At 58.2% G+C, this 111,940-nt stretch carries 109 protein-coding genes and 1 tRNA gene (2 of these 110 cut by a window edge); 50 read left to right on the top strand and 60 right to left on the bottom strand.

The features are described from left to right. The 3 genes from NKJ21_RS10895 to NKJ21_RS10885 all read right to left on the bottom strand — a co-directional run. On the bottom strand, window positions 1–246 hold the 5' portion of the coding sequence (locus NKJ21_RS10895) for a PTS lactose/cellobiose transporter subunit IIA (protein WP_002923158.1). 57 nt of this gene lie to the left of the window's left edge; the window shows 246 of its 303 coding nt (coding positions 1–246); its start codon is at window positions 244–246; its stop codon lies beyond the left edge, outside the window. 97 nt (window positions 247–343) lie between these two features. After that, window positions 344–1,666: a PTS cellobiose transporter subunit IIC gene (locus NKJ21_RS10890; protein WP_002923156.1), complete on the bottom strand. Its 1,323-nt coding sequence runs from the start codon at window positions 1,664–1,666 to the stop codon at window positions 344–346. 11 nt (window positions 1,667–1,677) lie between these two features. Continuing rightward, window positions 1,678–1,992, bottom strand: a complete 315-nt coding sequence (locus NKJ21_RS10885) for a PTS sugar transporter subunit IIB (protein ID WP_004145041.1) — start codon at window positions 1,990–1,992, stop codon at window positions 1,678–1,680. Window positions 1,993–2,285: 293 nt separating this feature from the next. Here NKJ21_RS10885 and NKJ21_RS10880 point away from each other — a divergent pair, with 293 nt between their 5' ends. From NKJ21_RS10880 to NKJ21_RS10870, 3 genes are all read left to right on the top strand, one after another. Beyond that, window positions 2,286–3,227 (top strand): LacI family DNA-binding transcriptional regulator, encoded by a 942-nt coding sequence (locus NKJ21_RS10880; protein ID WP_032691298.1) that lies wholly within the window; start codon window positions 2,286–2,288, stop codon window positions 3,225–3,227. Between the two features lie 211 nt (window positions 3,228–3,438). Next, window positions 3,439–4,809 (top strand): aromatic acid/H+ symport family MFS transporter, encoded by a 1,371-nt coding sequence (locus NKJ21_RS10875; protein WP_012540273.1) that lies wholly within the window; start codon window positions 3,439–3,441, stop codon window positions 4,807–4,809. A 13-nt stretch (window positions 4,810–4,822) separates the two neighbouring features. Further along, a complete protein-coding gene (locus NKJ21_RS10870; RefSeq protein WP_032733961.1) occupies window positions 4,823–6,085 on the top strand; it encodes a gallate dioxygenase in 1,263 nt (420 codons plus the stop codon). Here NKJ21_RS10870 and NKJ21_RS10865 read toward each other — a convergent pair. Continuing rightward, complete coding sequence (locus tag NKJ21_RS10865; protein WP_023298376.1) at window positions 6,082–7,308, bottom strand: LysR family transcriptional regulator; 1,227 nt, start codon at window positions 7,306–7,308, stop codon at window positions 6,082–6,084. The genes NKJ21_RS10870 and NKJ21_RS10865 overlap by 4 nt on opposite strands. A gap of 127 nt (window positions 7,309–7,435) precedes the next feature. On the opposite strand from NKJ21_RS10865, the gene galB reads away from it, so the two are divergent. The 4 genes from galB to NKJ21_RS10845 are packed head-to-tail and all read left to right on the top strand — an operon-like array spanning window position 7,436 to window position 10,838. Then, window positions 7,436–8,176, top strand: a complete 741-nt coding sequence (gene galB / locus NKJ21_RS10860) for a 4-oxalmesaconate hydratase (protein ID WP_008806774.1) — start codon at window positions 7,436–7,438, stop codon at window positions 8,174–8,176. Further along, the gene (locus NKJ21_RS10855) at window positions 8,173–8,886 is read left to right on the top strand and encodes a 4-carboxy-4-hydroxy-2-oxoadipate aldolase/oxaloacetate decarboxylase (RefSeq protein WP_038421920.1); all 714 of its coding nucleotides are present in this window, start codon (window positions 8,173–8,175) and stop codon (window positions 8,884–8,886) included. Before galB ends, NKJ21_RS10855 begins: the two co-directional genes overlap by 4 nt. Then, a complete protein-coding gene (locus NKJ21_RS10850; RefSeq protein ID WP_087731757.1) occupies window positions 8,887–9,972 on the top strand; it encodes a 4-oxalomesaconate tautomerase in 1,086 nt (361 codons plus the stop codon). Between the two features lie 2 nt (window positions 9,973–9,974). Continuing rightward, window positions 9,975–10,838 (top strand): NAD(P)-dependent oxidoreductase, encoded by an 864-nt coding sequence (locus NKJ21_RS10845; RefSeq protein WP_110236211.1) that lies wholly within the window; start codon window positions 9,975–9,977, stop codon window positions 10,836–10,838. Window positions 10,839–10,841: 3 nt separating this feature from the next. Here NKJ21_RS10845 and NKJ21_RS10840 read toward each other — a convergent pair whose 3' ends face one another. The 8 genes from NKJ21_RS10840 to eefA all read right to left on the bottom strand — a co-directional run bounded on the left by NKJ21_RS10840 (window position 10,842) and on the right by eefA (window position 21,621). Then, entirely contained in the window at window positions 10,842–11,132 is a 291-nt protein-coding gene (locus NKJ21_RS10840) for a YicS family protein (RefSeq protein ID WP_002923120.1), read from the bottom strand. A gap of 106 nt (window positions 11,133–11,238) precedes the next feature. After that, the gene (locus NKJ21_RS10835) at window positions 11,239–12,141 is read right to left on the bottom strand and encodes a DMT family transporter (RefSeq protein WP_002923118.1); all 903 of its coding nucleotides are present in this window, start codon (window positions 12,139–12,141) and stop codon (window positions 11,239–11,241) included. 151 nt (window positions 12,142–12,292) lie between these two features. Continuing rightward, window positions 12,293–13,723, bottom strand: coding sequence for a PTS N-acetylmuramic acid transporter subunit IIBC (murP, locus tag NKJ21_RS10830; RefSeq protein WP_032736563.1), 1,431 nt, complete (start codon window positions 13,721–13,723; stop codon window positions 12,293–12,295). A 24-nt stretch (window positions 13,724–13,747) separates the two neighbouring features. Beyond that, a complete protein-coding gene (gene murQ / locus NKJ21_RS10825; protein ID WP_016162001.1) occupies window positions 13,748–14,650 on the bottom strand; it encodes an N-acetylmuramic acid 6-phosphate etherase in 903 nt (300 codons plus the stop codon). 162 nt (window positions 14,651–14,812) lie between these two features. Next, window positions 14,813–15,976: a multidrug effflux MFS transporter gene (locus NKJ21_RS10820; RefSeq protein ID WP_022065830.1), complete on the bottom strand. Its 1,164-nt coding sequence runs from the start codon at window positions 15,974–15,976 to the stop codon at window positions 14,813–14,815. 45 nt (window positions 15,977–16,021) lie between these two features. Further along, window positions 16,022–17,386, bottom strand: coding sequence for a multidrug efflux RND transporter outer membrane subunit EefC (eefC, locus tag NKJ21_RS10815; protein WP_254732894.1), 1,365 nt, complete (start codon window positions 17,384–17,386; stop codon window positions 16,022–16,024). 3 nt (window positions 17,387–17,389) lie between these two features. Next, entirely contained in the window at window positions 17,390–20,497 is a 3,108-nt protein-coding gene (gene eefB / locus NKJ21_RS10810) for a multidrug efflux RND transporter permease subunit EefB (RefSeq protein ID WP_004151514.1), read from the bottom strand. Continuing rightward, window positions 20,497–21,621, bottom strand: coding sequence for a multidrug efflux RND transporter periplasmic adaptor subunit EefA (gene eefA / locus NKJ21_RS10805; RefSeq protein WP_012967027.1), 1,125 nt, complete (start codon window positions 21,619–21,621; stop codon window positions 20,497–20,499). The genes eefB and eefA overlap by 1 nt, the downstream gene beginning before the upstream one ends. 206 nt (window positions 21,622–21,827) lie before the next feature. Here eefA and NKJ21_RS10800 point away from each other — a divergent pair, with 206 nt between their 5' ends. Next, window positions 21,828–21,950 carry a hypothetical protein gene (locus tag NKJ21_RS10800; protein ID WP_012540279.1) on the top strand — a complete coding sequence of 41 codons (123 nt, stop codon included), beginning with the start codon at window positions 21,828–21,830 and terminating at the stop codon, window positions 21,948–21,950. Here the strand turns inward: NKJ21_RS10800 and NKJ21_RS10795 are convergent. Further along, entirely contained in the window at window positions 21,910–22,026 is a 117-nt protein-coding gene (locus NKJ21_RS10795; protein WP_046620779.1) for a hypothetical protein, read from the bottom strand. The genes NKJ21_RS10800 and NKJ21_RS10795 overlap by 41 nt on opposite strands. On the opposite strand from NKJ21_RS10795, the gene NKJ21_RS10790 reads away from it, so the two are divergent. Further along, the gene (locus NKJ21_RS10790) at window positions 22,001–22,417 is read left to right on the top strand and encodes a GNAT family N-acetyltransferase (protein ID WP_032740354.1); all 417 of its coding nucleotides are present in this window, start codon (window positions 22,001–22,003) and stop codon (window positions 22,415–22,417) included. The two genes, NKJ21_RS10795 and NKJ21_RS10790, sit on opposite strands and share 26 nt — an antisense overlap. A 501-nt stretch (window positions 22,418–22,918) precedes the next feature. Here NKJ21_RS10790 and NKJ21_RS10785 read toward each other — a convergent pair. Next, a complete protein-coding gene (locus NKJ21_RS10785) occupies window positions 22,919–23,566 on the bottom strand; it encodes a TetR/AcrR family transcriptional regulator (RefSeq protein ID WP_023298366.1) in 648 nt (215 codons plus the stop codon). A gap of 80 nt (window positions 23,567–23,646) precedes the next feature. Between NKJ21_RS10785 and NKJ21_RS10780 the strand changes: the two genes are divergently transcribed. Then, window positions 23,647–25,140 (top strand): MDR family MFS transporter, encoded by a 1,494-nt coding sequence (locus NKJ21_RS10780; protein ID WP_012540283.1) that lies wholly within the window; start codon window positions 23,647–23,649, stop codon window positions 25,138–25,140. Here the strand turns inward: NKJ21_RS10780 and NKJ21_RS10775 are convergent. Next, window positions 25,137–26,108, bottom strand: coding sequence for a LysR family transcriptional regulator (locus NKJ21_RS10775; RefSeq protein WP_164481316.1), 972 nt, complete (start codon window positions 26,106–26,108; stop codon window positions 25,137–25,139). The two genes, NKJ21_RS10780 and NKJ21_RS10775, sit on opposite strands and share 4 nt — an antisense overlap. A gap of 38 nt (window positions 26,109–26,146) precedes the next feature. Here NKJ21_RS10775 and NKJ21_RS10770 point away from each other — a divergent pair, with 38 nt between their 5' ends. Both NKJ21_RS10770 and NKJ21_RS10765 read left to right on the top strand, forming a co-directional pair. After that, the gene (locus tag NKJ21_RS10770; RefSeq protein ID WP_239270601.1) at window positions 26,147–26,776 is read left to right on the top strand and encodes a pyridoxamine 5'-phosphate oxidase family protein; all 630 of its coding nucleotides are present in this window, start codon (window positions 26,147–26,149) and stop codon (window positions 26,774–26,776) included. Beyond that, the gene (locus NKJ21_RS10765; protein ID WP_012540286.1) at window positions 26,776–27,246 is read left to right on the top strand and encodes a nuclear transport factor 2 family protein; all 471 of its coding nucleotides are present in this window, start codon (window positions 26,776–26,778) and stop codon (window positions 27,244–27,246) included. The genes NKJ21_RS10770 and NKJ21_RS10765 overlap by 1 nt, the downstream gene beginning before the upstream one ends. A 20-nt stretch (window positions 27,247–27,266) precedes the next feature. Here NKJ21_RS10765 and NKJ21_RS10760 read toward each other — a convergent pair whose 3' ends face one another. Beyond that, window positions 27,267–27,803 carry a carboxymuconolactone decarboxylase family protein gene (locus NKJ21_RS10760; RefSeq protein WP_008806790.1) on the bottom strand — a complete coding sequence of 179 codons (537 nt, stop codon included), beginning with the start codon at window positions 27,801–27,803 and terminating at the stop codon, window positions 27,267–27,269. Window positions 27,804–27,919: 116 nt separating this feature from the next. Here NKJ21_RS10760 and NKJ21_RS10755 point away from each other — a divergent pair, with 116 nt between their 5' ends. From NKJ21_RS10755 to NKJ21_RS10745, 3 genes are all read left to right on the top strand, one after another. Further along, window positions 27,920–28,825, top strand: a complete 906-nt coding sequence (locus NKJ21_RS10755; protein ID WP_032731507.1) for an AraC family transcriptional regulator — start codon at window positions 27,920–27,922, stop codon at window positions 28,823–28,825. 127 nt (window positions 28,826–28,952) lie between these two features. Beyond that, on the top strand, window positions 28,953–29,762 hold the full coding sequence (nlpA, locus tag NKJ21_RS10750) for a lipoprotein NlpA (protein ID WP_023298362.1): 810 nt from the start codon (window positions 28,953–28,955) through the stop codon (window positions 29,760–29,762). Between the two features lie 24 nt (window positions 29,763–29,786). Further along, window positions 29,787–30,641 carry a DMT family transporter gene (locus NKJ21_RS10745; protein ID WP_002922972.1) on the top strand — a complete coding sequence of 285 codons (855 nt, stop codon included), beginning with the start codon at window positions 29,787–29,789 and terminating at the stop codon, window positions 30,639–30,641. Here NKJ21_RS10745 and NKJ21_RS10740 read toward each other — a convergent pair. Continuing rightward, complete coding sequence (locus NKJ21_RS10740; protein WP_016161989.1) at window positions 30,631–31,191, bottom strand: NUDIX domain-containing protein; 561 nt, start codon at window positions 31,189–31,191, stop codon at window positions 30,631–30,633. The two genes, NKJ21_RS10745 and NKJ21_RS10740, sit on opposite strands and share 11 nt — an antisense overlap. A 167-nt stretch (window positions 31,192–31,358) precedes the next feature. Between NKJ21_RS10740 and NKJ21_RS10735 the strand changes: the two genes are divergently transcribed. Together NKJ21_RS10735 and NKJ21_RS10730 are read left to right on the top strand one after the other, a co-directional pair. Continuing rightward, window positions 31,359–32,138, top strand: coding sequence for an MBL fold metallo-hydrolase (locus NKJ21_RS10735; RefSeq protein ID WP_032731505.1), 780 nt, complete (start codon window positions 31,359–31,361; stop codon window positions 32,136–32,138). 21 nt (window positions 32,139–32,159) lie between these two features. Continuing rightward, window positions 32,160–33,113 (top strand): GlxA family transcriptional regulator, encoded by a 954-nt coding sequence (locus tag NKJ21_RS10730; RefSeq protein WP_008806796.1) that lies wholly within the window; start codon window positions 32,160–32,162, stop codon window positions 33,111–33,113. On the opposite strand, the gene NKJ21_RS10725 is transcribed toward NKJ21_RS10730, so the two are convergent. After that, window positions 33,110–34,159 carry an NAD(P)-dependent alcohol dehydrogenase gene (locus NKJ21_RS10725; protein WP_016161986.1) on the bottom strand — a complete coding sequence of 350 codons (1,050 nt, stop codon included), beginning with the start codon at window positions 34,157–34,159 and terminating at the stop codon, window positions 33,110–33,112. The genes NKJ21_RS10730 and NKJ21_RS10725 overlap by 4 nt on opposite strands. Window positions 34,160–34,529: 370 nt before the next feature. On the opposite strand from NKJ21_RS10725, the gene NKJ21_RS10720 reads away from it, so the two are divergent. After that, on the top strand, window positions 34,530–35,228 hold the full coding sequence (locus tag NKJ21_RS10720; RefSeq protein WP_254732892.1) for a winged helix-turn-helix transcriptional regulator: 699 nt from the start codon (window positions 34,530–34,532) through the stop codon (window positions 35,226–35,228). Window positions 35,229–35,279: 51 nt separating this feature from the next. Here NKJ21_RS10720 and NKJ21_RS10715 read toward each other — a convergent pair whose 3' ends face one another. The 4 genes from NKJ21_RS10715 to NKJ21_RS10700 all read right to left on the bottom strand — a co-directional run bounded on the left by NKJ21_RS10715 (window position 35,280) and on the right by NKJ21_RS10700 (window position 37,421). Beyond that, window positions 35,280–35,570 carry a putative quinol monooxygenase gene (locus NKJ21_RS10715; protein WP_008806799.1) on the bottom strand — a complete coding sequence of 97 codons (291 nt, stop codon included), beginning with the start codon at window positions 35,568–35,570 and terminating at the stop codon, window positions 35,280–35,282. A 1-nt stretch (window position 35,571) separates the two neighbouring features. Continuing rightward, window positions 35,572–36,579 carry a zinc-binding alcohol dehydrogenase family protein gene (locus tag NKJ21_RS10710; protein ID WP_008806800.1) on the bottom strand — a complete coding sequence of 336 codons (1,008 nt, stop codon included), beginning with the start codon at window positions 36,577–36,579 and terminating at the stop codon, window positions 35,572–35,574. 112 nt (window positions 36,580–36,691) lie between these two features. Further along, window positions 36,692–37,159, bottom strand: coding sequence for a DUF3237 domain-containing protein (locus NKJ21_RS10705; protein ID WP_022065261.1), 468 nt, complete (start codon window positions 37,157–37,159; stop codon window positions 36,692–36,694). 167 nt (window positions 37,160–37,326) lie between these two features. Next, a tRNA-Sec gene (locus NKJ21_RS10700) sits at window positions 37,327–37,421 on the bottom strand. A gap of 292 nt (window positions 37,422–37,713) precedes the next feature. On the opposite strand from NKJ21_RS10700, the gene NKJ21_RS10695 reads away from it, so the two are divergent. The 3 genes from NKJ21_RS10695 (at window position 37,714) to NKJ21_RS10685 (ending at window position 42,320) form a co-directional block, all read left to right on the top strand. Continuing rightward, window positions 37,714–39,108, top strand: coding sequence for a glycoside-pentoside-hexuronide family transporter (locus NKJ21_RS10695; protein WP_117116335.1), 1,395 nt, complete (start codon window positions 37,714–37,716; stop codon window positions 39,106–39,108). A gap of 12 nt (window positions 39,109–39,120) precedes the next feature. Beyond that, complete coding sequence (gene yicI / locus NKJ21_RS10690) at window positions 39,121–41,439, top strand: alpha-xylosidase (RefSeq protein WP_049139992.1); 2,319 nt, start codon at window positions 39,121–39,123, stop codon at window positions 41,437–41,439. A 158-nt stretch (window positions 41,440–41,597) separates the two neighbouring features. Further along, window positions 41,598–42,320 carry a MurR/RpiR family transcriptional regulator gene (locus NKJ21_RS10685; protein WP_012967042.1) on the top strand — a complete coding sequence of 241 codons (723 nt, stop codon included), beginning with the start codon at window positions 41,598–41,600 and terminating at the stop codon, window positions 42,318–42,320. Between the two features lie 619 nt (window positions 42,321–42,939). On the opposite strand, the gene NKJ21_RS10680 is transcribed toward NKJ21_RS10685, so the two are convergent. The 4 genes from NKJ21_RS10680 to NKJ21_RS10665 form a co-directional block, all read right to left on the bottom strand. Then, the gene (locus tag NKJ21_RS10680; protein ID WP_032731499.1) at window positions 42,940–44,319 is read right to left on the bottom strand and encodes a glycoside hydrolase; all 1,380 of its coding nucleotides are present in this window, start codon (window positions 44,317–44,319) and stop codon (window positions 42,940–42,942) included. A 12-nt stretch (window positions 44,320–44,331) separates the two neighbouring features. Further along, window positions 44,332–45,891, bottom strand: coding sequence for a PTS transporter subunit EIIC (locus tag NKJ21_RS10675; protein WP_023298351.1), 1,560 nt, complete (start codon window positions 45,889–45,891; stop codon window positions 44,332–44,334). Between the two features lie 250 nt (window positions 45,892–46,141). Next, window positions 46,142–47,839, bottom strand: coding sequence for an AsmA family protein (locus tag NKJ21_RS10670; protein ID WP_032731498.1), 1,698 nt, complete (start codon window positions 47,837–47,839; stop codon window positions 46,142–46,144). A gap of 140 nt (window positions 47,840–47,979) precedes the next feature. Continuing rightward, entirely contained in the window at window positions 47,980–49,371 is a 1,392-nt protein-coding gene (locus tag NKJ21_RS10665) for an NCS2 family protein (protein WP_008806808.1), read from the bottom strand. A 284-nt stretch (window positions 49,372–49,655) separates the two neighbouring features. Between NKJ21_RS10665 and gltS the strand changes: the two genes are divergently transcribed. Beyond that, the gene (gene gltS / locus NKJ21_RS10660) at window positions 49,656–50,858 is read left to right on the top strand and encodes a sodium/glutamate symporter (RefSeq protein ID WP_012967046.1); all 1,203 of its coding nucleotides are present in this window, start codon (window positions 49,656–49,658) and stop codon (window positions 50,856–50,858) included. 114 nt (window positions 50,859–50,972) lie between these two features. On the opposite strand, the gene glpK is transcribed toward gltS, so the two are convergent. Together glpK and NKJ21_RS10650 are read right to left on the bottom strand one after the other, a co-directional pair. Then, a complete protein-coding gene (gene glpK, locus NKJ21_RS10655) occupies window positions 50,973–52,484 on the bottom strand; it encodes a glycerol kinase GlpK (RefSeq protein WP_008806810.1) in 1,512 nt (503 codons plus the stop codon). A 21-nt stretch (window positions 52,485–52,505) separates the two neighbouring features. Beyond that, on the bottom strand, window positions 52,506–53,357 hold the full coding sequence (locus tag NKJ21_RS10650) for an MIP/aquaporin family protein (protein ID WP_012540293.1): 852 nt from the start codon (window positions 53,355–53,357) through the stop codon (window positions 52,506–52,508). Between the two features lie 442 nt (window positions 53,358–53,799). On the opposite strand from NKJ21_RS10650, the gene zapB reads away from it, so the two are divergent. From zapB to NKJ21_RS10630, 4 genes are all read left to right on the top strand, one after another. Continuing rightward, complete coding sequence (zapB, locus tag NKJ21_RS10645; protein ID WP_008806812.1) at window positions 53,800–54,045, top strand: septal ring assembly protein ZapB; 246 nt, start codon at window positions 53,800–53,802, stop codon at window positions 54,043–54,045. Window positions 54,046–54,196: 151 nt separating this feature from the next. After that, complete coding sequence (locus tag NKJ21_RS10640) at window positions 54,197–55,186, top strand: sulfate ABC transporter substrate-binding protein (RefSeq protein ID WP_002922936.1); 990 nt, start codon at window positions 54,197–54,199, stop codon at window positions 55,184–55,186. A 162-nt stretch (window positions 55,187–55,348) separates the two neighbouring features. Then, complete coding sequence (locus NKJ21_RS10635; RefSeq protein ID WP_165456084.1) at window positions 55,349–56,119, top strand: CDP-diacylglycerol diphosphatase; 771 nt, start codon at window positions 55,349–55,351, stop codon at window positions 56,117–56,119. Between the two features lie 64 nt (window positions 56,120–56,183). Then, window positions 56,184–57,488 carry an SLC13 family permease gene (locus NKJ21_RS10630; protein ID WP_008806814.1) on the top strand — a complete coding sequence of 435 codons (1,305 nt, stop codon included), beginning with the start codon at window positions 56,184–56,186 and terminating at the stop codon, window positions 57,486–57,488. A 92-nt stretch (window positions 57,489–57,580) separates the two neighbouring features. On the opposite strand, the gene tpiA is transcribed toward NKJ21_RS10630, so the two are convergent. Further along, the gene (tpiA, locus tag NKJ21_RS10625) at window positions 57,581–58,348 is read right to left on the bottom strand and encodes a triose-phosphate isomerase (RefSeq protein ID WP_002922909.1); all 768 of its coding nucleotides are present in this window, start codon (window positions 58,346–58,348) and stop codon (window positions 57,581–57,583) included. A gap of 109 nt (window positions 58,349–58,457) precedes the next feature. After that, window positions 58,458–59,057, bottom strand: coding sequence for a YiiQ family protein (locus tag NKJ21_RS10620; RefSeq protein WP_008806815.1), 600 nt, complete (start codon window positions 59,055–59,057; stop codon window positions 58,458–58,460). Window positions 59,058–59,169: 112 nt separating this feature from the next. Between NKJ21_RS10620 and NKJ21_RS10615 the strand changes: the two genes are divergently transcribed. Further along, window positions 59,170–59,598 carry a DUF805 domain-containing protein gene (locus NKJ21_RS10615; RefSeq protein ID WP_004173894.1) on the top strand — a complete coding sequence of 143 codons (429 nt, stop codon included), beginning with the start codon at window positions 59,170–59,172 and terminating at the stop codon, window positions 59,596–59,598. Here NKJ21_RS10615 and fpr read toward each other — a convergent pair whose 3' ends face one another. The 7 genes from fpr to gmk all read right to left on the bottom strand — a co-directional run bounded on the left by fpr (window position 59,599) and on the right by gmk (window position 67,430). Continuing rightward, window positions 59,599–60,345 carry a ferredoxin--NADP(+) reductase gene (gene fpr, locus NKJ21_RS10610; RefSeq protein ID WP_012540295.1) on the bottom strand — a complete coding sequence of 249 codons (747 nt, stop codon included), beginning with the start codon at window positions 60,343–60,345 and terminating at the stop codon, window positions 59,599–59,601. It abuts the gene before it with no gap. Window positions 60,346–60,495: 150 nt separating this feature from the next. Next, entirely contained in the window at window positions 60,496–61,506 is a 1,011-nt protein-coding gene (glpX, locus tag NKJ21_RS10605) for a class II fructose-bisphosphatase (protein ID WP_022064595.1), read from the bottom strand. Window positions 61,507–61,556: 50 nt separating this feature from the next. Then, on the bottom strand, window positions 61,557–63,638 hold the full coding sequence (gene recG, locus NKJ21_RS10600; protein ID WP_012540296.1) for an ATP-dependent DNA helicase RecG: 2,082 nt from the start codon (window positions 63,636–63,638) through the stop codon (window positions 61,557–61,559). A gap of 5 nt (window positions 63,639–63,643) precedes the next feature. Next, entirely contained in the window at window positions 63,644–64,333 is a 690-nt protein-coding gene (gene trmH, locus NKJ21_RS10595) for a tRNA (guanosine(18)-2'-O)-methyltransferase TrmH (protein WP_044612993.1), read from the bottom strand. A gap of 4 nt (window positions 64,334–64,337) precedes the next feature. Further along, on the bottom strand, window positions 64,338–66,458 hold the full coding sequence (gene spoT, locus NKJ21_RS10590; RefSeq protein ID WP_008806818.1) for a bifunctional GTP diphosphokinase/guanosine-3',5'-bis pyrophosphate 3'-pyrophosphohydrolase: 2,121 nt from the start codon (window positions 66,456–66,458) through the stop codon (window positions 64,338–64,340). An 18-nt stretch (window positions 66,459–66,476) separates the two neighbouring features. Beyond that, complete coding sequence (gene rpoZ / locus NKJ21_RS10585; RefSeq protein WP_000135058.1) at window positions 66,477–66,752, bottom strand: DNA-directed RNA polymerase subunit omega; 276 nt, start codon at window positions 66,750–66,752, stop codon at window positions 66,477–66,479. Between the two features lie 54 nt (window positions 66,753–66,806). Then, window positions 66,807–67,430, bottom strand: a complete 624-nt coding sequence (gene gmk, locus NKJ21_RS10580; RefSeq protein ID WP_002922664.1) for a guanylate kinase — start codon at window positions 67,428–67,430, stop codon at window positions 66,807–66,809. A gap of 258 nt (window positions 67,431–67,688) precedes the next feature. On the opposite strand from gmk, the gene ligB reads away from it, so the two are divergent. Then, window positions 67,689–69,365 carry an NAD-dependent DNA ligase LigB gene (gene ligB / locus NKJ21_RS10575; protein ID WP_254732890.1) on the top strand — a complete coding sequence of 559 codons (1,677 nt, stop codon included), beginning with the start codon at window positions 67,689–67,691 and terminating at the stop codon, window positions 69,363–69,365. 5 nt (window positions 69,366–69,370) lie between these two features. Here ligB and NKJ21_RS10570 read toward each other — a convergent pair whose 3' ends face one another. Next, window positions 69,371–69,988: a trimeric intracellular cation channel family protein gene (locus NKJ21_RS10570; RefSeq protein WP_012540300.1), complete on the bottom strand. Its 618-nt coding sequence runs from the start codon at window positions 69,986–69,988 to the stop codon at window positions 69,371–69,373. A 275-nt stretch (window positions 69,989–70,263) separates the two neighbouring features. Between NKJ21_RS10570 and NKJ21_RS10565 the strand changes: the two genes are divergently transcribed. Beyond that, complete coding sequence (locus NKJ21_RS10565; protein ID WP_218809424.1) at window positions 70,264–71,514, top strand: chloride channel protein; 1,251 nt, start codon at window positions 70,264–70,266, stop codon at window positions 71,512–71,514. 57 nt (window positions 71,515–71,571) lie between these two features. Here NKJ21_RS10565 and NKJ21_RS10560 read toward each other — a convergent pair whose 3' ends face one another. The 3 genes from NKJ21_RS10560 to NKJ21_RS10550 form a co-directional block, all read right to left on the bottom strand. Continuing rightward, window positions 71,572–72,630 (bottom strand): bifunctional transcriptional activator/DNA repair enzyme AdaA, encoded by a 1,059-nt coding sequence (locus NKJ21_RS10560; protein ID WP_080929106.1) that lies wholly within the window; start codon window positions 72,628–72,630, stop codon window positions 71,572–71,574. 2 nt (window positions 72,631–72,632) lie between these two features. Next, entirely contained in the window at window positions 72,633–73,379 is a 747-nt protein-coding gene (locus NKJ21_RS10555) for an isocitrate lyase/phosphoenolpyruvate mutase family protein (RefSeq protein ID WP_080929107.1), read from the bottom strand. A gap of 182 nt (window positions 73,380–73,561) precedes the next feature. Next, entirely contained in the window at window positions 73,562–74,425 is an 864-nt protein-coding gene (locus NKJ21_RS10550) for a YicC/YloC family endoribonuclease (protein WP_064142719.1), read from the bottom strand. A gap of 72 nt (window positions 74,426–74,497) precedes the next feature. Here NKJ21_RS10550 and NKJ21_RS10545 point away from each other — a divergent pair, with 72 nt between their 5' ends. The 7 genes from NKJ21_RS10545 to pyrE all read left to right on the top strand — a co-directional run bounded on the left by NKJ21_RS10545 (window position 74,498) and on the right by pyrE (window position 81,422). Then, window positions 74,498–74,674, top strand: a complete 177-nt coding sequence (locus NKJ21_RS10545; protein WP_165454779.1) for a hypothetical protein — start codon at window positions 74,498–74,500, stop codon at window positions 74,672–74,674. 394 nt (window positions 74,675–75,068) lie between these two features. Beyond that, the gene (locus NKJ21_RS10540) at window positions 75,069–76,769 is read left to right on the top strand and encodes a lysophospholipid acyltransferase family protein (protein ID WP_080929108.1); all 1,701 of its coding nucleotides are present in this window, start codon (window positions 75,069–75,071) and stop codon (window positions 76,767–76,769) included. 86 nt (window positions 76,770–76,855) lie between these two features. After that, window positions 76,856–77,821, top strand: coding sequence for an HlyD family secretion protein (locus tag NKJ21_RS10535; protein ID WP_080929109.1), 966 nt, complete (start codon window positions 76,856–76,858; stop codon window positions 77,819–77,821). Further along, window positions 77,814–78,731, top strand: coding sequence for an ABC transporter ATP-binding protein (locus NKJ21_RS10530; RefSeq protein WP_016161962.1), 918 nt, complete (start codon window positions 77,814–77,816; stop codon window positions 78,729–78,731). Before NKJ21_RS10535 ends, NKJ21_RS10530 begins: the two co-directional genes overlap by 8 nt. Then, window positions 78,718–79,857 (top strand): ABC transporter permease, encoded by a 1,140-nt coding sequence (locus NKJ21_RS10525; RefSeq protein WP_305198412.1) that lies wholly within the window; start codon window positions 78,718–78,720, stop codon window positions 79,855–79,857. The genes NKJ21_RS10530 and NKJ21_RS10525 overlap by 14 nt, the downstream gene beginning before the upstream one ends. Window positions 79,858–79,952: 95 nt before the next feature. Further along, a complete protein-coding gene (rph, locus tag NKJ21_RS10520) occupies window positions 79,953–80,669 on the top strand; it encodes a ribonuclease PH (RefSeq protein ID WP_002922602.1) in 717 nt (238 codons plus the stop codon). Window positions 80,670–80,780: 111 nt separating this feature from the next. Further along, window positions 80,781–81,422: an orotate phosphoribosyltransferase gene (pyrE, locus tag NKJ21_RS10515; RefSeq protein WP_008806829.1), complete on the top strand. Its 642-nt coding sequence runs from the start codon at window positions 80,781–80,783 to the stop codon at window positions 81,420–81,422. A 37-nt stretch (window positions 81,423–81,459) separates the two neighbouring features. Here the strand turns inward: pyrE and NKJ21_RS10510 are convergent, their stop codons facing one another. The 4 genes from NKJ21_RS10510 to coaBC form a co-directional block, all read right to left on the bottom strand. Beyond that, window positions 81,460–82,476 carry an SMP-30/gluconolactonase/LRE family protein gene (locus NKJ21_RS10510; RefSeq protein ID WP_254732888.1) on the bottom strand — a complete coding sequence of 339 codons (1,017 nt, stop codon included), beginning with the start codon at window positions 82,474–82,476 and terminating at the stop codon, window positions 81,460–81,462. Window positions 82,477–82,651: 175 nt separating this feature from the next. Beyond that, window positions 82,652–83,248: a nucleoid occlusion factor SlmA gene (gene slmA / locus NKJ21_RS10505; RefSeq protein WP_008806831.1), complete on the bottom strand. Its 597-nt coding sequence runs from the start codon at window positions 83,246–83,248 to the stop codon at window positions 82,652–82,654. 124 nt (window positions 83,249–83,372) lie between these two features. Beyond that, entirely contained in the window at window positions 83,373–83,831 is a 459-nt protein-coding gene (dut, locus tag NKJ21_RS10500; protein WP_012540306.1) for a dUTP diphosphatase, read from the bottom strand. Further along, window positions 83,809–85,023, bottom strand: a complete 1,215-nt coding sequence (gene coaBC / locus NKJ21_RS10495) for a bifunctional phosphopantothenoylcysteine decarboxylase/phosphopantothenate--cysteine ligase CoaBC (protein ID WP_032691473.1) — start codon at window positions 85,021–85,023, stop codon at window positions 83,809–83,811. Before coaBC ends, dut begins: the two co-directional genes overlap by 23 nt. A gap of 172 nt (window positions 85,024–85,195) precedes the next feature. Between coaBC and radC the strand changes: the two genes are divergently transcribed. The 4 genes from radC to mutM all read left to right on the top strand — a co-directional run bounded on the left by radC (window position 85,196) and on the right by mutM (window position 87,447). Further along, a complete protein-coding gene (radC, locus tag NKJ21_RS10490; protein ID WP_008806834.1) occupies window positions 85,196–85,861 on the top strand; it encodes a DNA repair protein RadC in 666 nt (221 codons plus the stop codon). 216 nt (window positions 85,862–86,077) lie between these two features. After that, a complete protein-coding gene (rpmB, locus tag NKJ21_RS10485) occupies window positions 86,078–86,314 on the top strand; it encodes a 50S ribosomal protein L28 (protein WP_002436699.1) in 237 nt (78 codons plus the stop codon). 20 nt (window positions 86,315–86,334) lie between these two features. Then, entirely contained in the window at window positions 86,335–86,502 is a 168-nt protein-coding gene (gene rpmG, locus NKJ21_RS10480; RefSeq protein ID WP_002922510.1) for a 50S ribosomal protein L33, read from the top strand. Window positions 86,503–86,637: 135 nt separating this feature from the next. Beyond that, window positions 86,638–87,447: a bifunctional DNA-formamidopyrimidine glycosylase/DNA-(apurinic or apyrimidinic site) lyase gene (gene mutM / locus NKJ21_RS10475; protein WP_016161958.1), complete on the top strand. Its 810-nt coding sequence runs from the start codon at window positions 86,638–86,640 to the stop codon at window positions 87,445–87,447. A gap of 135 nt (window positions 87,448–87,582) precedes the next feature. On the opposite strand, the gene coaD is transcribed toward mutM, so the two are convergent. The 7 genes from coaD to rfaQ all read right to left on the bottom strand — a co-directional run bounded on the left by coaD (window position 87,583) and on the right by rfaQ (window position 94,517). Then, window positions 87,583–88,062 carry a pantetheine-phosphate adenylyltransferase gene (gene coaD, locus NKJ21_RS10470; protein WP_008806836.1) on the bottom strand — a complete coding sequence of 160 codons (480 nt, stop codon included), beginning with the start codon at window positions 88,060–88,062 and terminating at the stop codon, window positions 87,583–87,585. Window positions 88,063–88,064: 2 nt separating this feature from the next. Beyond that, entirely contained in the window at window positions 88,065–88,835 is a 771-nt protein-coding gene (locus NKJ21_RS10465; protein ID WP_012967058.1) for a glycosyltransferase family 2 protein, read from the bottom strand. Then, the gene (gene waaA, locus NKJ21_RS10460; protein ID WP_008806838.1) at window positions 88,835–90,109 is read right to left on the bottom strand and encodes a lipid IV(A) 3-deoxy-D-manno-octulosonic acid transferase; all 1,275 of its coding nucleotides are present in this window, start codon (window positions 90,107–90,109) and stop codon (window positions 88,835–88,837) included. The genes NKJ21_RS10465 and waaA overlap by 1 nt, the downstream gene beginning before the upstream one ends. A 91-nt stretch (window positions 90,110–90,200) precedes the next feature. Then, the gene (locus NKJ21_RS10455; protein ID WP_008806839.1) at window positions 90,201–91,190 is read right to left on the bottom strand and encodes a glycosyltransferase; all 990 of its coding nucleotides are present in this window, start codon (window positions 91,188–91,190) and stop codon (window positions 90,201–90,203) included. Between the two features lie 29 nt (window positions 91,191–91,219). Beyond that, on the bottom strand, window positions 91,220–92,314 hold the full coding sequence (locus tag NKJ21_RS10450; RefSeq protein ID WP_012967059.1) for a glycosyltransferase: 1,095 nt from the start codon (window positions 92,312–92,314) through the stop codon (window positions 91,220–91,222). A gap of 2 nt (window positions 92,315–92,316) precedes the next feature. Further along, window positions 92,317–93,444: a glycosyltransferase family 4 protein gene (locus tag NKJ21_RS10445; RefSeq protein ID WP_008806841.1), complete on the bottom strand. Its 1,128-nt coding sequence runs from the start codon at window positions 93,442–93,444 to the stop codon at window positions 92,317–92,319. Then, the gene (rfaQ, locus tag NKJ21_RS10440) at window positions 93,441–94,517 is read right to left on the bottom strand and encodes a putative lipopolysaccharide heptosyltransferase III (protein WP_110221741.1); all 1,077 of its coding nucleotides are present in this window, start codon (window positions 94,515–94,517) and stop codon (window positions 93,441–93,443) included. The genes NKJ21_RS10445 and rfaQ overlap by 4 nt, the downstream gene beginning before the upstream one ends. 111 nt (window positions 94,518–94,628) lie before the next feature. Between rfaQ and NKJ21_RS10435 the strand changes: the two genes are divergently transcribed. Both NKJ21_RS10435 and NKJ21_RS10430 read left to right on the top strand, forming a co-directional pair. Next, complete coding sequence (locus tag NKJ21_RS10435) at window positions 94,629–95,591, top strand: polysaccharide deacetylase family protein (RefSeq protein ID WP_012540311.1); 963 nt, start codon at window positions 94,629–94,631, stop codon at window positions 95,589–95,591. 18 nt (window positions 95,592–95,609) lie between these two features. Then, window positions 95,610–96,689, top strand: a complete 1,080-nt coding sequence (locus NKJ21_RS10430) for a glycosyltransferase family 9 protein (protein WP_008806844.1) — start codon at window positions 95,610–95,612, stop codon at window positions 96,687–96,689. A 43-nt stretch (window positions 96,690–96,732) separates the two neighbouring features. Here the strand turns inward: NKJ21_RS10430 and NKJ21_RS10425 are convergent, their stop codons facing one another. The 5 genes from NKJ21_RS10425 to rfaD are packed head-to-tail and all read right to left on the bottom strand — an operon-like array spanning window position 96,733 to window position 101,762. After that, window positions 96,733–97,902, bottom strand: a complete 1,170-nt coding sequence (locus tag NKJ21_RS10425) for an O-antigen ligase (RefSeq protein WP_048268317.1) — start codon at window positions 97,900–97,902, stop codon at window positions 96,733–96,735. Next, a complete protein-coding gene (locus tag NKJ21_RS10420; RefSeq protein WP_012540313.1) occupies window positions 97,880–98,788 on the bottom strand; it encodes a sugar glycosyltransferase in 909 nt (302 codons plus the stop codon). The genes NKJ21_RS10425 and NKJ21_RS10420 overlap by 23 nt, the downstream gene beginning before the upstream one ends. Continuing rightward, window positions 98,788–99,759, bottom strand: coding sequence for a lipopolysaccharide heptosyltransferase RfaC (gene rfaC, locus NKJ21_RS10415; protein WP_110221742.1), 972 nt, complete (start codon window positions 99,757–99,759; stop codon window positions 98,788–98,790). Before rfaC ends, NKJ21_RS10420 begins: the two co-directional genes overlap by 1 nt. 3 nt (window positions 99,760–99,762) lie before the next feature. After that, the gene (gene rfaF, locus NKJ21_RS10410) at window positions 99,763–100,821 is read right to left on the bottom strand and encodes an ADP-heptose--LPS heptosyltransferase RfaF (RefSeq protein ID WP_254732886.1); all 1,059 of its coding nucleotides are present in this window, start codon (window positions 100,819–100,821) and stop codon (window positions 99,763–99,765) included. 8 nt (window positions 100,822–100,829) lie between these two features. Further along, entirely contained in the window at window positions 100,830–101,762 is a 933-nt protein-coding gene (gene rfaD / locus NKJ21_RS10405) for an ADP-glyceromanno-heptose 6-epimerase (RefSeq protein WP_110221743.1), read from the bottom strand. Window positions 101,763–101,975: 213 nt separating this feature from the next. On the opposite strand from rfaD, the gene kbl reads away from it, so the two are divergent. The 3 genes from kbl to NKJ21_RS10390 all read left to right on the top strand — a co-directional run bounded on the left by kbl (window position 101,976) and on the right by NKJ21_RS10390 (window position 105,165). Then, a complete protein-coding gene (kbl, locus tag NKJ21_RS10400) occupies window positions 101,976–103,169 on the top strand; it encodes a glycine C-acetyltransferase (protein ID WP_012967063.1) in 1,194 nt (397 codons plus the stop codon). Window positions 103,170–103,181: 12 nt separating this feature from the next. Continuing rightward, window positions 103,182–104,207: an L-threonine 3-dehydrogenase gene (gene tdh / locus NKJ21_RS10395; protein WP_004205051.1), complete on the top strand. Its 1,026-nt coding sequence runs from the start codon at window positions 103,182–103,184 to the stop codon at window positions 104,205–104,207. A gap of 169 nt (window positions 104,208–104,376) precedes the next feature. Beyond that, complete coding sequence (locus NKJ21_RS10390; RefSeq protein WP_012540315.1) at window positions 104,377–105,165, top strand: glycosyltransferase family 2 protein; 789 nt, start codon at window positions 104,377–104,379, stop codon at window positions 105,163–105,165. A gap of 5 nt (window positions 105,166–105,170) precedes the next feature. Here NKJ21_RS10390 and NKJ21_RS10385 read toward each other — a convergent pair whose 3' ends face one another. The 3 genes from NKJ21_RS10385 to gpmM are packed head-to-tail and all read right to left on the bottom strand — an operon-like array spanning window position 105,171 to window position 108,956. Continuing rightward, window positions 105,171–106,127: a divergent polysaccharide deacetylase family protein gene (locus tag NKJ21_RS10385; protein ID WP_008806852.1), complete on the bottom strand. Its 957-nt coding sequence runs from the start codon at window positions 106,125–106,127 to the stop codon at window positions 105,171–105,173. Window positions 106,128–106,130: 3 nt separating this feature from the next. Continuing rightward, on the bottom strand, window positions 106,131–107,402 hold the full coding sequence (gene envC / locus NKJ21_RS10380; protein ID WP_008806853.1) for a murein hydrolase activator EnvC: 1,272 nt from the start codon (window positions 107,400–107,402) through the stop codon (window positions 106,131–106,133). Window positions 107,403–107,411: 9 nt separating this feature from the next. Next, window positions 107,412–108,956: a 2,3-bisphosphoglycerate-independent phosphoglycerate mutase gene (gene gpmM / locus NKJ21_RS10375; RefSeq protein ID WP_048963834.1), complete on the bottom strand. Its 1,545-nt coding sequence runs from the start codon at window positions 108,954–108,956 to the stop codon at window positions 107,412–107,414. A 245-nt stretch (window positions 108,957–109,201) separates the two neighbouring features. On the opposite strand from gpmM, the gene NKJ21_RS10370 reads away from it, so the two are divergent. The 5 genes from NKJ21_RS10370 to cysE form a co-directional block, all read left to right on the top strand. Then, entirely contained in the window at window positions 109,202–109,633 is a 432-nt protein-coding gene (locus NKJ21_RS10370; RefSeq protein WP_008806855.1) for a rhodanese-like domain-containing protein, read from the top strand. 104 nt (window positions 109,634–109,737) lie between these two features. Then, window positions 109,738–109,989 carry a glutaredoxin 3 gene (gene grxC, locus NKJ21_RS10365; RefSeq protein WP_008806856.1) on the top strand — a complete coding sequence of 84 codons (252 nt, stop codon included), beginning with the start codon at window positions 109,738–109,740 and terminating at the stop codon, window positions 109,987–109,989. Between the two features lie 60 nt (window positions 109,990–110,049). Then, window positions 110,050–110,517, top strand: a complete 468-nt coding sequence (gene secB / locus NKJ21_RS10360; protein ID WP_002922428.1) for a protein-export chaperone SecB — start codon at window positions 110,050–110,052, stop codon at window positions 110,515–110,517. Continuing rightward, window positions 110,517–111,536, top strand: coding sequence for an NAD(P)H-dependent glycerol-3-phosphate dehydrogenase (gene gpsA / locus NKJ21_RS10355; RefSeq protein WP_008806857.1), 1,020 nt, complete (start codon window positions 110,517–110,519; stop codon window positions 111,534–111,536). The genes secB and gpsA overlap by 1 nt, the downstream gene beginning before the upstream one ends. A gap of 73 nt (window positions 111,537–111,609) precedes the next feature. After that, window positions 111,610–111,940: the 5' end (the start) of a serine O-acetyltransferase gene (cysE, locus tag NKJ21_RS10350; protein WP_002922426.1), read on the top strand. Its footprint extends 491 nt past the window's final position; the window shows 331 of its 822 coding nt (coding positions 1–331); the start codon lies at window positions 111,610–111,612; its stop codon lies off the right edge, out of view.

Below are 111,940 nucleotides of genomic sequence, written 5' to 3'. Positions count from 1 at the left end.
CATCAGATGATCCTGGGCATGTACCATAATCAGCGTCATAGGCTGACGCGCTTCACCGGCATCCTGCCCGATGAGCTGGGTCTGCATCTGATGCGCCCGGCGGGCGTAGCCGTCGGCCTCATTTAAGAGTAAGCGCGCTTCGTCGATATTTCCGGTTCGGGCCGCATGCAACGCTTCAAAACATAATGAGCGTGACTGTCCTGCATTAACGATAATTTCCATTACCGCATCTTCTAATTCAATCATGTGTATTCCTGAGGTATTTATTATTTAATAATGCAGTGAAAGTCCATTTTCTGCATTATTACGCTGTCATCTTATTATCTCTCCGGAAGGAGAGGGATTAGCTAACGGTTTCTGCCACTGGAACGCTATTTTTGGCTTTCTCAACTTCGGTTTTCATTAAGGAACGTTCATAGGCGCGCAGGAACGGCAGGTAAATGACCGCCGACATCACCATGCAGATGAGACACATCACCACCGGACTCAGGGTCCAGTTGGCCGCCCATGACGCGCCAATTGGTGCCGGCGTGGTCCACGGAGTGAGGGACACCACCTGGCTCAGCCAGCCAAGACGCGTCGCGCCGTAAGCCAGCACCGCGTTGACCATCGGCACGCAGACGAAGGGGATAAACATCATCGGGTTCATGATGATTGGCGCTCCGAACAGAATCGGCTCGTTGATATTAAAGAAGCTCGGCACAATGCCCATCTTGCCGATGGTGCGCAGATGAGTGGCCCGGCTACGCAGCAGCAGGAAAGCCAGCGGCAGAGTCGAACCGACACCGCCAATCAGCAGATAGTGATCCCAGAAGCCCTGCAGATAGACGTGCGGCAGCACCGTACCCGCCGCCAGCGCCGCCTGGTTTGCCGACAGGTTGGCCATCCAGAACGGGTTCATAATGCCGGTAACAATCAGTGAGCCGTGGATCCCGGCGAACCAGAAAATCTGGCACATCAGAACGGAGAGCAAAATCGCCGGCAGCGAGTCGGAGGCGGAAACCAGCGGCTCCAGCAGATGCATGATCGCCTGCGGCAGGATCATCCCGGTCTGCGCTTCGATAAACAGGTTCAGCGGATGCAGAGTCGCAATGACCACCAGCACCGGGATCAGGATTTCAAACGAACGGGCGACGCCGGTGGGGACCTCTTTCGGCAGACGAATCGTAATGTTGTTTTGCTTCAGCCACGCATAAACGCGGGTGGAGTAGATGGCGGTGATCAGCGCGGTGAAAATGCCCTGACCGGACAGATACTGAGTGGAAATTTTGCCATCGGCATAGGGCGCGGCGACCAGCAGGAAGGCCATAAACGCCAGCAGACCGGACATCACCGGATCGAGCTGAAACTGACGACCGAGGCTGGCGCCAATGCCGACCGAGATAAAGAAGGTCATCACGCCCATGCTGAGGTTAAACGGCAGCATCAGCTGTTCGCGGTAGTGCTGGGAGAAATCAAGCCAGCCGCGGGCAAAGCCGTTGGTGGTATCGGGTGAAAACGGCGGAAAGATAAATACCAGCATGAAAGAGCCGATGATCATAAACGGCAAGGCGGCAGTGAAGCCATCGCGGATAGCGATAACGTATTTCTGCTGCCCAAGGCGTCCTGCCAGCGGAGTAATAGATTGCTCGATCACGGCAATCATGGACTGATACAGAGAACTCATTTCAACACCTCTCAGTGCGCCGCTGGGATCAGCGACAGAGCATAATTCAGGACGTTGTCTCCCCGCTGCATACCGTAGTCCATCGTATCGATGGGCTGAACGGGAATGTTCAGGGAAGCCGCTTTGTCAGACAGGGTTTTCAACATGTATTTCACCTGGGGGCCAAGCAACACCACCTGATACTGCGGAAACTGCATGTCAAATTCGGAAACGCCATAGGCATCAATCTGCACCGGCAGGTCACGTTCATTCGCCGCCTCCACCATCTTTCTGACCAGCAGACTGGTGGACATCCCGGCAGAGCAGCACAGCATAATCTTGTACATCGACGACCATCCTCAAAATGTAAAAAGTTATTGCGTGGATGATTTGATATCAGACGGAAACCGGTTTCCATTCATAAAAAGCAGAACTGTGATAGTGGTCAAGATCTCCTGCTTATGGGGCGGATTTATTGGATTTCGCTCACATTATTCTGTCGATTTGGCGATGTTTTGCGCTGAAATGGAAAATCGGTTTCCAAACAAATGGTGAAATGGATATACTGCGCTGGTCACAATTGAAGCGATTCAGGTTTACAGGATTTTGGCGGGACGCGGCGCCCGCGCAGGGGAAAATGATGTCGACAATCAATGATGTTTCACGACTTGCCGGGGTTTCCAAAGCCACGGTGTCGCGAGTGTTGAGCGGCTCACGTGGCGTGAAGGAAGCCAGTCGTCAGGCGGTGCTGCAGGCGGCGGAAGCGCTCAATTACCGGCCAAACATGATAGCCCAGTCGTTGCTCAGCCAGTCCACCGGCTGTATCGGCGTCATCTGCGCCCAGGACAACATCAACCAAACCACCAGCTATCTCTACGCCCTGGAAAAACAGCTCAGCCAGCACCAGAAGCACCTGCTGCTGCGCTTCGCCAACACCAGCAACGGCGTGATGAGCTCGCTGGAGGAGTTGACCTGCGGGTTGTGCGATAACGTGCTGATCATCGGCGCGCGTTTTCCCCTGAATATTAACCGCCCGGACGTGGTGCTGGTGGACTGCCTCGACAGCGAGGGCGACAACAGCATTCAGTTCGATCATGCCTTCGCTGCCGAAACCGCCTGTCATTATCTGATTAGTCAGGGGAGACGGCAGATTGCGCTGATTCATCCGCAGAGCAGCGGCTTTGCCGATCAGGTGCTGCTGGGCTACAAGCACGCGCTGGAAAAAAACTTTTTGCCGTTTAATCGCAACCTGGTGTTTCTGGATAACACCTCGCCGTCGGTGGCGGTGCAGGAGCTGGTCAATAACGCCACGACGCTGAACTTTAACGCGCTGCTGGTGAGCGATGAACAGCAGGCGCAGCGCGTGGTGCCGCAGCTGCAGGCGTTTAACCGTGCCGTTCCGCAAAATGTGATGGTGTTTAGTCTCGCCGGATCGTTACAGCTGCCCGGTATTCCCACCATTCCGGCCATTGAATATTCCATGGACGCGATGGCGTCGCGGATCGTCAACTGGCTGACCGAGAAAACGGACAACCCGGGCGGCAGCCCGCTGCGCGGCGATTTAATTATTCCGAAGCATTGAACACCGCTCTTGCCCTGACCCGCCGCCGTTGGCTGCGGGTTTTTTGCTGGCTGGTTTTTGTCGTATCCCTCACATTATAAATAAAACTCATATCTGACGCCGGGTTTTCGAACCGGACAGCCTGCGTGACCTGCCTTAAGTTGAGTACGAAAGTTCCACTCAAAAAACACTAACCAGAACATTCGTACCGCCTGCTTAAGGAAGTGACCCTATGAATCACATGAACGTTGTCGATGTGAAAGCGTGGATAGATGCCCGTCCGGTCTCGCGCTTTCAATGGAACGTGCTGCTGCTCTGTTTCATCATCATTATGCTGGATGGGTATGACGCCGCGGTGATGGGCTTTGTCGCCCCGGCGCTCATTGAGGACTGGGGCATCAGCCGGGCTGAAATGGGGCCGATTCTTGGGGCGGCCATGTTCGGCGTCGCCATTGGCGCCCTGGTGGCGGGCCCGCTTTCTGACCGCTACGGCCGAAAACGCATTTTACTCTGGTCGGTGGCGCTGTTTGCGCTGTTCAGCCTGGCCGGCGCCGTGGCGCAAAGCCCATCGCAACTGGCGCTGATGCGTTTTCTTACTGGCCTTGGCCTTGGCGCGGTGATGCCCAACTGCGTCACGCTGGTGGCAGAATATATGCCGGAGCGGCGTAAAGGGGTGATGATCACCCTGATGTACAGCGGTTTTAACGTGGGTTCCGGCCTCGGCGGCTTTATCGCCGCCGGTTTGTTATCGCATTACAGCTGGCACTCGGCGCTGATTTTTGGCGGCGTGCTGCCGCTCGTGGTGCTCCCCTTTATGATCGTGATGTTGCCGGAGTCGGCGATGAACATGGTGGCGCGCCGGCTACCGGGCGAGCAGATCGCCAGGGCGCTTAACCGGCTTGGGGGCCAGTTTACGGCGGAAACCGTTTTTCAGTTGAATGCGCCGCCCATCACGCGGAGCAGCAAAGTGGCGCAGCTGTTTCGGCATGGCTATGCCCGCGGCACGATAGCGCTGTGGCTGACCTATTTTATGGGGCTGTTCGTGATATATCTGCTGAACGGCTGGCTGCCAACCATTCTCCGCTCCGGCGGGCTGTCGCTGCAGCAGGCGGCGATGATGACCGGCTTGTTCCAGCTCGGCGGCCCGCTGGGCGGGATCCTTGTCGGTATGCTGATGGATCGCGCTTCGGCGAAAGCCGTGATTGCGGCAACCTATTTCCTCGGCTGCCTGTGCCTGTTGTCCCAGGGGTTGATGGATTTCGGATCGGCGGCGCTGTCGGTGCTGATTTTTATCAGCGGGATGTGCATTAACGGCGCGCAGAACGGTCTGCAGGCCTATTCGCCAGCCTATTATCAAACCGAGATCCGTGCTACCGGCGTCAGCTGGATGCATGGTATCGGCCGTACCGGGGCTATTCTCAGCTCCACGCTGGGCGGGATGCTGATGCTGGCCGTACCGGGACACTCGTCGATCTTTTTGGTGCTTGCGCTGCCGGCCTGCCTGGCGGGGATCTGTATTTTGTTGCACCGTATGAATCACGCTAAGCCTCGACTCACAGAGGCAGAACTGGACGCTTTGTCATCCCCCCTGGAACACCGATAAGTGGAGTTATCTGATGGCTAACATTCTCGGCGGTATCGCCGTCTCTCATACCCCGACTATCGGCTTCGCGGTCGATCATCATAAACAGCAGGACCCGGCGTGGTCGCCGATCTTCCAGAGCTTCGAACCGCTGCAGCGCTGGCTGGAGGAGAAAAAACCGGATGCGCTGGTGTACATCTTTAATGATCATGTGACCGCCTTTTTCTTCGATCACTATTCGACTTTTACGCTGGGAATCGACAGTCAATATGACGTTGCCGATGAAGGCGGCGGACCACGCTGTCTGCCGCCGGTCCAGGGCAATGCGGCGCTCTCAAGGCACATTGGCGCCAGCCTGATGGCCGATGAGTTTGATATGTCGTTCTTTATGGATAAAAAGCTCGACCACGGCCTTTTCTCGCCGCTTTCGGCGCTGTTGTCCTGGGATGAAGCGCAGGGATGGCCGACAGCGGTGATCCCGTTACAGATCGGCGTGCTGCAATTTCCGGTACCGAGCGCGCGCCGTTGTTACAAACTCGGCCAGGCGCTGCGCCGGGCAATTGAAAGCTTCCCGGAAGATATCAATGTGGCGATTGTCGCGACCGGCGGCCTCTCGCATCAGGTTCATGGCGAGCGCTGCGGATTTAATAATCCCGACTGGGATGCCCAGTTTGTTGACATGCTGGTTAATGACCCGGAAAAGCTCACCGAAATGACCCTTGGCGAATATGCTGAGCTGGGGGGGATGGAGGGGTCCGAAGTGATCATGTGGCTGGTGATGCGCGGCGCGCTATCAGCCAATGTCACCGAAACCTGGCGCGACTATTACCTGCCGTCGATGACCGGTATCGCCACGCTGATCCTTGAGAACAATGCGCGCCTGCCCCCCGTCGATACCCTGACGCGCCATCGCCAGCATATGGCGCAGCAGCTGGCCGGGGTGGAGAAACTGCCGGGAACCTATCCTTTTACCCACGAGCGCAGCCTGAATGGCTTGCGGCTTAACCGTTTCCTGCATCGGCTGATTGAGCCTGCCTGGCGCGAACGTTTTCTGCAGTCGCCTCAGTCGCTTTATGCCGAAGCCGGACTGAGTGAGGAGGAACAGCAGTTGCTCAACGCACGCGACTGGCGGGGATTGATTCAGTATGGCGCCAGTTTCTTCCTGCTGGAGAAAATGGGCGCGGTGGTCGGTGTATCCAACCTGCATATTTACGCCGCGATGCGCGGGCAGACGCTGGAGGCGTTTCAGCAAACGCGCAACCAACAGGTAACCTATTCGGTGGCGGGTAAACGTTAAACGGTCCCGTCCTGAACCTGCTGATAGATAAAACGCAACAGCGCCTGCGTCGCCGGGGAGGGCAGGCTGCCGGCGCGAAACGTCAGCCCGATACGCCGGGTGGTATCGGGCAGGGGGACCGGCAACACGCTGAGCAGCCCATTGTCAGTTTCAAAACGCATCTGGCTGGCGGAGACCGCCGCCAGCATGTCGGAGTCCTGCAGCAATCCTCGCACCATCGCCGCATCCCCGGTCTCCACCGTCGGCTGGGGCAGCGGCAGCCCCAGGGTGACAAACGCCTTATCCAGCAAATGGCGCGCCGGCGCGTTGGCGCGCGGCAGCACCCATTGCGCGGTCGCCAGCTGGCTGCGCGGATCCGGATGGCGCAGCAGCGGGTGGTTATTACGCAGTAAAATCAACATATCCTCTTCAAATAACGCCTCGCTACAGAGGTCCGGAAGATCTTCATCCTGACGCAGGGCGCCGATAATAAAATCGATATTACCTGCCCGCATATCAGCGACCAGCGACTCATACGGGCTTTCATTGGTCATGAGGGTAATGCCCGGGTGCTGGGCCAGAAAGGCGGCGATGGCGGAGGGCAGTAGCCGGGTCCGGCTCAGCGGCAGGGCGCCAATGCGCACGGTGCCCTCCAGCACCCCGCGACGGGCGGCGAGATCGCTCCAGATGTTTTCCAGCTCGTTGAGCGCTCTGCTTACCGGGGGATAGAGTAGCTCCGCGGCGGGCGTGGGGCGCACCCCTTCTGGCGTCCGGCGAAATAGCGCCGAATCCGCCCCTTTCTCCAGGACCTTCAGCGCGGCGCTGACCGCCGGCTGGGTGATCCCCAACTGTTGCGCGACGGTTTGGGTATGGTTGACGTGATAGAGCTGAATAAATATGGCTAACCGGCGGGTATTGAACAGCCAGCCGGCGTCCGCCAGCGGGCCGCTGGTGCGGGTATGGTGTTTCTGCAACAGCGCCGGGATGGCCTGCAGGTCGTCAATCGCCCGCCGGGCGCGCGGCAGGATGCACTTGCCATACTCGGTGGGCACCATGCCGCTGTAATGGCGTTCGAACAGCGTGACGTTCAACGCGGCTTCAAGGTCGCGGATCGCCCGGGTTATCGCTGACTGCGTGCGGAATAAGTCATCGGCCGCACGCGAGACGCTGCCGCGCAGCGCGACCTGACAGAAAAAGCGCAGCTGCATGATATTTATGATTTTATCGTGCTTTTTCTTCAGCATGGTTCGTCAGGCCTGAAACAGTGAGTGAGTCGACAACATAAATAAAAATCATAGCCTTCGCAAGTTAACGAATTACCTCCCTGCGACGGGACATGACAAGCTGAAAAAAACAACAGAGGAAGCCATCATGTCTCATCCGGTTAGCGAAAAAAGTGCCCTTGTCGTCAGCGCCCACTCGGCCGATTTCGTCTGGCGCGCGGGCGGTGCGATAGCGCTGCATGCCCTGCAGGGCTATCAGGTCCATGTGGTCTGTTTATCCTTTGGCGAGCGCGGCGAGTCCGCCAAACTGTGGCGCAAAGGCAACATGACCGAGGAGGCGGTGAAGCAGGTGCGTCGCGAAGAGGCGCAGGCCGCCGCTGAGATCCTGGGCGCCAGCGTCGAATTCTTTGATATCGGCGACTATCCGCTGCGCGCCGATAAAGAGACGCTGTTTCGTCTGGCGGATGTGTATCGCCGTATCCAGCCCCACTTTGTCCTGACGCACTCCCTGCACGATCCCTATAACTACGATCATCCGCTGGCCTCCCATCTGGCGCAGGAAGCACGGATTATCGCTCAGGCAGAAGGCTATCGCCCCGGCGAGAAAATTGTCGCTGCTCCCCCGGTTTACTGTTTCGAACCGCACCAGCCGGAGCAGTGCAACTGGAAACCCGATGTGTTACTGGACATCACCGCCGTCTGGGAGAAGAAGTATCAGGCCATTCAGTGCATGCAGGGTCAGGAGCATCTGTGGGAATACTACACCCGCGTGGCGCTGCAGCGCGGAGTGCAGGCCAAACGCAATATCGGCATCACGGCCGCGCGCGATATCGTTCACGGCGAAGCCTTCCAGAGCATCTTCCCCCGCGTAACGGAGAACCTGGCATGAACCTGTTAAATAAAAAAGGCCTTGTGATCCGCCATCTGCCGCGCCATGACGAGGCGGTTTTGCGCCGCTGTGAGGCGGCCGGGGTGGCGACGCTCCATGAAGCCTGGGAGCGCCAGGGGCTGATGGGGCCGGTAATCCGTCCGATTCAGCAGGGCGTCAGCCGGGCGGGCAACGCGGTAACCGTGCTGGTGACGCCAGGCGACAACTGGATGTTTCATGTGGCGGTCGAGCAGTGCCGCGCCGGCGATATTCTGGTGGTGGCCCCGACGTCGCCGTGCGGCGATGGCTTCTTCGGCGATCTGCTGGCGACATCTCTCCAATCGCGCGGCGTGGTCGGTCTGGTAGGCGATATCGGCATTCGTGATTCGCAGACTTTGCGGGAGATGGGATTCGCCGTCTGGTCCCGTCAGGTTTATGCCCAGGGAACGGTGAAAGAGAGCCTCGGTTCGGTTAACGTCCCGGTGATTTGCGCAGGCCAGCTTGTGCAGCCGGGCGATGTCGTGGTGGCCGACGACGATGGCGTCGTGGTGCTGCCTCACGCGCAGGTCCGTGATGTGCTCGATAAAGCGGAAGCCCGTATGAGCAATGAGCTTGCGAAGCGTGAGCGGATGCGCCATGGCGAGCTGGGGCTGGATATTTACGCGATGCGCCCGCGTCTGGCGGAAAAGGGGCTGCGGTATTACGACCGCGCAGACGAGGTGGAGGAATAAATGGCGCAACGCGGAATCCCCTGTCTATGGATGCGCGGCGGCACCTCGAAGGCAGCCTGTTTTCTGGCTGACGATCTGCCTGCCGATCCGGTGCAACGTGATGCGGTGCTGCTGGCGGTGATGGGCTCGCCTGATCCCCGGCAAATTGACGGGATCGGCGGCGCCGATCCGCTGACCAGTAAAGTGGCGATTATCCGCCGCTCCGCACGGCCTGACGCCGATGTGGACTATCTGTTTGCCCAGGTGAACGTGGCGGCGGCCACCGTGGATTACGGCCAAAACTGCGGCAATATTCTCGCCGCCGTTGGCCCTTTCGCCATCGAGCGTGGTCTGGTTCGCCACGATGCGCCGCTCACTCGGGTGCGTATTTATATGGAGAACACGGGGCAACTGGCGGTGGCAGAGATCCCCTGCGATGCCGACGGGGTCGACTACGCCGGCGAGAGTCGTATCGATGGCGTGCCGGGCAGCGCCAGCCCGATCCTGCTCCATTTTCTTGATGTGGCGGGCTCCAGCTGCGGGGCGCTGCTGCCGACCGGCCGGGTTCGTGACCGTTTTGACGGCGTTGAGGTGACCTGCATCGATAACGGTATGCCGGTGATCCTGCTGCGCGCTTGCGACCTCGGTTGCACCGGCTATGAGACGCGCGAACAGCTGGATAATGACGATGCGCTTAAACGTCGCCTGGAGTCGATTCGCCTGCAGGCCGGGCCGCTGATGCAGCTTGGCGACGTCAGCCAGCGCACGGTGCCCAAGATGACCCTGATCGCCGAACCGCGACACGGCGGCGCCATCAGCAGCCGCACCTTTATCCCCCACCGCTGCCACGCGTCAATCGGCGTGTTTGGCGCGGTGAGCGTGGCCAGCGCTTGTCTGCTCCCCGGCTCTGTCGCGTATCGCCTGGCGCAGGTAGCGCCAGGCGATACGCCGCTGCTCAGCGTCGAGCATCCGACAGGCGAATTTAGCGTGACACTTCAGCTTGATGCTGACGGCGCCCTGGCTGGCTGCGGCCTGTTACGCACGGCGCGACTGCTGTTTGCTGGCGAGGTTTTTATTCCGGCCCGCGTCTGGCCGCGTGAGGAGTGATGATGACAATCGCGTTTATTGGTTTTGGCGAGGCGGGTGGCATTCTGGCGGCGGATCTGGCCCGTGAGCATGCGGTGACCATGTGGGATTGCAAGCTCAATGGCCCGGCGCGAGAGGCGATGGGCAAAAAAGCCCGTGATTCGCGCGTTCAGGTGGGAAATTCGCTGGCGCAGGCGCTGGAGGGGGCCACGCTGGTTTTTTCTACTGTGACCGCGGGTGAGGCGCTAAAGGTGGCGCAGCAGGCGGCCGCGCTGCTGCAGCCGGGGCAATACTTCCTCGATCTCAACTCCGTGGCGCCGGAGACGAAACGGCAGGCGGCTGAACATTTTCTGCCCGGCGCCTACATCGATGTCGCGGTGATGGCGCCGGTACCGCCGGCCCGATTGCAGACACCGTTATTGATCGGCGGGCCGCAGGCGGAGGCGATCGCGCCGCGTCTGCAGGGGCTGGGGCTGAATGCCCGCTATGGCGCCAGTACGGTGGGCCAGGTGTCGGCGATAAAAATGTGCCGTAGCGTGATGATCAAAGGTCTTGAAGCGCTCACCACAGAATGCCTGTTCGCGGCCCGTGAATATGGCGTCGAGGAGGAGGTGCTTAGTTCCTTGCATCATAGTTTCCCCTCTCTGGGCTGGACAGGAGCGTTCCCCGACTATCTGATCAGCCGGGTGGCGGAACATGGCATTCGGCGCAGCGAAGAGATGGAAGAGGTGGTGAAAACCCTGCGTGACGTGGGGAGCGCCGGGATAATGAGCGAGGCGATCGCGAAAAGCCAGCGCCAGCTGCCGGAGCAGATGGCCGCCCGTAGCCTGAGCTACAGGCAGCTGACGCCGTTTGACTGGAAAACGCTGGTCGCCAGGCTGAAATAACCGCTATTTGGCCGGACAGACGATTTTGTCGATTGCGGCCTGGTAGCTTTTTTGGTTATTGCGCTCTTTCGCCAGCGTTGCTTCGCGGACCGCGTTCTTGTTACCGTCGGTCGCCAGCACTTTATTGGCAAAATCGTTGTCGCTGAGGTGGCTTGCTGGCGCGCATTTTTCCTTCACCGCTTTGAGCACCTGCTGTTTTTGCTGCTCGAACTGCAGGCTTTGCAGCGGTGATTCGGCCCACGCCGACGTGGCGCTCAGGGCGGTGACCAGGCATACCATCCAACATGCTTTCATCAGGCTTCTCCTTCCGTAATCGCTTCCGTCAACTATATGCGCAGGCGCGAAAACACGCAAATAGTGGTCAGTTTAACTTATTGAAAATGCAATTTTTATCGCCTGCTCAGGCGGCTCTCACCCGCCGCCGCGAGTCGATGGCGATCAGCACCACCGACGCGAGGATCAGCAGAGTGCCCAGCCAGTCCGGCAGCGTGAAGGTGATCCCCAGCAGCAGGAGCGACAGCAGGGCGCTGCTCAGCGGTTCGGCGCAGCTGAGGATCCCGGCCTTCGCGCCGCCAATTTTCTGCGCGCCGTTAAGATAAAGGCTGAAGGTCAGCGAAGTACCGATCACCACCAGGTAGAAAAAGGCTAACAGCAGGCTACCGTTCACCACAAAATCGGTGCCCTGGCCGCCGTAAAACGGCAGCAGCATCGCGCCGCCGAACAGCATGCTCCAGCCGACGATCGGCAGCGTCCCGTAGCGGGCAATCAGCGTCGAGGGATAGGTGGTATAAAACGCGGCGGCAAACGCCGAGGCGATCCCCCAGAACAGCGCCGCCGGCGAAATCGACAGCGTCGTTGGGTTGCCGTGGGTCACCAGCAGAAAGGTGCCCGCCAGCGAGGTGCAGATAGCTCCCAGCACCAGCGGAGTGGGACGCGCTTTGCGGGCGAGGGCGAACCAGGCGACGATGATCGTCGGGGACAGGAACTGCAGCACCGTGGCCGTGGCGGCATTGGATTTTTCAATGGTCATCAGAAAGGTGAACTGCACGGTTAACGCGCCAAACAGCGAGAAAAACAGCAGGCTGAGGGCGTCGCGGCGGTTTTGCAGCACGCGGAAAATGCGGTCGCCGTGAACAAAGCCGAGCATCAACAGGATCAGCCCGGCGAACAGCAGACGCGTCATGGTCAGAAACGGCGACGACATCTGGCTTTCCTGCATAATAAACTGCGCACACACCCCGGAACTGCCCCACAGCACGGCGGCAATCAGTACGTTCAGCATCCCTTTTTTGCTGGAGCCCATCTTTTCCTCAAGCGAAATATGACAAAGGGGAATCATAGCATGCGCCAGCCCGGGCGGCGGGGCAGGAAATGGTAGTCGGGCGCGGCGGCGTAACGATGTTGCAGGCCCGGTAAGGCGAAGCCGCCACCGGGCACTACCCGACAGTCGCGTTCTAACTTAAATCGACATTTTTACTGCCGAACAGCCAGGTGAGGACAAAGCCACACAGGTAGGAGACCGCCAGCCCGCCGGCGTAGACTGCCATCCCGGCGTAAATTCCGCTGCCGGAGGTCATCAGCGGCAGCGCCACCAGCCCGGACGGGCCGAACACCGTGTTCAGGCCGACCGGCAGCCCCAGCCAGGCGATCAGTCCGACGAAGAACCCGCCGCAGGCGCCGCCGAGGCAGGCGGTGACAAACGGCTTCATCCGCGGCAGGGTGACGCCGTAGATCAGCGGCTCGCCAATCCCGAGGAAGCCCGGAATAATCGCCCCTTTAATCTGGGTTCGCAGCAGCGAATCGCGCTTCGCCCGCCAGAATAGCGCCAGCGCCGCCCCCACCTGCCCGGCCCCGGCCATCGCCAGGATCGGGAACAGCGAGTTAAAGCCCTGGGCGTCCACCAGCGCAAAATAGACCGGGACAAACCCCTGATGGACGCCGAACATCACCGCCAGCAGGAACAGGCCGGCCAGCACCGCCGAGCCAAACGGGTTGCCGTTAAGATGCAGGAACAGCCACGACATGCCGGTAAACAACCAGCCGCCAATCGGCATGATCACCGTAAAGGTCACCGCGCCCATGATCAGCAGCGTCACCGCCGAAGTGAGGATCATATCGAGGTTGGCCGGCATTACCCGCCGCACCTGGCGTTCAACCCACGCCCCAAGGATAGCGGCGATCAATACGCCGATGATATTGCCGCGCGGATCGATGCCGTGGCCGAAGAAGGTGGAAATGCCAGCGTAGAAGCCGCTGGTTGCCTCCGGGTTGTAGCCCAGCACGAACAGCGAGGCGATAATCGCGCCGTTCACGCCGGAGCCGCCGAACGCCTTCTGCGCGTTATAGCCAATCAGGATACTCAGGAAAGTGAACATCCCTTTGCTGAAGACCTTCATATAGCCAATCAGCGCCACCAGGCTGGCGTTCGGATGGGCGTTCTCCAGCACGAAAACCTGTTCCGCCAGGGTGGCGAAGCCCAGCAGCAGCCCGACGGCGATAAAGCCGGGGATCAGCGGCGTAAAGATGGTGGCGAATTTGGCGAGAAACTTCTGCACCGCGCTGGTCTGCTTGCCCTTCAGCGCCTGCTTTTTCTCTGCCGCGACGTCGGCCAGCGACGGCGCGGCGGGCGCCTCCTCCAGCAGGACGTTCATCATCTCGGCGGCGGTTTGCGCCTTGCCGGGGCCGAGCACCACCTGGAACTGCTCGTCGCTGACGATCACCCCCATTACGCCGTCAATCTGGCGGATGGCGGCGCTGTCGGCCAGACTTTCATCGCGCAGGGTCAAGCGCAGGCGCGTCATGCAGTTGCCCGCCTGCGCGACGTTTGCGGCGCCGCCTACGTGGGCGAGGATCCGCGCTATCATCTCTTTCGTTATTTTTGCCATTGCCCGTTACCTGTCTGTCGGTGCTCAGGTGTTGCTGAGCGCCTTGCGGATATAGCCGTTGTTTTTTGCCAGCAGCGACTGCGCCTCTGCGGCGCTTAAGTCCGCCAGCACCATCACGATCGCCGTTTTACAGTGGCGGCCGCAGGCCTCCAGCGCCTTCCGGGCAGTGGGACGATCGCAGTCGGTCGCCTCCATCACGATAGAGACCTGGCGCTCAATCAGCTTGGCGTTGGTCGCTTCGACGTCGACCATCAGGTTGCTGTACACCTTGCCGACGCGGATCATCGCCCCGGTGGAGATCATGTTCAGCACCAGCTTCTGCGCGGTACCGGCTTTCAGACGGGTAGAGCCAGTGACCACTTCCGGGCCGACCACCGGGGTGATCGCCACGTCCGCCAGCTGGGCCATTTCGCCATGCGGGTTACAGCTGACGATGGCGACAAAGGCATTCTGACTATGGGCGTATTCCATGGCGCCAATGACGTACGGCGTGCGTCCGCTGGCCGCCAGTCCCACCAGCACATCGCGGTGGCTGAAGTTCAGGTTCTGCAGATCCATCGCCCCCTGCGCTTTGTTGTCTTCCACGTTTTCCACGGCGCTGAGAATCGCTTTATGTCCGCCGGCGATGATCCCCACCACCTGCTCCGGGCGGGTGCCGAAGGTTGGCGGGCATTCGCTGGCATCGAGGATCCCCAGACGCCCTGAGGTACCCGCGCCGATATAAATCAAGCGGCCACCGGCCTGCAGCGCCGTCGCGACCTTATCCACCACCTCGGCAATCTGCGGCAGATAGGGCGTAATCGCCTGGGCTACCTGCTGGTCTTCCTGGTTTATCACCGTCAGCATGTCGAGGGTGGAGAGGGTGTCAATGTTGGCGCTGTTGGCGTTGCGTCGCTCGGTCAGCAGTTTGCTCAGGTCGATACTCATAGAAACCTCGTTATTCTCAGTGGCGCGCAGTATAAGGAATTATTTATTCCTTGCCTGTGAAGAGTATCACGATTAGTACGCGGAGAATAATAGGAGAATGGTAGGTATGGCGGGAAATAGTGCGGTAATAAATCTGGAATATTTTATTACCGCAGCAGGAGATTAGCGCGCGCTGCGCGGTTTGCTGAGGCCCAGCAGCAGCGCCAGCAGGTAGCAGATGGCCATCGCGAGGCTCATTTTCAGCATCGTTTCACCGCCGAGGCCTGCCAGCGGCGCGGCGATGCCGCCGAAGACAAACATCAGGGTGCCCATCAGCGCGGACGCGGTCCCGGACTGCGCGGCATCGACGGCGCTCATCGCCTCCGCGCCAGCGACGGTGCTGATGCCGCTCATCAGCGACACGGTAAAGAACAGGCCGACCAGCGCCAGCACCGGCAGCTGCAGCCAGGCAAACAGCAGCATGATCGCCGCACAGCTCACGGCCAGCGTCAGGCCGCCGCGCAGCAGGCTTTCGGCGTTAAAGCGGCGCGCCAGGCGGGAAAAGATCATTGCCGCGATAATCAGCCCGATACCGTTCAGACCGAACAGCAGGCTGAACTGCATGGCGCTCATGCCGTATTCGCTCTGCATCACGAAGGAAGAGGAGCCGATGTAAGAGAACAGCCCGGCCATCATAAAGGCCTGAATCAGGCAGAAGCGCAGAAAGCGGCGATTTTTCAGCACCGGCTGGCCGCGTTGCTGGCGGGCGGCATGCGTTGCTGTGGCCGGGCGCGTTTCCCGCAGGATCGTCAGGCTCATCACCAGCAGCACGCCGCCGATGGCGGCCATCGTCCAGAAGAGAATTCGCCAGTCGAAGGCGGTGATAACGTAGCCGCCCAGCACCGGGGACAGCACCGGCGCAATGCCGTTCACCGTCATCAGCAGGGCGAAAAATTGGGTCAGCAGGGTGCCCTGGTATTTATCGCGGGCGATGGATCGCGACAGCACCGAGCCGCCGGCGCCGGCGAAGCCCTGTAAAAAGCGCCAGACAATCAGCATGTTGATATCCCGGGTCAGGGCGCACATCGCTGAAGCAAAGATAAACAGCAGCAGAGACAGCGCCAGCGGTTTCAGGCGGCCAATGCGATCGCTCAGCGGGCCGAAAAACAGCTGACCCAGGCCGAGGCCAATCAGCGCGGCGGTCAGCGACAGCTGGGTCTGGGTGCTGGTGGCCTGCAGCTGCTGAGTGATCTCCGGCAGCGCCGGCAGATAAAAATCCGTGCACAGCGGGCCGATACCTGACAGCAGGCCGAGGATCAGCGCCCAGGAGAGGGAAACACGTGGCATAACGATTCCTTACAGAAGCCGGGCGCGGCCGCCCGGCGGGTGAAATTAACTGGCGCCGCCGCCCAGCGACTGCCAGAGGGTGATCCGGTTATTGAGGTCGGTCTGCTGCAGGGACAGCAGCGTCGTCTTCGCCGACCACAGCGTGCGCTGGGCCGTAAGCACCGACAGATAATCGCCGACTCCGGCCTGATAGCTCTGCATGGCGATATCCAGCGATGTCTGCTCGGCGGCGACGTACTGCCGCTGGGCATCGAGCTCTTCGCTCAGCGTTTCCCGGCGCGCCAGCGCATCGGCAACGTCCTTAAAGGCGCTCTGAATCGATTTCTCGTAGGTGGCGATCAGCCCCTTTTTCTCCGCTTCCGCATAGCGCAGCTGCGCCAGGTTGCTGCCGCCGGTGAACAGCGGCAGGCTGATGGAGGGGGCGAACGACCACACCTGCATCCCGTGGCTGAACAGCGACGACAGCGAGTCGCTGCCGACCCCGGCGCTGGCGGTCAGGGAAATCGACGGGAAGAAGTTCGCCCGCGCCGCGCCGATATCGGCATTGGCGCTCTTCAGATTGTGCTCCGCTTCCTGAATGTCCGGCCGGCGCAGCAGCACCGACGACGACACGCCCGCCGGCACCAGCGCGATGCTGTTATCCCCGAGGCTCTCGAGGGTGCCGGGCAACAGGCTCTCCGGCACGGTTTCCCCCGCCAGCAGGTTAATGGCGTTTTTATCCTGCGCCACCAGCGTGCGATAGCTGGCGACGCTGGCGCGGGCCTGCTGATAGACGCTTTCCGCCGAGCTTACATCGCCGGCGGAAGCGGTACCCACCGCCATCTGGCGGGCGACGATGTTGCGCGAGTTTGCTGCGCTGTCCATGGTCTGCTGCGCCAGCGCCAGATTGCTGTTATCCGTCGCCAGCGTCACCCAGGCGGTGGTCAAATCGGCAATCATCGTCAGCCGGGTATTCTGCGCGGTGAATTCGCTGGCAAGCCAGGTTTCGCGCGCCGCGCGCGACAGGCTCTGGTTCTTGCCAAACAGATCCAGCTCGAAGCTGGAGACCGCGCCGTCGGCCTGTGAAGCGGAGCTCAGGCCGCTGGCTACCGTTTTGCTGCGGGTATGGCTCAGCTCGGCATCGACGGTAGGAAACAGCGACGCCCGCGTCTCGCCGTACTGGGCGCGCGCGGCCTCGATATCGGCCAGCGCTTTTTGCACATCGCGGTTGCTGTTCAGCGCGATGCTGACCACTTTTTTCAGCCGCGCGTCATTGACCACTTTCTGCCAGTCGCCGACCACCGCCGTCGATTCGCCGTGCGCCCCGGGCAGGGTGGCCGGCACCGGCGCGGCCGGGCGATCATAATGCGGGTCAAGCGAGACGCAGCCCGCGGTCAGGAGCGCGATAAACATAAAACTCAAACGAAACATACCTTACTCCTGAGAAGGACGTTGGCGGGTGAAGAGACGTTTCACCAGCACGAAGAACAGCGGTACGAAGAACACCGCCAGCAGGGTGGCTGTCAGGGTGCCGCCGATGATGCCGGTGCCGATCGCCACGCGGCTGTTGGCTCCGGCGCCGGTGGCAATGGCCAGCGGCAGCACCCCGGCGATAAACGCCAGCGAGGTCATGACAATCGGGCGCAGACGAGTCTGCGCGGCGCGGATCGCCGCCCGGGAGAGCGAATACCCCTCATCCACGGCGGATTCAGCGAACTCCACGATCAGGATGGCGTTTTTCGACGACAGGCCGATGGTGGTCAGCAGCGCCACCTGGAAGTAGACGTCGTTGCTTAAACCGCGCAGCGTCGCCGCCAGCGCCGCGCCGAGCAGGCCGAGCGGGATAACCATGATCACCGAGAACGGCACCGACCAGCTCTCATACAGCGCCGCCAGGCACAGGAACACCACCAGAATCGAGATGGCGTAGAGGCTCATCGCCTGGCCGCTGGCGAGCTTTTCCTGCAGCGAAATGCCGCTCCACGCCCAGGTGGAGCCCGCCGGCAGGCTGTCGGCCAGCTTTTCCATCTTGTCCATCGCCGCGCCGGAGCTGAAGCCGGCGGCGTTTTCGCCCTGGATCTCAAAGGCGGCGGAGCCGTTGTAGCGCACCAGGCTTTCCGGGCCGTATTGCCAGTGGGTGGTGGCGAAGGCGGAGAACGGCGTCATGCTGTTATCGCTGCCGCGAACGAACCATTTGCCGAGGTCCGACGGCACCGCGCGCGCGTCGCTTTCGCCCTGGATATAGACCTTTTTCACCCGGCCGCGATCGATAAAGTCATTCACGTAGGTACCGCCCCAGGCGCTGGAGAGCGTATCGGTCACGTCGCTCAGCGACAGCCCCAGCGAGACGGCTTTGTTGTTATCGATATCCACCTGCAGCTGCGGCATCTGCGGCAGATCGTTAGCGCGCACCGACTGCAGCTCGCTGCTCTGGTTGGCCGCCGCCAGCAGCTGGCTGCGCAGCTTCATCAGACTGTCGCGGTCGGTACCGCCGCTGGCCATCAGTTCGAAGGTGAAGCCGTTGCTCTGCCCGAGACCGTCCACTGACGGCGGGGTCATGGCGAACAGGGTGGCGTCGCGGATCGTCCCCAGCTCTTTGGTGGCGCGCAGGGCAATGGCCTGGGCGGTATTGTCGTCCCCTTTGCGCTGCGACCAGTTTTTCAGCGACACGAAGGCCATCCCGGCGTTCTGGCCGCTGCCGCTAAAGCTGAAGCCGTCGACGGTGAAAATGACGTCGGTATTGGCTTTCTCTTTGGTGAGGAACCAGTCGGTCACCTGGCGGCGCACCTCAGCGGTACGCACCGCGGTGGCCCCGGCGGGCAGGGTGTACTGGACCATGATCTCCCCCTGGTCCTCCACCGGCAGGAAGCTGCCCGGCAGCTTCCACATCGCCAGCGCCATCGCCCCGCAAATCAACGCGTAAGCGCCCATCATCACTGCGCCCCGGCGCAGGCCGCCGAGTACGCGGCGCTGGTAGCCTGCTTCCGTGCGCCCCCACAGGCGGTTAAAGGCGCCAAAGAACCCTTTGGTGTGTGGTTTGGAGTGGCTGAGCAGCGCGCCGCACAGCGCCGGGGTGAGGGTTAGCGCCACCACCACCGACAGCATCATTGCCGAAATAATGGTTACCGAGAACTGGCGATAGATGACCCCGGTCGATCCGCCGAAGAAGGCCATCGGCAGGAACACCGCCGACAGCACCAGGGCGATCGCCACCAGCGCGCCGGAGATTTCGCCCATCGATTTTTCGGTGGCTTCGCGGGCGGGGAGCCCTTCGTCGCGCATAATGCGCTCGACGTTTTCCACCACCACGATGGCGTCATCCACCAGCAGGCCGATCGCCAGCACCATGGCGAACAGCGTCAGGGTGTTAATCGAGTAGCCGAACAGCGCCAGCACCCCAAAGGTGCCAAGCAGCACCACCGGCACCGCCACCGCCGGAATGAGCGTCGCGCGGAAGTTCTGCAGGAACAGATACATCACGCAGACCACGAGAATGATCGCTTCGAACAGGGTCTGAATCACATCCTCGACCGAGATTTTGATGAACTCGGTGCTGTCCTTCGGATAGGCGATATCGTAGCCCTGCGGCATCTGACGCTGGAATTCGGCGATTTTGCTTTTCACCAGGGTCGCGGTGTCCAGCGCGTTGGCACCGGGGGCCATCATCACCGCGATCCCGGCGGCCGGATGGCCGTTCAGATTAGCGGTAGCGGTGTAATCCTCGCTGCCCATCTCCACCCGCGCGACATCGCTCAGGCGCACCACCGAGCCGTCGGCCTGGCTTTTCACGATGATCGCTTTGAACTGGTCAGGGGTTTGCAGCCGGGATTGCGCCCGCACGGTGGCGGTCAATTGCTGGGCATTGGACGACGGTAGCGCGCCGATTTTACCGGCGGAAACCTGCACGTTCTGCGCCTCAATCGCCGACTGAACGTCGGAAGGCATCAGCGAGTAGGAGGCGAGTTTGGTCGGGTCCATCCAGACGCGCATCGCGTATTCGGCGCCGAATACCTGCAGGCTGCCGACACCCTCCACGCGCGCCAGCGGGTCCTGCATATTGCTGACCAGCCAGTCGGAGATATCGGAGCTGGTGGCGCGATTGGTTTTGTCATACACCGCGAGGATCAGCAGGAAGCTGCTCTGCGATTTTTCCACCGTTACGCCGGACTGCTGGACTTCGCTCGGCAGCCGCGATTCCGCCTGCTGGACTTTGTTTTGCACCTGCACCTGGGCGGTGTCCGGGTCGGTCCCTTGCTCAAAGGTGACGGTGATGCTGACCGAGCCATCGGAGCTGCTGGTGGAGCTGAAGTAGAGCAGATGGTCGAGGCCGGTAAGCTGCTGCTCGATCACCTGGGTGACGCTGTTCTCCAGGGTTTCGGCGGACGCCCCGGTATAGGTGGCGGAGATTTTCACCGCCGGCGGGGCGACGTCCGGATACTGGCCTACCGGCAGGGTGCGGATCGCCAGCACCCCGGCGAGCATAATCAGAATGGCGATCACCCAGGCAAAGACCGGGCGACGCACGAAGAAACGGGAGAACATCAGGCATTGCCTCCGTTATTGTTGACGGCAACGGCCTTCACTGTCTGTCCGGGGGCCACTTTACTGGTGCCTTCGACAATCAGCTTATCGCCTGCTTTCAGGCCGCTCAGCACCAGCCATTTATCGCCATAGGTGTCGCCGGTTTCCACGGTACGCTGCTCAACTTTGTTGGCGGCATCGACCACCAGCGCCGTGGCGTCGCCTTTGGCATCGCGGGTGATTCCCTGCTGTGGGGCGAGGATCGCGTCGTTCATGATGCCTTCATCGATGCGCGCGCGGACGAACATCCCCGGCAGCAGGACGTGCTGCGGGTTGGGGAAGATAGCGCGCAGGGTCACCGAGCCGGTGGATTCATCGACGGCGACTTCGGTGAGCGCCAGACGCCCTTTTTCCTGGTAGGTACTGCCATCTTCCAGGGTTAACGTCACGCTGAGGGTGTCGCTGTTGCTGGCCAGGCTTTGTTTGCGTAAACGCAGGAGATCGACGCTGGATCGCGTCAGATCGACATACATGGTGTCGAGCCCGCGGATCGTCGCCAGCGCGGTATCCTGATCGGCGGAGACCAGCGCCCCCGGCGTAACCGACGAGATGCCGATGCGCCCGGCTATCGGTGCGGTGACGGTGGTCCAGTTCAGGTTGATGCGCGCGCTCTCCAGCGCCGCTTTCTTCGATTCCACGCTGGCCTTGTCCTGGGCGCAGGTGGAGGCGGCGTCGTCGGCATCCTGGCGGGAAACGCCGTTATCCCTGACCAGCGACGCGTAGCGCTGGGCCTTCTGGCAATCGGAGACCACCAGCGCCTGGGCCTGTTTCAGTGCGGCCGCCGCTTCGTTCCAGGTCGCGCGATAGCTGGAGGGATCGATCTGGTAAAGGGCCTGCCCGGCCTTCACCATATCGCCTTCGGTAAACAGGCGCTTCTGGATGATGCCACCCACCTGGGGGCGTACTTCGGCGCTGAGCGAGGCGGTGGTGCGGCCGGTGAGCTGGCTGACTACCGGCACCGGCTGGCTTTGCAGGGTGACCACGCCCACTTCCGGCGTGGGTTGCTGCGGGGCAGATGTCTGCGCATTATCGCATCCGCTAAGGAGAAATAATGCTGTCGCGATGGGAGCTATGATGTATTTCATTATATTTTCTCAAGATATAAGACGTCCGCCCCGTTTATTTAAAAACGAGGGAATAGGTTGGGCGCTGAGGCATTTTCGGGTGAGCGAAAATGACAAAAAAGGAACACAGATGTTCCTGAACGTGATTGTTATTGTGTCTCCGTTGAAGCCAACCTCTTCGGTCTTCAGGAGGTGAAAAGCGCATCTCCTCTGGTCTTTTGGTGAGAATGATCATTCTCATTTTTATCCATTATACGATCCGTCGCGATAATGGAAAGGTTTTTTTGCTTACTTTTAGAACGCAAAAAATTAAGGCAAATAATCATGGAGAAAATAAGAATATTTTGTGAAAGTGGAGAGGGAAAATAACCATTCGGCATCGCAATACTGGAGATAGTTAATGACACTAATCATTACAAAAAGCATTAATCCCGACGATCAACAAGAATTGCTTGCCGGTCTGCGGCAGTATAATCAGCAGTATCTCGATGCGGCGCAGTTTGGCGATCTGGGGGTTTACTCCCGCGATGCGCAAGGGGTGATGCAGGGCGGGCTGATTGCCAAACGCAAGGGCAACTGGCTGTGCATTGAGTATCTGTGGGTTAGCGAGGCGACGCGCGGGCGCGGGCTGGGGAGCGAGCTGATGCAGGAGGCGGAACAGCAGGCGCAGGCGCTAGGCTGCAGCCATCTGCTGGTGGATACCTTTAGCTTCCAGGCGCTGCCGTTTTATCAGAAGTTAGGCTATCAGCTGCAGATGTCGCTGCCCGACTTCCCGCACGCAGGCATGCAGCGCCACTATTTGTCGAAGGCGCTGTAACGGTAGTGGTATCCCCGGGCGGTCAGGTACCCTACCTGTGGTTGTGCCGGATGGCGGCTGGCGCCTTATCCGGCCTACGTTCCGAGCGGCCTGTTATTGATATACCCACTTGCGCGACTGAAACTGCCGGTGCTGGCGGCCTCAAAATCGCTGAGACGTTCCCGGAAGGCCGGGGCAGCCCGCATGGATGCGGGCTGAGGGCCGTGTTTTGCACGGACGCTGCCTCGGCCCGACCCGAAGCCTGCAGGGATAAGTCGAAGGGACCGCGTAGCGGCGATTTTGCTGGCCGGAGCCCGGGGGTACAGGGGGCGGCGGCGACTGGCCGCCCCCTGTGCGCTCCCTGCGGCATAAGAGACATAACGCAGAAGATCAACCGGGAGCGCAATCTGCCGGGAATTAACATAGAAGTTGTAGCCCTGCTAAGCGTATCGCGAGCAGGGAAACTCCCGGATGGCGGCGCGTGGCGCCTTATCCGGGCTACAAAAGCGTCAAAACCACGCCTTAACCTCCGACGCCGTGGCCCATTAACGCCAGCGCGTGGCTGATGATGGTCTGGCGGTTGACCGCCTGTAAACGCGGATCGCTGTGAATGCGTGAAAATGGCACCAGCACCAGGCTAATCACCGTGGTAAACAGCAGCTCCGGCGACAGCGCCGGATTGATCTTGCCCTCCAGCTGCCAGCGACGCACCGTCTCCAGCATCACCTGAAAACGCTCCTCGCCGAAGCGGGCATCCATATGCTGACGCAGGATCGGCATCTCGCCGATGATCTCCTGCATCCACAGCGGCGCGAACCAGGCGTTTTTCTCCGCCATATGCGCCAGCGTCTCGACCATCATCGTCAGCGCCAGCACCGGATCCTGCGGATGATCGACAAAAATGCGGCTGATGTGATTGCGCAGCGGCATAAAGCGCTCCTCAATCAGCTGGGTCACCAGCGCATCCCGGGAACTGAAGTAGTAATGCAGCATCGCCGGCGTCACCCCGGCCTCTTTGGCGATGGCGTTCAACGATACGCGGCCCGCCCCGTCGCGGGCAAACAGCATCAGGGCAATGTCCATCAGCTGTTCGCGATTGGCAGTATCCGGTTTTTTACCGCGCGGCCGACCCGGGCGGCGGGGGGCATCCTGATCCTTTTGTGCTGTCATGGTATGGCGATCTCTTGACCCGACTCATTCTTTCACTAAATATTAATTATGCATTTAATTAATTTCAAGCGAGCGTTGCAATGACTTCTGAAGTCGCTAACCCACCGGTGCAGTCGATACGCCTGCTGTTCAGCGCATTGCTGTTGGTGATGTTGCTCTCGGCGTTGGATCAGACCATTGTCTCCACCGCGCTGCCGACGATTGTCGGCGAACTGGGCGGGCTGGACAAGCTTTCCTGGGTGGTCACGGCCTATATTCTCAGCTCCACCATCGCGGTGCCGCTGTACGGGAAATTCGGCGATCTGTTCGGTCGCAAAATCGTGCTGCAGGTGGCGATTGGGCTGTTTCTCGTCGGCTCTGCGCTCTGCGGGCTGGCGCAGAACATGACCCAGCTGGTGCTGATGCGCGGCCTGCAGGGGCTCGGCGGCGGCGGCCTGATGGTGATCAGCATGGCGGCGGTCGCCGACGTCATCCCACCCGCCAATCGTGGCCGCTATCAGGGGCTGTTCGGCGGCGTTTTTGGCCTCGCGACGGTGATCGGCCCGCTGATCGGCGGTTTTCTGGTGCAGCACGCCTCCTGGCGCTGGATCTTCTATATCAACCTGCCGCTCGGCCTGTTCGCGCTGCTGGTGATCGGCGCAGTATTCCACAGCAGCAATAAACGCAGCCAGCATCAGATTGACTGGCTGGGGGCGATTTACCTCAGCATGGCGCTGTTGTGCATCATTCTGTTTACCTCGGAAGGGGGTAGCGTCCACGCGTGGAATGACCCGCAGCTGTGGTGCATTCTGGCCTTCGGCATCGTGGGGATCATCGGCTTTATTTACGAAGAACGGATGGCCGCCGAGCCGATTATTCCGCTGGCGCTGTTCCGCAACCGCAGCTTCCTGCTGTGCAGCCTGATCGGCTTCGTCATCGGCATGTCGCTGTTCGGGTCAGTCACCTTCCTGCCGCTCTATCTGCAGGTGGTGAAGGAGGCGACGCCCACCGAGGCCGGGCTGCAGCTGATCCCCCTGATGGGCGGCCTGCTGCTGACCTCGATTATCAGCGGGCGGATTATCAGCCGTACCGGTAAATATCGCCTGTTCCCCATCCTCGGCACCCTGCTCGGCGTGACCGGCATGGTACTGCTGACCCGCATCACCATTCACTCGCCGCTGTGGCAGTTGTACCTGTTTACCGGCGTGCTGGGGGCGGGTCTGGGGCTGGTGATGCAGGTGCTGGTCCTGGCGGTGCAGAACGCGATGCCAGCGCAGATGTACGGCGTCGCCACCTCCGGCGTGACCCTGTTCCGCTCGATTGGTGGCTCGATCGGCGTGGCGCTGTTTGGCGCGGTGTTCACGCACGTGCTGCAGAGCAACCTGCAACAACTGCTGCCGGAAGGCGCGGTGCTGCCGCCGGGAATGAATCCAGTGGCGGTTCAGCACCTGCCCGCGGATATCCGCCTCGACTACCTCGACGCCTTCGGCGCGGCGATCCACGCGGCGTTCCTGATGGCGGCCGGCATTATGGCGGTGGCGTTTGTCCTCTCATGGCTGTTAAAGGAGGCACCGCTGAAGACCGCGACGCATTAAGCGGCCCCGGCGATGCGCAGCAGTGCCTGACGCAGCGCCGGCGCGGCAAAATCGATAAATTTCCGCAGCTTAAGCGGCGCCAGATCCCGCGCGGTATACAGCAAATGGACCGGCGCCGGATCCGGCTCGACGCTTTCCAGCAGCAGACGGAGCTCCCCGTGGCGCAGGCCATCCAGCGCCTGATAGTGCAGTAAGCGGGCCACCCCCACCCCCAGGCGCGCAGCATCGGCGGCGCTCTCTGGCGTGGTGACGGATAGCACCGGCGGCAGGTTAATCAGCTGGTCCTCGCGCTCAGCGGCGCGAAAGCGCCAGCCGCGATAGGGCATCGGCGATTCAATGCGGATGATCGGCAACGCCGCCAGATCGCGCGGCCGCTGCGGCTCGCCGTATTTCGCCAGCAGCGCCGGATGGGCGCAGGCCACAATCCGCATAGTGCCGAGGCGGGTGGCCACCATGCTGCTGTCCGCCAGGTCGCCAATCCGCACCGCCAGATCGACATGGTCGCTCACCAGGTCGGCATTGCGATCGCTGAGCAGCAAACGGACGCGAATTTGCGGGTAGCGGGCGATAAATTCACTGATTACCGGAAGAACGTGCTGGCGTCCAAACATCGTTGGCGCGGAGATCACCAGCTCGCCTTTTGGCTCCTGATATTCGCCCGTCGCCTGGCGTTCGGCGTTTTCCACCTCCTCAAGGATCCGCCGGGCGGCAGCGACATAATCGACCCCGGCGTCGGTGAGCGTCAGTTTGCGGGTGGTTCGCGCCAGCAGGCGCACGCCCAGCGCGCTCTCCAGTTCACCAATATGGCGGCTGACGGTGGTCAACGGCATATTCAGCGCCCGCGCCGCCGCCGACATGCTCCCCAGCTCGGTCACTTTCACCAGCAGCGCCATCGCGCTTAATCGATCCATTATTCTCCCGTTTTTCGGAAAGATGATTGCCACTTTACCCGTATTATCATTCTTCACAGTACAGTCCATGATGGCGCCAGACAACAGGAGGCGCTATGGCAGCAACCTTTCTCGATATCGCCATCACCCCGGACGTGATGGATGTGCAGCACGAAATGGGCAGCGACTCGCTGTGGCAAACGCCGCACAGTCGCCGCCAGGCCGACCGCTTCTGCGACAGCGAAGCGGGGATGATCGCCACCCGCGACAGCTTTTATCTGGCGACGGTGTCGCAGAGCGGCTGGCCCTACATTCAGCATCGCGGCGGCCCGGTGGGGTTTCTGCATCTGCTGGATGACACCACCCTGGCGATGGCCGATTTCGGCGGCAACCGCCAGTACATCACCACCGGCAATCTGCGTGGCAGCGACCGGGCCTGCCTGTTTTTGATGGATTATCCGCGCCGTGCCAGGCTGAAAATCTACGCCACCGTCGAAGTCGTGGCGGCAGAGGACCATCCGCAGCTGCTGGCGCAGGTGGCGCCGGCCAACTATCGCGCCCGCATTGAACGTCTGTTTCTTTTTCATTTGCAGGCGTTTGACTGGAACTGCCCGCAGCACATTACGCCGCGCTACAGCGCGCAGCAGGTGGCGGAGTACAGCCAGAACCTGCAGCAACGTATTCATGACCTGGAGCAGGAGAATCAGCGCCTGCAGCAGCAATTAGCCTCAAAAGGAGACTCCTGATGAATGAGCAACGTCCCCCATTCCCGCCGTTTACCCGCGACAGCGCTATCCAGAAGGTCCGCGCCGCGGAAGATGGCTGGAACAGTCGCGATGCCGAAAAAGTCGCTCTGGCCTACACCGTGGATAGCGAATGGCGCAACCGCAGCGAATTTGTCCACGGCAGGGGGCAAATTGTTGAGTTCCTGCAGCGAAAATGGCGCAAGGAGCAGCAATACCGGCTGATTAAGGAGCTGTGGGCATGGCAGGAGAATCGCATTGCCGTGCGCTTCGCCTACGAGTGGTGCGACGACAGCGGCAACTGGTTTCGCTCGTATGGCAATGAGAACTGGGAGTTTGATAAGCACGGACTGATGCAGACGCGCTACGCCTGCATCAACGACCTGCCGATCGCCGAAAGCGAGCGCCTGTTCCACTGGCCCCAGGGGCGCCGCCCGGACGATCATCCGGGGCTCAGCGATCTGGGGCTGTAAAACCGGCGCGGCGCAACGGATTAATCGGCTTTCGGGAAGTCGACCACCGTGTCGTTAACCCGGTTCACCATGTTAGTGAACAGGATGGCGCTGACGGCGCTGATGATCTCAATCACCTGCTGGTCGCTAAAACCGGCGTTGCGCAGCGCGGCGACGTCGGCTTCCGGCAGCGTACCGGTGGTGGTCACCAGGGTCTGCGCGAATTTCACCAGCGCATCAAGCTGCGCCTCTTCCGCATACTCCCCGCGGCGCAGGGCGTGGATTTGTTCGCTGCTGAAGCCGGCTTTTTTCGCCATCAGGGTATGCGCGGCCAGACAGTAGTCACAGCCGGTGGCTTCGCTGACCGACAGGTTAATCGCTTCCAGCTGTTGGGCGCTGAGGCTGCCTTTATGGAGCATCGCATTGTGCGCCAGCGCCTGCTGCAGTGCTGCCGGCGAGTGGCCGCCGATGGTGAGATAGGCGTTCGGCACTTTGCCCATCGCTTTTTTGATCCCGGCGAAAATATCGGCGGCTTTGCCGGTGGCGTCTTGTTCACGGATATCTGCTAAACGGCTCATGGTTAACTCCTGTTGTTATCGAGGGTGTGTTGGCAATGGGGTCATCTTAGGCGCTTGCCGCATGCTAGACTGGCGGTCTTCGTCTCACCTTTTTGTCTTATCGTCTCAGGAGAAGCATGGACAGTCTCAGTCATCTGCTGGCGCTGCTGGCGCCGCGCTGCGAAGTGAACCTGCACTGTCGCTTCGGCGGCCGCTGGCAGGCCGGGCACCAGCAAATGCGCAGCGGCGTGGTGCCCTGGCACGTGGTGCTGCGCGGCGAGGGGCGGCTCAACGTCGGCGGCCAGACTCATCACCTGCGCGCGGGAGATGTGGTCCTCCTGCCGTACGGTTCGCCGCATCTGATGGAGAGCCTGGTGGAGTGGGGCCAGGTGCTGCCGGTAGCGCACCGGTTTAACGGCACGGTGACGGAAATGCGCGTCGGCCCGGCGGAGGGGGCGCTGGAGATGCTGTGCGGCGAATTCTATTTTGGTCCGCACGTCAGCTGGCTGTTCAGTGAAGCATCGACGCTGATCCATCTCCATACCGATGCGCGTGAAGACTGCCCGGAGCTGGACGCGCTGCTTAATATACTGGTGCGCGAGAGCCTGGCGCAGCGTCCCGGCGGCAGCGCTATCGTGCGCAGCCTCGGCGATACGCTGCTGGTGCTCCTGCTGCGCATGCTGCTTGGTGAGCAACAGCCGCCCGGTGGACTGCTGCGTCTGATGAGCGATGAACGCCTGATGCCGGCGGTGCTGGCGGTGATGGCGACCCCGGAGCAGCCGTGGACGCTGGAAACCATGGCCGCCCGTGCCTTTCTTTCGCGGGCCACCTTTGCCCGTCATTTTGCCCGCGTTTATCACCTGACGCCGCAGGCGTGGCTGTCGCAGCTGCGAATGGCGCTGGCCGCCCGGCTGCTGCGCCTGGAGCGTCAGACCAACCTCGAGGTCATTGCCGAACGCTGCGGCTTTCAGTCGCTGGCGTCCTTCTCGAAGCGCTTCAAAATGCGCTATGGCGTGACGCCGGGTGAGTGGCGACGGGGCTAGCGCCTCGCGTTTCGCGAAGATGATTTTATTTCCAGTTGCGTGGTTTGCTGTTTATTACCCGACCCGAAAGTCGCTATAGTTTTGCACGAAAAAAACAATGACAGTCAGGACAGACAGGGTGAAGAGGATGAGATTACGTTTACGGGCCGCCGCCGCAGTGATGCTGGCGGGTCTGGCGCTGGTCGGCTGCGACCAAAAGGGTAATGAAGCGAAGCACATTAAGGTCGGCGTGATTAACGGCGCCGAGCAGGATGTGGCGGAAGTGGCGAAGAAGGTGGCCAAAGAGAAGTACGGTCTGGACGTCGAACTGGTGGGATTCAGCGGCTCGCTGCTGCCTAACGAATCGACCAACGCCGGCGATCTGGACGCCAACGTCTTCCAGCATCGGCCTTTCCTTGAGCAGGACAACAAAGCGCATAACTATCATCTGGTGGCGGTCGGCAATACCTTCGTCTTCCCGATGGCCGGCTATTCGCGCAAGATCAAGTCAGTCGCCGAACTGCAAGACGGCGCGACGATCGCCATCCCCAACGACCCGACCAATCTCGGGCGGGCGCTGCTGCTGCTGCAAAAAGAGAAGCTGATTACCCTCAAAGCCGGGACCGGCCTGCTGCCGACGGCGGTGGATATCACCGATAACCCGCGTAACCTGAAAATTATGGAGCTGGAAGGGGCGCAACTGCCGCGCGTGCTCGACGATCCCAAAGTCGACGTGGCTATCATCAGCACCACCTACCTGCAGCAAACCGGGCTGTCGCCGGTTCGTGACGGCATCTTTATCGAAGATAAAAACTCGCCCTACGTGAACATCATCGTGACCCGGGAAGACAATAAAGACGCGGAAAACGTGAAGGAGTTTATGCAGTCGTACCAGTCGCCGGAGGTGGCGAAGGCGGCAGAGACTATCTTCAACGGCGGCGCGGTGCCGGGCTGGTAAGCCTACACACAGGGAGAGGCGCGTATGGTACGCCAACGGCAGGCTGACCTGCTGCTGATTGCCGCGACGGTGATTGCCGCCTGCGGCTGGATTTTTTCCCGCGAGGCGATCGCCGGCATGCCGGTATTCGCGTTCCTTGGGCTGCGCTTTTTCTTCGCCGCGCTGCTTCTGCTGCCGTTCTGCCGCGGTTTTCGCCCGCAAAAGCAGCACTGGCCAAAACTCATCATCAGCGGACTCTGGTTTGCGCTCAACCTCTGCCTGTGGATCTATTCGGTCTCCACGACGGCGTCGCTCGGCGAAGGGGCGTTTATCATGAGCCTGTCGATGATGTTCGTCCCGCTGACCGCGTGGGTGATGATGAAGGTGCGCCCGCCTCGCGCCTGGTGGGAGTGCCTGCCGATCGCGGTGGTAGGCCTGGGGCTGCTCAGTCTGCATATGCCGATAGCCTTCCACCCCAGCCAGGGCTGGTTTTTGCTGACGGCGCTGGTGCAGTCGATCTGGTTCTGTTACACCAGCCGCTGCGCGCGTGAAGTACCGCTGATCCCCCTGACCACCGTGCAGCTGGCGATCACCGGTATCGTCGGGTTGACCATCTCCGCTGCCGTTGAACGCTGGGACCAGCCGATGACCCTGCCGACTCTCGGCTGGCTGGTGGCCAGCATTGTCATCGCCACCAGCCTGCGCTTCGGTCTGCAGATGAAGGGGCAAAAGTACGCGGCGGTGGCCAGCGCCGCGATCATCATGGTGCTCGAACCGCTGCTGACGGTCATTGCCGCCGCGCTGTGGTACGGCGAACAGCTGCCGCTACAGAAGATTATCGGCGGCGTGCTGATCCTGGTGGCCCAGCTGTGGTTCCGCTGGCGGATGCTTAAGCCGTAAGCGGGCCGCTTCGCCGCTGCGCCATCAGCTGCAGCAGCGGCACCAGCGACAGCCCGTCCGGCATTTCGCCGCGGGCGATCAGCTGGTTTATCTCGTCGAAGGTAAACCAGCCGGTCTCCATCACCTCATCCTGATCTGCATCCATCCCCACCCAGCGTAAACCGGTGGCCAGCCAGGTGATAAACAGCTGATCGCTGCTGCCGTAGGAGGGGTTGAAGCGAATGATCTCCTCGACGCGTTGCGCCTGCCAGCCGGTCTCTTCCCGCAGCTCGCGCAGCGCGGCGACCGCCGGATCTTCCCCTTCATCGACGCCGCCAGAGGGAATGGCCCACACCACCTGATCGATCAGATAGCGGTAGTGGCGAATCAGCAGTACTTTCTCATCCTGGATAGCCACAATCCCCACCGCCGGGCGCGGGTAATGAATGGAATAAAAGTCGCGGCGCTCGCCGGAGGCGACATCAATCCCCACCTTACGCATGCTGAACCACGGCGTCTCGGCGATGACCTGCGGGTCGTGCATATCGGCGGCGGTCAGTTTCTTTTTCATCGTGCCACTCCTGTCAAAAATTGAGCCTTAAGAACAACATAGCCGGAGGCGGATGGCAACTGCCGCAGGTTGGCCCGATTTCATCGATCATTGTCCAAATGCCCCTGTTGAGCCAGGCTAGTACTCAGTACGATGTTCGTCAGATGACCCCACTGAGGAACACCAACATGAACATCACCCACATCCGTAATGCGACCCAGAGGATTGACTACGCCGGGAAAAGATTTCTCATCGACCCGATGCTGGCTGACAAGGGCGCCTGGCCAGGTTTTCCTGGCACTGCGCGCAGCGAGCTGCGCAATCCGCTGGTTGAGCTGCCGTTTTCCCGCGATAAAATTATCGATGTTGATGCGGTGATCGTCACCCATACCCATGACGATCACTGGGACGCGGCGGCGATCGCCGCGATCCCGAAAACCCTGCCGGTGTTCGTCCAGCATGAGGCCGACGCCGCGCTGCTGCGCAGCCAGGGATTTCAGGATCTGCGCCTGCTGTCGGCAGACAGCGAATTTGCCGGCGTGCGCCTGCAGAAAACCACCTCCGGCCAACACGGCAGCGACCGGACCTACGCGGTGCCGGCGATGGCTGAGCGCCTGGGAGAAGCCTGCGGCGTGGTGTTTCGCCATCCGCAGGAGAAGACGCTGTGGCTGATGGGGGATACCATCTGGCGTGATGAAATTGAAGCTGATCTGCTGAAGCTGCGCCCGGACGTGGTGGTGTTGAACGCCGGCTACGCCCACGTCATCGGCTTTGGCCCGATAATCATGGGCAAGGAAGATCTTCTTAACGTGCACTTCGCCCTGCCGGAAGCGAAAATCATGGCTATCCACCTCGAGGCGGTCAACCACTGTCTGGTGAGCCGGGAAGAGATGCGCCAGTATGCGCTGGATAATCAGATTGCCGATGTGGTGAGTATCCCGCAGGATGGGGAAACCGTGGTTTATTAACATGCGCAAGGGGAAAGGACGATGAAACTCACCGACGTGGCGATTGTCGCTGTAGAGGGCTTTAGCCCGTTTCACTACGCCGTCCCCTGCATGCTGTTTGGCGATTCGGTCTCTGAAATCAAACGCTTTAATCTGCACATTTGCGCCGAGCGGCCGGGGCTGCTGCGCGCCCGCGATGGTTTTGCGCTGTACGCCACCGGCGATTTCGCCGCGCTGGAACAGGCGGATATCGTGGTGGTGCCTTACTGGGGCGAGGTCGATCGGCGTCCGCCGCAGGCGCTGCTTGATAGCCTGGTGCGGGCGCGGGATAACGGCGCGGAGATTGTCGGCCTGTGTCTCGGCGCGTTTGTCCTCGGCTACGCCGGGCTGCTGGACGGCAGGCGAGCGGCGACCCACTGGGAGTTCGAGCAGGATTTCCAGCGCCTGTTTCCGCAGGTGCAGCTGGATATCAATGCCCTGTATGTCGATGACCAGCGGGTGATCACCTCGGCGGGCACCGCGGCGGCGCTGGACTGTTGCCTGTACCTCATCCGCCAGCGTTTCGGCAGCCTCGCGGCCAACCAGATCGCCCGGCGGATGATTGTTTCGCCGCACCGCGAAGGCGGCCAGGCGCAGTTTATCGCCCAGCCGGTGCCGAAAAACACCCGCGATGCGCGAATCAACTGCCTGCTGGATTATCTGCAGCAGCATATTGCCGAGCCGCACAGTCTCGATTCGCTGGCCCGGGTGGTGGCGATGAGCCGCCGTACCCTGACCCGCCACTTCGCCAGGGCGACCGGGATGAGCATTACCGACTGGCTGACCGCCGAACGTCTGCGCCGCAGCCAGAGTCTGCTTGAGGCGGGCGATCTGCCGGTCGAACAGGTGGCGGAGGCGGTGGGCTATCTTTCAGCGGTCACCTGGCGCCAGCAGTTTAAGGCGCGCTTTGGCGTCAGCCCGACGGAGTGGCGGCGCACCTTTCGTCGCGGCGCTTAGCCGGCGAGGGTCGCACTGTCGATTACGAAGCGGTATTTCACGTCACCCTTGACCATTCTTTCCCAGGCTTCGTTGATCTCATCGCCGCGGATCAGCTCGATATCGGCGACGATGCCGTGTTCGGCGCAGAAGTCGAGCATCTCCTGAGTTTCCGGAATACCGCCGATCATCGAGCCGGCAATCGACCGGCGGCGGAAGATCAGATTGAACACTTCCGGCGACGGATGCGGCGTGGCCGGAGCGCCCACGAGGGTCATGGTGCCATCGCGTTTCAGCAGCGTGGTGAAGGCATCGAGATTATGCGGCGCCGCCACGGTATTAAGGATGAAGTCGAAGCTTTTGACGTGGGCCGCCATTTCGTCGTCGTTGCGCGACACCACTACGTCATCGGCGCCCAGCGCTCTGGCTGCATTACGCTTGGATTCGGAGGTGGTAAAGGCCACCACGTGGGCCCCCATGGCGTGGGCCAACTTGATCCCCATATGCCCGAGGCCGCCGATGCCGACCACGCCGACTTTTTTACCCGGCCCGACGTGCCAGTGGCGCAGCGGCGAGTATGTCGTGATCCCGGCGCACAGCAGCGGCGCGACGGCGGCCAGCTGCGCTTCGGGATGGGTTATCCGCAGCACGTAGTGTTCTTTGACCACGATCTGCTGGGAATAGCCGCCCAGAGTATGGCCCGGCGCGTCCTGGGTCGGCCCGTTATAGGTCAGCACCATATGGTCGCAGTAGTTTTCCAGCCCCTCAGCGCACTCTTCGCACTGTTGACAGCTATCGACCATACAGCCGACGCCCACCAGATCGCCGACGGCGTAGCGCGAGACGGCGTTGCCGACCGCGGTCACCCGACCCACAATTTCATGCCCCGGCACGCAGGGATAGTGCGTTCCCGCCCATTCCGATCGCGCCTGGTGGAGATCGGAGTGGCAGACGCCGCAGTAAGCGATGGCGATCTGTACATCCTGTGGCCCCGGCTCGCGGCGGGTGATGGCCATTGATTCCAGCGGCTGGCTGGCGGAGTAGGTACCAATAGCATTGATCAGCATAGCGAAACCTCTTCTTGATGAATGGACTCAATAGAACGGGAGGGGAATGCGGGTGGTCAGTGGCATCGATAAGCGTAGCCTGGACTGGCCGGGATGCGAGGGGGAAAGCGGTTGAGAAACCCTCAGGCGCGGCGTTAGCCAGCGCAGTAAATAATAAGCTGGCCTTATCTTTATAGCCGCTAAGCCTTATAGGTATTTACGGCAAATAGTATTATTTATTCCTGTAGAATAAAGATAAATAGTTATTGCAGATAATGATGCTTACACTCTTTTTATCCCCGTAACGTCTTGTCTTTTATTCGTTATTTCACCTGTTGATACTATGATTCTCAACGAATCACTTTTTCAACCTGACCGATGGCATAAAACCATGTCGATACCTGCAGCCAGCCTCTCTACCGACCAGGCGTTACCGTCTTTTTATTACGGAAGACAGACAAAGCCGTTATTCGCGGTGGAATCCCTGTTATCTGCGTTCCTGCCCGCCAGCTCACCCTTTGCGCTGCCGCGATCGACCTATTATCGTTTTCCGCCGATCCAGGCTGAATCCGGATTAATTCTGCTCGAAGAGGGGATTGCCTCGCTATGCCATGCGGAAAACAACATGGTGATATCAACGATATTTTCCCCTTCGCTATTGGGATTAATCGATGGTTACGGCGTCTTTAACGGTATTCCGGAAAAACACCACTGCTCTCTGTTTGCTGAGACAGATTTGCGCGGACACTGGATAGCGCATCAGGCCGCGGTCGAGATCCTCAATGCGCAAAACTTGTGGCAGGAGATGGCCCATGTTCTGGCGCAGCGGCTGATGGTGTTGAGCATGCGTTCGCAGGAGATGATGGGGGTGGATTCTTACCTGATGGTGCGAACCCTGCTAACAGAGGTGGCGGACTATCCGGAGGCATATCGTCGCCAAATCAACGTCCTGAGTTTTATTCAGCGCCGTACCAACTTGTCGCGTAGCCGCATTATGTCGATTCTGTCGGAGCTGCGTAAAGGTGACTATATTACGATCCATCGCGGTGTGCTGAGGACCATCGCTCACCCGTTTCCCGCCCACTTTTAAGCCCGTGCGGCGGAGGGGCGTGATTTTCCCACCCCTCGTGAATCGAACCTGCTAAGGCTCAATCGCCGTCAGGTAGTCCAGCCGCAGCGGCTCAGCCAGCAGGGACTCCATCTGCGTCATAAACGCCTGAAAATAGGGCATCGCGACATGCGCATCGAGGGCGTCCTGTCCCTGCCACGCCTCGCGCATGTAGAAGGTGTCCGGCGCGTCGCGCAGCTGAAACAGGGCGTAGTCGAGATTGCCCGGCTCCTGTCTTGTCGGCAGGAGCAGCGCCTGCAGGGCCTGGCGCAGGGCGTCCGTCTGGCCCGGTTTCGCCTTGAGCACGGCGATAAGCGATATCATCTTAAAACCCCTCGAGCACAATCTTGCCGACGGCACGCCCGGTTTCCAGCTGGCGATGCGCTTTCTGCAGATTGGCGGCGGTGATGGCGCCGTAGTGTTCGCCGAGGGTGGTTTTGATGGTGTGGCTGTCGATCAGCGCCGCCACGCGGGTGAGCAACTGATGCTGGGCGATCATATCATCCGTCTCAAACATTGAACGGGTGAACATAAATTCCCAGTGCAGGGACAGGCTTTTCGCTTTCAGCGGCACCACGTCGAGGGTCTCCGGGTCATCAATCAGCGCCAGCTTGCCCTGCGGGGCGAGGGCGTCGATCAGCGCGTTGAAGTGCTGCTCGGTGTTGGTCAGGCTGGCGACATGGGTCACCGCGCTGATGCCAATGCGCGCCAGCTCGTTGGCGAGCGGCTTGCTGTGATCGATCACATGGTGCGCGCCCGCCTCGCGGACCCACTGCTGGCTCTCCGGACGCGAGGCGGTGCCGATCACCGTCATGGCGGTCAGTTTGCTGGCCAACTGGGTCAGGATTGACCCCACGCCGCCCGCCGCGCCGACGATCAGCAGCGTGTCGCCCGCATTGCCGCCTTCCTTAACGCCGAGACGGTGAAACAGCAGCTCCCAGGCGGTGATCGCCGTCAACGGCAGCGCGGCGGCAGCGGCGTTATCGAGGGTGCGCGGTTTGTGCGCCACCAGGCGCTCGTCCACCAGCTGATATTCACTGTTGCTGCCGGCCCGGCCCAGCGCGCCGGCGTACCAGACCTCATCACCCGGGGCGAACAACGTCACCTCCTCACCGACGGACTGCACCACGCCAACGGCGTCCCAGCCCAGCACCCGCGGTGTGTCGCCCTGGAAGCCGGCGCGCACTTTGGTGTCTACCGGATTGACCGAGATGGCTTTCACGGCGACCAGCAGGTCACGCCCGTGGGCGGTGGGGACCGGCAGGTCGATCTCAGTTAAAGAAGGGATGTTGTTGCCGTCAGCGGCGGCTTGAGTAATGGCGATAGCTTTCATAACTGCTCCGGTCTGTGATTCGGGTGAATGAAAAGATGACGCGATAGTAGACCGCTGCCGGGAGGGGAAAAACGGGCTAACGGCAATAACAGTTATATGCAGAAAGTGAAAATCAGCCCACCTGATAGAAATCGAGCATTACCCCATCCTGGGTCCGGCCACCGGCGCAGATAAACAGCGAGGTGGTTAGCCAGCTGAGCGCGGGGGTATCCACCTCGAAGGAGGGAACGGTGCGAAAATAGATGGCTTCTGGCGGAATATCGCTAAAAAAGCGCATATCGTCGGCGAATAGCTGGTCATGATACTGGGCCGGCACCCGGCGGATGCCATTGTTTTCCACATAGACGGTCCCTTCCGCCACCTGCAGGGCATAGCGGGCGGACAGCCTGCAGGTGCCGTCGGGTTCGATTATCTGGCTGTCGACGCCGCCGGGCAGTACGTGGCCGCGAAGTTGACCCGAGACGCTGCCGCCGATAATCGGGATCAGCTGGCGCTTACCGGTCTGCGGGCTGCGGGAGACAATTATCGGTTTATCAACCTGGATGGTAATGGAAAAACAGTGTCTGAGTTCGGGGGTCATTATGGCTCTCCTGTTTCGGTTGGCAACGGCACGCGGCCACCGCGCCAGTGTAACGGGTTTGCGAGAGACAAAATAACGCAGGGTTTGGATGAAAATGATTGGCTGGGATGATGAGTTTGGGGGTGCTCAGGTTGGTATGGCGTGGCTTTGGGGGAGCAGAGGCAAACTGGCGGAAGATCACAGGAGTTGAACCTGCCCGGGACCGCTGGCGGCCCCAACTGGATTTGAAGTCCAGCCACCTCACCGGAGATGACGATCTTCCGCGCCTCGATTGCTACATGGAGGCGGGGCGCATTATAGCTACTTTCAGCCGTTTACCACATACCTAAACGCACTTTTTTACTGTTAAAACTGGACTTTACAGAACAGTCCTGGACAAATCCTCACAAAATCCGTGAGTTACACTTTTTCACTCCCTGATTCCCTACCACGATCACAGAAAACAAGAAACGTAATCTGATAACGAGATATCGCAATTCATCTTACTGCGGCAAAGGTTTACAAAAATCGTAACCGGTACCAATCCGCGGTGCCGCTAAGGGAATAGTGCGCATATGAAAGATCATATTCTGTCCGTCAAAGAGAAAATTGGCTACGGTATGGGTGACGCCGCCAGCCACATCATTTTTGATAACGTCATGTTATACATGATGTTTTTCTACACCGATATTTTCGGTATCCCCGCCGGCTTTGTCGGCACCATGTTCCTGCTGGCGCGGGCGCTGGATGCGATTTCCGACCCGTGCATGGGCCTGCTTGCCGACCGTACCCGCAGCCGCTGGGGTAAGTTCCGCCCATGGATCCTCTTCGGCGCCATCCCGTTCGGCCTCGTCTGCGTGCTGGCCTACAGCTCGCCGGATTTAAGCCACAACGGCAAGCTGATCTACGCCGCCGTGACCTACACGCTGCTGACCCTGCTCTACACCGTGGTGAATATCCCCTACTGCGCGCTGGGCGGCGTGATCACCGACAACCCCACACAGCGCATCTCGCTGCAGTCCTGGCGCTTCGTGCTGGCGACGGCGGGGGGCATGCTCTCCACCGTGCTGATGATGCCGCTGGTCAACTTTATCGGCGGCGAAGACAAAGCGCTCGGCTTCCAGGGCGGCATCGCGGTGCTGTCGGTCATTGCCTTCCTGATGCTGGCTTTCTGCTTCTTTACCACCAAAGAGCGTGTCGAAGCGCCGCCGAGCAGCACTTCGATGCGTGAAGACTTGCGCGATATCTGGCGCAATGACCAGTGGCGGGTGGTTGGCGTGCTCACCATCCTCAATATCCTCGCGGTCTGCGTTCGCGGCGGCGCGATGATGTACTACACCACCTGGATCATGGGCTCGGCGGCGCTGTTCACCGTCTTCCTCACCACCTACTGCGTCGGCAACCTGATTGGCTCGGCGCTGGCGAAACCGCTGACCGACTGGAAATGCAAAGTCAGCGTCTTCTGGTGGACCAACGCCCTCCTGGCGGTGCTCAGCGTGGCGATGTTCTTCGTACCGATGGACGCCGAAATCACCATGTTCGTCTTTATCTTCATCATTGGCGTACTGCACCAGCTGGTGACGCCAATCCAGTGGGTGATGATGTCCGACACCGTCGACTACGGCGAATGGTGTAACGGCAAACGCCTGACCGGCATCAGCTTCGCCGGCACCCTGTTTGTGCTCAAGCTGGGGCTGGCGCTGGGCGGCGCGCTGATCGGCTGGATGCTGGCCGGCGGTGGCTATGACGCCGCCGCCAAAACCCAGAACAGCGCCACCCTCACCATCATTATCGCCTTGTTCACCCTCGTTCCGGCGGTGTGCTACCTGCTGAGCGCGGTGATCGCCAAACGCTACTACACGCTGAAAACGCCGTTCCTGAAAAAAATGATGGCCGAGCTGGCCGAGGGCGCGCGTCGCAACGAACAAGATTTCATCGCCGCCCCGATCGATAAAGAATGGCAAAACTAAGAGGACGTTTTAATGAAAATCAGTGATGGAAACTGGCTCATTCAACCAGGGCTCAACCTGATCCAACCCGTACAGGTTTACGAGGTGGAACAGCAGGGGAATGAAATGGTGGTCTATGCCGCGCCGCGCGATGTTCGCGAACGTGCCTGGCAGCTGGATACGCCATTGTTCACCCTGCGCTTTTTCTCGCCTCAGGAAGGGATAATCGGCGTGCGCATGGCGCACTTCCAGGGCGCGCTGGATAACGGCCCGCACTATCCGCTGAACGTGCAGAAAGACGTCCATGTCGAAATAGAAAATACGGCCGAGTTCGCCGAGCTGACAAGCGGCAACCTCAGCGTGCGCGTCACTAAAGGTGAATTCTGGGCGCTGGATTTTCTGCGCGACGGCGTGCGCATCACCGGTAGCCAGTTGAAAAACAACGGCTACGTGCAGGATAGTAAGACCCAGCGCAACTACATGTTTGAGCGCCTCGACCTCGGCGTCGGCGAAACCGTCTACGGCCTCGGCGAGCGCTTTACCGCGCTGGTGCGCAACGGCCAGACGGTAGAAACCTGGAACGAAGACGGCGGCACCAGCACCGAGCAATCCTACAAAAATATCCCCTTCTATCTGACCAACCGCGGCTACGGCGTGCTGGTCAATCATCCTCAGCGCGTCTCCTTCGAGGTGGGCTCGGAGAAAGTCTCTAAAGTCCAGTTCAGCGTTGAAGGCGAATACCTTGAGTACTTCGTCATCGACGGCCCGACGCCGAAAGCGGTGCTTAACCGCTATACGCAGTTCACCGGCCGCCCGGCGCTGCCGCCGGCATGGTCGTTCGGTCTGTGGCTGACGACCTCGTTCACCACCAACTATGACGAAGCGACGGTGAATAGTTTTATCGACGGCATGGCTGAGCGCCATCTGCCGCTGCACGTCTTCCACTTCGACTGCTTCTGGATGAAGGCCTTCCAGTGGTGCGATTTTGAATGGGATCCGCTTACTTTCCCGGACCCGGAAGGGATGATCAAACGCCTGAAGGCGAAAGGGCTGAAGGTCTGCGTGTGGATCAACCCGTACATCGGCCAGCGCTCGCCGGTGTTCAAGGAGCTGAAAGAGAAGGGCTACCTGCTGAAGCGCCCGGACGGTTCGCTGTGGCAGTGGGATAAGTGGCAGCCGGGGCTGGCGATTTATGACTTCACCAACCCGGAAGCCTGCCAGTGGTACGCCGACAAGTTAAAAGGCCTGGTGGCGATGGGGGTCGATTGCTTCAAGACCGACTTCGGCGAGCGTATCCCGACCGACGTGCAGTGGTTTGACGGTTCCGATCCGCAGAAAATGCACAACCACTACGCCTTCATCTATAACGAGCTAGTGTGGAAGGTGCTGAAAGAGACCGTCGGCGAGCAGGAGGCGGTGCTGTTCGCCCGTTCCGCCTCGGTGGGCGCGCAGCAGTTCCCGGTGCACTGGGGCGGCGACTGCTACGCCAACTACGAATCGATGGCGGAAAGCCTGCGCGGCGGGCTGTCGATCGGCATGTCCGGCTTCGGTTTCTGGAGTCACGATATCGGCGGTTTCGAAAACACCGCGCCGGCCCACGTCTACAAGCGCTGGTGCGCCTTCGGCCTGCTCTCCAGCCACAGCCGGCTGCACGGCAGTAAATCCTATCGGGTGCCATGGGCCTACGACGAAGAGTCCTGTGATGTGGTGCGCCACTTCACGCAGCTGAAATGCCGCATGATGCCGTATCTTTATCGCCAGGCGGCGCTGGCCAACGAGTTCGGCACGCCGATGTTGCGTGCGATGATGCTCGAGTTCCCGGACGATCCGGCCTGCGACTATCTTGACCGCCAGTATATGCTCGGTGATTCGGTCCTGGTGGCGCCGGTGTTCTCCGAAGCGGGCGAGGTGCAATTTTATCTGCCGGATGGGCGCTGGACGCACCTGTGGCATAACGATGAATTACCGGGTAGCCGCTGGCATAAGCAGCATCACGATGCGCTGAGCCTGCCGGTCTACGTTCGCGACAACACCCTGCTGGCGCTGGGCAACAATGACCAGAAGCCGGATTATGCCTGGCATGAGGGCACCGCCTTCCAGCTGTTCCACCTCGAGGATGGACGCGAGGCACGTTGTGACGTTCCGGCGGCAGACGGCTCGACGATTTTCACCCTGAAGGCCAGGCGCCAGGGCAACACCATCGCCGTGAGCGGCGAAGGCGAGGCCCGCGGCTGGACGTTGTGCCTGCGCAATATCCCGCAGGTCGCGGGCGTGCAGGGCGGGACTCAGGCCGGCAGCGAATGGGGTATGGTAGTGAGCGCCGAGGGCAATACGCTGACGATTACCCTGTAAAACACCATCTTAACGGCTGCAACCCTCTCCGCCAGCGGCGAGGGTTTTTTTATTTCATTTTTGTACAAAAAGTAACGTTCATTTCATAGTGGTGACTCAGGCCGCAGACGCTGTCGCCGAACGGTGTTAGCGTATTCTGCCGTTGAGAGGAGCCCGCCATGGACTTAGAAAATATCTTTCGTGACGTGAAGCTAAGCAAAACGGAAATGACCGTGCTGCGCTTTATTCAGAACGACCCGGAGCAGTGTATCCGCCAGGGAGTCCGCGCTGTGGCCGAACAGTGCTACAGCAACCCCTCTTCGCTGGTCCGGCTGGCGAAGAAACTGAAGTTCAGCGGCTGGCTGGAGCTGGTCTATTTCATCAAGTTCAATATCACCATGCCGAAGCTCGATGTCACCAACGATATCGACTACATGAGCGTTCAGCCGGAAGAAGCGCTGACGCCGCTGCTGGCAAGCCTTAAACAGCAGCGCATCCTGATCCACGGCAGCGGCTTTTCGCAGCTAATCGCCCAGTATATTTACAACAAGTTCCTCGTCACCGGCGTGAATGCCAGCCTGGCGCTGTGGCCCGATTATGAAATCCTCGAACAGAAAAACGCCGCCCGCTTCGACTCCATCTGGATCGTTTCTAAATCCGGGCGCAGCAGCTCGGCGCTTAACTGGGTGAAGGCCCTGGAGGGGAAGGAGATTAATCTGGTCTGCTTTACCGGCGACTATCAAAGCCCGCTGGCGCAGGCTGCGGATACGGCGTTTATTATTCACGATCCGCAGAAGTTCGACGATGATATTTACTGGAGCAACCCGTTTTTCGGCTACTGCATCTTAGGCTTTGAGCGACTGTTGAAGATGTGGTTTACCAGCCTACGCAGCAATAGTTAGCCCCCGCTAAGCGTAGCGCGAGCGGGGGGCTCCCGGATGGCGGCTGGCGCCTTATCCGGGCTACCGGGTGATGCGGCTATTTTGCCGGGAGGCGGCTTACGCCTGACCCGGCCTACATAAAACACAAACCGCTCCGTTCGTAGCCCCGCTAAGCGCGGTGCGGGCGGGGGGAGCTCCCGGATGGCGGCTGGCGCCTTATCCGGGCTACCGGGTGATACGGCAATTTTGCCGGGTGTCGGCTTACGCCTGACCCGGCCTACATCAAATACAAACCGCTCCGTTCGTAGCCCCGCTAAGCGCAGCGCGAGCGGGGGAGTTCCCGGATGGCGGCTGGCGCCTTATCCGGGCTACCGGGTGAGACGGCTATTTTGCCGGGTGGCGGCTTACGCCTGACCCGGCCTACATCAAACACAAACCGCTCCGTTCGTAGCCCCGCTAAGCGCGTCGCGAGTGTGGGAGTTCCCGGATGGCGGCTGGCGCCTTATCCGGGCTACCGGGTGATGCGGCTATTTTGCCGGGTGGCGGCTGGCGCCTGACCCGACCTACATAAAATACAAACCGCTCCGTTCGTAGCCCCGCTAAGCGCGACGCGAGCGGGGGGAATCCCATCGGCAGCGGGTTACTGCCAGGCGGCGAATTGCTCATCGTCGAGATAGGCTTCGACCAGGGTTTTCGCCAGCGAATAGGAACCGATCAGCGGGTGCGCCATCAGCGCCCGCACCGCCAGCGATTTATCCTGCTGCAGGATTGCCGCCACCGCCAGCCGCTCATACTCCTTCACGCAGGAAATCATATTCTTCTGCGCCGTCGGCACCTTCACCGGCGTCACCGGCTTGAGGCCATCCCGGCTCAGGTCGCAGCTGATCTCGATCACGTCGTCAGGGCGCAAAAAGTCGAGCGTGTCGTGATTCTGGATCGATACCACGATACGCTTGGTGGTGGTGCTGTTCACCGCTTCCAGGATATCCAGCGCCACCCCGGCATAGCCGCCGGTGTCCGGCTCTTCGATAAACTGGCGCAGCGTCAGCGGTTCGCGGGTGTGGAATTTTTCCTGCTGCGACTCATTCTGCATATAGCTGTTTTCCCGGCGCAGGTAATGCTGCATCCAGATGGTGAAAGCGGCTTCCGGTTGCGTTCTGGCATCCACAGTGCGCAGCGCTTCGCGCATCTCCTGATTGATACGGGCGATCTGCTCTCCGCGCGTCTCGCCGGCTTCCTGAATCGCCTTCAGCGCCACCTCTCGATAGTAGTAATAATAGAGATATTCATTGAGGAGCTGATTATCGCAAAGCCGCACCAGCTCCGGGGAGAAGTACTGCATCGCCGTCTTCTGGTACAGTTCCGGGCTGGCGATCAGCCGTTCGGTTACCTCTTCCCCGCGTACGGTGAAGTGGGTAAACCATGAGAAATGGTTCAGCCCATAGCATTCCACGCTGAGGTCGCGTTCTTCACAACCAAGGATCGCCGGCAGTTCACGAATCAGCTCGGAGGGAGCATCGCAGATCCCATAGACCCGACGCTTAAAACCGGACTTGATGATCGCTTCCGTCACCAGGCCTGACGGGTTGGTAAAGTTAAACAGAATGGCGTCTTCGGCGGCATGTTCTTCGATCAGCCGGCAATAGCGAAGGATCGCCGGGATCGAACGCATGGCCATCGCGAAACCGCCGGCGCCGGTGGTCTCCTGGCCGAGGGTGTTATGCTGAAGCGCAATGCGTTCGTCGCGAATACGGCTTTCGTCACCGCCAACCCGCAGGGTGGTAATGATATAGTTGGCATCCTGCAGCGCTGCGATCGGGTCGGTAGTGGTACTAAACTGAATATCCGGGCGAATAGTATTAAATACATAGCGGGCAATTTCGCCAAATATCGCCAGATTATCAGCAGAGTTATCGAGAAAAACCACTTCTGTTAAACCAATGCGGTGAGCGTTATAGGCCAGAGATTTCGCTAAAAATGCAGAGCGAACGCCGCCCCCGCCTAATACGGTTAATTTCATACAAACTCCTCATTAATTTTCTGCTAACCAGTTATCAACCCGGGAACGTACCTGTCCCACTTTGACGCCATAAATAACCTGAACTTCATTACGATTTCGTACGACGCCGTTGGCGCCGGTATTTTTTAATTGCGCGTCATCAACCCGCGCCATATCGCGCACGGCCACGCGCAGACGAGTAAAACAATTATCGACGGAGAGAATATTCTCCTTGCCCCCGAGGCCGCGGATAATGTCATCGGTGACCGACTGCGGTTGCGAGACTTTCTGGCGGTACTCTGCTTTGCTGTAAAGCTTCACGTTCTCGTCATCTTCCCGGCCCGGCGTTTTCAGATTCAGCTTCACCACCAGGGTGCGGAAAATCACGTAGTAAACGGCGAACTGGCCGATACCAATAAGGACATAGCCCGGCCAGCGCGTTAAGGAGACCGGCAGCGGCAGGTTATAGATCAGAAACTCGATCAGGCCCGATGCTCCCCAGGGACGTACGGTGAAAATGTCGCAAATGGCCTGCGAGGCGGCGGTTAACGTCGCGTGGATCACCCACAGCAGCGGCGAGACAAACAAGAAGGTGAACTCAATCGGTTCGGTGATACCGGTCAGCATCGAGGTGATGATCGCCGGCAGCAGAATCGCCTTCGCCATCACTTTCTTCTCCGGTTTCGCGGTGTGGTAGAACGCCAGCGAGGCGCCCGCCAGGCCAAAGATAGTGGTCATCCCTTGCTGCGAAAAACGTAATGCGTCGTTCATGACCGGCGTCAGGTCGGGGTGGCGCATATAGGCGAGGAAAATGGCCTGGGTCCCGGAGACCACCTGACCGTCCACGTGCAGGGTGCCGCCAATCTGGGTGAGCTGGAAGGGGGACCAGACGAAATGGTGCAGGCCGGTGGGGATAAGGAATTTTTCAAAGAAACCATAGACGAAGACCCCGGCGACCCCGGCATTTTTCATAAAACCGGTGAGGGCGGAGATGCCGTGGGTCATAAAGGGCCAAATCCAGGTAAAGGCGATGGCGTAGAAGATAACCACCGGCGTCATCGCCACCAGCGTCAGCTTGGCGCCGCCGTACATCGACAGCGCGCCAGGCAGCTCAATGGCAGAGACTTTATTGTGCACCCACGCAATCGTGCAGCCGAGAATAATGCCCAGGAAAACGCCCATATCCACCACCACAAAGCCCAGCAGCTGGGTTTGCCCGGTGCCATAATATTCACCGTTAATTTTTTCGGCGAGTCCGTGGGTGTGTTCCAGCCAGGAGTGGTTGGCGCCAAGGAACATAATGAAGCACATCACTGCAACCAGCGCGACTTCGGTTTTTTTATCCTTTGCCAGGCCATAGCTAATGCCGACGCAAAATAATAAGCCGAGGTTGCCAAATAAAGGCCAAAAAGTGTCGCCGAGCATTTGCCCAAGCTGATGTAAGAAACTGGTTTCAGCAATTAATGTCGGATTAGTTAATACTGAACTGAGGGCCAGAATTAAGCCAATGACCGGCAAGAACAATACGGCGCCGATCATGGCCCGGGAGAATTTTTGCATATTCTCCAGAATACGCTGACGTATTTCAGGCATGATTGATCCTTTTATATTTTTGTAGGTACAGGGAGCGGTTTTTTATCGACTTCCAGTAATTTGGTTATAGCAATTCTGATATTTGAAAGGAACCTGTTGCGCTAAATAGGTACAGATAGCCGCGTATTGCACACAGGTTTCAGGACTCGCACCCTAACCCCCTCCCTGAAAGGGAGAGGGAGTGGCCAGAGCGGAGTTTGTCGGAAAGCATGCCCTCTCACCGTGGGGAGAGGGCCAGATGAGGGGGATTTTACTGCGGCGCGGCGGGGGCGGGGCTGACCTCGCCGTTGCGCATGATTTGCGCCACCTGCTGTTTCTCCATATTCACGGCGCTGAGCTGCCCGTTGACCGTCGGCTTGAGCGGGGCATCGGCCTGCACGCTGCCGCTGGCGGTCAGCTGGAGATTGCCATCCCCGCTTATCGGTAGCGACGGCCAGCCCCAGGCCTGCAGAATATTCAGCGGCACGCCGCGGCCGGTAAAGCTCAGATTGACCTGGCGCTGCGGCAGCTGGGATACCGCGGCGGTGGCCTGCAGAATGCCGCGCTCGGTGAAGGCGCTAAGCTCAGTGATATTGACCGTCGACGCCGTCGCGCTCAGCTTGAGTGACGGGCGGCGCACGTCGATCCGGTTAAAAGTCGCCGCCGCGGCGTTCAGCGTCGCGCTGCCGTTCCATACTCCCCAGTTGCCGTTTTTCACCAGCTGTAGCTCGCCGCCATAGCCATCGAGGGCGGTAATTTGCCACGGGAAGGCAGGATCCACATCGATGATCAGGTTACGGCTGGCGCTGAATTTTTTCAGCGTCAGGCTTTGCAGCCAGGCTGGCATCGGCGCCATCCACAGCTGTTTCCAGTTCGCCGGCAGCGTGTACTCCAGTCCGGCGAAGGCGGTGTCGTCGAGCACCAGCGCGTTACCAGCGCGCAGCCAGTTGCCGGAGGTGCGCACCATGCCGCCCTCCCAGCGCGAGGAGAACTGGCGCAGCGCAATGCCCTGGGGAGAGAATTCAGCATTCAGAATCGGGTCGAAGAAGTGCAGCGAGCCGTAGATAAATTCGCTGGCGTTCATCGACAGCGTGCCGTCCTGGCTCTGCCAGCCGCCGTGGCTGAGCGTCAGGTTGCGCAGGCTCAGGTCGAGGTCGGTTACCGCCCAGTCCGGCCCCTGCAGGCGGGCGTCGGTGATATCCAGGCGGCCAATCTGCAGAGAGGGGACCGTGGTTAACGGCGCGAAAAACTCGGCCAGCGAGGCGGGGCTCTGCAGTCGAATCTCATTGAGCTGGAGGTTATCCACCAGCCAGCTGCCGTCGGCGCTGCGTTTCGCATTGCCGGTTAAGGTGCCGCGGGCGACATCGGCGCCGAGGGTGGAGAGGGTCACTTCACCCTGATCAATCCTGCCCTGAATCAGAACGTTGCTGGCTTCGACGCCATTGAGCGTCATCGAGCCCGCGCTCATCTGGATCTGCGCCGTTTTCCCCAGCACATTGCCCGCTTCCGGCGTCCATGGACTGACGCCGCCGGTGACGCGCTGCGCGCTGAGCGCCCAGCCGGTTTCCGGGCTGTTGAAAGCCATATTGCGCAACATCAGCCGGTCGGCAGCGAACGGCAGGTCGGCAGAGTGGGGTGACAGATTCAGAGTGCCGTCGTTAAGGACTATCTCATCCGCATGCAGCGGATCGCTAAACTGGCGGGTGCTGAAGCCAATATCGACCGTTTTTGCCACCAGGGTGGCCGGCTTGCCTTCCCGGCCAAAGGTGACGTTTTGCAACTGCACATGAAGAGGGGAGGAGAAATCGTGTTCCATCGCATCGAAGGAGACCTGCCAGCCGGTGCCATTGCTGAGCCAGGCGCTGGCCTGGCGGGCGCCCCAGTGGGTTTGCAGCAGGAACCACGCGCCAACAATGACGAGCAGCAGAGCGACTAGCAGCCAGAGAATCAGCTTTCCAAGAAATTTCATGGTCTTCCATTCTGTGAGATGCACATCACCGTGTTATGCCCGATTTAGGCGCACTTCTCAAGGCGGGCGTGGTTTATTTCCGTGATGAGGCAGGTCGTGGAGAGCGTCCCGGCCAATGGCGCGACCGGGAGCGCGTCAGATCAGGCTTTTTCTGGCGGGAAAATTAAATTCAGAACAATCGCTGTGATACCGCCGGCGGCAATCCCCGAAGAGAGCAGGTTTTTCAGCCAGTCTGGGGCGAACTGCAGGATCAACGGCTGCTGCGACACGCCGAGGCCCACTGCCAGCGACAGGGCGATAATCAGGATCGCCCGACGGTTCAGCGGCTCACGGGAGACGATGCGCACGCCGGACGCGGCAATGGTACCGAACATCACCAGCGTGGCGCCGCCGAGCACCGGCTCAGGGATGTGCTGCACGAAGCCGCTCACCGCCGGGAACAGGCCGAGGACGATCAGCATCAGGGCGACCACAAAGCCGACGTAGCGGCTGGCAACGCCGGTCAGCTGGATCACGCCGTTGTTCTGGCCGAAGCAGGAGTTCGGGAAGGTGTTGAAGACCGCCGAAACAAAGGAGTTGAGGCCGTTAGCCAGCACACCGCCTTTCAGGCGTTTCATATACAGCGGGCCGGAAACCGGCTGTTCGGAGACGTCTGAGGTGGCGGTGATATCGCCGATGGTTTCCAGGGAGGTGATCATAAACACCAGCATCAGCGGCAGCAGCAGGCTCCAGTCGATACCGAGACCATAGTAGAGCGGCGTCGGCACGGTGATGAGGCTGCTGTTGGTCGGGGCGGTATTGGCCGGCAGCATATCGAGGAACCACGCCGCCAGATAGCCCGCCGCCATGGCGATCACCAGCGAAGCGATGCGCAAATAGGGATTACGCTGGCGGTTGAGGATGATAATCAGCGCCAGCACGATGCCCGCCAACAGCAGGTTCTTCGGCGCGCCGAAGGTGTGGTCGGCCATCGCCGCGTAGCCGCCGCCGATGGAAGTCAGTCCGACCTGAATCAGCGACAGGCCGATAATCATCACCACCACGCCGGAGACCAGCGGGGTAATGATGCGGCGCGCCAGGTGCAGGACGCGGGAGAGCACCATTTCCGTGCAGCTGGCCAGCATCAGGGTGCCGAACAGGGCGGCCATCATGGTGGGGACGTCGGCGCCGCCGGTTTTCAATGCGGTACCGCCCATGATCAGCGGGGCGACAAAGTTAAAGCTGGTGCCCTGGATGGAGAGCAATCCGGAGCCGACCGGGCCCCAGGCTTTGATCTGAATAATAGAGGCGACACCGGAAGCGAACAGCGACATGCTGATGATATGTTGGGTATCTTGCGCCGGGAGACCGAGAGCCTGGCAGATTAACAGCGCTGGAGTGATCACCGCGACAAACATCGCCAGCAGGTGCTGGAAGGCGGCGAACAGGGTTTGCGGTAGCGGTGGGCGATCTTCGAGGCGGTAGATTAATTCGCTAGCTGATTTATGCGCAACCGGTTGCGCATTTTCTGACTCTGCGGTGTTAACGGACATCACAAGCAATCCCAAGGTGGCAAAGCGGGAATTTTATCGGACTGTAGACCAAAAGCAAACGTTTGCCAGCATTTGGTCATAAAAATTTATGCCGTGAATATGCGCAACGAGGTTATTAACATTTTGTATGCTAAATCGCATCATTAAGGATACAAAATATCTTTTTCTGTCATTTTTTCCGCCGTTCTGCGTAAAATCCCCTTCTGACTCCTCATGATGAGAAGCTAAAGACACCAGGAATTACGTCGCGTGTGAATGGATCATGCGCCCATAAGGAGCTTTTTATGTTTCACCTCGATACCTTATCGACGCTCGTTGCCGCAACGCTTGTGCTATTGCTCGGCAGAAAACTCGTGCAAACCGTTCCCTTCCTCAAGAAATACACCATTCCTGAACCTGTTGCCGGCGGTTTGCTGGTAGCGCTGGCGCTGCTGGTGCTGAAGAAAAGCATGGATATCGAAATTGATTTCGATATGAGTCTGAAAGACCCGCTGATGCTGGCGTTCTTCGCCACCATCGGTCTTAACGCCAACCTCGCCAGCCTGCGGGCCGGCGGCAAGGTGCTGGGCACTTTCCTGATCGTGGTGGTTGGCCTGCTGCTGCTGCAGAATGCCCTCGGTATCGGCATGGCGACGCTGCTGGGGCTGGATCCGCTGATGGGCCTGCTGGCCGGGTCGATTACCTTATCCGGCGGCCACGGCACCGGGGCGGCGTGGAGCAAGCTGTTCGTTGAACGCTACGGTTTTGCCAACGCCACCGAAGTGGCGATGGCCTGCGCGACTTTCGGCCTGGTGCTGGGCGGCCTGATCGGCGGTCCGGTGGCTCGCTACCTGGTGAAGCACTCTTCCTCTCCGGACGGCACACCGGACGATCAGGTGGCGCCAACCGCCTTTGAAAAACCGGACGTGGGGCGGGTGATCACCTCGCTGGTGCTGATCGAAAGTATCGCCCTGATCGCTATCTGTCTGACGGTGGGCAAGGTGGTTGCGCAACTGCTGGCGGGCAGCGTCTTCGAGCTGCCGACCTTCGTCTGCGTGCTGTTTATCGGTGTGATCCTTAGCAACAGCCTGGCGCTGGCGGGGTTGTACCGGGTGTTCGATCGCGCGGTATCGGTGCTGGGCAACGTCAGCCTGTCGCTGTTCCTCGCCATGGCGCTGATGAGCCTCAAGCTGTGGGAGCTGGCCTCGCTGGCGCTGCCGATGATTATTATCCTGGCGGTGCAGGCGCTGGCGATGGCGCTGTATGCGGTGTTCGTTACCTACCGGATGATGGGCAAGAATTACGATGCCGCGGTGCTGGCGGCGGGCCACTGCGGGTTTGGTCTGGGCGCAACGCCGACGGCGATTGCTAATATGCAGGCGATTACCGACCGCTTTGGCCCGTCACATATGGCCTTCCTGGTGGTGCCGATGGTGGGAGCGTTCTTTATCGACATCGTTAACGCACTGGTGATTAAGCTATACCTGCTGCTGCCAATATTTGGCTGATAAAAAACCCGGAGGCGGTGCTGCGCACCTGTCCGGGCTACAAGATCGTGCTGTTTGGGGTTTTGTAGCCCGGCTAAGGCGTTTACGCCGCAAGCCGGGAATACCTCCACAATCTTACGCTTCGTCGTGCTCTTCCCACGCTAACGCGCGTTTCACCGCTTTCTTCCAGCCGCTGTAACGATAGTTACGCTCAGTGGTTTCAATCCCCGGGCGGAATTCGCGCTCAATCACCGCTTTCTCCTGCAGCTCGTCCAGATTCTGCCAGAAACCGACCGCCAGACCCGCCAGATAGGCTGCGCCCAGCGCCGTCACTTCGCGTACTTCCGGACGCTCGACACGGGTGCCGAGGATATCGGACTGGAACTGCATCAGGAAGTTGTTAGCCACCGCGCCGCCGTCCACGCGCAGGGCGTGCAGACGAATGCCAGAGTCTGCCTGCATCGCCTCCAGCACATCGCGGGTCTGATAGGCGATGGACTCCAGCGTCGCACGGATAATGTGGTTGGAGTTCACGCCGCGGGTGAGGCCGAAAATCGCGCCGCGGGCATACGGGTCCCAGTATGGTGCGCCAAGACCAGTGAACGCGGGTACCACGTATACGCCGTTGGTATCCTTCACTTTGGTGGCGAAGTACTCGGAATCGAAGGCATCGCTGATGAGCTTCATCTCGTCACGCAGCCACTGAATGGACGCGCCGGCCATAAACACCGCCCCTTCCAGCGCGTAGTTCACCTCGCCGCGCGGGCCGCAGGCGATGGTGGTCAGCAGACCGTGGGTGGAGGTGACCGCTTTTTCACCGGTGTTCATCAGCATAAAGCAGCCGGTGCCGTAGGTGTTTTTCGCCATCCCTTCTTTGACGCACAGCTGGCCGAACAGGGCCGCCTGCTGGTCACCGGCGATCCCGGCGATAGGAATACGGGTCCCGCCTTTACCACCGATGTTGGTCTGGCCGTACACTTCGGATGACTTACGCACTTCCGGCAGCATGGCGCGCGGAATGTCCAGCGCGTCGAGCATTTTGTCGTCCCAGTCCAGCTCGTGGATGTTGAACAGCATGGTACGTGAGGCGTTGGTGTAGTCGGTAACGTGCACGCGGCCCTGGGTCATCTTCCAGATAAGCCAGGTGTCAACGGTACCGAACAGCAGCTCGCCGCGTTTCGCACGTTCACGGGAACCTTCGACATGGTCGAGGATCCATTTTACCTTGGTGCCGGAGAAGTAGGGGTCCACCACCAGGCCTGTGGCCTTGCGGATATACTCTTCCATCCCGTCACGCTTGAGCTGCTCGCAGATCTCCGCGGTACGGCGGCACTGCCAGACGATGGCGTTGTAGATGGGTTTACCGGTCTCACGCTCCCACACCACCACGGTCTCACGTTGGTTGGTGATGCCGATGGCCGCGATCTGATCGGAGTTGATATCCGCTTTGGCCAGCGCTTCGACCAGCGTCGAGCTTTGGGAAGCCCAGATTTCCATCGGGTCATGTTCGACCCAGCCTGGCTTAGGATAAATTTGTTCAAATTCTCGCTGGGAGACGCTGACGATATTGGCATCATGATCCATCACAACGGCCCGGGAGCTGGTAGTGCCCTGGTCAAGCGCAACGATATATTTTTTGTCGGTCATAGTCGGTGTCCCGTAGTCAGATTACAGCGAAGCTTTATGTTGAGTGGTGGAAGAGGAGGGGCTCTGTTGCTCTTCCTCCACGCAGGTGTCGCAAGGCAGGTGACGGCCAATCAGCTTACGATAGCTGAATGCGCCCAGCGCCGCGCCGACCACCGGTGCGCACAGCGGCACCAGAAAATAAGGAATATCTTTGCCGCCGGTGAAGGCGACGTCGCCCCAGCCGGCCAGCCAGGCGAAAGCTTTCGGGCCGATATCACGCGCCGGGTTCATGGCGAAGCCGGTCAGCGGTCCCATGGAGGCGCCAATCACCGCAATCAGCAGGCCGATCAGCAGCGGAGCAAGCGGACCGCGCGGCACGCCGTTGCCATCGTCGGTCAGCGCCAGGATGACGCCCATCAGGATAGCGGTAATCACCATCTCTACCGCGAAGGCCTGCACAAAATTGATATGCGGGTTCGGATAGGTGGAGAAGATGCCGGCCAGATCGAGGCTTTCTACGCTGCCGCGGACCATATGGTGGGTGGTTTCATAATCGAGGAAAAGATTGTAGTAAAGCCCGTAAACTAATGCCGCAGCGCAAAAGGCGCCAGCGAATTGCGAAATGATAAAAGGGACGACTTTGCGGCCATCGAAGCAGGCGAACAGCCAGAGTGCGATAGTTACCGCAGGGTTAAGGTGCGCACCGGAGACCCCAGCGGTCAGGTAGATCGCCATGGCGACGCCCAGACCCCAGATGATGCTGATTTCCCATTGCCCGAAGCTGGCTCCCGCGACCTTGAGCGCAGCCACGCACCCAACGCCGAAAAAGATCAACAACCCGGTACCGAGGAACTCTGCGATGCACTGGCCTTTTAAGGTTGATGTTTGGCTCATAATCGAATCCTGAAGCGTGGTGATGATTATTGTATGTAGGGTGGTCACAGACGACCATATTGCCATGTAGGCATAGTGTTAATTTATCGTTAACGAGCAAAAACGAGAAATATCGAACTTCAAATGTGTGTACCGCGTCAAGAAAATGAGCGTTTTCGCGCCATCCGCGCGCATTGAGACCGGTGCCGGAGCGTTTCACCTCGCATTTTGTTAACCATAAAATTAACAATGACCCATGAAGTACGAGCGAACTGCGCTGAAAGCACCAGGTAAAGACTGAAAAGTGTTGCAAACCGCAATCTGCGCGGCTTGCCGCTGGACAGGGGCGGCGGGGATTCATACAATCGACGATAACACCGCTATGTGCGCTAATTTTCGTTAAGGCGGGACCGCGTATACGAAACACGAGTTTCTATCAACGCCTTGCAAGTTCAGGAGAGGTATGACGATGTCATTAGAAGTGTTTGAGAAATTAGAATCTAAAGTTCAGCAGGCGATTGATACCATCACTCTGTTGCAGATGGAAATCGAAGAGCTGAAAGAAAAGAACAACACTCTGGTTCAGGAAGTTCAGAGCGCGCAGCATGGTCGTGAAGAGCTGGAGCGCGAAAACAGCCAGCTGAAAGAGCAACAGCAGGGCTGGCAGGATCGCCTGCAGGCGCTGCTGGGCCGTATGGAAGAAGTCTAATCGCTTCGCGCCCTCTCCCGCCCGGGAGGGGGCAATCCTTATTCACCTCTTTATATCCACAAGTTATAGCCAATCTTTTTTTATTCTTTAATCATTGAATCGCTTTCTGGCACGCTTAGCCCATCACAACACACATAAAGAGAGCGGTGCGATGAATAAGTGGGGCGTAGGGTTAACTCTGTTGCTGGCATCCGCCAGCGTTCTGGCAAAAGACATTCAGCTTTTAAACGTTTCTTATGATCCAACGCGCGAGCTGTACGAACAGTACAACAAAGCGTTTAGCGCGCACTGGAAGCAGGAGACCGGCGACAACGTGGTGATCCGCCAGTCGCACGGTGGTTCTGGCAAACAGGCGACCTCAGTGATTAACGGTATTGAAGCGGATGTGGTCACACTGGCGCTGGCCTACGACGTAGACGCCATTGCTGAACGCGGCCGTATCGATAAAAACTGGCTGAAACGCCTGCCGGATAACTCCGCACCGTATACCTCAACCATCGTGTTCCTCGTCCGCAAGGGCAACCCGAAACAGATCCATGACTGGAACGACCTGATCAAACCGGGCGTGTCGGTCATTACCCCGAACCCGAAAAGCTCCGGCGGCGCCCGCTGGAACTATCTGGCAGCCTGGGGCTATGCTCTGCATCAGAATCACGGCGACCAGGCGAAAGCCCAGGAATTCGTCAAAGCACTGTATAAAAACGTGGAAGTGCTGGACTCCGGCGCGCGTGGTTCGACCAATACCTTCGTAGAACGCGGCATCGGCGATGTGCTGATTGCCTGGGAAAACGAAGCGCTGCTGGCGACCAACGAACTGGGCAAAGACAAGTTTGAAATCGTGACCCCGAGTGAGTCGATTCTGGCTGAGCCGACCGTCTCTGTGGTCGACAAAGTGGTAGATAAGAAAGGCACGCGCCAGGTGGCGGAAGCGTACCTGAAGTATCTCTACTCGCCGGAAGGCCAGGAGATTGCGGCGAAGAACTTCTACCGCCCGCGCGATCCGAATGTGGCGAAGAAATATGCTAACGAGTTCCCGAAACTGAAGCTGTTTACTATCGATCAGGAGTTCGGCGGCTGGACGAAAGCGCAGAAAGAGCACTTCTCCAACGGCGGCACCTTCGACCAGATTAGCCAGCGTTAATCCTCTTGTCCCTGCTTGCGCTACGCTTAGCAGGGCTACAGTTTTGCGCGGTGCGTAGCCCGGGTAAGGCGTCAGCCGCTACCCGGGATAACTCCCCGCCCGCCATCTGTTTTCATTTAGTCATCAAATTACGTTACTCTTCCGCTTCAGGCTTAACAGGGAATGAAAATGAGAAGAGTAAGATACTTTTTGCTGGCGCTGCTGGTGGCGATCCTCGCGGCGCTGGCGGGCGGCTACTACTGGCTGCACTCCGGCAACCCGGACGCATTACGCAAGATTGTCCTGCAGCAGTGCGTACCCCATCAGCAACAGCAGCAAAATCCGTCGCCGTGCGCGGAAGTGAACCTCAAGGGCGGCTATGTGCTGTTTAAAGACCGTAACGGCCCGCTGCAGTATTTGCTAATGCCGACCTACCGCGTTAACGGCACCGAAAGCCCGCTGCTGCTGGACCCGTTGACTCCGAACTTCTTCTGGCAGGCCTGGCAGGGACGTGAAATCATGAGTCAGCGTCACGGCGCGCCGGTTCCTGATAACGCGATATCACTGGCGATTAACTCGCGCAGCGGACGCACGCAAAACCATTTCCATATTCATATCTCCTGCCTGCGCCCCGATGTGCGCGCGCAGTTAGATAAGGATGCGGGCGCGGTCAGCAGCCGCTGGCTGCCGCTGCCGGGCGGGCTTCAGGGCCATGAATACCTGGCGCGCCGGGTGACGGAGGCCGAACTGGCCCAGCGCAGCCCGTTCCTGATGCTGGCGGAAGAGGTGCCGGAGGCGCGCGAACATATGGGACGCTTCGCGCTGGCGATGGCGCAGCAGAGCGACGGCTCGCTGGTGCTGCTGGCGACGGAGCGTAACCTGCTGACCCTGAACCGGGCTTCAGCGGAAGAAATTCAGGATCATCGTTGCGCCATCCTTAACGCAAACCACTAGTTCTGGCGTTTACCTGTCTTACCTGTCGTCGTATTCTTGCTGAAAAAAACGACAGGAGACAGGCATGTCGCTCTGGCTTACCCACCCGCTGTTCCTTCCTTCATTGATTGTCGGCGTCACCATTGTGCTCTGGGCGACGTCGCTGCTGCCGGAATTTATCACCGCGCTGCTGTTCTTCGCGGCGGCGATGATGGCCAAAATCGCTCCGCCGGAGGTGATCTTCGGCGGCTTTGCCTCCTCGGCGTTCTGGCTGGTGTTCAGCGGCTTTGTGCTCGGTATCGCGATCCGTAAAACCGGGCTGGCGGACCGGGCGGCGCAGGCGCTGTCTGCGCGGCTCACTGACTCCTGGCCGCGGATGGTCGGCAGCGTGGTGTTGCTGAGCTACGCGCTGGCGTTTGTGATGCCTTCCAACATGGGACGTATCGCGCTGCTGATGCCGATCGTGGCGGCGATGGCCCGCCGCGCGGGCATTGTCGATGGCAGCCGCGGCTGGTTCGGCCTGGCCCTGGCGGTGGGGTTCGGCACCTTTCAGCTTTCGGCGACGATTTTGCCCGCTAACGTGCCAAATCTGGTGATGAGCGGCGCGGCGGAAGGCTCGTACGGTATCCATCTGAATTATGTTCCCTATTTGCTGCTGCATACGCCGGTGCTTGGCTGGCTGAAAGGGGCGGTGCTGGTGGCGCTGATTTGCAGGCTGTTTCCCGGCAAGCCGCATCCACCGCGTGACCTGGCGCCGCTGCCGCCGATGAGCCGCGACGAGAAACGTCTGGCGTGGCTGCTGGCGGTAGTCCTCACGCTATGGGTGACCGAGAGCTGGCACGGCGTCGGCCCGGCGTGGACAGGCCTGGCGGCGGCAGTGGTCACGCTGCTGCCGCGGGTGGGCTTTATCAACGGTGAGGAGTTTGCCAGCGGGGTGAATATGCGCACCTGCATTTATGTTGCCGGGATTCTGGGACTGGCGATCGCCGTTACCCAAACCGGAATTGGCGGTGCGGTGGGCAATGCGCTGCTGCAGGTGATGCCGCTGGATAAAGACAATCCGTTCACCAGCTTCCTCGCCCTGACCGGGATAACCAGCGCGCTGAACTTTATTATGACCGCCAACGGCGTGCCGGCGCTGTATACCACTTTTGCGCAGAGCTTTGCCGACGCGACCGGTTTCCCGCTACTCAGCGTGATCATGATTCAGGTGCTGGGGTATTCCACGCCGCTGCTGCCCTATCAGGCGTCGCCGATCGTGGTGGCGATGGGGTTAGGCAAGGTCCCGGCGAGGGCGGGGATGCAACTGTGTCTGGCGCTGGCGGCGGTGAGTTATCTGATTTTACTGCCGCTGGACTACGCGTGGTATCAGCTGTTGGGGAAACTGTAACGGCAAAAGAAAGCCCGGCTTGCGCTGTGCTAAGCCGGGCTCCCACGTTTTGTCAGTCACCCCGGTCGCGTTTCGCCACCGGGAAAAGCGAATTACGCTTTTTTCGCTGCTTCTGCTGCTTTAACGATCACCGCGAAAGCGTCAGCTTTCAGGGAGGCGCCGCCAACCAGCGCGCCGTCGATGTCCGGCTGGGTGAACAGCTCTGCTGCGTTGCCAGCGTTAACGGAACCACCGTACTGGATGATCACTTGCTCAGCGATTTTCGCGTCAGCTTTAGCAATGTGGTCACGGATGAATTTGTGCACCGCCTGAGCCTGAGCCGGGGTCGCGGATTTGCCGGTACCGATAGCCCATACCGGTTCGTAAGCGATAACCACGCCTTCGAAAGCGGCAGCGCCCTGCGTTTTCAGCACGGCGTCGATCTGACGTGCGCAAACTTCTTCGGTTTTGCCCGCTTCGTTTTCGGCTTCGGTTTCACCGATGCACAGTACCGGGGTCAGACCCTGCTCTTTCAGCACAGCGAATTTCTTCGCGATCAGCTCGTCGGATTCTTTGTGGTAGGTACGACGCTCGGAGTGGCCGATGATGATGTACTGTGCGCCGATATCTTTCAGCATTTCGGCGGAGGTTTCACCGGTGAATGCGCCGGACAGGTTCACGTCAACGTTCTGCGCGCCCAGGTGAATGTGGCTGCCTTCTGCCGCACGTTTAGCCAGGTCCAGATACATTTCCGGCGGGGCGATGGCAACTGCACAGCCGCTTACGCCAGCCAGCTCGGTACGCAGGTTCGCAACCAGTTCGTTTACCATGTGGCGGCTGCCGTTCAGTTTCCAGTTACCCATCACTAAAGGATGTCGCATTTTAATTCTCCACGCTACTTAAGCGAATTAAGGAATATAGCCGCCCCAGAGGGCAGCATGGTCTGTGAAACAGTATAGAGACTCGTCACTGGAAAGGCTTTGCTTTTTGTCATTTATTGTTGCCTTCCAGCGTTTCAGATAACGCCAGCTTAATCGGTTCAATGGCGAAGGTCAGACCCTTTTCGCCATGATCTGCCACCACATAGCGTACAGCGCCTTCGGTATCGGCAAAGTAGCGTTTGCCCTTGCCGGCGGTCAGCAGTTTCTGCAGCTTTTGCTGGCTTTGCGCCGGGCTAAGGGTGGGGACAAAGGCGCGGATCATGGCGCTCATATACTCCAGCGCTTTGGCTTTCGCCGCCTTTTGCTCCGGCCCCTGGATCGGCAGCCAGGTGATCTGCATGGATTTGATCTTCAGCGTGCCGCGCTCCAGCGCGGTCGAGGCATAGAGATTTTCATTAATTTTGCTGGCGGCGCGGGTCAGATTAGCCTGATCCCGGCTGGTGGCGATGGAACGGAATTCGTTCAGGGGCAGCTTCGGGTTATCGGCGTTAAATTTTTCCCGGAACTGGCTGATCGACAGGTCAAAACTCGGGGCGCCAGAGAGCAGATAGGGCGCCGCAGTCGCCGATTCGCTTTCTGCGGACAACGCGTGCGGGCCGACGGTCAGGCCCATCAGCCCACTTAAACACAAGATTGTCCACTTCTTCATGCCCGTCGTTCCTTTTTTTGCCTGCTGACGATTAAATCGGGAAGCGCGGCGCTTGTCAAAAAGTCACGACGCCAGGGTAAACTACGCAGACGATGATGATAAGGAAAAACGCATGACCCTACAGCAGTGGTTATTCTCAATTAAAGGGCGCATTGGCCGCCGCGATTTCTGGATCTGGATTGCCATTTGGCTGGTGACCATGAGCGCCCTGTTTACCCTGGCAGGCAGCAATCTTCTCAACCTGCAGACGGCGGCGTTTATTATCGTCTGCCTGCTGTGGCCGACGGCGGCGGTGGTGGTCAAGCGGCTGCACGATCGCGGCAAATCCGGATTGTGGGCGCTGCTGATGATTCTGGCGTGGATGCTGCTGGCGGGGAACTGGGCGATGCTGCCGCAGGTCTGGCAGTGGGGCGTCGGGCGCTTTGTGCCGACGTTGATTATCGTCATGATGTTGATCGACCTGGGGGCGTTTGTCGGCACCCAGGGCGAGAATAAGTTCGGCAAGGAGACCCAGGACGTGCGCTGGAAAGCGGACGCCTGATTACCAGTAGTGCTCCGCTGTCATATGGCCCGGCCGGCGACGCAGATGTTTGGTCATCTGCCGGGTCTCTTTTAACAGCTGTTGGGTATCGCGCACCATTTGCGGGTTGCCGCACAGCATGACGTGGCTGGTGTCGGTGTTCATCGCCAGCCCGACCGCCTCTTCCAGCGCGCCGGTTTCAATCAGGAACGGTACCCGGCCGGTCAGCGAGCCTTCCACTGTTTCGCGACTGACCACGGTCTGGATGCGTAGTTTACCGGCATAGCGCTGCTCGAGTTCGCGCATCAGCGGCAGATAGCTCAGGTCCGCGGCGTAGCGGACGGCGTGGACCAGTACCAGGTTGTTAAAGCGTTCAAGATCTTTGCCTTCCTGCAAAATTGACAGGTACGGCCCGAGGGCAGTGCCGGTCGCCAGCATCCACAGGGTATCGCAATCCGGTACCTCCTCGAGGACGAAGAAACCTGCCGCTTCACTCACCACCAGGACTTCATCGCCCGGCTTCAGCGCCGCCAGACGCGGGCTCAGCTTGCCTTCCGGGACGGTGACCAGATAGAACTCGAGATCGGGATTGCCGGGGGCATTGACGTAGGAGTAGGCGCGCTGCACGCGTTCTCCGTCGATTTCCAGTCCGAGCTTGGTAAACTGCCCGGCGGTAAACGGATGAACAGGCGCCCGCACGTATAAACTGAACAAGGCATCCGTCCAGTACTCCACTTTTGTCACTTTGCCGCTAACCCAGTCCGCCATCGTCTTCTCCTGTTGCCAAGCGATGCCTTATCTTCGGTCCAGACGAGTAAGATTTCCACCCCGAAGGCACAAGAAAGCTCTATTGATCAAATATAAACGAAGAACAGGGCAACCGCCTGCGGACGGTTGCCTGGGAGAGAAAAAGCGGTATTACAGGATGTGCTGCTGGATGTCCGGATCTTTACGGTCGAGGTAATGAATCGACTGAATACGACGGATAGTGCGCGACTTGCCGCGGATCAGCAGCGTCTCGGTGGTGGCCATGTTGCCCTTGCGGGTGATGCCGTCCAGCAGATCGCCTTTGGTGATCCCGGTGGCGGAGAAGACGACGTTATCGCTGCGCGCCATTTCATCCAGACGCAGCACTTTGCCTGCTTCAATGCCCATGGTTTTGCAGCGCGCCAGCTCGTTTTCACCGATGCGGCGGTTCTCTTCGTTATCGCCCTTCACGTGGTGGCGAGCCAGCAGACGCCCCTGCATATCACCGTCGAGGGCGCGGATCACCGCGGCGGAAACCACCCCTTCCGGCGCGCCGCCGATGCCGTACAGTACGTCGACTTCGCTATCCGGCATGCAGGTGAGAATAGAGGCCGCGACGTCGCCATCGGGAATCGCGAATACACGCACGCCCAGCTGCTGCAGCTGGGCAATGACCGCGTCGTGGCGCGGTTTCGCCAGCACGGTGACGGTCAGCTCGCCCAGCGGTTTTTTCAGGGCGCGGGCGATATTGTGCAGGTTCTCTTCCAGCGGCAGATTGAGATCGATAGCGCCTTTAGCACCCGGGCCGACGATCAGCTTTTCCATATACATATCCGGCGCGTTGAGGAAGCAGCCCTTATCGCCGACCGCCATCACCGCCAGGGCGTTGGCCTGGCCCATCGCCGTCATGCGGGTGCCTTCGATGGGATCGACAGCGATATCTACCGCATCGCCCTTGCCGGTACCCACTTTTTCGCCGATATAGAGCATCGGCGCTTCATCGATTTCGCCCTCGCCGATGACGATGGTGCCGTCGATATTGACGAGGTTAAGCATAATGCGCATGGCGTTAACCGCTGCGCCGTCGGCGGTATTCTTATCGCCGCGGCCCAGCCATTTATAGCCCGCCAGCGCGGCGGCTTCGGTGACACGCGAAAATTCGATGGCCAGTTCTCGTTTCATAATCCACTCGTTGTGTAGAAAAATTGCCCGCAGCGCGGCAAAAGCGCGCGCTACGCGTTGGAATAGCGTTCGGTTTCCGGCATCCAGCGCTCGATAAGCGCCTGGGCCTGCAGCGGATAGCGTTCATGAATATGGCGAGCAATGCGTTGAACGTCGGGGATCATCGCCTGATCGCGCAGCAAGTCCGCTACTTTAAATTCGGCGTTGCCGGTCTGGCGGGTGCCGAGCAGCTCGCCGGGACCGCGGATTTCGAGGTCTTTCTGAGCGATGACGAAACCGTCGTTGCTGTCGCGCAGGACCTGCAGGCGTTTCTGAGCCGTTTTGGAGAGCGGCGATTTATAGAGTAGCACGCAGTGGGAAGCGACCGCGCCGCGCCCGACGCGCCCTCTGAGCTGGTGCAGCTGCGCCAGACCCAGACGTTCCGGGTTTTCGATAATCATCAGGCTTGAGTTAGGCACGTCAACACCGACTTCAATCACCGTGGTGGCCACCAGCAGATGCATCTCGCCCTGCTTGAAGGCCTGCATTACCGCCTGCTTCTCGGCCGGTTTCATCCGCCCGTGGACGAGGCCGATATTAAGTTCCGGCAGCGCCAGTTTGAGCTCTTCCCAGGTCGCTTCCGCCGCCTGGGCTTCCAGCAGATCGGACTCTTCAATTAGCGTACAAACCCAATAGGCCTGGCGCCCTTCGTGGGTGCAGGCGTTGCGTACGCGGTCGATAATATCGCTGCGCCGGGTGTCCGGGATGGCGACGGTGGTCACCGGGGTTCGGCCCGGCGGCAGCTCGTCGATAATCGAGGTGTCCAGATCGGCGTAGGCGGTCATTGCCAGGGTGCGGGGGATAGGCGTGGCGGTCATGATCAGCTGATGCGGGTGGAACCCCTGCTGCTGACCTTTTTCCCACAGCGCCAGCCGCTGATGCACGCCGAAGCGGTGTTGTTCGTCGATAATCACCAGCGCCAGGCCGTTAAACTGCACCTGCTCCTGGAAGATGGCGTGAGTGCCGACAATCATCTGCACTTCGCCGCTGGCGATAGCCTCCTGCTGCGCCTGACGGGCTTTGCCTTTCTGTTTGCCCGCCAGCCAGCCGACTTCTATGCCCAGCGGTTCAAACCAGCTGCGGAAGTTATTGGCGTGCTGTTCGGCAAGCAGTTCGGTGGGCGCCATCAGCGCCACCTGTTTGCCGTGGGCGATAGCGCGCACGGCGGCCAGCGCGGCGACCAGCGTTTTACCGGAGCCAACATCGCCCTGCACCAGGCGCATCATCGGCACGTCCAGCGCCATATCGTGTTCGATCTCGGCGGTAACCCGCGCCTGCGCGCCGGTGGGCTTAAAGGGCAGGGAGGCCAGCAGCTGGTTTTTCAGGGTATCGTTGGCGCCGAGCGGCAGGGCGTGATAGCGCTGGGCGCCTGCCCGCAGCGCCAGCATGCTGAGGTTATGCGCCAGCAGCTCTTCCAGAATCAGACGCTGCTGCGCCGGGTGCTTGCCGCTTTCCAGCTCGCTAAGTTGCAAGGAGGGAGGCGGACGGTGCAGCGTACGCAGCGCTTCCGGCAGGCTCATCATCCCCTGCGCCAGCTCCGGTGGCAGGAGTTCGCTAATCGCGCAGGTTTCCAGGAGCTCAAGCGCCTGATCGGTGAGCTTGCGCAGGGTCGCCTGCTTGATGCCTTCGGTGGTCGGATAGACCGGAGTTAACGTTTCCTGCAGTTCTGGGGTGCTCATATCGCCCTGGACGCGGTATTCCGGGTGGATCATCTCGGCGCCGTACTTCCCGCGTTTGGCTTCACCGTAGGCCAGCACCCGACGACCAGTCGCGAGGCTGTTTTTCATCGCCGCGTTAAAGTTGAAAAAGCGCATGGTGAGGATGCCGGTGCCGTCGCTGATCTGGCAGGTCATCATCCGCCGGCCGCCGAAGGTGATATTGCTGTTGAGCACTTCGCCTTCCACGGTGGCATAAACCCCGGGAAGCAGCTCGGCTATCGGGTAAAGATGGGTGCGATCTTCGTAACGCAGCGGCAGGTGCAGCAGCAGGTCCTGAACCGTATGCAGGCCGATCTTCGCCAGTTTACTGCTTTGCGCAGCGCCCACTCCGGTGAGTGAGCTGAGCGGTACGGCATCGAGCAGGCGGCCTGACATCAGGTTTACCTCGTTGCCTGCATGGTAGCCCACCATGCGTCATCGGCTTCCACTTCGCCCTGCTCGTTGACGTGGGGGTAAGGCAGATCTTTTTGTCGGGCGACGCGGGCCAGCACCGGATAACCGCCTTCGAACAGCAGGCGCTGCTGCTCTTCCGGCGGCAGCATGCTGTTGGCGCGTTGGTACATCCCGGCGTTCTGCCGCTGGCGCTGCGCCTCGTAAAGGATCAGCGCCGAGGCGACGGAGACGTTCAGCGACTGCACCATGCCGATCATCGGGATAATGATGTCCTGATCGGCCAGCGCCAGCGCTTCCTGGGTGATGCCGGTTTTCTCCTGACCCATCAGGATGCAGGTTGGACGCGTATAGTCGATTTCACGAAAATCGATGGCTTTGTCGGAAAGGTGAGTGGCGAGAATTTGCATGCCCTGGCCTTTCAGGTGGCCGACGGCATCTGCGATGGTGCGGTGGGTTTTCACCTGCACCCAGCTGTTGCTGCCCGCGGCGGCGGAGGCCATGGTACGCATCCGGCTGCTTGGCCAGACGGCATGCACTTCGTGTACGCCAACGGCATCTGCGGTCCGAATGACCGCAGAGACGTTATGAGGCTTATGGACCTGCTCCATGCAGACCGTCAGGTCAGGCTGACGCCTGGCGAGCATCTCGCAGATACGCTCGTAGCGCTTTGAGTTCATAAAGCTAGTTTCGGTTACGGGTGACTTTAATCACGTCCGGCATGACGCGGATTTTGCGCATGATATTCGCCAGATGCACGCGGTCACGCGCGGTCAGGCGGATAAAGGCGCTGTATACGCGGCCATCTTTCTCTTCCGTATTCAGGCTCTGGATATTGGAAGACGCGGTGTTGATCGCCGCCGTCAGGTTAGCCAGCGCGCCCTGGTGGTTAAACATGTCCACCTTGATTTCGGTGATGAACTCCTGAGCGGTCTCTTTATCCCACTCAACCGCCATAAATTTCTCCGGCTCTTTCTGGTAGCCGCGAATGTTACGACAGGATTCATGGTGGATAACCAGCCCTTTACCCGGGCTGACGTGGGCGATAATCGGGTCACCTGGGATCGGGCGACAGCACTTGGCGAAGGTGATCAACACGCCATCGGCGCCTTTGATCGGCAGATGGCCGTGGTTCGACGCGTTAGCCGGTACCGGCGCCGCAGCGGCTTCGCCCTGCTGCAGGTTTTTCGCCACCACGACGCTCATGGCGTTGCCCAGACCGATTTCCGCCAGCAGATCGTCAAGCGTGGCCAGCTTCATGCGATCGAGTTCGCGCTGGATATTCTCCGGCGGGATCTCGGCGAGTTTGCGGCTTCCGCCCAGCGCGTGATTGAGCAGACGACGGCCAAGGCTGACCGAATCGTCGCGCTTAAGGTTTTTCAGCAACTGACGGATCTTGGCGCGCGCTTTCGAGCTGACGACAAAGTTCAGCCAGGCGGCATTCGGGCGTGCGCCCGGCGCGGTGATAATTTCGACAGTCTGGCCGCTGGAGAGCGGCTGCGACAGCGGATAAGGCTGGCGATCGACGCGCGCGCCAACGCAGGCATGGCCGATATCGGTATGCACCGCGTAGGCGAAGTCCACCGGCGTGGCGCCGGCGGGCAGTTCGACAATGCGACCTTCCGGGGTGAAAACGTAAATCTCATCCGGGAACAGATCGGATTTTACGCTCTCGATAAATTCAAACGAGCTGCCGGCGCTCTGCTGCAGCTCCAGCAGGCTTTGCATCCAGCGCTGAGCGCGGATTTGCGCGGTGGTGCTGCTTTCGCCGCCGTGCTCTTTATAAGCCCAGTGCGCCGCAACCCCCATCTCCGCCATCTGGTCCATGTCTTCGGTACGAATTTGTACCTCGACCGGGACGCCGTGGGGGCCGATCATCGAGGTATGCAAAGACTGATAGCCGTTCGCTTTCGGAATGGCGATGTAATCTTTGAAACGACCTGGACGCGGTTTGTAGAGGCTGTGCATCTGGCCGAGCACGCGATAGCAGATATCGGCATCATGGACGATAACGCGGAAGGCGTAGATATCCATGATCGAGTGAAAACGCTGCTCTTTAAGCACCATTTTGCAGTAGATGGAGTACAGATGCTTTTCGCGACCGCTGACGCGGCAGGGGATCCCCGCTTCCTGCAAACGCCCTTCGATTTCAGAGAGGATCTTTTGGATCATCTCCTTACGGTTGCCGCGCGCCGCTTTGACCACCTCTTTAATGACGCGGTAGCGGTTAGGGTACAGCGCTTCAAAGCCCAGCTCTTCGAGCTCGGTCTTGATGTGATGGATACCTAAACGGTGCGCCAGCGGGCTGTAAATTTCCAGCGTTTCGCGGGCGATGCGGCGGCGTTTATCCGGGCGTAACGAGCCCAGAGTACGCATGTTGTGGGTGCGGTCGGCAAGCTTGATGAGGATGACGCGGATGTCCTGCACCATCGCCATGATCATTTTGCGAAAGTTTTCGGCCTGCGCCTCTTTCTTATCGCGAAACTTGAGCTTATCAAGTTTCGACACCCCCTCTACCAGTTCGGCAACGCTTTTACCAAAAAGCTGTTCCATGTCCTGGTAGGTGGCGGGGGTATCTTCAATCACATCATGCAGCAGCGCGGCCATCAGCGTTTCATAGTCGAGCTTCATCTCGGCCAGAATGCAGGCTACCGCGACCGGGTGCGTGATATAGGGTTCACCGCTTGAACGTGTCTGACCCTCGTGAGCGTCACGTGCAACGAGATACGCCTGCCGAAGGCGCTTAATTTGCTCTTCCGGCAGGTAGTTTTGAATCAGCTGATTCAGGCTTTCAAACAGATACAAGGGCGACCCGCTGTGTGATTAACGACGACCTTCAGCAATCGCGGTAACGGCTTGTAATTCAGCGGCTTCCTGCTCTTGCTGTTCCTGGCGCTCACGTACGTCGAGGATCTGGTTGTTGATCAGACCTTCTTCGATTTCGCGCAGTGCGATAACGGTGGTTTTATCGTTTTCTTCCGGTACCAGCGGATCCTTTCCGCCTACCTGCATCTGACGAGCGCGACGCGCGGCGACCAGTACCAGGTCAAAACGGTTACCAATTTTCTCTACAGCGTCCTGAACAGTTACGCGTGCCATACTTAAAATGCTCCACAGGTGAAGAAATGACTGGGCATGATACTGAATGTGGGTTCAGTCTGCCAATAGTTTGGTGATTAAAGCGCCATGTCGCTGCTTTTGGCGGCTCATGCGCAGACGTTCAGCGCGGATGATATTTTTCAGGTCGCTCAGGGCGGTGTCAAAATCATCGTTCACAATCAGGTAATCATATTCCGCGTAATGGCTCATTTCCGCAACGGCCTGGGCCATCCGTTTCGCGATCACCTCTTCGCTGTCCTGGCCGCGGCCGCGCAGGCGACGGTCCAGTTCATCTTTTGACGGCGGCAGAATAAAAATGCTGCGTGCGCCGGGCATGCTTTTACGGATCTGCTGCGCACCTTGCCAGTCTATATCGAGGAAGACATCGACGCCGGTCGCCAGCACCTGCTCGATCGCTTTACGCGACGTGCCGTAATAGTTGCCAAAGACCTCTGCATGTTCCAGAAACGCGTTTTCGCCAATCATCGAGCGGAATTCGTCGTGATTCACGAAGAAATAGTGTTCGCCGTGCACTTCACCCGGACGCGGCGCCCGCGTGGTATGGGAAACCGATACCTGGGTGTCATACAACGGTTGGGTTTTTAATAAAGCCTGAATCAGGCTGGATTTACCCGCGCCGCTAGGGGCGGAAACAATATAAAGCGTGCCTTGAGCCATGAGTGTCTTTTGTATGTGGTTATCGAAAGAGGTCCTACATACGAGCCTATTATACACGTCGCCGCGGCGTGACGCAGTCATTGTCACACTTTTTGCCGCGGTTTCTTTCATTTTGCCTGCCGTTTTCCTGAATTCGCCAGCCGTTGCTGCAATGAGGCGTAAATCCTGGAAGGCGCTTCGCAAGGCGAAAAAGTACCCATCGCGGTTCGCGGTGTTCTACAGCAGACTCTCCGCCAGGTGACGAAGGAGAGGAATGCTATGCGAAAAGGAGGGTGGTGGCTGGCGATGGGGATGTTCTCTGCCAGCGCGCTGGCGACGTGTCCGGACTGGCCGCCGGCCAAAGGAAGGCAGGAGATTTCACGCCTTCATCAGCAAATTGTCGCCTGGAAAGAGGACTACTGGCGACAAGGCGCCAGCGAAGTGAGCGATGAGGTTTACGACCAGCTCACCCTGCGCCTGGCGCAGTGGCGACAATGCTTTCCGGGCACGACGCCTGAAGATGACGATCTGCCTCCGCCCACCGGCGATGCGCGTCATCCGGTGGCCCATACCGGCGTGCGCAAGCTGGTGGATGAGGTCAGCGTGGCCCACTGGATGAAAAATAAAACCGACCTGTGGATACAGCCTAAAGTGGACGGCGTGGCGGTGACCCTGGTCTATCGCCAGGGGAGTTTGGTTCAGGCCATTAGCCGCGGCGATGGTCTGCGCGGTGAGGCATGGACCGCCCGAGCGCGGCAGATCCCGGCGCTGGCGAAAGTGACGACCGGTGAACTGGCCAACAGCGTGCTGCAGGGGGAGCTGTTTCTGCGCCGGGACGGCCATGTTCAGCAGCAGGCTGGGGGGATGAACGCGCGGGCGAAAGTCGCCGGGTTGATGATGCGAGCCGACGCGGCGGCGGCGCTCAGTCAACTGGACGTTTTTATCTGGGCCTGGCCAGACGGCCCGTCGGATATGCGCCGTCGACAGCAGCTGCTGACGCAGGCGGGGTTTAAGTACAGCGGGCAATATACCCACCCGGTGACACGCGTCGAACAGGTGGCGCAGTGGCGCCAGCGCTGGTATCGCTCGCCGCTTCCCTTCGTCAGCGATGGCGTGATTGTGCGCGAAGGGCGCGAACCGCCGGGACGTGCCTGGTCTCCCGGAAAGGGAGAGTGGCTGGCGGCCTGGAAGTATCCTCCGGCCTCGCAAGTGATGGAGGTACGGGCGATCCATTTCAGCACCGGCCGCAGCGGCAGGCTCAACGTCGTGGCCCAGCTTGAGCCCCAGCGGCTGGATGATAAACGCGTGCAGCGGGTTAATGTTGGCTCTGTGGCCCGCTGGCAGGCGCTGGATATTGGGGTTGGCGATCAGCTGCAGATCAGTCTGGCAGGGCAGGGGATTCCTCGGATCGACGCCGTCGTCTGGCGGACGGCCGAGCGCCATAAACCGACGCCGCCGGCGGCGAAATTCAATGCGCTAACCTGCTATTTCGCCACCCCTGAGTGCAGCGAACAGTTTCTTTCCCGGCTGATCTGGCTGTCATCAAAGTCCGCGCTGGATGTCGATGGCGTGGGGGAACATTTATGGCGCGCTATTCAGCAGCAAAACCCGATGACGCATATTTTTTCCTGGCTGGCGCTTACGGTGGAGCAGCTGCAGGCGGTGCCAGGGATCTCCGCCGCCCGCGGGCAGCACCTCTGGCATCAATTTGATCTCGTTCGCAAACGGCCTTTTATCCGCTGGGTGCTGGCGATGGGGCTCCCGGTGCCTCAGGGGGCGCTGGCGCAGCTCGAAAGCGAGAACTGGCATCTGCTGGCGGCAAAAAGTGAAGCGCAATGGCGCGCGCTGCCGGGCGTGGGGGAGATCAGAGCCCGCCAGTTGGTGGCCTTCCTGCACCATCCGGATGTGGTGGCGCTGGCGCAATGGCTCAGTGGGCAGCGCATTCCCGGATTTTGAGGCGGTTAGTGGCTATCATGGGTGTAGTGGAAGACCGGTAGCCCCAGTTTCCAGCGCAGTGCCAGCATGCGGGCGGTAAAGCCGAACAGCAGCGTAGCCAGCACCACCACATCGTGGCTGCTGACGTAATGTTGCAGGGCAATATAGAGTACGGCTGCGGCAAACGAGATCCCGGCATAGAGCTCTTTCTGGAAGACCAGCGGAATGCGTTTGCAGAACATATCGCGCAGTACGCCGCCAAAAACGCCGGTGATGACCGCGGCGATAGAGGCGATGATCGGACCTTCGCCCATATCCAGGGCGATCTGCGCGCCGATGATGGAAAACACGATCAGCCCCAGCGCGTCCAGCACCAGAAACAGCCGGCGAAGGTGAGGCATCACTGGAGCGGCAATGGTGGTGAGGACGGCGGCGACAGCGACAATAATGACATATTCCGGATGTTTCACCCAGCCGAGAGGATAATGTCCCAGCAGGATATCGCGAACGGAACCCCCGCCCAGCGCGGTCGCGGTGGCGATAATGATGACGCCAAACGTGTCCATCCGCCGGCGCCCGGCAGCCAGCGCGCCGGTCATGGCTTCCGCGGTGATACCGATTAAATACAGAACATGAAGCAGCATAGATCCCCCCAGATAATGGCGGGCAGGTTAACGATTTGTGCGCAGGATCACGATTGAGATTTTCTAAAGCGAATCATTTACGCCAGGAAAAATTAATGGAAGTAGTATCTGTGATGGCTTGATTTAAAGGTTTATTGATTTTTTAGGTATTTTTATTGATTAGAAAAAGTAATGCTAAGTGAAGCGACGGGTATCACTATCGAAGACACTATGATTACGCAATGTTTAAGTCTCGTCCTTTATTCTTTTATTTTTCCTTTTCAAGGCCTGAGAAAATGAGCGTCGCCGCCGGGAATAAAAACAATCTGACCCGCCTGATAGCCGTGGTATTAACCGGGATTCTGGCTGGCCTGGCCGGCATGGTGCTGGCGCTGATTTTACACGCGATACAGCACCTGGCTTTTGGCTACAGTGCCGGGCAGATCGTCGGTTCGGTGTCATTTTTACAGGGCGTCACGGAGTCGTCCTGGCCACGCCGCATCGCGGCAATCGTGGCCGGCGGCGTCGTCGCCGGATTTGGCTGGTGGCTGCTTGGTCGCTATGGGCAGAAGCGGATTTCCATTGCGGCGGCGGTGGCCAACCCTTCCGTACCCATGCCAGCAGGCACCACGACGATCCACGCCCTGCTGCAGATCGTCACCGTAGCGCTGGGTTCCCCGCTTGGCCGCGAAGTGGCGCCCCGGGAAATGGGCGCGCTGGGGGCGGGGATGGTGGCGCGTAAGCTGGGCCTGCTGGAAGATGAAACTCGCACGCTGATCGCCTGTGGGGCGGGCGCCGGTCTGGCGGCGGTCTATAACGTCCCGCTGGCAGGGGCGTTGTTCAGCCTTGAGGTCATGCTGCTGTCGTTTAGCTGGGAAAAAACGCTGGCGGCGATAATGACCTCGGCGATTGCCGCGTGGACGGCCACCCTGGGGTTAGGGGATGAATCGCAATACCATTTTGTTTCCAGCACGCTTCCGCATTCCTTTCTCTGGTGGGCGATTCTGGCGGGCCCGATTCTTGGCACCGGCGCCTGGCTCTTTCGTAAAGCGACCAGCGCAGCGCGTTCACGTGTCCGAAGTAACTGGCAGATGCCGGTGTTCTGTCTGCTGGGGTTTTCCCTTCTTGCCATCCTGAGCCTTTATTTCCCGGAACTTCCGGGCAATGGCAAGGGACCAATGCAGCTGGCGCTCAGCGACGGGCTGCCTCTCTCTATGGTCGCTATCCTGTTAGTGTTGAAGATGGTGGTGATCCTGGCGGTGCTGCGCGGCGGCGCGGAGGGTGGATTGTTAACCCCGGGGCTGGCGGTAGGCGGACTGGTCAGTCTGCTGCTCTGCGCACTCTGGCAGCTCGGCTTCCCTGGCGGAGATAAAAGCAGCTTCGCTCTGGTGGGGGCGGCCGCGTTTCTCGCCGCCTCCATGCAGATGCCGCTGACCGCGGTGGCGCTGGTGATGGAGTTCACCCACATGGATCACAGCTATCTTGCTCCGGCGCTGCTGTGCGCGGCAGGGGCGTTTTTAACCTGCCGGGCGCTGGACAAAAAATAGGTTTACCGAGCCGCAGTGAAAGTGAACAGGGAGGGGCCCTTCATCCGGGAAGTAAAATCAGCCGCATTTTTCCCTGATGGTTGCCTCATGGTTAATAAGCCATTTTTTACGTGCAACGCCGCCGCCGTAACCGGTCATCGAACCATCTTTGCCGATAATTCGATGGCAGGGGATGATAATCGCGACGCGGTTAGCGCCGTTTGCTGCAGCCACCGCGCGCGTGGCCGTTGGTTTACCTATATCCATCGCAATCGATTGATAATGCGTCGTCTCACCGAAGCTAACGTACTGTAAATGGCGCCAGACCGCTCGCTGGAATTCGCTGCCTGGGGTATCAAGCGCCACCTCGAACGATTGACGCCGCCCGGCAAAATACTCCGTTATTTCCTGTTGCGCCTGCCGGGTGTGGGCGTTTTCACCAGCGATGATGCTGGCGTCGAACCGTCGCTGCAGGTCGCTGAATTCTGTCTCCAGCGCTCGTCTGTCGACAAACTCCAGCAGACAAATCCCCCGCTGCGTTGCACAAACAAACATTGGCCCTAACGGGGTGGTAAAACGATGAATTAAAACAACCTGGCGTTGCGCGCTGGGTGCGGAACCGGTCAATTTTTTGCAGGTATAGCCGAAACCGCTTAAGGACTCATAGCCGCTATCGAAAGCGACATCGGTGGTTGATCGGCCTGCTTTCAGCTCCTGAAGCGCCATATTAACGCGCTGCATCCGTTGAAAAGCCTGAAAGGTGACCCCGTGGTTTTGCAGGAACCAGCGGCGAACGCGTTCCGGGCTAATATCGTGCTGACGTAGTTCGCTATCACTGAGGCGAACCTTCGGGTCTTCTCGCAGCAGGCGGAGCGCTTGCTCAACAAAGGCGGGGGCTGTCCGGGCATTCTCCGTCGGGCGACAGACTTTGCATGGCCGGAACCCGGCATCCAGAGCGGATTTAACGTCATTATAGAATTCGACGTTTTCCCGCCTGGGTTTTCGCGCCCGACAGACCGAGATACAAAATACGCCGGTGGTTTTCACGCCAACGAAAAAGACGCCGGTAAACTCCACAGCGCGTTCAAGCAGCGCCTGATACCAGATATCGCACTGGATGCTGTCGGTAATTTTCATGGTCAAAAAACACCCGAGAAAGAGTAGTTAGCTTGCACCTGACATAATAAGTCTTTCAGTCTGGCCTGTGTGGCAGCATGAATAAAATTGCCCATCGAAATTCGTTTTACGCCCAGTGCCGATAAGGTACTGAAGTCCGCCAGCTCAGGCATACACATTACGTTTAAGGGTAAAGGCACGTGGCGGACAATGGCGGTAATATCTTCCGCGCGGGTGACGCAAGGCACAAAAAAACCGCATCCGCCATGGTTAGCGTATAACTGACCGCGATAGAGCGTCTCATCCAGTGCATTGGGTACGTTGAGAAGAAAGGTATCGGTGCGGACATTAACAAACATATCGGGACAAGCGTGGGTGATTTCCTGGATTTTGGCGGCAAAGACCACGGCATCGTCAAGACGACGCGTATTATTCACCACATGACTATCCTCGAGGTTTATTCCGCTCACGCCGAGATGCGCCAGACGCTGGATATTGTCAATGATGTGGCTGGTTGTGGCGCTGTAGCCCGCCTCTAAATCGACGCTTAACGGCAGTTCGCTAACAGCTTTGATGTGTGAGACGATATATAACAGCTCGTCAAAACTCATCTCTTCGCCATCTTCATACCCTAACATTGCGGCGATAGCAGCGCTGGAGGAGCCCAGCGCCTGATAACCGGCCTGCTGAGCGGCCTGAGCGCTGCTGGCATCCCAGACGTTGGCAAGCAACAACGGTTGGTTTTGCTGGTGAAGCGCGTTGAAGTTCATTCTTTTCTCCCGCGGTGGTGTGTCCCCAGACTGTGCCGCGTTGGGCTCATTTGCCACAACCGAAAACTGGACGACTATTTTTATACGTAGATTCTTATCGTCAGCCGGCGGGAGAGATAAATAAAAAGGCCATGATTGATCATGACCTTTTATACGGTAGTGCCTGGATGGGTGAGAAAGCGTTACTCGATATTCTGTATCTGTTCGCGCATTTGCTCGATCAGTACCTTCAGCTCAATCGCGGAGTTGGTGACCTCGGCGTTAATCGATTTTGACGCCAGGGTGTTCGACTCACGGTTGAACTCCTGCATCATAAAGTCGAGACGGCGACCCACAGCCTCTTTCTTTTTCAGAATGTTGTAGGTCTCTTTAACGTGCGCTTCAAGGCGGTCCAGCTCTTCGGCAACGTCGATACGCTGCGCCATCAGCACCAGCTCTTGCTCAAGACGGTTATTTTCCAGCTGCACTTCCGCGTCTTCCAGTTTGGCAACCAGACGCTCGCGCTGCCACTGGAGGATTTCCGGCATATGGGCGCGAACTTTGGTCACTTCGCCGCTCACTCCTTCAAGCCGCTGCTCGATAAGCGCTTTCAGGGCCTGGCCTTCCGTTTCGCGGGCGACGATGAAGTCGTCCAGCGCGCCATCAAGAGCGGCCAGAATGTCGGCGGCGATGGCGTCGAGATCCTGCTCTTTGGCGGCCATCACGCCCGGCCAGCGCAGGATATCAACCGGGTTGATTTCCCCTTCATCGCTCTGCATTTTCACCCAGTTGGCAGCGTTCACCAGCTGTTTAGCCAGGTTTTCGTTGAGGATAAGTTCACCCTGTGCGCTGGGATCTTGTTCAAAACGCAGAGTGCATTCGACTTTACCGCGAGTCAGGCGGGCGCGAATGCGCTCGCGTACCACGGGCTCCAGACTACGGAACTGCTCCGGCAGACGGAAGTACGTTTCCAGATAGCGCTGGTTTACCGAGCGCAGCTCCCATGCGGCGCTACCCCAGTCACCCTTGATTTCACGGCGGGCATAGGCGGTCATACTGCGGATCATAGACGTTCCTGTTTTCGTAATAATGAATGCAAGGATTATAGCTATGCGGGCGGTGACTTAACAGGAATAGTGATGAAATACCTGGATGGCGATTGTTTTGAGGGGCATAGCCGCAATCTATTTCATGCAATTACTAAGTTAAGCGAGCGGTATGCTTCTGTTGTGGGTAAAAATAAAACATTTTGTATTGGCAATTTTACGTCAATGACGCTGTTAAGTTATATGTGGTTAATTATTCGGGCTTACTGAAGAAATGGTTTTTCTGCGCTTTGTTGACCGCGGGGAGATATTACTTTTTGCTGTAGTTAATGGTTTTATGTTATTTGGCGTGAACATCAAATACAGATGATGCTATACGAGCTAGTTTCTTGGCGGAAAATATGATTAGAGTGATGATTTCGTGCCAAATATAACCACTGGAAATACTATGGTGTATTATCTTTAAGTATTATGTATGCTTTTTTTGAATTTATTACGGCGAATATATTAAACCTGCTATTGTTTATATTGTCTTCATGAATATTATCACTTCAACTATATTCATTAATTTTGTATTAGTGGGTTTTCATTTTGGGCGGTATTGTCCGACAGAAGGATCACGAGTATAGTCGTTTTAGATTAGTTCTATAAAAAGGATTTTAATATGAACGCTATCTTTGACAGAGTCATGCGAGAGTTTTTCCCGGATACCAATATCCCACACTGGAAAAAATGGGTTTTCAGAGTCGCATTTGGAAATAAGGTATTCTCTCGTTTAATAAACGACGAACGGTTAATTAATAAAAATGGTGTGCATTGGGTTAGTTCGGTCGTTGATTTTTTTAACGTCCGATGTGAAACGGAATACTCTGACTTTAATAATATACCCCGACAGGGTGCTACAGTTGTTATTTCAAATCATCCGACGGTGATGGATGGCATTGCTTTAATACATACTATCGCTCAGGTCAGGAAAGATATAAAAATAGTGGCTAACCATATTTTGCCAATGATATTCCCACAGGTGGCAGAACTTACCATTGGTATTGAGAATATGGCTGGTAAGATGAGCCATAAGAAATTCAGGGAAATGAACGATCACCTGAAGAACGGTGGTGTGTTGATTATTTGTCCTGCAGGTAAGTTGGCTAGCTGGTCTCTTTCAGGTTTACAGGAACATCAATGGAATCCCGGTTTTTTACAACTGGCGATGAGAAACAACGCGGCGCTGGTACCTGTCCATATTACGGGATCAAACAGCAAAACTTATTATTTAGCTGCGACGGTCTGGCGGCAACTGTCAAATATAATGATTATTCGTGAAGCGCTACGCCATCGTGGTAAGTCCATGAAAATCAAAGTAGGGCAGCAAATAGCCTTATCTTCGTTTAATCGATTTAATAAAGATCTGTCTGCCGCGTCAAGTGTATGCTTGATGCATCTCCAGAGCATCGGAGAGAATGGCCCGGCGCTGGTAGATACGGTTTCTCCGCAACAATTAACAGGTAGTCGAGAGAGTTTAATAAACGCAATAGAAGAGTGCGAAGTATTAAGACAATTTGATGATGGTAGAAAATTATTGATATTTCGCTGTAATACCCTCGGAGACTCACCCATTATTGATGAGCTAGGGCGCTTACGCGAGCGCTGTTATCGCGATATTGGCGCTGGATCCGGTAAAGACAGAGATAATGATGTTTTTGATGAAACCTATTACCATGTCATTTTATGGGATCCTTCTGATGAAGAAATACTGGGTGCCTATCGTCTAATACCCGTTGGTGAGCAGTTAGCGCAACATGGAATAACAGGCCTCTATAGCAACAGCCTGTTCAAGTACCATAATAATGCCTATTCCTGTTTAAGCCAGTGTGTGGAAATCGGCCGTGGATTTATCCAGAAGCCTTATCAAAAAAGTAATGTACTTGATTATTTATGGCGGGGGATATTTGATTTTATAAAAAGATATCCAGACTATAAATATTTGTTAGGTGTGTTAACGATTCCCGGCTCTTTTCCTGAAGAGGTGCAGAAACTCATTGTAAGTTTTTATAATATGTACTTTCCAAGTTCGGTTAACTTTTGTACGCCAATTCAATTATTCACTGCAGAAGGTGCACAAAGTGATAGCCCATTTTCCGGAAATGATTTTAGAGACGACTGGCGTGTGCTTAACGATTTACTAAGAGTAAAAGGTTATGAACTACCATGGCCTTTTAAACAGAGCGCTAAATGGTTTTCTCCAGGCGGATCGTCGATTCTTGCATTCACAAAAGATGATGCTTTTCACTCGATCGCTGGTTTAAACCTGAGTGCTCTCGATAAATTGAATGAAATATACTTTAAGCATTATTTAAAGGATTAAACTGACGATAACGTTAGGGTTTGGAATGAGAATAATTCAATCCAGACATCAGTAATGAAAAACTCTATGCGTACGGATGCGTTTTAATGCAAAAGCCAGTAAATATATTTATTGTTGTGATAGCGATGCTGATGATTACGGGGTGTGATAACAAACCGGAGAACAAGTTATCTGGTTATTCACATGGCGAATTTGTCTATCTTTCTTATTCTTCCACTGCAAAAATTGAACAGCTATTCATTAAGAAAGGAGATAATGTCACGCCTGGACAAGAGTTAGTGAAGATTGAGTCCTTTGATGCGCAAAATATTTTCCTGCGAGCTGAGGAAAAACTTTCTGCAGAGAGCGCATTATTGCGAAATCTGGAGTCGGGAGAGCGGCCTGAAGAGCTGGATATTATTCGTGCCCAGATTAAAAAAGCACGATCGGCGGAATCCCAGGTAAAGCGTCAGCTTGAGCGGTATCGTAATCTTTACGCCAGTCGCGCCATCTCGCTCGCAGAATGGGAGGATATCCGGGATGAGTTAACGCAAAAAGGCGCGCAGGTTGAAGAGTTAATTAATCAACTCAAAGCGCGGCAACTGCCTGCCCGTCAGGATGAGATTAGCAAACAGCTCTCGATGGTGGCCGCGGCAAAACTCGAACGTGACAAGGCGCTTTGGGATGTCCAGCAAACGACGATTGTTTCTCCGGTCAATGCTAAAGTCTTCGATATTATTTATCGTGCCGGGGAACGGCCCACTGCCGGCAGACCAATAATTAGTCTGTTACCTCCTGAGAATATAAAAGTACGCTTTTTTATACCCGAGGCGATGCTTGGTAAATTTAAAATCGGAACTAAGGTAAAACTGATATGCGATGGTTGCGCTGAGCCCATTGCTGGCGTGATTAACTACATCAGTCCTGAAGCGGAATTTACGCCTCCGGTTATTTATAGTACGAAACGCCGGGAGAAACTCATTTTTATGGCTGAGGCTGTTCCTGCCCGGAAGCAGGCTGAGCGGATGAAAATCGGCCAGCCGTTTGATGTGGAGGTTATTGGTAATGAATAATCTTTGTATTGATGTAAAAAATCTCAATAAGTATTTTGGTGAGCATCACGTCGTAAAGGATTTCTCTTTGCAGGTGGCAAAAGGCGAAATTTATGGTTTTCTTGGGCCGAACGGTAGCGGGAAAACAACATCGATTCGGATGATGTGTGGTTTGATTACCCCGGATTCAGGTGAAGGCTCTTGTCTCGGCATGGACATCTTTACGCAGCGGGAAAAAATAAAAAAAAAGATAGGTTATATGACCCAGTATTTCTCAATGTGGGGAAATTTAACCATCCGGGAAAACTTACTTTTTATCGCGCGGTTGTATAGCCTCGACCAACGTAAAGCCCGGGTTGAACGCGCGCTTTCAGAGTTAGGCCTCACTACCCGACAGCATCAGCAGGCCAGGGAGCTTTCTGGCGGCTGGAAGCAAAGAATGGCCCTCGCCGCTTGCATGTTGCATGAACCCGTTTTGTTGTTTCTCGATGAACCAACCGCTGGCGTGGATCCGAAAGCGCGGCGAGAGTTCTGGCAAATGCTGCATCAGTTATCGGACAGAGGGATCTCAATCCTGGTGAGCACGCATTATATGGATGAGGCCGAGCGCTGCCATAAGGTTGCCTATCTGTCTTATGGCCGTCTGTTGGCGAATGGCACTATTTCGTCGATTATCGCGTCCCAGAATCTGATCACCATGCGAACCAGTGGCACCGGTCTGACGCTGCTTGAAAACCAGCTACAACGCTTGCCGGATATTGAGCAAACGGTCATTTTTGGCAATCAGCTTTATATTACTTCCAGAGATGAAGCCAAATTAAAGTCCACGCTTTTTGCATTTACACAACAGGGCTATGAGTTCTGTCAGGTGGCTACCAATCTGGAAGATGCATTTACCTACTTGATGAAAAACGATTGTGAAAAAAATTAATTTAAGCTTCTCCTTTACCCGTTGGATCGGCGTGGTTATTAAGGAAATCCACGAATTACGTCGTGATAAAGTCAGCATTAGTATGGTGCTCCTGACACCTATTTTTCAGCTGATCATTCTTGGCTATGCGATCAATATGGATCCCCATAATCTTCCTACCGCGTTATTAAATTACGATACCGAACGCATGAGTCATATTTTTGTGACGGAAGCGCAAAATACAGGGTATTTTTCAATGATTCCTGTCGATTCAGAAGAGGCGGCGCAGAAAGCGTTCGTTCGGGGAGATGTCACTTTTATCGTGACAATTCCTGAGGGGTTTACGCGCAAGATGCTGCGTGGAGAAAAGCCTCAGCTGTTAATTCAGGGGGATGCCATCGATCCGATAACCACGGGGAATGCGCTAAGTGCCCTTGTACAGGTGGCGAAATCGATGTTTCAACACGATTTGCCGGGCGACATGCGTGTCTCGCAAAAAGAGGATGATTTCGAGCTTATTATCCATCGGATGTTTAACCCTGAGGGGATTACCCAGTTTAATACTATTCCAGGTATTATGGGATCGATACTCAGTACTACCTTGATCCTGATGACCGCCCTGTCTATTACCCGTGAGCGAGAAAACGGGGCGTTAGAAAATTTACTGGTCTCTCCTTTGACCGGGTTTGAGGTCATTGTCGGGAAGATAACGCCTTTTGTTGTCATCGGTTTGTTCCAGGCGACGTTAATTCTGATTGCCGCTGTGCTATTGTTCGATATTCCCCTTCATGGTAGCGTTTTTCTGCTTTTTTTTGTGCTGTTAATATATGTTTTCCTCTGTCTGTCAATTGGCATTGGTATTTCTGGCCTGGCACAAAACCAACTGCAGGCGCTGCAAATGTCGTCATTTTACTTTATTCCTTCCATTATGCTTTCCGGCTTTATCAGCCCCTTTATTAGTATGCCTGACTGGGCGAAAGCCATTGGCTCCTGTTTACCGCTGACCTATTTCATCCGACTGGTTAAGGGCATCATGCTGAAAGGCTATTCTGCGATGGCATTATTACCCGACCTTTTGCCACTGTTCGGCCTGGCGGTGATAGTGATTGGCGTGGGGTTGAAATCTTATCGTAAAACACTGGACTGACATTATGTGCATGCCCGGCACGTGTTGGCATAGGCTTTTCGCCATGAAATTCGTATAATGCGCCCCACATTCGTTTCAAGCCGGAGATTTCTATCATGCGTCCAGCAGGCCGTAGCGCTAATCAGGTGCGTCCCGTCACCCTGACCCGTAATTACACAAAACACGCTGAAGGCTCCGTGCTGGTCGAATTCGGTGATACCAAAGTGTTGTGCACCGCTTCCATTGACGAAGGCGTTCCGCGTTTCCTGAAAGGACAGGGGCAGGGCTGGATCACCGCTGAATATGGCATGCTGCCGCGCTCAACGCACACGCGTAACGCGCGTGAAGCAGCAAAAGGCAAGCAGGGCGGCCGGACGATGGAAATTCAGCGTCTGATCGCTCGCGCGCTGCGCGCGGCGGTTGACCTGAAAGCGCTGGGTGAATTCACCATCACCCTCGACTGCGATGTGCTGCAGGCCGATGGCGGCACCCGTACGGCGTCGATTACCGGGGCCTGCGTGGCGCTGGCCGATGCGCTGAACAAACTGGTGGCAGCCGGCAAGCTGAAAACCAACCCAATGAAGGGGATGGTTGCCGCGGTGTCCGTTGGTATCGTTAACGGCGAAGCCATTTGCGATCTGGAGTACATCGAAGATTCCGCAGCGGAAACCGACATGAACGTGGTGATGACCGAAGATGGCCGCATTATTGAGGTGCAGGGGACGGCAGAAGGCGAGCCGTTCACCCATGAAGAGCTCCTCACTCTCCTGGCGTTAGCCCGAGGGGGGATCGAATCCATTATCACGACGCAGAAGGCGGCGTTAGAAAATTAATGATTAAGGCGACTGAGAAGTCGCCTTTTTTTTGCGCTTCATCCTTCATTACACCTGCGAAGGATGAGCGCGTAGTCTGACAATGATGAAAGTACCAAAAGGAGCGAATCCATGAAGCCGTATCAGCGCCAGTTTATTGAGTTTGCGCTTAGCAAGCAGGTTCTTAAGTTTGGCGAGTTCACGCTGAAATCCGGGCGCAAGAGCCCCTATTTCTTCAACGCCGGCCTGTTTAACACCGGGCGCGATCTGGCACTGCTGGGCCGTTTTTATGCCGAGGCGCTGGTGGATTCCGGGATTGAGTTCGACCTGCTGTTTGGCCCGGCCTATAAAGGTATTCCGATCGCCACCACCACCGCGGTGGCGTTAGCCGAGCATCATGACCGCGATCTGCCTTACTGCTTTAACCGCAAAGAGGCAAAAACCCACGGCGAAGGCGGCAACCTGGTCGGTAGCCCGCTGCAGGGGCGTGTGATGCTGGTGGATGACGTGATCACCGCCGGTACGGCGATCCGCGAATCCATGGAGATTATCCAGGCCCAGGGCGCCCAGCTGGCGGGCGTACTGATCTCCCTGGATCGTCAGGAGCGCGGCCGCGGCGAGATTTCCGCTATTCAGGAAGTGGAGCGGGATTACGGCTGCCAGGTTATCTCAATCATCACTCTGAAAGAGCTGATTGCTTATCTGGAAGAGAAACCCGAGATGGCGGAATATCTGGCGTCAGTTCGTGCCTATCGTGAAGCCTACGGCATCTGATGATGCATCCGGCAGCCTCGGCTGCCGGATATTTCCTCTATACCAGCTTAGCGCCCTGCGCATTGACGTACAGCGAATAGATTGACGTACTGGACGCCATAAACAGCCGATTGCGCTGTTCGCCGCCAAAACACAAGTTCGCGCAGCGCTCCGGCAGTTGAATGGTGCCGATATGCTTACCCTGAGGGTTAAAGATCCGCGCGCCGTCGAGTTCTTCGTTTCCGCTTCCCCATCCGCACCACAGATTGCCGTCTGCGTCGCAGGCGATCCCATCGGCGGTACCGTTGCCACAGTCGAGATACACCCGTTTATTTTTCAGCGTATTGCCTTCCACGTCCCACGCCAGAATTAAGCGGTTCGGTGTCGCCCGGCTTTCCACCACGTACAGGGTCTTTTCGTCCGGCGAGAAACACAAACCATTTGGCCCTTTTATGTCGCCCAATACCACGCTTAGTTTGCGGCTTTCCGGCTCCAGGCAATAGACGTTTTGCGGCAATTCTGGCGTTGCTTTGTGGCCTTCGTAAAAGCCGCTGATGCCAAATGGCGGGTCGGTAAACCAGATGGTACCGTCTGACTTCACAACGATATCGTTTGGGGAATTGAGGCGCTTACCTTGGTAGCTATCGGCCAGTACGGTGACAGATCCATCGTATTCGGTACGCGTAATGCGGCGGGTGTCGTGCTCGCAACTGATTAAGCGCCCCTGTCTGTCGCGGACGTGGCCATTGCTATAATTGGCCGGGTAGCGAAAGACGCTGGTTTCTCCACTGATTTCATCCCAGCGCATGATGGCGTTATTCGGAATGTCGCTCCACAGCAGCATTCGCATGTCGCCGAACCAGACCGGGCCTTCCGCCCAACGGAAGCCGCTGGCGATGCGTTCAACCTTTGCGCTGGCAAGCATATAGCGACGAAAGCTGTCATCGACGGCCACGATGCGTGGGTCAGGATAGCGTTCAGAAGGGGCCCATGCTGCGAAGCTTTTTTGACTGACTAGTAGCGATGCGGTTGCCAACCCGCCTATCTTCAATAAATCCCGCCGTGACGTCGCCATCAAATCTCTCCTTGTCGGGTGGTGTTGGGGGAGGGTGAAACGATCAGCAAGCTGGATAGTAGGAAAGGAAAGCGGAAACGCGCATTGGGCAATTCAACCAATGGCCCTGGGATTTGCAACAAACTTACGCAGATTGCGAGGAGAATCATGCAGCCTGGCGGCTGCATGTGAGGATTTACTGCAGCTGTGCGGCGACCAGCGGCCAGCGGGCCTCGAAATCATCCGTCGGACGATATTTGAACTCGCTGCGCACAAAGCGCGACAGCATGCCCTCGCAGAAGGCCAGCAGCTGGCTGGCCAGCAGGGTTTCGTCGAGGGTGTAGCCTTCGCCTTCACGCATTTTTTTCTCGCGCATCACCTGACGCAGCTGTACTTCGATGCGTTCAAAAAGCTGGTTGATGCGGCCCTGTAGCCGGTCCTGTTCGAACATCAGCGCGTGCCCGGTGAGGATACGCGTCAGCCCAGGATTACGCTCGCCAAACCCAAGAATCAACAGAACGATCAGGCGCAGGCGCGCGGTGGTGTCCTTTTCATCTTTCAAAATCAAATTGATGCGCGTAATCAGACTGTCTTCAATGAACTCGATCAGGCTGTCAAACATGCGGGTTTTGCTGGGAAAATGGCGATACAGCGCGGCTTCGGAGACGCCGACGGAAGCCGCCAGTTTCGCGGTGGTAATACGTTGACTACCATCGCTGGATTCCAGCATGAGCGCCAGAGATTGAAGTATTTCTTCGCGACGATTCCGTTTCGCAGTTTGCTTTTCTGCCATGTTTTAAAATACCCCTGAAAATAAGCACTTGTCAGGCAGACATCCACAACGCGACCGCAAACCGGAGTTTGCGGTGATGTTATTGCGTTATGCGCGTTGGGATGCAGGTTCCGTGTTGCTGGGCTTATTTACGCCCTGAGTGACCGAAGCCGCCTTCGCCGCGGTCGGTGGCGTCAAACTCTTCCACCAGGTTAAATTCCGCCTGCACGACCGGCACAAAGACCATCTGCGCGATACGTTCGCCCGGCTCGATAATAAAGCTCTGCTGACCGCGGTTCCAGACGGACACCATCAGTTGCCCCTGGTAATCGGAGTCGATGAGGCCCACCAGATTGCCCAGTACTACGCCATGCTTATGGCCCAGGCCGGAGCGTGGCAGAATTACCGCCGCCAGAGAGGGATCGGCGATATGAATCGCCAGGCCTGTCGGCAACAGCGTGGTTGCACCCGGCGCCAGCTCTACGGCGTCGTCGAGACAGGCTCGCAGGTCAAGTCCGGCGGAGCCGGAGGTGGCATAGGTCGGCAGCGGAAATTGCTGGCCGACACGCGGGTCCAGAATCTTAACGTCGATTTTTTTCATCATAACGGGTCACGATCTCGTCGAGTAATAATTGGCCCAGGAGTTCCTTGCGCTCAAGTGGTAAGCGCTTTTCCCCATCCTGCCAGAAAAGGTGTAATGCGTTGTTATCGCTATTAAAGCCCTGATCAGGCTGAGAAACATCGTTAGCGCAAATCAGGTCGAGGTTTTTGCGGGCACGTTTTTGCCGCGCATATTCTTCCACATTATTCGTTTCGGCGGCAAACCCAACGACGTAAGGGCGATGGGCTTTTAGCGCCGCAACCCCGGCCACGATATCCGGGTTTTTAATCATTTTTATTGTTAATTCATCACCTTGTTTTTTAATTTTATCTTCGGCGATGACGGCGGCGCGGTAATCCGCCACCGCGGCGCAGCCAATAAAAATATGCTGCTGCTGAGCGCCGGCCTGGACGGCGGCTTCCATTTCCAGTGCGGTAGTGACATCAATGCGCTGCACAAACGGCGGTGTCGGTAGTGATACCGGGCCGCTGACCAGGGTCACGTTCGCGCCCCGCTGCGCGGCGGCGGCGGCAATCGCGAAGCCCATTTTGCCTGAGCTGTGGTTGCTGATGTAACGCACCGGATCCAACGGCTCACGGGTCGGGCCCGCGGTAATCATGAGGTTGAGATGTTGCAAATCTTTGACAGGGGAGGCGAAATGCTGCGCGGCCATCTCCACGATGGTTAACGGATCGAGCATTCTCCCCGGGCCGACGTCGCCGCAGGCCTGGCTGCCGCTGTCCGGTCCCCACAGCAGCAGGCCGCGGGAAGCCAGCGTCTGCAGATTCTGCTGGGTGGCCTGCGCGCGATACATCTGCTGGTTCATGGCGGGCACCACGGCAACCGGGGAAGGGGTGGCAAGACAGATCGTCGACACCAGGTCGTTGGCCATGCCGGCCGCCACGCGGGCGATTAAATCAGCGGTTGCCGGGGCGAGGATCACCAGGTCGGCCCATTTCCCGAGCTCAATATGGCCCATGGCCGCTTCCGCCGCCGGATCGAGCAGGCTGTCGGAAACCGGATAGCCGGATACCGCCTGCAGGCTGAGTGGGGTGATGAACGCTTTTGCCGCCTCCGTCATCGCGACACGCACCTCCGCGCCGCGTTCGCGCAGTCGGCGCACCAGTTCCGGGGTTTTATACGCCGCGATACCGCCGCTGACGCCCAGGACGATTTTTTTACCCGCCAGAGTCATCATGATGTCTTCCTGTTGCCGTAGACCAGAATCCGCGCATCTTATCACAATCCTGTCGTCGTCGTGCCTCTGGCGGGCATTCACTTTGCGAGCGGCTACGCAGGGTGAAAAGCAGCGGGTCGGCAGCGCCGTCAGGCTGTGCCAGGATAGGCAAATTCACCCAGGAGGGCGCATGGACGAAACGGAAAATCTGATGCCACGAGAAAAGATGTTGCAGTACGGCATCGAAGCGCTAACGGATGTTGAGCTGCTGGCGCTGTTTCTGCGCGTCGGCACGCGTCGTCAGGATGTGCTCGGCTATGCGCAGGCGTTACTGCAGCGTTTTGGCTCGCTCTACGCTCTGCTTTCCGCGGATAAAGCGCAGCTGATTGCCGTGGATGGACTGGGGCTGGCGAAATATGCGCAACTGAAGGGTATTGCCGAGCTGGCGCGACGCTATTTTAGCTCACAGCTGGTCGAGGAGGCTGCGCTGGTCAGTCCCTCGACGACGCGGGAATTTTTACAAAGCCAGCTTACGGAAGAAGAGCGCGAGATCTTTATGGTGATCTTTTTAGATAATCAGAACCGGGTGTTGAAACATAGTCGCCTTTTTTCTGGTACTCTTAGCCACGTTGAGGTGCATCCGCGAGAAATTGTACGCGAAGCCATCAAAGTGAACGCTGCCGCCGTGATCCTTGCGCATAATCATCCCTCCGGTAGTCCGGAGCCGAGCCAGGCAGACAGGCTGATTACCGAAAGGGTGGTAAAATGTTGTCGATTCATGGAGATACGCGTGCTTGACCATCTGGTTATCGGCCGCGGTGCGTATGTATCTTTTGCCGAGCGTGGCTGGATTTAGCCCCGAACTGGCGATCCTTCGGGATCTTTGTCTGTTCGGGACTTGAGCACATCGCCGAGTCAGCGTATACTACGCCACCTTTGAGAATCTCGGGTTTGGCATTTGGGCCTGGCAGTCGAGAGTTCACATTGAACTGCGATGACCAGGCTGTAAAGCCTGACGAGGCGCCAATACCCCATACGAAGCTCGAGCTAATTTGATTTTTGGAGAATAGACATGTCCCGAGTCTGCCAAGTTACTGGCAAGCGTCCGGTGACCGGTAACAACCGTTCCCACGCACTGAACGCGACTAAACGCCGTTTCCTGCCGAACCTGCACTCTCACCGTTTCTGGGTTGAGAGCGAGAAGCGTTTTGTCACCCTGCGCGTATCTGCTAAAGGTATGCGTGTAATCGATAAGAAAGGCATCGATACAGTTCTGTCTGAACTGCGTGCCCGTGGCGAAAAGTACTAAGTACTTAGAGGAAATAAATCATGGCTAAAGGTATTCGTGAGAAAATCAAGCTGGTTTCTTCCGCTGGTACTGGTCACTTCTATACCACCACGAAGAACAAGCGTACCAAACCGGAAAAAATGGAACTGAAAAAGTACGATCCGGTTGTACGTCAGCACGTTATCTACAAAGAAGCTAAAATCAAATAATTTTAGCCTCCTTGTATAAAAACCCCGCTTCGGCGGGGTTTTTTGTTTTTAAAACTCCCCCATATTGCTTTCACATACTCCCTTTTCAGTCACCTGTCCGTGAAGCACAATACGTCGGGTAAATGGAGGAAAATCATGCCTGAATTACCAGAGGTTGAAACCAGCCGCCGCGGCATCGAGCCGCACCTGGTTGGCGCAACTATTCTGCACGCCATTGTGCGCAATGGACGGCTGCGCTGGCCGGTTTCCGAAGAGATTTATCGCCTGAGCGACGTTCCGGTACTCAGCGTGCGGCGTCGTGCCAAATACCTGCTTCTGGAACTGCCGGACGGCTGGATCATCGTCCATCTCGGGATGTCGGGAAGCCTGCGTATCCTGAGCGAAGAGCTACCGGCCGAAAAACACGATCACGTTGACCTGGTCATGAGTAATGGCAAGGTGCTGCGCTATACCGATCCGCGCCGCTTTGGCGCCTGGCTGTGGACCAAAACGCTGGAAGACCATCCGGTACTGGCCCACCTTGGCCCGGAGCCGCTCAGCGATGAATTTAACGCCGACTATCTTCAGCAGAAATGCGCGAAGAAAAAAACTGCGATCAAACCCTGGCTGATGGATAACAAGCTGGTGGTAGGGGTCGGCAATATCTACGCCAGCGAGTCGCTGTTCTCGGCCGGGATCCATCCCGACAGGTTGGCTTCTTCACTGTCGCGGGAAGAGTGTGAGCAGCTGGTGAAAGTGATTAAGCTGGTCCTGCTGCGTTCGATAGAGCAGGGCGGCACCACGCTGAAGGATTTCCTGCAAAGCGATGGCAAGCCGGGCTATTTTGCCCAGGAGCTGCAGGTCTATGGCCGCAAGGGCGAACCGTGCCGGCTCTGCGGCACGCCGGTTGTCGGGACCAAACATGCCCAGCGGGCGACCTTTTATTGCCGTCAGTGCCAGAAGTAGTTCTCAGGAACAGGAACGTTTGTAGGCCAGGTCAGCGTAGCGCCACCTGGCACAAAGACCGGGACAGAGCCGGTGTGGATGGGCGGCGCAGTGTAGCGCCAGCCTGCGTGGCTCATGCCCCAGCAGATAGATGCGTTACTTCAGCTTATTCAACAGCGCCTGGTGGACGTTAGCTGGCAGGAAATGAGAAACGTCGCCCTGGTGACGCGCCACTTCCTTCACCAGTGAGGAAGAGATAAATGACCACTCTTTGCACGGCATCAGGAACACGCTCTCAAGGGTGGGCATCAGGTGGCGGTTCATGTGGGCCAGCTGCATCTCATACTCGAAATCCGCCACCGCCCGCAGGCCGCGAATTAAAATATTGGCCTGCTGCGCGCGGGCGAAACTGGCCATCAGGTCGCTAAAGCCGATAACCTCCACGTTAACCAGATGCGCTGTTGCCTGAGTGGCCAGCGCGATACGCTCGTCGAGGGTAAACATCGGCTTTTTGCTCGGGCTCGCGGCGATAGCCAGCACCACTTTATCGAACATGCTCGCCGCGCGGGTGACAATGTCGATATGACCGTTGGTGATGGGATCAAAGGTACCCGGATAGATCGCTTTTGTGCTCATGATTACCCTTTCTCCGAGTAGCCGTGGCTCAGCGCCCACAGCTCGGTATATTTCGTAAACGTATACTGCGCGTTGACCATCGCCAGTAACCAGCCCTGCTTACCGTCCAGCACCCCACCGCGCAGCAGCAGCGTTTTCAGGAACGCGCCCAGGGTATGGCTGAAAATGCCCGCCATCGAGGTCTTCTTGCCCTTGCGGTGGCGCTCAAGCGCCCACGCTGCAGCATACGCCAGCTGTTTTTGCTGGAAGCCAGCGAAGTCGCGGCAGGTCAGATGCAGGAGATCGCCGGTTAGCGGAATGACCTCAGCGCCCAGGCTATCCAGCGATTCATGGACCAGATTATCGTTATAGCGGTAACGAGCGCGTTCGTACAGGCGCAGCACGCGATCGGGATACCAACCGCTGTGGCGCATAAAGCGTCCGAGAAAGTAGTTGCGACGAGCGATGCTGTAGATAGCGCCGCGCTGCGGCGCTGCCAGCACCTTAAGAATAGCCTGCCTGAGTTCTGGCGTGACGCGCTCATCGGTATCGATCATCAACACCCAGTCGCCGGTGGCATAGTCCTGCGCGCGCTGGCGCTGAATACCATAGCCTCGCCAGTCGGTATGGGTATAGACCTGGGCGCCGAGGCGGCGGGCCAGCTCGACGGTGTTGTCGGTACTGCCAGAGTCGAGGACGATGATTTCATCTGCCCAGCTAACGGAGTCCAGACAATCCGGCAGCAGCTCCGCTGCATCTTTGGCGATCATCACCACGGAAAGCCGGTTCGACATTAATGACTCCGTTGCGGCATGTAAGGTTGCAGTAACTTGAGCAGACGCGACAGCGCGCCCTGGTTCTGGTGCAGCACTTCCACCGCGTGACGGCCATACCACAGGCGGTAGTCTTCATCGGTCAGGAGCGTGGACACTTCCCTGACCAGCGAGTCGGCGTCGGTGACCGTGATCAGGCCATCATCCTGCTGCAGCTTGGCGCAGATATCTTTGAAGTTGAAGGTATGCGGCCCCATCAGCACCGGAATGGCATGCGCCGCCGGCTCGAGCGGGTTATGGCCGCCGCGCTCCACCAGGCTGCCGCCAACGAAGGCGAGGTCGGCAATGCCGTAGAGCAGCATCAGTTCACCCATGGTATCGCCAATCACCACCTGGGTACTGGAGGAGGGGATCTCGCCGGTGCTGCGCAGAGTAAAGCTCATTCCGGCCTTTTGCACCATCTCACGCGCGTCGGGGAAGCGCTCCGGATGCCGAGGAACGAGGATCAGCAGCAGGTTCGGGAAGGTCTCCAGCAGTTTTTTATGCGCCTGCAGGATGATTTGTTCTTCGCCGTCGTGAGTGCTGGTGGCAATCCAGACCTTGCGGTGTGGCGCCCATTGGCGGCGCAACGTAATCGCGCGGGCCGCCAGCTCCGGGGTGACGGAGATATCGAATTTCAGACTTCCGGTGACCGCCAGCTGGTTGCGCTTCAGTCCGAGAGCAAGGAAGCGGTTGCCATCCTCTTCATTCTGCGCGGCGATAAGCGTAATACGGCTTAACAGGCGGCGCATAAAACCGCCCAGTTTGGCATAGCCTTTGGCGGAACGTTCAGAAAGGCGGGCGTTGGCGATCACCAGCGGGATCTTACGCTTATGCAGCGCGGCCACCATATTCGGCCATAGCTCGGTTTCCATCACGATAACCAGCTTCGGCTGAACGGTATTCAGGAAGCGGTTCATGGCGCCGGGCAGATCGTAGGGCAGATAGACGTGATGGACATCTTTGCCGAACGCCGACATGGCGCGCTCGGAGCCGGTCGGCGTCATGGTGGTGACGGTGATCGGCATCGAAGGGTAGCGGTGGCGCAGAGCGCGAACCAGCGGAATGGCGGCCAGGGTTTCTCCGACGGAAACGGAGTGCAGCAGAATGCCATCCGGCTCTACCTTGTTCTGACAGAAGCCATAGCGTTCCGCCCAGCGTTTACGATAGGCAGGAGCCTTACGACTGCGCAGCAGCAGCCGCAGCCACACCAGCGGCTGAATAAGGTAAAGTAGGGTGGTATAAAGCAATTCCAAACTATTTATCCGTTCTCTGTTTTGGCGGGCAAATTCTAAGCATTTAGCCCGCGTAAAGCTATCTCTTTGGCGGAAACAGCGGGTTTTTGGTCTATACCGCGTGGCGATAACGCTTAATACGCAGATAACGGCGTCCCAGGCGCCAGCGTAAACGGAAAGTACAGGCGTTTTTCCAGATTAACCGCCAGATACCGCGGTCGAAGAATTCTTTAATAATAACATGCTTTTTCGACTCATCTTTCATGCTGTCGAAGGTGTGGATGATCCCCAGGCCTTCTTTGGCGATCTGCCAGCGACAGGCGGCGATATGGCGCACTTTATCCGGGTAGCGCTGGTTGATCGCCTCCAGCATCTCCAAAATCTTCATATAGTGGCGCGCCGAACGCATCAGCGTGTCGTCGTTGTCCGGCTTATGCGACACCGACTCAGAGTGGATGTAGTAATCATAGAACTGCTGGCTGGTGTACTGCACGCGCTCCGCGGCCAGCAGCGCCTCTGTCGTCCACGGGATATCCTGATGGCGCAGGCCGGGCTCGAAATGGAAGTGATGCTGGCGGATAAAGTCGTGGCGATAGATGTTGAGCCAGGTGACGTGTAGAAACTTCCGCGAGTCCAGGGCCTGCTTGAGCCAGACATGACCCGGCAGCACGCCGGTCGAGGGCAGGCGATCCAGCGGGAAGATCGGGTGGCTCTCGCGGCGCTTTTCATACACGTAGGTGCCGTTGCAGGTCGCGATATCGAGATGTTCTTTCTCGGCCATCTCCAGCAGCGTGCGATACATGCCCGGATAGAGTTTGTCGTCGATATCCGGAAACGCCAGATATTTGCCGCTGGCGGCGGCGAGGCCGGTATTGCGCGCGACCGAGACGCCCTGGTTTTCCTGCTCCAGTACCTGGACGTTCTGCAGCCGATCCCGCCATTCGGCGATCACCGCCAGGCTGTTGTCCGTCGAACCATCGTTCACCAGGATCAGTTCATAGCTTTCCAGCTGCTGCTGTTCAAGGCACTCAAAGAACTGCGCAAGAAATTTCTCACCGTTGTAGACGGCAGCCACGATGCTCAATAAAGGCGTTTGACTCATAAATCTTCGATCCTGGTTAACTAACGGCGTCAGGTGCGCTGCAGCTGACGGTACTGCTGACAAATGGACACGACGCTGAATTTTTCCAGCGCGGCGTCGTCGATAGTCGGCGGGTTATGGTAAATGCTTTGCATCGTCTGAGCCAGCGCCGGACTGGTCAGATCCGCCAGACCGCGGGCAAGTTCGCCGGTGAGGATCTCGGTGACGCCGCCGGGGCAGCGGGTGCTGGCAACCGGCGTATGCAACAGCAGCGCTTCCACCACCACATTGCCGAATCCTTCGCTATCGGAGCTTAAAACCAGCATCCGTGCGCCTTTGATCCACGGTAAGGGGTTTTTCTGAAAACCCTTGAACCACACCCGATCGTCAACCTGCAGCGTTTTGGCCAGCTGGCGCAGGCGCTGCTCTTGCTCCGGTTTTCCCTGGCCTAACAGCACCAGCGGCGCGTCAATGCCGCTTTGTGCATAGGCTTCGAGCAGGCGGTCGTGGCGTTTGCCCGGATGGAAGCGGCCGACGTGAATCAGATAGTCACCGGCCGGTCGCTCACTGTCGGCTTCCGCCTCGGCGCGCAGAGTGGCGATATCGAAGGGGTTGTAGATAGTTTTCAGCTGTGCTGGACGCAGGGCGAAGGCTTCCACCAGATCGCGTCCCACGGCGTCGGAAACCGCCACCACGTTGCGACCCTGGTAAATTCGCTTAATTTTCTGCTGCTTCATCCAGCGGTCAAAGCCGGTGCGGTGCCCGAGATAGGAGGCAGAGAATACGCCGTGCAGGCAGAACCAGACGTTACGCTCGCGCAGCGCCCGGCTGCGGGCGACGATGCGGTCGGTTTTGTGCAGGTTGGAAAGCACGAGGTCAAATTGCCCCTGCTGTTCGGCCCGGATGACCGCGGCGTCCAGCTGGCGGGCGCGGCGGGACAGCTCGGTCAGCTTGCGCCACGGTTTACGGCAGCGATCGGCCACCACCTGATAGTCGAGACCCTCGGGCAACGGATACTCGCAGACATCGCGCAGCGAAATGAGCGACACCCGATCGCCGTCGCGCAGGAACTGTGCTGCCAGGGTCAGGACCACTTTTTCCGCGCCGCCGCCGGGTAAACCGTCAATCACAAATAAGATGCGCATCGTTATTTCACCAGATCCTGATAAAGAGAAAGCAGCTGGGTTGAGAGTCGCTCGCTGGTGCAGGCCATGATGCGCTCGCGGGCGCGACCGCCTTGCGCGGAGCCCAGCGCGCGGGCAGGCAGGGCCATCACCGCCTGCTGCAGCGCCGGGATATCCAGGGCGTCGCAGACGTAACCGTTGTGGCCGTCGACGATAAACTCCGCCCCGCCGCAGCCGGTGGTGGTGATCACCGGCAGACCGCAGGCCATCGCTTCGAGAATGACGTTGGGGAACGGATCGTAGAGGGTGGGCAGCAGCAGACCATCGGCCATCTGATAGAAGGGCAGCGTCTCCGACTGCATGCCGAAGAAGCGCACCCGCGCTTCGCAGCCGAGACTCTTCGCCAGCGCCTGATAGCGCGGCTGATCCTTATCTTTGCCAACCACCAGCAGATAGCGATCGGTGGGGGCGATGGCGCGGATTGCCGCCGCCAGTCCCTTGCGCTCAAAGCCGGAGCCGACGTAAATCAGGCAGGTTGCCTGCAGCGGTAGCTGCCATTTGGCGCGTAAGGCGGCAAAGGTGTCTTCGCCCGGCGGTAGAAAACGCTGGTTATCAATGGCGTTATAAATAACGTGGATCTTCTCCGCCGGCAGGCCAAAGTCTTCGATAATTTCGCGCTTGATCATCTCGGCGTTGCAGATCACCCCGCGCAGGTGTGAGTCTTCATACATCTCGCGCTCCGCCTGCATGACGTAGCGATGATAACGGTCGGCGAACAGCAGGCGGCTTTTCCAGGCCGGTAAAATGCGCGAGCGCTGCTGCAGCCAGCGGCGATGAACGCCATCGCCAGCGCGGTAGAGATCGCAGCCGGGAATACGTTCATGGCTCTGCACCAGGTCAAAAGACTCACGCTGCCAGAGCGCGCGCGCGGCGTTGGCAAAGCCGCGCTCGCGGCTGATGCGCCCCCATTTGCGCGGATTACAGATATGGATCTGCCAGTCCGGTTTCACCGGCCCCTGCCATTCGCGGGTGATGACGTTCAGCTGCAGATGACTGCTGTCGAGGGCTTCCAGCGCGCGGGAGACAAACCGTTCTGCGCCGCCGTCCGGGCGGTACTTCTGCCGCACCAGAGCCAGCCTGAATTTACTCATGCCAGTACCTTTTTCGCCGCCGCGATCACGGCGTCGGTAGGAATTAAATCGAGATAACGTTCTTCGGTGTTGGTGTTGATGTCATCCGGGTCGGGTAGCGGACCGAAGTCGCCGGCCCAGATCACCTCGCCTTTCGCCTGCCACGGACGCCAGAAGGTCAGCTTCGAGGGGCCGAACAGGGCGACCAGCGGAGTGCCGAGCGCCGCAGCCATATGCATCGGCACCGAGTCGACGCCGATAAACAGGCGGGCGTGATCGATCACCGCCGCCAGCTGGCGCAGCGTTAACTGGCCGGCTAAAGAGTGCAGACGCGCCTGCGGGCAACCGGCGATGATGGTATCCACCATCTTCTTCTCTCGATCGTCGGGGCCGGAGGTGAGCACCACCGCGTACCCCTCGGCAGACAGCGCGTTGATCAGCGCACTCATACGATCTTCGCGCCAGCATTTAAAGAACCAGCGCGACGTTGGCTGGATGACGATGTAGTTTTCCCGGAACTCCTCCGGCAGCAGGGCGCGGCTGGTGGCCCAGTCTGCTTCGCTGTAGCCCATCCGCGCCGGCGCGTCGTTCAACGGGAGACCGAGCGGAGCGAGAATAGAGAGATTCTGCTGTACCGTATGCAGCTGGTTGTGCTGTTGGGTGGAGGCCAGCGCGGTGTGGCAATAGCGCCAGACCGGGTGGCGGCGCTTCGGAAAATCAAAACCAATCCGCGTCGCGGCGCCGGTCAGTTTGCTGATAATCGCGCTCGGCCACTGGTCAGCAAGGTTAAGCACCATATCGTATCGCTGCTGACGCAGCGTCTGAATGAGCTGCCATTGCATCTTCAACTGATGCCTTTTTCCCTGCTTTTTCCAGCGGCGATCGAGACCATAAATATGATGGATATCGGGGTTGGCGGCGAGCATATCCCGGGTCTCTTCATACAGCAGCACATCCACGCTGGCGGCGGGATACTGCTGTTTCAGCGCGTGAATAAGCGGCGTGATCAGCAGCATGTCGCCATGATGGCGCAGCTTAATGACCAGGATCCGCGCCGGGTTCAACGGGCCGCGGGAGAGGTTTTCAGGCGTCATACTCTGTTCTTCATCCAGGATAAGGGTTCCGATTCTAGGGGATCAGACAGATTGAGAGAAGCGTTGTATTGCTCTACCATGACCCGATACGTATGGCCTGAGGACGTTTTCGTGCACAATCCCGCATTTCTCATCACGATTGATACAGAGGGCGATAACCTCTGGCAAAAACATGACAGCATCACCACCGAGAATGCGCGTTATCTCCCGCGTTTTCAGCAGCTTTGCGAAAAGTATGGCTTTAAACCGGTCTATTTGACCAACTATGAAATGGCCATCGACCCCTTTTATATCGAATTCGCCAGAGACGTGATTGCCCGCGGCACCGCGGAAGTCGGCATGCATCTGCATGCGTGGAACAGCCCGCCGACCGAGCCGCTGACCGCCGATGACTGGCGGCATAAGCCTTATCTCATTGAATACAGCGATGCCATGATGCGTGAGAAGGTCGACTATATGACGCATCTGCTGGAGGATACTTTCCAGACTAAAATGGTCAGCCATCGCGCCGGGCGCTGGGCCTTTGACGAGCGCTATGCGCGTCTGCTGGTGGAGCACGGTTATCAGGTGGATTGCTCGGTGACCCCGCGGGTGAACTGGAAGACCGCCAAGGGAGCGCCGCAGGGCGATGGCGGGACCGATTATCGCCGCTTCCCGCAGCATGCCTATTTTCTCGATGAAAATGATATCAGCCGCGAAGGCCACTCTCCGCTGCTGGAAGTGCCGATGAGCATTCAGTACAAGCACTCAGCGTGGATGAACAGCGTGAAGCAGGGCTACGATCGCCTGCGGGGTAAAGTGCGTTCCCCCTCCGTACACTGGCTGCGTCCGATGGGCGGCAACGTGGAGACGATGAAAAAAGTCGTCGAACAAACGTTGACGCAGGGCAATGACTACGTGGAATATATGCTCCACTCTTCAGAGTATATGCCCGGCGGCAGCCCCACGTTCCAGAATGAACGGGATATTGAGCGTTTATACGCTGACCTTGAAGCCTTTTTTAGCTGGCTGGCGCCGCAGGTGAAGGGCATGACGTTGGCAGAATATTACCAGCGGAAAATCACACAGCGCTAACACAGCTCAAGGTACCGTATGCGTATCCTTAAACAATTAACGCGGAAAAAGAATGCTTTTTTCCGCGGCATTAAATTTAATTTAATTAACTATCGATACAGAAATAAGCCGGCGCGTAAAGCCTTCGACCCAGCGGCTGTCCGCCGCGTACTGCTATTGCGCCTGGACGATAAAGTCGGGGATATGGTGGTCACGACCGGCTGCGCCAGAATACTGGCCGAACGGGGATATCAGGTTTCGGTGTTAACCGGACCAATATGCTGCGAAATATTAGCAGGCTCAGAATTCATTCAGCAAGTATATTTATATCGGCCGCGCATGTCCTTAAATACGTTGCGGGCGGTAGGTTTTGATGCAGTTATCGATTTTGATGACGTCACCAGCTATGAACGCTTTAAATTACTCGCCGATTTACGGGCGGCCAGCGTGATTGGTTTTAATAAAGATCAATATAAACTTTACGATCATTCGATCGCTTTTTTTGACAGCAACAGCCATATTTCCCAGCGCTATAAACAGGTGGTGAAACTGTTTGGCATCGTTGACGACCACCCGTATCACTATCATCTCCCCGGCTGCCGCCATGAGCGGGAGAAAGTGGCTCGCTTGCTTTCCCAGGCCGGAGAGGTCGAACTGCGTATCGCCATTAACCCTTTTACCGCGTCTGAGGATAAAGACTTCTGTCGTCACCAGGTGGCGACCCTGGTCGAGCGGTTACGCGCCCTACCTTACCGGGTCTGTATCGTGATGGTGGGGCGTAGTGAGAAAATCCGCCAGCTGGGGCTGGATATGGCGCTGTATATCGCCGACAGTACCATCAACTCCGCCGTCGAAGTGATCCGCAGCTGTGATTTAGTCATTACGCCAGACACCTCGATCGTGCATATCGCCCGGGCCTTCGATAAACCGATGGTGGCGGTCTATAACAAGCGCAAACTCAAGGATACCGGGCTGCCCGGCTATCACATCTGGGCGCCGGGCTATGACAAGGCGAAACAGATCGTCTGTGAAGAAGCGAATGTCGCCGATGTGGCGATTGAGTCAGTGTGGCCCGTGATTAAAGAGCAGGCCGACCGGCTGGTCGCCGCCCGCAGTTGATTTAAAAGTGAATATAAAAAAGGGCCGCTGACGGCCCTTTTTGTTAGCGTTTTTCCGCCAGCCCTTTGCTGAGCGCGATGCCCAGCGGCAGCCAGAACAGCACCCAGGTTTCCCGGGGGTTGCTGATGATAAACATCCCCTGCGAGGCCATAAACACCAGCGCGTAAAACAGGATCGCCAGACTGTAGCGGCTGTCGGTGCGGCGCTTGCGCCACGCCTGCCATAGCCCACAGGCAATGACCGCCAGCAGCAGCAGTAACCCCACGATGCCGCCTTTCAGCAGGGCACCCATATACACGCTGTGGGTGGTAGTGATGTGCTCGCCGCTGTAGTTGATGAAATCCAGTTCATAGCTGAAGCCGCGCCCCAGCCACGGCTGGCTGGCCATCTCCGACAGCGTATGATGCCAGATGCTCAGGCGCAGCCCGCTTTGGGTGCCAAGCTCTTCGAAACGGGCGAGCAGCATGTCGCCCACCGGCGTCATGACCAAAAGCAGCGCTACCAGCACAGCCAGCGCCGCGGCGATCAGCAGGTTGCGGCGGGTGAAGACGTGCAGGTGCAACGTGCAGCCGACCGCCAGCACCAGGGCGATGATCGGCCCACGGCTTTGGGTGAGCAGCAGCATCACCAGCATGATGACCACCGGCAGATAGAGCCAGTGGCTGGCTTTTTCTTTCAGTAGCATGCCGCAGATTAAAATGCCGATGCCGCAGTAACCGGCAAGATCGATAACGTTCGTTGGCCCGGGGTTCTCGGGGGAGACCGCTCGTGCAGTGAGGACCAGCGTGTGGTCGATAATCAGCGTCCACAGGGAGAGCACGGTGATCCCGCCAACCACCGCCAGCATGGCCAGGCGGCGGGTTCGTTCGTCGCTGAGCAGCATCGTCATCAGCAACAGATACCCCGTCAGATACACGCCGTGGGTGATCGGCGAGTCAATATGCTGTGGCGTATGTCCCCACAGGTTACTGAGGGCGTAATAGATAAAGAAAGCTGCCAGCAGCGTCCAGGTCTGCCACTGCTCGCGTAACAACCCGGCCAGCGCCTGGCGGTTTTCCTGGCGTACCAGCGACAGCAATAGCAGCAGGATCGATAAATGCAGCAGATTATTGGTCCGGGTGGACATGCAAAAAATCGCGCTGAAAAATAAAAACAAAGGAAAGACAATCGAGTAACCCTGTCTGGCGAAGTTACTCACTTTTAAAGTACTCATTAAACGCAACCTTTTCGAAGATAGTATCCGGCACAGCGCTTTCTGGGGAAAAATTAATCACCCGAATCTGACGTTGCTGCAGTACCTGCGCGGCATGCGCAAAGGAGGGCATGACGAGGGTATCCACTTTTGTTGCCAGGTAAGAAGGCAATTTTTCTTGTTGTGTTTCGTAGAATCGCGGCTGGTTAAAGTTGGTCATATCCAGGCCGCTCACCAGGATAGTATTGAAGCCCAGCCAGGCGAGAATTTGCAGCGCCCAGTAGACCACCGTGCCGGCATCAAAGATGCCCTGGCGAATATCGGTGCTAAAACAGATATCCGGGCGCTGAGGATGAAAGCACATCGCCGCATTCTGCTGGTAAGTGCGCTTTATCGCTTCGCTGGCGACTTTCGGCTGGTAAATCTTATAGCAACCGTCCTCAATCAACGCCAAACGGCAGCGTAGTGCGTCCCCATAGCGATCGAGGATTTTGGCGATCCCGTGCATGGTGGTGAACAGCAGAATCTCCGGCTGGCTGACAATGGCGCGGATAATATCAGGCTTCTTATCGAAAAATTCCATGTCGACGATGGTATAGAGCGAAAAGTGCAGCCGGTCGGCAAGATGCCAGGCGCCATTGACGCCCATCACCGGGATCGTTTTCGACAACAGGGAAAAATCGATATTGCGGGTTGAGGGGCCGGTGGCGGTCAGCAGGACTTCGCCCTGCATGCTGTTTTTCAGCGCGCTCAGGCTGACCAGCGGCACCGTTTTCCCTTTATAGCGTAACGCGCTGATTTCGCCGCTTGGCGCGCGCGTAATACGGGTAAAAGGCCACAGATTTTCATTGTGGCGATAAGCGCGAGGGCGCGTATAGCGGTAGATCTGTTTAAACAGGGATCCCATCAGCGCAGCCCCTGATTTTGCAGGAGAAGATGAACCCGGCTGGCCGGAATATCGCTGGTGCTGGTGCTGTTTTCCGGCCTGACGATATGCTGGTTTTTACCGTATCCGCCAATCAGCCCCGGATCGGTCGGGCCGTAGAGCGTGAAGTTCGGTTTATCCAGCGCGGCGGTCAAATGACTCAGTCCGGTATCGACCGAGACGACAGCCCGGGCGCTGGCCAGAACCTGCGCCACCTGCTCAAGGCTCATGCGCGGCAGCACTTCAACATACTCCCGGCCTTCCGCCAGTCGTTTTGCCCGCGCCTCTTCGTGCGGGGCGCCCCACGGCAGCTTAATACGGACGCCGCTGTCGGCCAGCAGATCGAGAAGCTCCTGCCAGCGGGTTTCCGGCCAGTGTTTATCATCGCGGGTGGTGGCGTGCAGGAACACCAGATAGGGCGCGGCAGCGCTAGCCCCGTGCTGCAGGAAATGGCGCGCAATGGCGTAATCCCCTTGGGTCTGGGGTTTCGCGTAGCCGAGGCTTTTGGCGAACAGCTCACGGGTACGCTCCACCGCGTGCTGCTGTTTCTCGATATGGTGGCGGCGGTTGTAAAACAGGCTGGCCAGCGGCTCGCGGGCCGTTTGCCAGTCCATACCGTGCTTCACGCCGTGCGCCAGGCGAGTGACCAGCGCGGCGCTTTTCACCAGCCCCTGGGCGTCGATGATGGCGTCATACTTTACCGCCTGAACGGCCTCGCGGAAGGCTTGACGCTCCGCTTTAATCGGCGCGGAAAACCAGGCTTTACGCCAGCGGCGGATCGCCACCGGGATCACCCGCTCGACGCTTTCATGCCAGGAGGGGATCTGCGCGAAACCCTCTTCAACCACCCAGTCGAAGCGAATGCCGGGGATGGCCTGCGCAGCGTCGGTTAGCGCGGGCAGCGTGTGCAGCACGTCGCCCATGGACGAGGTTTTTACGATCAATACCCGCATCCGTTACGTTTCCTCGTGCTCGGTTTTTTCCGCTAACAGTTCGTTCAGCTCTTGCAGGACGCGTTCTGGGGTGATGTCGATCAGGCTCTGATGATAGCCTTCCGCGGCATCGCCTTTGCGCACCTTGTGGTAGCCGCTAATCAGGCGGATAACCCGCGCTTTATGCGACAGCGGCGGGGTGAAGTCCGGGCTGCTCGGGCCATACAGCGCCACCAGCGGGCGGTCCAGCGCGGCCGCGACGTGCATCAGCCCCGAATCGTTAGTCACTACAGCTTTACAGGCGGCGATCAGAATGACCGCCTGCTCCAGCTGGGTTTCACCCGCCAGATTACGGCACCAGGCCTGCTGCTCGCTGCTGAGGGCGGCGATGATCTCTTTGCCGGCCTCGTTATCTTTCGCCGAGCCGAAAAGCGCAATCTGATAGCCATCGTCGATGAGCTTTTTAGCCAGCGCAGCATAGTGATAGTGCGGCCAGCGTTTGGCCGGACCGAATTCCGCGCCGGGACAGAAGCCGATGATCGGCCGCTCGTTTGAGAGATTAAAGGCGTTGCAGGCCTGTGATTTTTCGCCATCGTTAACCTGCAGCTGCGGCCACAGCAGCGGCTGCGGCAGATCTTTGGCGCAGCGCATCACGCCGTTGTCGTAGGCCAGCGCCACGTAGCGTTCCACCATCAGCGGCCAGGCATCTTTGTCCAGTACCCGGGCGTCGTTGAGCAGGCCGTAGCGCATCTCGCCGCGCCAGCCGGTGCGCAGCGGGATGTTGGCAAAGAAGGGGACTAATGCCGATTTAAACGAGTTCGGCAGCACGTAAGCGCGATCGTAGCGACGCTCGCGCAGGCTGTGGCCGAGCTTGCGGCGTTCGCCGATAGCCAGCGCGCCGTGGCCCAGCGGCATCGGGATCGCTTCATTCACTTCCGGCATGCGCGATAGCAACGGACGGCACCAGGCTGGCGCCATCACGTCGATAATCGCCTGGGGATAGCGCGCCCTGAGCGTACGATAAAGACTTTGCGACATCATCATGTCGCCCACCCAAGACGGGCCTACCACCAGAATTTTCATGTTATCTCTTACGCATCCCGATTCAGCCAGGCCATATATTCCGTTACGCCTTCGGCAACGGTTTTGAACGGTTTGTCATAGCCCGCTTTGCGCAGGTTAGTCAGATCCGCCTGGGTGAATGCCTGGTAGCGGCCTTTCAGTTTGTCCGGGAACGGGATGTACTCAATGCTGCCTTTTTTATGGAAAGCCAGGGTCGCATCGGCAACCGCCTGGAAGGATTCCGCGCGGCCGGTGCCAAGGTTGAAGATCCCGGACACGCCGTTTTCCCAGAACCACAGGTTGACGTCTGCCACGTCGCCCACGTAGACGAAGTCGCGCTTGAAGCCGTCGCTGCCTTCGAACAGTTTCGGACTTTCGCCATTATTCAGCTGGGTGTTGAGGTGGAAAGCGACGCTCGCCATGCTGCCTTTGTGGCCTTCGCGCGGCCCGTAGACGTTGAAGTAGCGGAAGCCGACGATCTGCGAATTGGCTTCCGGCAGGATCTGGCGGACGTATTCGTCGAACAGGAATTTGGAGTAGCCGTAGACGTTCAGCGGCTGTTCGTACTCACGGGACTCGATGAAGTCGCTGGTGCGCCCGCCGTAGGTGGCGGCGGAAGAGGCGTACAGGAACGGGATTTCACGCTCCAGGCAGTAGTGCAGCAGCTCTTTAGAGTACTGATAGTTGTTATCCATCATGTACTTGCCATCCCACTCTGTGGTGGAAGAGCACGCGCCTTCGTGGAAGATCGCTTCGATTTCACCGAACTCTTCACCCGCCATTATCTGGATCAGAAAGTCTTCTTTATCCATGTAGTCAGCGATGTTCAGGTCAACCAGATTCACAAACTTGGTGCCGTCTTTCAGATTGTCGACAACCAGAATGTCGGTGATGCCTTTGTTATTCAGCGCTTTAACGATGTTGCTGCCGATAAAGCCTGCGCCGCCGGTAACGATGATCATAACTGTACCTTTGAAGTTGGGAGCCCGAAGACAATCCGGGCATGAATGCTCATATCATATCACCACATGAGCAAGCCTACAGCCATTCGCAGAATAAGGTGCTGGGCTGACGTGATTTATGCTGCAAATAATTCATTCAGGCCTGCATCATCTCGTATCAGCGTATAGCTTTGGGTAATATGTGCCAAATTTTGCCGAATCTGGAGAGTTGCAATGCGTGGTGATTTCTACAAACAGTTAACGAGTAATCTGGAAACCGCTCGGGCCGAAGGCTTGTTCAAAGAAGAGCGGATCATCACCTCGGCGCAGCAGGCGGACATTACCGTCGGCGACAGCCATGTGATTAACTTCTGCGCCAATAACTATCTGGGTCTGGCGAACCACCCGGAACTGATTGCCGCAGCGAAATCCGGCATGGACAGCCACGGTTTCGGGATGGCCTCGGTACGCTTCATCTGCGGCACCCAGGATACGCATAAGCAGCTGGAGAAGAAGCTGGCCGATTTCCTCGGTATGGAAGACGCGATCCTCTACTCCTCCTGCTTTGACGCCAACGGCGGCCTGTTTGAAACGTTGCTCGGGCCGGAAGACGCCATTATCTCCGACGCCCTGAACCATGCCTCGATCATCGACGGCGTGCGCCTGTGTAAAGCGAAGCGCTTCCGCTATGCCAACAACGATATGCAGGAGCTGGAAGCGCGTCTGAAAGAAGCCCGCGAGGCCGGCGCGCGTCACGTGCTGATCGCCACCGATGGCGTCTTCTCGATGGATGGCGTGATCGCCAACCTGAAAGGCGTTTGCGACCTGGCGGATAAATACGATGCGCTGGTGATGGTCGATGACTCCCACGCCGTCGGCTTCGTCGGCGAAAACGGCCGCGGCTCTCATGAATATTGCGACGTGATGGGTCGCGTCGACATCATCACCGGCACGCTGGGTAAAGCGCTGGGCGGCGCCTCCGGCGGCTACACCGCCGCGCGCAAAGAGGTGGTTGAGTGGCTGCGCCAGCGTTCTCGTCCGTATCTCTTCTCCAACTCTCTGGCGCCGGCCATCGTAGCCGCCTCCATCAAAGTGCTGGAGATGGTTGAAGAGGGTGCAGACCTGCGCGATCGGCTGTGGGCTAACGCGCGTCTGTTCCGCGAAAAAATGACCGCGGCAGGCTTCACGCTGGCGGGCGCCGACCACGCCATCATTCCGGTGATGCTGGGTGAAGCGGTGGTGGCGCAGAACTTTGCCCGCGAGCTGCAGAAAGAAGGGATCTATGTCACCGGCTTCTTCTATCCGGTGGTACCGAAAGGCCAGGCGCGTATTCGCACCCAGATGTCGGCGGCGCATACCCCTGAACAAATTGAGCGTGCGGTGGAAGCCTTTACCCGCATCGGCAAACAACTGGGCGTCATCGCCTAATAAGGGTGTGAGATGAAAGCGTTATCCAAACTGAAAGCGGAAGAAGGCATCTGGATGACCGACGTACCGGAACCGGAAGTCGGCCATAACGATCTGCTGATTAAAATCCGCAAGACCGCCATTTGCGGAACCGACGTGCACATCTACAACTGGGATGAGTGGTCGCAGAAGACCATTCCGGTGCCGATGGTGGTCGGTCACGAATACGTCGGCGAAGTGGTGGGGATTGGTCAGGAAGTGCGCGGCTTTAAGATTGGCGACCGCGTCTCCGGCGAGGGGCATATCACCTGCGGCCACTGCCGCAACTGCCGCGCGGGCCGCACCCATTTGTGCCGCAACACCATCGGCGTGGGCGTCAACCGCCCGGGCTGCTTTGCCGAGTATCTGGTGATCCCGGCTTTTAACGCCTTTAAAATCCCCGACAATATCTCTGATGACCTGGCGTCAATCTTCGACCCGTTCGGCAACGCGGTGCACACCGCGCTCTCCTTCGATCTGGTCGGGGAAGATGTACTGGTTTCCGGCGCCGGTCCGATCGGCGTGATGGCGGCGGCGGTGGCGAAACACGTCGGCGCGCGTAACGTGGTGATCACTGACGTCAACGAGTACCGTCTGGAACTGGCGCGCAAAATGGGCGTCACCCGCGCGGTGAACGTGGCCAAAGAGAACCTCAATGACGTGATGGCCGAGCTGGGCATGACCGAAGGTTTCGACGTGGGCCTGGAGATGTCCGGCGCGCCGCCGGCGTTTCGCAGCATGCTCGATACCATGAACCACGGCGGCCGTATCGCGATGCTGGGTATCCCGCCGTCGGATATGTCCATCGACTGGACCAAGGTCATCTTCAAAGGGCTGTTTATTAAAGGGATCTATGGTCGCGAAATGTTCGAAACCTGGTACAAAATGGCGGCGCTGATCCAGTCTGGTCTGGACCTTTCACCGATCATCACCCACCGCTTCGGCATTGATGATTTCCAGAAAGGTTTTGACGCGATGCGCTCCGGCCAGTCCGGTAAAGTGGTTCTGAGCTGGGAATAACGCCTCCGGGCTGTTGTAAAAATCAGCAAAAAAGGCGCCTGCGGGCGCCTTAATTTAGATTTGGATAACATTTTTAGCCTGCTTAATATTAAGCGCACAATTTCTACATCGATTTTACGGTTATTCGCTTATACAGTGTGTTTAGTCGCGGTTTAACTTTGTAACTATCATGCTTAAACTCTCCGTATGCTTACTGACCTGTAACTCTGCGCGCCTGCTGATGGAGGTGCTGCCGCCGCTGCTGAAGGTGGCCGATGAATGTATCGTCGTCGACTCCGGCAGCACCGACGAAACGGTCTCTATTTGTCAGCAGTTTGGTCTCACCGTCCATCATCATGCCTATAAAGCCCACGGCGCCCAGATGAACTATGCCATCGGGCTGGCCAGCCATGACTGGGTGCTGTGTATGGATAGCGATGAGATTCTTGATAACGACGTGGTGGCGGCCATTCAGGCGTTAAAAGCGGGCGAGGAGCCAGACCCAACCTGCGCCTGGCGTCTGCCGCGCTACTGGTTTGTGCTCGGCACGCAGGTGCGGACGATCTACCCTATTTCTTCGCCGGATTACCCGGTGCGTCTCTTTAACCGCCAGCAGGCGCGGTTTAACGACCGGCCGGTGGATGACCAGGTGGTCGGACACGCACGCTCCGTCAGGCTGCCGGGCTTTGTACGCCATGACACCTTTTATTCGCTGCATGAAGTGTTTAATAAGCTGAACAGCTATACCACCCGGCTGGTGAAGTACCAGCAGATCAAACCTTCGCTGACGCGGGGGATCGTCAGCGCCATTGGCGCTTTCTTTAAGTGGTATCTCTTTAGCGGAGCGTGGCGCTATGGCAAAGTCGGCGTGGTCACCGGCCTGTACGCCACGTTTTACAGCTTTCTCAAATATTTTAAGGCGTGGTACGCCCACGAAGATAACCAGGCGCCCGTCGCGCAAAAGCGAACGGACCCCTGAGTGGTCTAGTTGCCGGGATTGTCCCAGCCCTGCCATTTGAGGCGATAGTACTGGACCAGCGCGCTCTGGCTGATGCTGTCGCTGAGGATAGTGAAGAAGCGGCTGGCGTTCACGGGCTCCAGCGGGCGCTTCGGCTTGCAATACTTCACGCCGTGGAACGGATTACGCGGCTTCTGCTGCTGCGGCGGCGTTTGTTGCGCGGGCGGCTGAGCGTAGTTTGGCGTCGAGTTGTCGACCTGCGGCTCGTTGAGCAGGCTGCTCGGGCGCACCAGCGTGATATCCGGCGGCAGGTTATAGACCATCTGCTGCAGCACCCGCACCGTCGTTGGATGCGGATGGCCAATGGCTATTGCCGAACCGTTGCGCCGCGCCAGGGCGATGGCGCGATTGAACTGGGTGCGGATATCGGCTTCATTCTGCGTATCGTCAAGAAACACCTTGCGCTTAATCACCTTCACCCCGGTGCCCTGCGCGGCGCGCATGGCCTGGGTGTTGCCGATGGTGACGCTATCGAGAAAATAGAGATTGTAGCGCTCCAGGGCCTGCATCACCTTCTGCATACCAAACAGGTTGGAGGTCATCGCGCTGCCCATATGGTTATTCAGCCCGACGGCGTAGGGAACTTTGCCGTAAGCCTCGCGAATGATGCGCTCGATCTCCTCGCTGCTCATTTCGGGACGCAGGGTGTCTTTTTCCAGCGGCTGTTTGCTGAGCGGCGCCATCGGCAGGTGGATGAGCACTTCATGGCCCAGATTATGCGCTTTAGTGGCCATTTCCCGGGCGTGCGGCGCGTTCGGCAGCACGGCGACGGAGATAGTTGACGGCAGCGCCAGCACCTGATTCTCGGTCTGCGGGCGGTAGCCAAAATCGTCAATAACGATGGAGAGTTTGCCAGCGAACGCTGGCGCCGCCAGAGCCAGCGAACCGGCTACGGCAAGAGCAATTGCGCGAAATTGAAGCAAAACTTATCTTCCCAACCACGGCTGTGGATTGACCGCCTGACCCTGGCGGCGAATTTCGAAATAGAGCGACGGACGGCCCTGACCGCCGCTGCTGCCTACGAGCGCGATAGGCTGACCGGCACGAACCTGCGTACCGACGCTGACCAGCGCGCTTTGGTTATAGCCATACAGGCTCATGTCGCCTTTGCCATGTTCGACCACCACCACCAGACCATAGCCCTGCAGCCAGTCGGCCAGAATGACCCGACCATCGGCAATGGCTCTGACTTCGGTGCCTTCAGACGCGGCGATAACCATCCCTTTCCAACGTAGTTCACCTTGCAGCTGTTCGCCATATCGATGAAGGAGCGGACCGCGAACCGGCCAGAACGCCTGGCCGCGCGGCGAGCCCAGCCCGCCGGTGCGTGACATCAGCGAACGCTCGCTTTCCGTTGGTTTATAGGTGGTGCCTTTGCGCGATGCTTCCTGCTGGCGGTCGCGCACCGCCTGCGCATCGCGAGCTTCCCGATCGGCTCGGGCTTTGGCGGCAGCCTCCGCCTGGGCGATACGACCGCGTAGGCGCGATTCGTTAGCCCGCAATTCACTTAACTGTTGCTGACCCTGCTGAATGGCGGACTCCAGACCGGAAAGGGTCTTTTTCCGTTCGTTACGCGCCTGCTCCAGCTTCGCCTGCTGGGCTTTTTGTTCGTAGACCAGCGTCTGCTGCTGGCTCTGCTTCTCTTCGAGCATCGACTTTTGCACCGCCATCTCTTCGCGCGTTTTCTTCAGCTCCGCAATAGTCTCCTGACGGGCCTGGTTGAAATAGCTGAAGTAGACCTGCATCCGCTGATTGCGCTGGCCCTCTTCACCGCTCAGCACCATCTGGATGCCGGTATGCGGCCCCTGGCGGAACGCGGCGTCAAGCTGCGCGGCGAGGTTACGTTCCTGAGACGCGCGCTGACGCTCCAGCTTCGCGAGAGAAGCGTTCATCTCGTCAATCTGCTTATTGAGCTGGTTCAGGCTGTCCTGGGTTTCACGCAGTTTGCGGGCCGCGGCGGCGATCGCCTCTTCCTGCGCTTTGAGCTGGGCGAGCAGGCTTGCGCGCTGCTGCTGCTGTTGCTTAATCGCCCGCTGCCTGGCGGCGATGTCGGCCTGGATGGACTTTAGCTGATCGCGATCGTCGGCGTGCGCAGATGACGCGCACAGCAATACGCCAGCGCTGAGCGCGCTGGCGTAAAGGACGGATCGAACTGCCGTTGCGATCCATGTAGTTGAATACGTCGCCTTTCCCCTCATGGGGAAGGATTATTCCACGATGAACAGCGGCTTGCCAGTCATCTCTTGCGGGATTTCCATTCCCATCAGCGACAGCATGGTCGGGGCGATGTCGGAAAGTTTACCGCCATTGACCGCTTTGACCACTTTGTTACCGACGTAGATCAGCGGAACCGGCAGATTGGTATGGGCGGTGTGCGCCTGACCGGTGGCCGGGTCGCGCATCTGCTCGGCGTTGCCGTGGTCGGCGGTGATCAGCAACTGGCCGCCAACGGATTCCACCGCCTGAGTCACCTGGTCGATGCAGTGATCCAGCGCTTCAACCGCCTTCACTGCCGCTTCCATCACCCCGGTATGGCCAACCATATCGCCGTTCGGGTAGTTACAGATGATGGTGTCGTATTTGCCACCTTTGATGGCGGCGACCAGTTTCTCGGTCAGCTCGGCGGAGCTCATTTCTGGCTGCAGATCGTAGGTTGCCACTTTTGGTGAGTTAATCAGAATACGCTCTTCGCCTTTAAACGGCTCTTCTACGCCGCCGTTGAAGAAGAAGGTGACGTGAGCGTATTTCTCGGTTTCGGAGATGCGCAGCTGGGTTTTATCGTGCTTCGCCATCCACTCGCCGAAGGTGTTAGCCAGTGAGGCGGGCGGATAAGCGCAGGCGACTTTGATGTCGGCGGCGTATTCGGTGAGCATCACGAAGTCGAGGTTAACCACTTTCTTACGCGCGAAGCCGTCGAAGTCGGCGTTGACGAAGGCGCGGGTGATTTCACGCGCGCGGTCAGCACGGAAGTTCATGAAGATCAGCGCGTCGCCGTCTTCCATCGCGGCATCGGCCTGGCCGGCGGCGCGGATAACGGTGGCTTTGACGAATTCGTCGTTTTCGTCACGGGCGTAGGCGGCCTGCAGACCCGCGACGGCGGTATCGGCCTGGAATTCGCCTTTCGCCAGGGTCATCAGATCATAAGCTTGTTCCACGCGATCCCAGCGGTTATCGCGATCCATGGCATAGTAGCGGCCAATAATAGACGCGATGCGGCCTTTGCCCAGCGCGGCAAATTTGGCTTCGAATGTCGCCAGCGTTTTTTCCGCGCTGCGCGGCGGCGTATCACGGCCATCAAGGAAGGCGTGCAGATAGATTTTCTCAGCGCCGCGCTCTGCTGCCAGCTCCACCATCGCCATGATGTGATCTTCGTGGCTGTGGACGCCGCCCGGAGACATCAGGCCCATGATGTGGACCGCTTTACCGGCGGCAACCGCTTTGTCGACCGCGGCGGTGAGTACCGGGTTGGCGAAGAAGGTGCGTTCTTTAATTTCAACATCGAGACGGGTCAGGTCCTGGTAGACGATACGACCGGCGCCCAGGTTGACGTGGCCTACTTCGGAGTTCCCCATCTGACGGTCCGGCAGGCCGACTTCCAGGCCAGATGCATCGATCAGGGTATGCGGACGTTTGGCCCACAGGGCGTCCATTACCGGCGTTTTAGCGCTGTAAATGGCGTTATCCTGTTGGTCTTCGCGATAGCCGTAGCCATCCAGAATCACCAGTACCATAGGTTTTTTAGAAACCGACATTGCGACAACCTCATGCTCAAAGACAGAAATTTTGCGTAATTTTACTACAGCTGAATCGTTTAAATCCCCGTGAAAGATCAAAGAAAGGGAAGGGGCGGCGTCAGAGGCGATGATGAAGGCGGCTTTTTTTTCGTGACCGCCCGCAGAAAATACATTACATCGCGCTCACTGGCTGTATTTGCCGCAATGCACAGGTATACTCCTTCCCTGGTTTTTTATCACTTAGTCGGGAGTTGTAACCCCCCATGCAAGAAATTATGCAATTCATCGGCCGTCACCCGGTCCTGAGCATCGCGTGGATCGCGCTGCTGGGTGCGGTACTCTTCACCACCTTTAAAGGGTTGATGTCGAAAGTTAAAGTCATCACCCGTGGTGAAGCGACGCGTCTTATCAATAAAGAAGATGCGGTGGTGGTCGACCTGCGTCAGCGTGACGATTTCCGTAAAGGCCATATTGCCGGCGCCATCAACCTGCTGCCTGCCGATATCAAAGCCAATAACGTCGGCGAGTTGGAAAAACACAAATCGCAACCCATTATTGTGGTAGACGGTTCCGGCATGCAGGCGCAAGAGCCAGCCAGCGCGCTGAACAAAGCCGGGTTTGAAAAAGTCTTTGTACTGAAAGAGGGCATCGCAGGCTGGAGCGGCGAAAACCTTCCTCTGGTACGCGGCAAATAACTTACCTCGCGTGGTAATGCCGCCGCGCTTTCCCCTTCATGCCTGACGTGAGGGGAAGCTCAGGCTGCGGCGTAAAACCCCAGGGTAAAAACAGGAGTAAAGTCATGGCCAATATTGAGATCTACACCAAAGCGACCTGCCCGTTCTGCGTACGCGCGAAAGCGCTGTTGAACAGCAAAGGCGTAACGTTCCATGAGTTGCCGATCGATGGCGATGCCGCGAAGCGTGAGGAGATGATCCAGCGCAGCGGACGGACGACGGTTCCGCAGATTTTTATTGATGCGCAGCACATTGGCGGCTGTGACGACTTGTATGCGCTTGATTCACGTGGTGGACTTGATCCCCTCTTGCGCTAATTTTTGCGCGCTTTCCCTGGCGGAAGCGCGTATTTAAGGACAACACGAAAGGGTTTTACTATGTCAGAACAAAACAGCACCGAAATGACCTTCCAGATCCAGCGTATCTATACCAAAGATATCTCTTTTGAAGCGCCGAACGCGCCGCAAGTTTTCCAGAAAGACTGGCAGCCGGAAGTTAAACTTGATCTGGATACCGCCTCCACCCAGCTGGCTGAAGGCGTTTATGAAGTGGTGCTGCGTGTGACCGTGACCGCCGCGCTGGGCGAAGAAACCGCGTTCCTCTGTGAAGTACAGCAGGGCGGTATTTTCTCCATCGACGGCATCGAAGGCACCCAGATGGCGCACTGCCTCGGCGCATACTGCCCGAACATTCTGTTCCCGTACGCGCGTGAGTGCATCACCAGCCTGGTTTCCCGCGGCACCTTCCCGCAACTTAACCTTGCGCCAGTGAACTTCGACGCGCTGTTTATGAACTATCTGCAGCAGCAGGCTGGCGAAGGTGCTGAACAACATCAGGATGCCTGATGAACGCACTTAATGCTGCAATGACTGTGATCGGTGCCGGCTCTTACGGCACCGCTCTTGCCATCACCCTGGCAAGAAATGGCCACCACGTTGTGCTCTGGGGCCATGACCCGAAACATATCGCGACGCTGCAACACGATCGCTGCAACGCCGCGTTCCTTCCCGATGTGCCTTTCCCGGATACGCTGCATCTTGAGAGCGACCTGGCCACCGCGCTGGCCGCCAGCCGCGACATCCTTGTCGTGGTGCCAAGCCATGTGTTCGGCCAGGTATTACGTCAGATTAAACCGCTGATGCGTCCCGACGCACGTCTGGTGTGGGCGACCAAAGGCCTCGAGGCTGAAACCGGCCGCCTGCTGCAGGACGTAGCGCGTGAAGCGCTGGGCGATGATATCCCGCTGGCGGTGATCTCGGGGCCAACCTTCGCCAAAGAGCTGGCCGCCGGTCTGCCGACGGCGATTTCGCTGGCAGCGACGGATCCGCAGTTTGCCGAGGATCTGCAGCACCTGCTGCACTGCGGCAAAAGTTTCCGCGTCTACATCAATCCGGACTTTATCGGCGTGCAGCTCGGCGGCGCGGTGAAAAACGTCATTGCCATCGGGGCCGGTATGTCGGATGGCATCGGCTTCGGCGCCAATGCGCGTACGGCGCTGATTACCCGTGGGCTGGTGGAAATGTCCCGTCTCGGCGCGGCGCTGGGCGCCGATCCGGAAACCTTTATGGGCATGGCCGGTCTCGGTGACCTGGTGCTCACCTGCACCGACAACCAGTCCCGTAACCGTCGCTTCGGCATGATGCTCGGCCAGGGTATGGACGTGCAGAGCGCCCAGGACAAGATTGGCCAGGTGGTCGAAGGCTACCGCAATACCAAGGAAGTTCGCGTTCTGGCACAGCGTTTAGGTGTCGAAATGCCAATAACCGAGGAAATTTATCAGGTATTGTATTGCGGAAAAATTGCGCGCGAGGCAGCATTGACCTTATTGGGTCGCGCCCGCAAGGACGAGCGCAGCAGCAATTAGCTTTCCTTTGTCACCTGAATGACCCTGCCAGCGCAGAACTGGCAGGTCATTATCATATCGTCTGGAGTATGCAATGCCGTGTGAAGAACTGGATATCGTCTGGAATAATATTAAAGCCGAAGCCCGGGCTCTGGCTGACTGTGAGCCGATGCTCGCCAGTTTTTACCACGCTACGCTACTCAAGCATGAAAATCTGGGCAGTGCGCTGAGCTATATGCTGGCCAACAAGCTGGCCTCGCCGATTATGCCAGCGATCGCCATTCGCGAAGTGGTGGAAGAGGCCTATGCCGCCGATCCGGAAATGATCGCCTCCGCCGCCTGCGATATTCAGGCGGTGCGCACGCGCGACCCGGCGGTGGATAAATACTCCACGCCGCTGCTCTACCTGAAGGGTTTCCATGCGC

Origin of the sequence: Klebsiella sp. SWET4 (genome assembly GCF_024296565.1) — a bacterium.
GTDB classification, from domain to species: Bacteria; Pseudomonadota; Gammaproteobacteria; order Enterobacterales; family Enterobacteriaceae; genus Klebsiella; species Klebsiella variicola.
The sequence above is the reverse complement of the archived record's forward strand: the minus strand, read 5'-3'. Positions and strand labels throughout refer to the sequence as shown.

Excerpts from the sequence above, each read along its gene's own strand:
- NKJ21_RS10890 (WP_002923156.1), bottom strand. The coding sequence starts at position 1,666 with ATGAGTTCTCTGTATCAGTCCATGATTGCCGTGATCGAGCAATCTATT.
- NKJ21_RS10885 (WP_004145041.1), bottom strand. The coding sequence starts at position 1,992 with ATGTACAAGATTATGCTGTGCTGCTCTGCCGGGATGTCCACCAGTCTG.
- NKJ21_RS10880 (WP_032691298.1), top strand. The coding sequence starts at position 2,286 with ATGTCGACAATCAATGATGTTTCACGACTTGCCGGGGTTTCCAAAGCC.
- NKJ21_RS10875 (WP_012540273.1), top strand. The coding sequence starts at position 3,439 with ATGAATCACATGAACGTTGTCGATGTGAAAGCGTGGATAGATGCCCGT.
- NKJ21_RS10870 (WP_032733961.1), top strand. The coding sequence starts at position 4,823 with ATGGCTAACATTCTCGGCGGTATCGCCGTCTCTCATACCCCGACTATC.
- NKJ21_RS10865 (WP_023298376.1), bottom strand. The coding sequence starts at position 7,308 with ATGCTGAAGAAAAAGCACGATAAAATCATAAATATCATGCAGCTGCGC.
- galB (WP_008806774.1), top strand. The coding sequence starts at position 7,436 with ATGTCTCATCCGGTTAGCGAAAAAAGTGCCCTTGTCGTCAGCGCCCAC.
- NKJ21_RS10855 (WP_038421920.1), top strand. The coding sequence starts at position 8,173 with ATGAACCTGTTAAATAAAAAAGGCCTTGTGATCCGCCATCTGCCGCGC.
- NKJ21_RS10850 (WP_087731757.1), top strand. The coding sequence starts at position 8,887 with ATGGCGCAACGCGGAATCCCCTGTCTATGGATGCGCGGCGGCACCTCG.
- NKJ21_RS10845 (WP_110236211.1), top strand. The coding sequence starts at position 9,975 with ATGACAATCGCGTTTATTGGTTTTGGCGAGGCGGGTGGCATTCTGGCG.
- NKJ21_RS10840 (WP_002923120.1), bottom strand. The coding sequence starts at position 11,132 with ATGAAAGCATGTTGGATGGTATGCCTGGTCACCGCCCTGAGCGCCACG.
- NKJ21_RS10835 (WP_002923118.1), bottom strand. The coding sequence starts at position 12,141 with ATGGGCTCCAGCAAAAAAGGGATGCTGAACGTACTGATTGCCGCCGTG.
- murP (WP_032736563.1), bottom strand. The coding sequence starts at position 13,723 with ATGGCAAAAATAACGAAAGAGATGATAGCGCGGATCCTCGCCCACGTA.
- murQ (WP_016162001.1), bottom strand. The coding sequence starts at position 14,650 with ATGAGTATCGACCTGAGCAAACTGCTGACCGAGCGACGCAACGCCAAC.
- NKJ21_RS10820 (WP_022065830.1), bottom strand. The coding sequence starts at position 15,976 with ATGCCACGTGTTTCCCTCTCCTGGGCGCTGATCCTCGGCCTGCTGTCA.
- eefC (WP_254732894.1), bottom strand. The coding sequence starts at position 17,386 with ATGTTTCGTTTGAGTTTTATGTTTATCGCGCTCCTGACCGCGGGCTGC.
- eefB (WP_004151514.1), bottom strand. The coding sequence starts at position 20,497 with ATGTTCTCCCGTTTCTTCGTGCGTCGCCCGGTCTTTGCCTGGGTGATC.
- eefA (WP_012967027.1), bottom strand. The coding sequence starts at position 21,621 with ATGAAATACATCATAGCTCCCATCGCGACAGCATTATTTCTCCTTAGC.
- NKJ21_RS10800 (WP_012540279.1), top strand. The coding sequence starts at position 21,828 with ATGATCATTCTCATTTTTATCCATTATACGATCCGTCGCGATAATGGA.
- NKJ21_RS10790 (WP_032740354.1), top strand. The coding sequence starts at position 22,001 with ATGACACTAATCATTACAAAAAGCATTAATCCCGACGATCAACAAGAA.
- NKJ21_RS10795 (WP_046620779.1), bottom strand. The coding sequence starts at position 22,026 with ATGCTTTTTGTAATGATTAGTGTCATTAACTATCTCCAGTATTGCGAT.
- NKJ21_RS10785 (WP_023298366.1), bottom strand. The coding sequence starts at position 23,566 with ATGACAGCACAAAAGGATCAGGATGCCCCCCGCCGCCCGGGTCGGCCG.
- NKJ21_RS10780 (WP_012540283.1), top strand. The coding sequence starts at position 23,647 with ATGACTTCTGAAGTCGCTAACCCACCGGTGCAGTCGATACGCCTGCTG.
- NKJ21_RS10770 (WP_239270601.1), top strand. The coding sequence starts at position 26,147 with ATGGCAGCAACCTTTCTCGATATCGCCATCACCCCGGACGTGATGGAT.
- NKJ21_RS10765 (WP_012540286.1), top strand. The coding sequence starts at position 26,776 with ATGAATGAGCAACGTCCCCCATTCCCGCCGTTTACCCGCGACAGCGCT.
- NKJ21_RS10760 (WP_008806790.1), bottom strand. The coding sequence starts at position 27,803 with ATGAGCCGTTTAGCAGATATCCGTGAACAAGACGCCACCGGCAAAGCC.
- NKJ21_RS10755 (WP_032731507.1), top strand. The coding sequence starts at position 27,920 with ATGGACAGTCTCAGTCATCTGCTGGCGCTGCTGGCGCCGCGCTGCGAA.
- nlpA (WP_023298362.1), top strand. The coding sequence starts at position 28,953 with ATGAGATTACGTTTACGGGCCGCCGCCGCAGTGATGCTGGCGGGTCTG.
- NKJ21_RS10745 (WP_002922972.1), top strand. The coding sequence starts at position 29,787 with ATGGTACGCCAACGGCAGGCTGACCTGCTGCTGATTGCCGCGACGGTG.
- NKJ21_RS10740 (WP_016161989.1), bottom strand. The coding sequence starts at position 31,191 with ATGAAAAAGAAACTGACCGCCGCCGATATGCACGACCCGCAGGTCATC.
- NKJ21_RS10735 (WP_032731505.1), top strand. The coding sequence starts at position 31,359 with ATGAACATCACCCACATCCGTAATGCGACCCAGAGGATTGACTACGCC.
- NKJ21_RS10730 (WP_008806796.1), top strand. The coding sequence starts at position 32,160 with ATGAAACTCACCGACGTGGCGATTGTCGCTGTAGAGGGCTTTAGCCCG.
- NKJ21_RS10725 (WP_016161986.1), bottom strand. The coding sequence starts at position 34,159 with ATGCTGATCAATGCTATTGGTACCTACTCCGCCAGCCAGCCGCTGGAA.
- NKJ21_RS10720 (WP_254732892.1), top strand. The coding sequence starts at position 34,530 with ATGTCGATACCTGCAGCCAGCCTCTCTACCGACCAGGCGTTACCGTCT.
- NKJ21_RS10715 (WP_008806799.1), bottom strand. The coding sequence starts at position 35,570 with ATGATATCGCTTATCGCCGTGCTCAAGGCGAAACCGGGCCAGACGGAC.
- NKJ21_RS10710 (WP_008806800.1), bottom strand. The coding sequence starts at position 36,579 with ATGAAAGCTATCGCCATTACTCAAGCCGCCGCTGACGGCAACAACATC.
- NKJ21_RS10705 (WP_022065261.1), bottom strand. The coding sequence starts at position 37,159 with ATGACCCCCGAACTCAGACACTGTTTTTCCATTACCATCCAGGTTGAT.
- NKJ21_RS10695 (WP_117116335.1), top strand. The coding sequence starts at position 37,714 with ATGAAAGATCATATTCTGTCCGTCAAAGAGAAAATTGGCTACGGTATG.
- yicI (WP_049139992.1), top strand. The coding sequence starts at position 39,121 with ATGAAAATCAGTGATGGAAACTGGCTCATTCAACCAGGGCTCAACCTG.
- NKJ21_RS10685 (WP_012967042.1), top strand. The coding sequence starts at position 41,598 with ATGGACTTAGAAAATATCTTTCGTGACGTGAAGCTAAGCAAAACGGAA.
- NKJ21_RS10680 (WP_032731499.1), bottom strand. The coding sequence starts at position 44,319 with ATGAAATTAACCGTATTAGGCGGGGGCGGCGTTCGCTCTGCATTTTTA.
- NKJ21_RS10675 (WP_023298351.1), bottom strand. The coding sequence starts at position 45,891 with ATGCCTGAAATACGTCAGCGTATTCTGGAGAATATGCAAAAATTCTCC.
- NKJ21_RS10670 (WP_032731498.1), bottom strand. The coding sequence starts at position 47,839 with ATGAAATTTCTTGGAAAGCTGATTCTCTGGCTGCTAGTCGCTCTGCTG.
- NKJ21_RS10665 (WP_008806808.1), bottom strand. The coding sequence starts at position 49,371 with ATGTCCGTTAACACCGCAGAGTCAGAAAATGCGCAACCGGTTGCGCAT.
- gltS (WP_012967046.1), top strand. The coding sequence starts at position 49,656 with ATGTTTCACCTCGATACCTTATCGACGCTCGTTGCCGCAACGCTTGTG.
- glpK (WP_008806810.1), bottom strand. The coding sequence starts at position 52,484 with ATGACCGACAAAAAATATATCGTTGCGCTTGACCAGGGCACTACCAGC.
- NKJ21_RS10650 (WP_012540293.1), bottom strand. The coding sequence starts at position 53,357 with ATGAGCCAAACATCAACCTTAAAAGGCCAGTGCATCGCAGAGTTCCTC.
- zapB (WP_008806812.1), top strand. The coding sequence starts at position 53,800 with ATGACGATGTCATTAGAAGTGTTTGAGAAATTAGAATCTAAAGTTCAG.
- NKJ21_RS10640 (WP_002922936.1), top strand. The coding sequence starts at position 54,197 with ATGAATAAGTGGGGCGTAGGGTTAACTCTGTTGCTGGCATCCGCCAGC.
- NKJ21_RS10635 (WP_165456084.1), top strand. The coding sequence starts at position 55,349 with ATGAAAATGAGAAGAGTAAGATACTTTTTGCTGGCGCTGCTGGTGGCG.
- NKJ21_RS10630 (WP_008806814.1), top strand. The coding sequence starts at position 56,184 with ATGTCGCTCTGGCTTACCCACCCGCTGTTCCTTCCTTCATTGATTGTC.
- tpiA (WP_002922909.1), bottom strand. The coding sequence starts at position 58,348 with ATGCGACATCCTTTAGTGATGGGTAACTGGAAACTGAACGGCAGCCGC.
- NKJ21_RS10620 (WP_008806815.1), bottom strand. The coding sequence starts at position 59,057 with ATGAAGAAGTGGACAATCTTGTGTTTAAGTGGGCTGATGGGCCTGACC.
- NKJ21_RS10615 (WP_004173894.1), top strand. The coding sequence starts at position 59,170 with ATGACCCTACAGCAGTGGTTATTCTCAATTAAAGGGCGCATTGGCCGC.
- fpr (WP_012540295.1), bottom strand. The coding sequence starts at position 60,345 with ATGGCGGACTGGGTTAGCGGCAAAGTGACAAAAGTGGAGTACTGGACG.
- glpX (WP_022064595.1), bottom strand. The coding sequence starts at position 61,506 with ATGAAACGAGAACTGGCCATCGAATTTTCGCGTGTCACCGAAGCCGCC.
- recG (WP_012540296.1), bottom strand. The coding sequence starts at position 63,638 with ATGTCAGGCCGCCTGCTCGATGCCGTACCGCTCAGCTCACTCACCGGA.
- trmH (WP_044612993.1), bottom strand. The coding sequence starts at position 64,333 with ATGAACTCAAAGCGCTACGAGCGTATCTGCGAGATGCTCGCCAGGCGT.
- rpoZ (WP_000135058.1), bottom strand. The coding sequence starts at position 66,752 with ATGGCACGCGTAACTGTTCAGGACGCTGTAGAGAAAATTGGTAACCGT.
- gmk (WP_002922664.1), bottom strand. The coding sequence starts at position 67,430 with ATGGCTCAAGGCACGCTTTATATTGTTTCCGCCCCTAGCGGCGCGGGT.
- ligB (WP_254732890.1), top strand. The coding sequence starts at position 67,689 with ATGCGAAAAGGAGGGTGGTGGCTGGCGATGGGGATGTTCTCTGCCAGC.
- NKJ21_RS10570 (WP_012540300.1), bottom strand. The coding sequence starts at position 69,988 with ATGCTGCTTCATGTTCTGTATTTAATCGGTATCACCGCGGAAGCCATG.
- NKJ21_RS10565 (WP_218809424.1), top strand. The coding sequence starts at position 70,264 with ATGAGCGTCGCCGCCGGGAATAAAAACAATCTGACCCGCCTGATAGCC.
- NKJ21_RS10560 (WP_080929106.1), bottom strand. The coding sequence starts at position 72,630 with ATGAAAATTACCGACAGCATCCAGTGCGATATCTGGTATCAGGCGCTG.
- NKJ21_RS10555 (WP_080929107.1), bottom strand. The coding sequence starts at position 73,379 with ATGAACTTCAACGCGCTTCACCAGCAAAACCAACCGTTGTTGCTTGCC.
- NKJ21_RS10550 (WP_064142719.1), bottom strand. The coding sequence starts at position 74,425 with ATGATCCGCAGTATGACCGCCTATGCCCGCCGTGAAATCAAGGGTGAC.
- NKJ21_RS10545 (WP_165454779.1), top strand. The coding sequence starts at position 74,498 with ATGAAATACCTGGATGGCGATTGTTTTGAGGGGCATAGCCGCAATCTA.
- NKJ21_RS10540 (WP_080929108.1), top strand. The coding sequence starts at position 75,069 with ATGAACGCTATCTTTGACAGAGTCATGCGAGAGTTTTTCCCGGATACC.
- NKJ21_RS10535 (WP_080929109.1), top strand. The coding sequence starts at position 76,856 with ATGCAAAAGCCAGTAAATATATTTATTGTTGTGATAGCGATGCTGATG.
- NKJ21_RS10530 (WP_016161962.1), top strand. The coding sequence starts at position 77,814 with ATGAATAATCTTTGTATTGATGTAAAAAATCTCAATAAGTATTTTGGT.
- rph (WP_002922602.1), top strand. The coding sequence starts at position 79,953 with ATGCGTCCAGCAGGCCGTAGCGCTAATCAGGTGCGTCCCGTCACCCTG.
- pyrE (WP_008806829.1), top strand. The coding sequence starts at position 80,781 with ATGAAGCCGTATCAGCGCCAGTTTATTGAGTTTGCGCTTAGCAAGCAG.
- NKJ21_RS10510 (WP_254732888.1), bottom strand. The coding sequence starts at position 82,476 with ATGGCGACGTCACGGCGGGATTTATTGAAGATAGGCGGGTTGGCAACC.
- slmA (WP_008806831.1), bottom strand. The coding sequence starts at position 83,248 with ATGGCAGAAAAGCAAACTGCGAAACGGAATCGTCGCGAAGAAATACTT.
- dut (WP_012540306.1), bottom strand. The coding sequence starts at position 83,831 with ATGATGAAAAAAATCGACGTTAAGATTCTGGACCCGCGTGTCGGCCAG.
- coaBC (WP_032691473.1), bottom strand. The coding sequence starts at position 85,023 with ATGACTCTGGCGGGTAAAAAAATCGTCCTGGGCGTCAGCGGCGGTATC.
- radC (WP_008806834.1), top strand. The coding sequence starts at position 85,196 with ATGGACGAAACGGAAAATCTGATGCCACGAGAAAAGATGTTGCAGTAC.
- rpmB (WP_002436699.1), top strand. The coding sequence starts at position 86,078 with ATGTCCCGAGTCTGCCAAGTTACTGGCAAGCGTCCGGTGACCGGTAAC.
- rpmG (WP_002922510.1), top strand. The coding sequence starts at position 86,335 with ATGGCTAAAGGTATTCGTGAGAAAATCAAGCTGGTTTCTTCCGCTGGT.
- mutM (WP_016161958.1), top strand. The coding sequence starts at position 86,638 with ATGCCTGAATTACCAGAGGTTGAAACCAGCCGCCGCGGCATCGAGCCG.
- coaD (WP_008806836.1), bottom strand. The coding sequence starts at position 88,062 with ATGAGCACAAAAGCGATCTATCCGGGTACCTTTGATCCCATCACCAAC.
- NKJ21_RS10465 (WP_012967058.1), bottom strand. The coding sequence starts at position 88,835 with ATGTCGAACCGGCTTTCCGTGGTGATGATCGCCAAAGATGCAGCGGAG.
- NKJ21_RS10455 (WP_008806839.1), bottom strand. The coding sequence starts at position 91,190 with ATGAGTCAAACGCCTTTATTGAGCATCGTGGCTGCCGTCTACAACGGT.
- NKJ21_RS10450 (WP_012967059.1), bottom strand. The coding sequence starts at position 92,314 with ATGCGCATCTTATTTGTGATTGACGGTTTACCCGGCGGCGGCGCGGAA.
- NKJ21_RS10445 (WP_008806841.1), bottom strand. The coding sequence starts at position 93,444 with ATGAGTAAATTCAGGCTGGCTCTGGTGCGGCAGAAGTACCGCCCGGAC.
- rfaQ (WP_110221741.1), bottom strand. The coding sequence starts at position 94,517 with ATGACGCCTGAAAACCTCTCCCGCGGCCCGTTGAACCCGGCGCGGATC.
- NKJ21_RS10430 (WP_008806844.1), top strand. The coding sequence starts at position 95,610 with ATGCGTATCCTTAAACAATTAACGCGGAAAAAGAATGCTTTTTTCCGC.
- NKJ21_RS10425 (WP_048268317.1), bottom strand. The coding sequence starts at position 97,902 with ATGAGTACTTTAAAAGTGAGTAACTTCGCCAGACAGGGTTACTCGATT.
- NKJ21_RS10420 (WP_012540313.1), bottom strand. The coding sequence starts at position 98,788 with ATGGGATCCCTGTTTAAACAGATCTACCGCTATACGCGCCCTCGCGCT.
- rfaC (WP_110221742.1), bottom strand. The coding sequence starts at position 99,759 with ATGCGGGTATTGATCGTAAAAACCTCGTCCATGGGCGACGTGCTGCAC.
- rfaF (WP_254732886.1), bottom strand. The coding sequence starts at position 100,821 with ATGAAAATTCTGGTGGTAGGCCCGTCTTGGGTGGGCGACATGATGATG.
- rfaD (WP_110221743.1), bottom strand. The coding sequence starts at position 101,762 with ATGATCATCGTTACCGGCGGCGCAGGCTTTATCGGCAGCAACATCGTT.
- kbl (WP_012967063.1), top strand. The coding sequence starts at position 101,976 with ATGCGTGGTGATTTCTACAAACAGTTAACGAGTAATCTGGAAACCGCT.
- tdh (WP_004205051.1), top strand. The coding sequence starts at position 103,182 with ATGAAAGCGTTATCCAAACTGAAAGCGGAAGAAGGCATCTGGATGACC.
- NKJ21_RS10390 (WP_012540315.1), top strand. The coding sequence starts at position 104,377 with ATGCTTAAACTCTCCGTATGCTTACTGACCTGTAACTCTGCGCGCCTG.
- envC (WP_008806853.1), bottom strand. The coding sequence starts at position 107,402 with ATGAGGGGAAAGGCGACGTATTCAACTACATGGATCGCAACGGCAGTT.
- gpmM (WP_048963834.1), bottom strand. The coding sequence starts at position 108,956 with ATGTCGGTTTCTAAAAAACCTATGGTACTGGTGATTCTGGATGGCTAC.
- NKJ21_RS10370 (WP_008806855.1), top strand. The coding sequence starts at position 109,202 with ATGCAAGAAATTATGCAATTCATCGGCCGTCACCCGGTCCTGAGCATC.
- grxC (WP_008806856.1), top strand. The coding sequence starts at position 109,738 with ATGGCCAATATTGAGATCTACACCAAAGCGACCTGCCCGTTCTGCGTA.
- secB (WP_002922428.1), top strand. The coding sequence starts at position 110,050 with ATGTCAGAACAAAACAGCACCGAAATGACCTTCCAGATCCAGCGTATC.
- gpsA (WP_008806857.1), top strand. The coding sequence starts at position 110,517 with ATGAACGCACTTAATGCTGCAATGACTGTGATCGGTGCCGGCTCTTAC.